This window comes from Occallatibacter savannae, from assembly GCF_003131205.1.
Taxonomy (GTDB): Bacteria; Acidobacteriota; Terriglobia; order Terriglobales; family Acidobacteriaceae; genus Telmatobacter; species Telmatobacter savannae.
Genome location: NZ_QFFY01000003.1, coordinates 345,163 through 460,505 on the forward strand (window position 1 = coordinate 345,163; position 115,343 = coordinate 460,505).

Sequence of the window (115,343 nt, forward strand, 5' to 3'; positions counted from 1 at the left end):
TGGAAGTTTGCGGATGTGGCGGCTCTGTGCGCGATGGCAGCCTTGCTTGTCGTTAACAGCGGATTCGCCGTACGTTGCGGTGTGGAACAGCACCAGATGAACCGCCTGATCGCGCATGCGCAGCAGCGCCAGCAGGCCTGCCTAGCCCTTGGCCTCAAGTGGGAGGCGGACGATCAGGAGCGACAGTACAGGCCGGGCACGAGCGCGGGGACGAATGCGACCGTGGGGCCGATCTCCGGATTCGTGATGGATGTGACGGAGAACGAGTTCGGACATGCCGAGGGCCGCTGCCACGCAATCAGCGCGAGCTATAAGGAACTGATCGCGGAGTACTAGGTCTGTGCGGCGGATTGAGATCGAATTCGTCTGGGCCGGAGGCAGTTCAGGCGCAGGCTGACGGCCCGGGCTGGGTTCGCAACGCTGGAATGAGAAGAGCCATCAGCAGGATTCCACCCGGGATGATCATCATGCCGGAGCGAATGCTCGCGGTGTGGGCGGAGATGAATCCGGCCAACCAGGGGAGGACCGATCCTCCGAAGCCAGCGGTGAAGAGGATCCATCGAGAGTCCGCAGAGTGGCGCGCGCGCGCAAAGAATCCGGAGAGTACAAGCGGATAGGTGGGAGCGAGCGAGACGCCGAGGATAAACATGGCGGCATTGCGCAGCGCCACGCTCGGGGCGAATACGAGCAGAAAAGCGGCAACCGTACCCGACGCAATGACGGCTTTGTAGATTCGCATCGGTTCCGTGCGAAGAAGAAGAAGAGAACAGACGCCTCGCGAGAGCAGGAAGCCAACCCAGTAGAAGGAAGACGAGGCGGCCGCGAGCACGAGCCCGCTGTTCTCAGTGCGCAGGGCGTAGGTAGGAAGCCAACTGGCAACGGTGTTCTCGATTCCGACCTGAAGGAAAGCGGCGAAAGCGAAGACGAGCACGAGGCGGAGTGCCGCAACGTTGTTGTCGACCGGAGAAGTGAGGACCGGAGCGGGCTGATCCTTGAGAGCGAGGGCGCAAGCCAGGGCTGCACAGACCGCGGCGACGGCGAACACCACGTAGGCCGTGCGGTAATCGTGGTGCACGAGAATGCGCGCTGCAATGAGCGGAGCGGCGAGAGCACCGACGCTCCACGAAAAGTTGAGGAACGTGAGGATAGATGCGCAGCGATCGGCGAAGTTTGCGCCGACGAAGAGCGTCACGGCCGACATGGGGGCGCCGACGCTCACTCCGAGCAGAAAGAACATTGGATTGAGAAGAACGCGAGGACTGGCTGAGACGGCCAGACACGTTGCGGCCATCGCGACGAAGCCAATGGTCATCGTGCGCGCGTAATTGCGCCGGCAGAGCAGCGCTCCGACGGAGGTTCCCGCGAAATAGAGCAGGAAGAGCAGTCCGGATTCGGAGTCGCTGAGGTGATAGCGGGCGGAGAGCGACGGCAGCAAAGCGCCGCCGACTACGTGGAGAATTGCGGTAAGCACAAAGACCGGGTGCAGGATCGCGATGGCCCGGGTGGACGATATCGGAACAGCTGAGGACATCGGGCTCAGGCTCGCCGGGTTCGCGTTCTCTTCGGGTTCGGAGGGCAAGTGGATTCGCGTATGACGAGTTCTGGATGGATAGGGACAAACTCCGTGAAGGCTGCCTGCCCGCGGATTCGCTGCAAGAGGATCCGGGCGGCGGTGGTTCCCATCTGGTGCAGTGGCTGGCGGATGGTGGTGAGGCTCGGGTTGTGAAAGGCCGCGCTTTCGATGTCGTCGAATCCGACGATAGAGACGTCGTTGGGTACCTGCAAACCGTGGTTCACGAGAGCGCGAATCGCGCCGATGGCGGCGATGTCGTTGTAGCAGACGAGTGCAGTAAAGTCGGCACCGCGGAGGATCAGCTCGTTGGTAGGTTCATAGCCGAGTTCGGGGGTGGAGACGCGAAGCTTGAGCTGCACTGTTAATTCGGGCGGAACCTGGAGCTTGAGATCGCGCGCGACGTTCATAAGGCATTCCCAACGATCGTCGGCGTCCGAGCTGTGGCTGCCTCCACGCATGAAGGCGATTCTGCGATGGCCGAGCTGGTAGAGATGGCGCAGAGCGAGTTCAGCAGCGCGTTTCTGATCGAGGACAACGTTGGTGACGCCCTCGATTCTCTGGTGACCGGCGACGGCGACGGCGGGGAGCGCTCCGACTCCTTTGTGGAGGGCTGTGTCGATGAAGACGAAACCTTCTACGGAGCGATCCATGAGGAGACGCGGATACTCTTCGATCAGATCCGGCTTGCGGCGATGGCTTGCGGTGAGATAGAAGTAACCCTCTTCGATGAGGTGTTCTTCGACGCCGCTGAGAACCTGGGAGGCGTAGCTGTCGCTGAGTTCGGGAACGAGTACGCCGACGGTGAAGGTCTGGCGCTTGCGCAGGGACCGCGCAAAGAAGGAGGGGCGGTAGTCGAATTTTGCTGCGGCTTCAACGACGCGGTCACGCGTTTCCTGCGGGATGGATCGCACGCCGGGTGCGTTGTTCAGGACCAGCGAGATGGTGGCGGGCGAGAGGTTGAGGTACTCGCCGAGTGTCCGCAGGCTGATGGGCTGACCCGGCTGAGGAGCCGCTCCTGGTTTGATTCGCTTGGGCATGCACTCAATGTTGTAACACTCTAAGGCTCCTGGCTGCTCCCGGAAATGCAGGGTCGGGCGTATGTGCGTCTGGTGCGCTGGGGAGCTGATGATTACGGTAGACTGGAAGAACTTAGCGCGCCGCGGAGGGATGGGTGAGCGGTTGAAACCGGCGGTCTTGAAAACCGTTGTACTCGAAAGGGTACCGGGGGTTCGAATCCCTCTCCCTCCGCCATATAGTCCTGATGTTCGACGGCCGCCAGAGAAAAGCCAGAATTCCTCCTAGTTTCCGGGCAAATTTGCGCATGTTCGCTCCCGAAAGGGACTGGAGAATATGCGCTAGAACACACAAAGGCGAGAAAAATCTCTCTTTTCTCTGTTCGGGATTTCGGCAGTCCCTTTCCGAGTACGAAAGGGACCAGAGAAAAGGGTACCGAACCTTCGAATCCTGCTCGCTCCGCCATCAAGCCCTTTAAGTGACTAGCTAACAGAGAAGTTCTCCAATTCCCTCTCGTTTCCGGGCGAACTCGCGAGTGTGCGCACCCCGAAAGGGATGAGAGAAGTGCCCTTGAGCACCCGAGGGCCTCGAAAACGGCTCCTTTCTCTGTTTGTGATTTCAGCAGTCCGTTCTGAAGTCGGAAGGGGTTGCGGGGACTCATCATTTCGTGGATGACCGGAAGGCGAACGACCTAGATGAATCTAACCGCCTTCGAGTCCGAAGCTTCCTCTGCGGGTTCCGAATAGGCAATATTGCAGGTGTGAAAACAACGGGACTGCTAGACTTGTGGGAGAGGGTGGACCTGTGGCACGGTCGGACTTGCTGTTAAATCTGGTCAAAGCTGGGTTCAGCGGAGAGCGCGAACTTTTTACGAAGACCGTTGAAGCAGTGATCGCCGAGGAGCGATCCAAGAGCCATCATGTCTTGGCTGACTCGCTTACAGCAGCGGTAACGCATCCACCCAAAGGACCTAACGCGCCGCTTCACGTCGTTGTAAAGAGTTCGAACGCTGAAGTGCTGCTTGAACAGCAACCGGACATTTCCCTGTCCGAATTGGTGCTCCCGGAATCGGTTTCCGTCCTCGCAAATCAGCTCATCGAGGAACAACAACGAGCCGACTTGCTGCGCTCCTACAATTTGGAACCGAGAAGCCGCGTGCTTTTGACCGGCCCACCAGGTAATGGAAAAACCTCTTTGGCGGAGGCAATTGCGACTGCCCTCTCGGTGCCTTTTCTCATCGTGCGGTACGAAAGAGTTGTGAATAGCTACCTTGGCGAGACTGCGAAACGTCTGCAGGAGGTTTTTCAGTACGCACGGATGCACCAGTGCGTACTGTTCTTCGATGAATTCGACGCACTTGCCAAGGAGCGCGAAGATCGCCAAGAATCAGGCGAGATCAAACGTGTTCTTAATTCCTTGCTTCTTGAGGTTGATCGTCTGCCTAGCTATGTTGTCCTAGTTGCAGCGACAAATCATCCCGACTTGCTAGATCGTGCCGTATGGAGACGCTTCCAGATTCGGGCCAATCTACCTTTGCCAACACGAGACCAAATTGCACAATGGTTTGATCTCTTGTCGTCCCGTTTCCCGCAGCTCAACTTGTCGAAAGCCAAGCGATCTTTTTCTCAATTGGCTGGTGCGAGCTACTCGGAATTAGAGGACGTGGCACAGAATGTTTTGCGGAGATGTGTGCTGGATGGAAGCACACATCCGCATCGGGTTCTTCAAGAGCAGATTAAGCTTTGGAGTCTGAGCCATCCCAATAGGAGTGCTCAACGAAATGGCAACTCTGCCCATTCTAGTTTTTCCAACCCACGAGGTAGCCGCACGAGCAAGAAAAGGCAGCGGCGCACCAAAGATCCATCTTCCAACTCCCGAGCGACAACGAGAACGGCTCGCTCCGCAGATCCAGCGACTCGAACGAGCATTCGCTGATCAAGCTGGAGAAGTCCAGACAGATATCGAGGGTGCTGAACCCGAGAGGGTCATCGTCTTTGAAACCGTTGGCTCCATCACAGATTTTTTGAATGCTGTTCGTCGCATTGAGGGAATGGAGTGGCTTGCGGAGCTTGACGAGGAGATGGCAGCAGACCAGGATTTTTATCTGCCAGCTAATCGAACCGATCCTGTCTCCGGAAGGATCTACCTCGTAATGACGAATCAAGCCGCGCTCGCGGAAATGCTTCGTCTATGGCACGCCTACCAGACAAATCCGAATCAGCCCTTCCCAAGAGGCTTCAATAAGTTCCGCGATCTCTTTCGTCAACTGCGCGCTCTCAGGCTTTGGGGGTCTGAAGACCGCATTCGCGATACAGGCCTACTCGAGAATTGGCGATTTGATATCGAAAACGGCAGGGAAACGGTGTCGTTCGAGGCGGAACTCTGGTTTCGACATGGTGGCACCGCAAGGGAACGTGCAGAACTTCAGGTACAAAATGCAGTGCGTGCTGCCGGCGGCAACGTCGTACAATCTGCGATCTATCCTCAGATTGCGTACCACGGAGTCATGGGTTCTCTGCCGAGCGCGGCAGCCGAAGCAATTCTAAACAATCCTGGGATTCGCCTGCTGCAATTAGACGAGATCATGTTTCTCCGTCCAGCTGGGCAATCTATTGCCGTCCCATCTGATATTCCACCGCTCGACTTCGATGGCCCAGTCGGAGAAGAGCAAGTTCCTGAGGGCCCACCCGTAGTGGGTATTCTCGACGGTTTGCCGCTCGCAAATCATCGGTTGTTAACTGGAAGACTCATTATCGACGACCCGTTGAATTGGGAAGTGGATTATCGAGCAGCTGAACGATCGCATGGTACGCAGATGGCCTCTCTCATTGTCCGGGGGGATCTCTCTGCAGGGGAGGCTGCCCTCACCCGTCCTGTTTACATTCGACCAATTATGAAGCCGGATCCCCGCGACTTTCGCCAAGTACGGGTCGAAGCTATGCCGTCAAATCAGTTAGCCATTGACCTTTTGCACCTGGCGGTTCGCCGCATCTACGAGGACAACGAGGGTAACCCTGGCGTTGCGCCTTCGGTTCGGGTGTTGAATCTCTCCATTGGCGACCCCAACCGGCCGCTTGACGGTCCAATGAGCCCGTTCGGACGCATGCTTGATTGGCTCTCATGGAGATATCAAGTCCTCTTCTTGGTCAGCACTGGCAACGACCATTCCAATCTCGAGTTGGACGTTCGACAAGCGGACGTGCAGACGCTTTCTGAAGCCGAACTGTATACCGCTGTATCGCGGTCTATTCACTCGAATGCGCATCTGCGTCGCATTCTGTCCCCCTCTGAAGCAATTAACGCAATCACTGTCGGTGGCCTACATGGGGATGATTCCGGTGCGCCCACGCCACCTGCGTTGATTAATCCGTATCCGGATACCGGCTTTCCAAGCCCCATCAATCGAGTTGGTCTAGGTTTCAAGCGCGGAATGAAGCCAGATGTTCTGTTTGAAGGCGGTGTGCAGTTGTATCGACTTTCAATGAATCTGACGCAACCGAACGGCATTCTCGAACCCGCGCAAACTCCCCGGACAGGACCTGGCCAGTTGGTCGCCGTTCCTGGACACGTGGCAGGTGATTTGCGCGGAACTCGATACACGTGCGGCACGAGCAATGCGACTGCGCTAGGCAGTCGCTCTGCTGCTCTCATTCTGGACATGCTGGAGAACTTGCCAACCGAGTGGAATGCTGCATCGCTAGCGGTTCTGGCAAAAGTGCTGCTCGTGCATGGTTCGGCTTGGACCGATGCCGCAGATGCACTCCGACAATCGTTGGAACTTGGCAGGTACTATCGCGACCATGTGTCACGGTACCTTGGGTACGGGGCCGTTCAGCTAGATCGAGTTTTGGGGTGTAATGAGCATCGCGTAACTGTGATCTCAGCGTCAGAGATCGGCAACGAAGAAGGACACGTTTACGAATTACCGCTGCCGCCGAGTCTTTCAGGTGTTGTAGGCGCGCGGCGCCTTACAGTATCGTTGGCTTGGCTGACACCAATCAATCCACAGCATCGCGACTACCGACGCGCAGGACTCTGGATATCGACGCCCGAGAGTCCATTACAAACAACACGCATGTACGCTGACTGGCAAACAGTCCAGCGAGGCACAATGCAGCACGAGGTATTTGAGGGTGACAACGCAGTAGCCTACATCGACGGTGAGATGCTTCGGGTAAAGGTAAATTGTCGTGCGGATGCTGGCAGTCTTATCGAACGAGTCCCATACGCACTCGCAGTAACCCTTGAAGCAGCAGAGGACCTCCGCATACCTATCTACGAAGAAGTTGCCGAACGAGTCAGGCTGCAAGCGGAAGTGCGCACGACTTGATTCGAAATCTTCCAGCCCACCTGGAGATCTACGAAATCCCTCTTCCGAACTGTGCTAGATGATGCTCAGAGCTGCGGAAATCGCCCCGAACAGAGCGGCGAGTGCGCTCCATGTCGCGGCACACTTATTTAACCGGGAGGACTCCCTCAGAGCGTCTCTGATGCTATATATGTCGATCTGAGCGCCCAAGATGTATTGAGCAGGAACATCGGCTATGGAGGCGATCAAAGGCTCCGCCATCTCGGGAGTCGGCCGGCTCGAAAGATCCCAAAACCACGACGCGACGAAGGCGCAAGTCGCGCTTGCGATGGAAACGAACAGTAATACGAGATGAAGATGAGTCATGCCTCTACCTTTCGTGAGCGGCTTCGTTGTCCTTGATGCCCCAGTTGCCCTTGGTCCCACGCGCCAAATTGCCAAATACTCTGTGAGCGCCTGACGCACAATGCTGTCACCACTATCCAATAGCCACGCTTCGTCGCCGCAAGACAAGAAGGAAAATTTGTCATTACCCTTCCTGACAATACCCTATTCGCGCTCGATTCTCTCAGTGTTTGATTCTCATTTGAACCTGTCCTGGGTGAAAAGCCCTACACGATCCTTCAGGACGCCAAGATCCCTCCAACCTTCATGCTTACCGAAGCGTTATATTGAGCAAGAGTTTGCCGACTCGCCCGATCTCCCGGACGACTTTGTGTCAAGGGCTTATATAACTGCCAAATGTCTCCTCTGTTCCTCCCAGGTCAGCGGAATGTTCCCCATAAGCGATGCGAGCGATCTCGGCTCATTGAGCAACAGCTCGACAGACACAGGACCCAGGAACGCCAACGGGAAAATCTTCTTGACGTAGCGAGGTGTGACGCCCTGCCTGCGGGCAAGCTCTGCCAGGCTTGCAAACTTACCCGAAAGGATCAATTCATACCAGTCGCGCGCTCGAGCGAGGGCCTTCGGGACCGCCTCTCTGCTTTGCGAAGATTCGGGCCGAATGTTGCCGATCACTAGCTTCAAGGCGCTGCCTTGAGGCACGTGCCGAAACGGAGTGTCCATCGAGAAGACTGTTGGCTTGAAGGGGTGTTCAGCGGGTTGAGGACCTCGATCTTCAAGAACCTCGATCAGTGACTCGAGCTTTATAGCGAGCTCAATAGAGCCTTCGTGAACCACCACGCGATGGAGAAGGCTTCTGATAAAACCAGCCTTCTCCTTATGCGGCATACCACCCCAGCGTGCTGCTTTTAGCTTCGCAAGCTTGAGAAGCCGATCGTAATTTGGATGATCGACCTGGGGCCGCTGGACTGCGGCGAGCAGGTCTACCGGAGAACCGAGCAGCTGCGCGATCCTGTCCGATACCGCAGCTTCGAGAGCAGCTGAGGGAAGCCGCCCGAATGCACACGCCTTCTGTTTTCGACCACCAAGGACTGCTTGCGATGTGTAGTAGCAATAGCGACGTCCTTTTTTATGTGCGCTCGTCGGAATATACCGGACCCCAGACTCACTAAACAGGAGTCCCTGCAGCATGCTTCCACTCGTCGCCCGAGGACTTTTACGACTCCCCTGACAATTTTCGTCGAGAAGCTTTTGCACATCATCCCATAGAGACCGGTCGAGGATGGCCTGGTGTTCACCTGGATATGCCGAGCCGTTGTGTTTGATCTCCCCGACGTACAGGTGATTGCGCAACAGCTTGTACAGCGCTCCGCGCGAATAGAGCTTCGCGCCCGATTTCTTTCCGTTCTCGATCCGAATCTTGGTCCGTATTCCACTCTTGCAAAGCTCTTCCAGCAAGGCAGGCACGGTCTTGACTTTCAAATACAGTCGGAAGATCTCGCGGACTCGTTCGGCCTCTGATGGATTGATGTAGATTCTGCGTTCGCGCAGGTCGTAGCCCAGCGGTACTCGCCCTCCCATCCACATACCCTTAGCCTTCGAGGCAGCGATCTTGTCGCGAATGCGCTCACCCGTTACTTCCCGCTCGAATTGTGCAAATGACAAGAGCACATTGAGTGTGAGCCGGCCCATCGATGTAGTTGTGTTGAACTGCTGCGTGACCGAAACGAAGTTCACGCCCTTCGAATCGAACTGCTCGATGATCTTGGCGAAATCCGCCAGGCATCGGGTGAGTCGATCGACCTTATAGACGACGACGGTATTGACTTTGCCCTCGGCGATATCGGCCATCAACTTCTTGAGCGCTGGCCGTTCTATATTTCCGCCGGAGAATCCGCCGTCGTCGTATTTGGTGGGGATCAGCGTCCAGCCTTCATGCTTCTGCGACTGAATAAACGACTCGCAAGCCTCGCGCTGCGCATCGAGCGAGTTGAAGGATTGATCGAGGCCCTCTTCTGAAGACTTCCGAGTGTAGACGGCACATCGAATACGAGCGTTCATGCCGCTTCCCTGCTCTTCTGTTTCAGCCCAAAGAAGGCCGGACCCGACCGTCGGGTGCCCGTGATGGCACGCGCAATCTCGGACAGACTGCGGTACTTCTGCCCGTCATACATGTAGCCCTGCTCGACGGTGACGACTTCGTAGACCTTGCCTTGCCACTGGCGCACCATCCGAGTTCCAGGCCGCAAGCCGCGTTGCTTTCGGGCCTGCTTGCCGCTGGTGAAAGCTTCGAGACGTCGCAAGGTCGATGGTTTCAAACCGCCGAAGGCTTTCTCCTGGAGACGGTAGGCAATGATCGGGATCAGCAGTTCCCGGCGAAGTTTAGGATGCGGTGGCTTGTCGAAAACATCTTGCCAGAGCGCACGTAATCGCTCGGTTTCTAGGCTCGGTAGCTCAGTCAATTGGGCTTCAAGATTTGCTTTCAAATTGCCCCGAATCGCCGCGAAATCTCTGGCGGTAGTCCATTTCCGCTCTGGTAGGGCAAAGAGTCAAGCGAACTCTCTGCCCATTCGGACGATTTGAGAGCCTAAAGCCTGAGGCTCCAGTTACCCCCTGCCCAGGTTTGCCCAGGTAACGAAATCATTGATCTGAGCCGTGAGGATGTGCAGGGCCTGCGAGGTGCTGTCGACTGCATCATCGTGCTTCGTACCCGGAAAGCCAGTGATTTCTCGTACGTATTCGTCCAGCCAGGGTGCCTGCGACGGGAGCAGAACATTTCCCTTCTCAAACTGGATTGACTGAGCCGCGAAGCGCATCCGTTTGTCGCTGCCCGGCTCGGCTTTATAGGACTCGACACCGTATACGAATTCCCTTTGCAATTCCTGGATCAGGGCAGTTCCGGATGCCTTGTCCTCGATCAAGACTTTATGTGGTTGGTGCTTTTGGTAGGCTTCGATCACGGCGCGCTTCAGTTCCGGGAATTCCACGCGTTTGCGATAGACATCCAGCACATAGAACTTCTCTTCATACAATCCCCAAGTCGTTCCAACACTGAAATCGTTCATCTCGCTAGTTTTGCTTGCTGTATCCCAGCTCTGCAGCAGGTAGGTGAATGAAGTCGGAAGCTGGGACGGCTCATAGAACGTCAGCCAGTCTCGTTTGATCATTCCTCCGGCGAGCGGCATCGGTTCCTGCTGGTACTGGCTCTCAAATTTGTACTCGCCCAGGTTTGCGCGAATGCTCTCATACACCTGAACGGAATCGCGCTCTGGATGGATGGATTCCCCAGCTTTGCGGGAGAATACTCGCGGGCCGAAAACGGTTTCGTAAGGGTAAGTTTCGTCTACGGTGGCAATTGCTGGCATTGAGAAGTGCTTCCAAGGCTCTCGATCCAGCACTTCACCGATCAGATCTCCCTGGTGCAGCCGTTGCATCACGATAATGATCCGCCCGTATTCCTTACTATTCAGTCGGCTGAACAGCGTGTTGAAGTACCATTCATTTGCGGCGTTACGACGCACTTCCGAAAGAGCATCGTCCGGCTTCATGATGTCATCCAGGATGATGATGTCCGCTCCTCTTCCGGTCAGCGCTCCACCGACGGACGTAGCCAAGCGGCAGCCTTTTGCAGTTGTCATGAAGTCATTCACCGCCAGCCGATCCGGCGCCAGAACTGTGTTCGGAAAGAGCTGCCGGTAAAAAGCGGATTGCATCAGAGCTCGACAGTCTCGGGCGTGCTTGTCGGCCAGATCCTGGCCGTAACTGGCGCAGATGATCTGGGCAGATGGGTCGTGCCCCAGGATCCAGGCGGGCAGGGCCACACTGGTTGCGTGAGATTTCAGAGTGCGCGGAGGCAAATTGACGATCAAACGTTTCGTACGTCCCAGGCGGCAGTCCTCGAGAATAGAGCACATGAGATCGATGTAATCACCTGGGATGAACTCTGACTGAGGGTTCAGCTCGTAAAAGCTCCGTTCGACGAAGCTCGCGAAGTCACTGCGCAGTATGGATTGGTACTCGTAGAAAGACACTGATTGAAGGACGCTCATTCTGAAATCTCTTTGGAGTTTGTTGTTGATTCGGATGTAGACAGGCCCCCGAGGCGCCTGCGGAGGGTGTGCAGGACGCGTTGATCTGCTTCCTGGAAGCTTGTTCCGGTAGAGCTTGCACCCTGTTCTTCTTCGGAGATCCTTATCAAGCTGAAGAGCTCTTTGGCGGCTCGGAGCTCTCCCTGCGCCGCCTTATTCCCGATCTGCATCACAGCGGCCTCGAGTTTGGTGATCATCCGTGGCCCTCCGGGCCCATTCACTCGAACTCGCTGCCTGCATTCGCGTTGAACAACGGACGAGAGATTTTTGGATCCTTTCGGACGACCCTTAGGGTTCCCGGAACGACCTCTCGTGAATTGAGTGGCCTGCGGGGGCTTCCCGTAGCCGACATCGTAGTTTTGGAAACCTTCGTTATGCACTGAGAAGCTCCTTCTGGGCTGCGATCTCATCAAATGTCTTGCCCGTCGCGGCCTGAACAGCTCTCTCGCCGGTATGCTTTTGCCAGCGACGAATGGCCACATCCGTATACGAGGGATCGATCTCGATCCCGTAGCAAACTCGCCCAACCCGTTGGGCTGCCATCAGCGTGGTGCCGGAGCCTAAGAACGGATCAAGAATGATTTCGCCTCGGGCCGAACAGTCGAGAATTGCATCGGCGACCATGGCGATCGGTTTCACAGTCGGGTGGAGCGCCAGCAGATTGCCCTCATCTCCCTGTTTCGACATCGTCTGCACGCCTGGGTACTGCCAGACATTTGTCCGGTTTCTGCCGAACCTCCCGAGTTGCACGTTGTTGCGGTGCGACTCCTTGCCCTTTCTAAAGACGAACACCATTTCATGCTGGGATCTGTAGAAACTGCCCATTCCGCCCGAATTCTTGACCCAGATACAGACGTTCAAAAGTTCGTCGAAGTTCTGACGGCCCGCGGCGATCAGATCAGCTGCGTGTCTCCAGTCCATGCAGACGAATGCGACCGACCCGTTCGCCGAGTAGTCCCGAATATGACGGAGGCTGCTGTTCAGAAAGGAAAGGAACTCAGCCTCACTCATCTCACCTGAGGCCATTTGGAATTCTCGATGGTGGATCGAGCCTTTTCCGGTTGCGTGCCCATCGATGCGCACGTTAAAGGGAGGATCGGTGAACGTGACCGCAGCACGCTTGTTGCCCAGGAGTTCTCGAAACGTACTTCCGACGAGCGCGTCGCCGCAGATCAGCCGATGCTTATTGAGCAGCCAGACGTCTCCGGGCGCAGTGACCGGATCTGATTCCAGGGTCGATTCCTGCGTATGGTCGGCGGGCCCGTCAGAATTTTGACTTCCTTGAACGAGCAGGTCAATTTCTGTCACCTCGAAGCCAGTAATCGTTACATCAAAAACCGAGCTGTCGATCGTCAATAGGTTCTGCAGCTCAATTGCCAGAATGTCTCGGTCCCAGCCTGCGTTTTCGGCCAGTTTGTTGTCGGCGATCACGTAGGCTCTGACCTGATCAGGGCTGAGGTGCTCCAGCCGTATAGCGGGGACATCCGCTACTCCGAGCAACTTCGCTGCCTCAACCCGTCCATGGCCTGCGACGATCTGATCGTCGCGATCAACTAAGACTGGATTCGTGAAGCCAAAAACTCGGATGCTCTCCGCAATCTGGCGGATCTGATGTTTGGTGTGGGTGCGAGCGTTGGTCGCGAAAGGCCTGAGACGGCTGGTTGGCAACGAAAGGAGATCGCGCCGCAGTGCGTCTGAAGTGAAATTCAAATGATTCATGGAGAGAGTGTGCCAGATTTCAGCTGCCTAATCTAGAAATATCAGAAAGGTGATTTTATGCTATATTGTACTTTCACACTTTATGAAAAGAAAAGACTCAGACCCACTTCTCTTTTTGACATGTCGGATGGATACACGCTTGAGAGCTTTGTCAGGACTCTCAATACCGATTTCTCCTTGCCAGCTGAAATGAAAAAACGAAGTCCCGATGCTGATTGGGTCGACTATAACCGAGCAAGAGACCAGCTTCGGGAGTTTGTAGCGGCATGGTTAAGGTCAGGCCCGAACACCATCAAATTGTTCGATGCCGACCCTTCGCTTAGAAGCGCTGCTTGGAATGCACAGGCGCATTTGATCCCGACCGCAACCGGCTTAGTCAGAGTCAGCATCGCGACAGTAGTGCAAGGCGCTGGCCCCCTGGATTTCAAAGCGATGGCAACGCGGCAGTTCCTCTACTTTCTCATCGATCCTGAAAACTATCGATTGGCAGGGCCTTGCGCAAATTGCGAACACTACTTCATCAATAACACTGAGCGAAGGCGAGTCTATTGCTCCGCCCGTTGTGGTCATCGGCTTTCATCTAAACTATTTAACGAGGATCGGCGGAAGAGAGACCGCAAAGATCGGCTTGCGCAAGTGGAGCGGGAGAGCCAGCTTTGGCTTAAGGATAAAACCCGTCTGACCTGGAGAGAATGGATAATTAACAAGACGACGCTCAAAAAAAACTGGCTCACTCGCGCTGTGAACAATGGAGAGATCAGTGAACCGATCAAAGGACGCAGAGTGATCGGGTAGACAGGCCAATCGTGTGAGCGTACGGAGCGGCCCCGTTTTTGCTGTTCCGCGAGTTTGCTCGGATCGCGTTCCATAAGCCCGTTTACAGGTATTGATCTGCCTTCGGGCGAGAATGAGTTGTCTCCACAGTTTGGGTAGTCAGTTCTCTTACGAGATGGCAGAGAGCATCTCCTCGTCGGCGCTGCGGAGGGATCCGGATCTTACGCATCCGGTTACGTAGAGTGACGAGTCACCTCACGGGTTTTCGTTACGAAAAAGAAGCCCTCTCCTGTTCAAAGAAGAGGGCCATAGGTTGCCTGGTGGCTCAGCTTAGTCGTCGAGATCAGCGTTGGCGGCTTTCTTGCGTCTGAAGTCGCTCGCTGGGCGGACCTTCTTCTCGCCGGGGTAGGGGACCTTGTAAGCCGTCATCTCGTACCAGACCATGTGATTGACGGTGTCGGTGTCCTCAACGTCTGGCTTGTGATAATTGCCGGCGAAAACCTGCGACTTCTTCTTCATCCAGCCAACCATCAACGCTTTGGCAGTCGGAGTCATGTTCGGATAAACAACTGGGCTAGACGAAGCTGTCGCGCCCGGAATGGCTGTTTCCGTGGGAGTTTGCGTGACCCCGTAGTTCAGCGGCACACCTGCGGGAACGTGCGCCCAGGGCAGGAAGTTCTTCACCGGCGGATTCTCGACGAAGAGGTCCTTCATCGGCGAAGCCACCAGATCGTTTTGATTCATCGGCGTGATCCCCAGAATCTGTTCGATCGTACGGGTCATGCTGACTTGTGTGTAGAAGGTGCTGTCTGCGACGGCCTCAGTGCCAGTGCCGTCGGAGTTTACCTGCTGCTTGACGTAGGGGCTGATGACGTAACCCGGGCTGCGGTGACCGTCAACGTGATCGACGCCGTTCTGCGAGTCATCCTCTTCGACGAAGATCACCGAGTCCTTCCAGATCGGGCTGTGGCTGATGGCATCGACGAACCGGCCGAGAGCCAGGTCGTTGTCGGCCTGCATGGCTGCTGCGTTCGGCGGCCCACCCGTGTGATCCGAGCTGATCCACATGAACTCCAACTGCGGCACCTTTCCCGCAGCTACATCACGGTTGAAATCCTGTTGCCAGACGTCGAATCGGTATTGGTCGGGAATGTTCAAATCGAACTGCGGATAGTTCTGAACCGTCACCTTATACAGGTTCGGCAACGGCGTTGCAGAAGCGATGAAGTTGTAGTTGTAGAGCTGGCTCTCCTGGCCAGACTCGTAGGCCTGCACGTCGTTGTAGAAATCGATCCACAGTGGCTCGCAGCTGATGGAGTTCTTGAACGGAAGCGGAACCGTTCCTGCAACTGCGCCACCGGGCGAGGTGTAGGCGGTGTAGATGTTGTTGAGCTTGCAGCCAGGTACGTTGAAAGTGTTGTACTCGACGTACTCGCCATAGTTCTTGACGCTCACGCCGGCCTTCGCAGCGGCATCCCACAGGAAGCCCTTCGTCTGATAGGCAATCGCATCGCCGCCATTCGAGGGGTAGTCGCGCAGCCAGTCCGGCGACTGAACATCATCGGAGTATGGCGCCATCGCCTGAACAATCCAGTTGTGACCGTCCGCGGATTGGCGGCTGGGATCGTAGAAGTTATCCAGAAGCGGGAACCTCTTTACAAGTGCGTGCGCATTAGGCGTGACATGTGGATATTGCGTGAACGACGAGTTGTCGCCAAATGTCGCCAGCGAAGAGTCTCCATTTCCACCAACTACGTCGCCGAGGATCTGGTCGTAGGTGCGATTCTCACGGATGATCACGAAGACATGCTTGATCTTTGAGGGATCGCCGATTTTCCTCGGGATCACAACCGGCTTCGAATCCTTGTCGCCGCCCCCAGCTGATTCAATGTTCTCCCATAGATCCCAGTGATTATTCACCTTTACCTGATGAGTCATCACGCCCAAGTCCGACGAGCTCGGAATGGGAACGATGCTGACAGTGCCTAGATCCTGGTGCGTGTTCAGACCAACTGCACCATAGTATTTGCCCGTTGAGTTTGCTGTAGTGGGAGCGCCCGTTACCGTACCCTGGAAGGGGTTCGGGTTACCAGTCGTTCCCCATCCTTTGTCATTGGCGACGAGCAGCGAGCCATCGGCCGAGTCGAGCACGACTGAAGACGGCGCATAGCCCACCGGAATCATGCCTAGAACCGCGCTGCCGTTCCAGTTGTTGAGGTCGATCACCGCGATGGCATTGGCGTTGTACAGCGCAACATAGGCGATCTTCTTCGCAGCGTCCACGGCAATCGAGTTGGGACCCGCCCCGTATGCAGAATTCTTTTCTCCGGGCAAGCTCAGAGGAAGTCCCAGGTCGATCTTGCCCTCTTGCGTGTTGGTGGCTGTGTCGATGACTGAGATACTGTCCTCATAGGCGTTGGCGACAAGCAGCTTTGTTCCGTACAAAGCCATTCCTGTGGGGTGGTAGCCGACACCAATGGTGCGCGTCACTTTCCAGTTCTCCGTATCGACTACGGAGATCGTGCCCTTATCCATGCTGCCTACGGGGTAATTGGCACGGACCGGGAAGCCATTGGAGTACTCCTGGAACGAGTTCTTGTTCGGCCTCCAACCGCCTTCGTTTGATACATAGGCGGTCTTGCCATCCGCAGAGAGCACGACGCTGTGCGGAATGTTCCCGACCGTGAGTTCTGCTCCTTCTTTGATGGAAGCAGCTGGAGCGGTGAGGTCGATCTTGGCCAGAGTATTATTGTTATCCAGCACGACGTAGCCGGTTTTGTTGTCAGGTGAGACCGCAATGCCCATGGGGTAGGATGTCGGAGCCTGATTGCCCCAAAGCGAAACGGAGTAGCCGCAGGGAATCTCGAAGCTGCCGTTGGTTCCTGGAGGGCTGCCCGAGGGCTTCTTCTTCGATTCATCGTAGGGATAGCAGTTGGCATTCAGCAATTTGCCGTTGGCATCCACGTCTGGTGGTACCGAAACGGCGGCGTAGCTTGCAAGCGTTCCATCTGCCTGCGCGCTGGCAACGGCGACGTAAGACGGGCCGTAGCCGCCATCCTGGCTGAACAGCAAGTATTTGCCATCAGAGGTGTAGGTGATGCCCACGGAGCTACCACCGGCGCCGACCTTCGGGGTAAAGTTCTGCAGCACGGCTCCTGTCTTAGTATTGAATACCGTCACAACCTGCGGCGCGCCCATCTGGAGGACTGCCGCCGTGTGATTCCCTGTCGGGTTGAGAGCAACAGCCTTTGCACGAGTCCGGATGCCGAGGTTGACGGTTGTGCCGGCAGGCGTAAGAATCACGCCGCTTCCTGCGATGAAGCTTCCGTCTGGCTGGGGCCCGGCCTGATATGTCGGAAACTGCACGGATTGCCCGAGCGCCGAGACGCTCAGTCCAACCGCGAGAATGCCGAAAAACAGGCGGCCTGCCTGGAGGTGATTGAGAGACATAACCTTCTCCTTGAATTAGTGTTTTTACTGCGTGAGGGAACGCAACCAGCCACAAACGAACTGGAGATTGCTCGGGATCGCGGGGAATGAGAACTCATAGAAGGTTTTGGACGATGCTGCGAAATTCAGAAAAATAGGAATTGCCCGTGCGAGTTCGACAAACGAACGTTGAGCCAGGGTGCTCGAATCGCGTGCGGGGAACTGGCCCGGTCCGAACCCTCCTGAAGCCTAGCGACCGAGGAATGACACCCCGATGGCGGGAAGATTACGTTTTTGTCATCGCTTTGCAGGCGCGTTAAAAACAAGACTGACGGTCGTGCCCCGGCCAACATTGCTCGTGATTTCGGCACTACCGGCGTGCAGAAGCATGATGCTTTGAACGATGGACAGCCCCAGCCCGGTGCCGCCGGAGGCGTGCGATCGAGATGGATCGACGCGGAAGAATCGATCGAACACTTTGGGTAAAGCCGCGGCCGGGATGCCGGCTCCCGTATCGCTGACGTCAATGCAGACCTTTTCTTCGTGAACGTACGCAGCAAGCGTGATCGAACCACCCCTGGGCGTATGCGCAATTGCATTTGAGACGAGGTTGCTGATCGCTCTGAGCATTAAAGCCCGGTCCATACTGGCGATGATCTGATCGCTCTCTTCTCGCGTGGAGAGACTCACCCCGGCATCAGCAGCCGGCGCTTCGTAGTAGTCGCGAACCGTGTTTAACAGGTGACAGAGGTTGACATCTTCTCGACGCAACTCGGTCAGAGGTCTCTCAGCGCGCGCGAGGAACAGGAGGTCGCCGATGAGATCGGACAGACGGACTGTCTCTTCCAGTGACGACTCCAGCACGCCCCGGTACTCTTCCACGGTGCGGGCTCGTGCGAGCGCTACCTCCGCTTCGCCCCGTATGTTATTTACAGGCGTCCGCAGATCGTGCGCGATGTCGGCGGAGAACTGGGAGATTCGCTCGAAGGACTCTTTCAGGCGGTCGAGCATCTGGTTGAATGTCCCTGCCAGCGATGCGAGCTCGGAGGGGTAGCCTTCGGGCCGTAGACGCTCCCGGAGATTGGTGGAGGTGATCTTTCGAACGGTCGCCGCAATCTCCTCCACTGGCTGGATTCCATGACGCGCGATCTTGTATCCAGCCAGTGGAAAGAGAATCGACGTAACCATCAGGCTGACGGAAAACCACATCCGATAACGGGCAAGCAGCCCTTCCGACTGCGAGATATCGATTGCGATCTCGATCTTATCGATTTGATTCGGCGGATTACCGACGGCCGCATTTGCGCACGAGATTCGAAAAATCCTGCCACTCATGCCAGTTAATGTTGTAGATCTGTCGACGTTGCCGTGCGCGCAGCCTGAAAATTGCGTAATATCCAGCTGCTTGTTCATATCCGGCGTCGTCAGGATCGGTGATCCATGCTGATCGAGAAGGCGTATATAGAACTGCTCGTACCTTCTTGCAGCCGATTCAAGCTCGATCTCTTCGCGCAAAGCTTCGTCATCGTTGGGACGCTCTCGGAGCATCGTTCGGAGCACGTTGATCTTATCCGCAAGGAAGAGCTCGTTGCTTCTGTCCAGCTCCGAGCGCAGAAGAAGGTAGAGGCTGACCGTAATGAGGATGACGAGCAGCAGGCCCGCCAGCGAATACGCAGCCGCCAGGCGAAAAGCTAGTGTCGTTCGCAACTGTCGCCCGGAGGGCATGCTACGATTCGCACTCAAGGACGTAGCCGGCACCTCGCACGGTTTGGATCAGCTTGACTGAAAACGGATCGTCAACTTTGCTGCGAAGCCGGCGCACGTTAACGTCGACTACGTTGGTTTCGCTGTCGAAATTCATGTCCCACACGGCTTCGGCAATCAGCGTCCTTGACAGCACTTCGCCTGCCCTGCGTGCTAGAAGGCTGAGCAGAAGGAATTCCTTAGAGGTGAGGTCAAGCTTGTGGCCGGCTCGCTTGGCACGTTGCCGGAGGAGATCAATCTCGAGGTCCGCCAAGCGAATGGTTTCCTGCGCGCGCGGGACCGAACGTCTGAGCAGCGAGCGAACCCGCGCCAAAAGTTCAGAGAAAGCGAACGGCTTCACGAGGTAATCGTCAGCACCGAGTTCAAACCCGTGCACGCGCTCATGCACCGCGTCACGCGCCGTGAGCATTAGCACCAGCGTCTTCTTCCCCGTACTACGCAGTCGGCCGAGTACCTGCCATCCATTCAGTCGAGGCAGCATGACGTCCAGGACCATCAGGTCAAAATCGACCTCTCCTGCCATATGCAAGCCCTCAAGACCATCAGCGGCGACATCAACCACAAAGCCCGCTTCACTCAGCCCCTTCTTTAGGAACCTTGCCGTTTTGCCTTCGTCCTCAACAACAAGAATCTTCATAATGACAAGCCCTATAATTCAAGTCGCAATGCGAACTGTACCTCGCGTGGAGTTCCCGATCCCACTGGCGTCTGCGGCGACACGGTGTTCACTGTGTTGGTGATTGCGCCGAAGCCCGAGGCGCACCCCACAGTGTGTGACGTGGACACATTGCAGACCGGCTGCGGCTGGCCGAGTTGCGGATGATTGAAGATGTTGTAGAACTCGGAACGAAACTCCAGCCTAGCGTGCTCGGAGAGCGATACCGATCGCATCACGCCGATGTCCACTTGCCAAGTGCCCGGCCCGTTAAGCAGGTCGCGCCGAGAGGTCCCGAACATTCCGGCGGGGCGAGCAAATGCAGCGGGGTTGATCCACTGCTTTGGGCTTCTTCCGCCCGCGGGAGTCAACGAGACGCCGGGAACCAGATCAGGGCGCTCTGCGCCGGACGCGCCATCCACCGCGGTGTAGCTGGCGGGTAGCAGCACATTCACGGGAAAGCCTGTGCGAGCAAGCGCGCTGGTAGACATTTCCCATCCGCCTGCCAGCGCGCTCGCGAACCCTAAGTGATTGAGCCAGGGCGTTCCGGGCCCAAACGGAAGCTGGTAAACCGCGTTCCCGTTAAAAACATGCCGCGCATCCCACGCACCGCTGGCGCGGTCGCATGATGGACACAGTGGATTCTCCGGGCTGATTTCATCGCCGTCACCGCTGCCATTGGATCCGTTGTCGATCTCGTGTGAGTACATGTAATTTGCGGCAATCAGGAACCCATGCGAGAAATGCCGACGCAGAGAGGCGGACAGGCCGTGATAGGAACTTGCGCCACTCGATCCGCGCCATCCGATCGCCGGCGCAAAGGATGAGTACTGCGCCGAATTCGAGGCTGGATCGACCAGATTCACAACGTTGGTCTCAAGCAAGTGAACACCATGGCTGCCAAGGTACGACATGGTTCCAACAATGTTCTCCGGAAGCTCTCTTTCAAGTGAGAAGCTCCACTGCTCCACATAGGCATCCTTCCGATTCCGCTGCTCGGCATTCGGCGACAAGCTTCCCGGCCCGAACCCGCAACGAACGCCTCCCGTGACAAATACCGGCCCGGGACAATCGCTGCTGCTCGCAGCAACACCGTATGAGAGGGACGTGATTGCATTCGCAGTGGCCGAATACGAAGGCACTTCATTCTTCGCAGGCAGGTTCTGATCGTCAAGCTGTCCGTCCTCGTGATACAGGCCGAACCCACCCCGCAGCACCGTCTTTCCGTCCTTGAATGGCGTCCACGCAAACGCCACCCTGGGATCCACATCGCCGAAGTTCTGCTCGCCGAAGCTGGCGCCAGCTCCACAAAAGCCCTTCGGACCGCACGTAGAGAAATCGAAGGGATTTGCCTTCCCGTGTGCTTCATCGAAGAGCCCGAAGATGCTGTACCGTAGTCCCAGATTAAGGACGAGATCAGGCCGCCACTTGAACTCATCCTGCACAAAGAAGAAGTAGTCGCTCTTGCGCAAGTCGTTGATGGGAAGCGCGCCGGTAAGGCTTGCCTTTTTCACATTGTTTGCAGCTAAATCTTCCACAGATGAAAATGTGAGTTTGCCATGCTCACCGTATTCCTGATTCATCTGAATGTACCGGACCTCTGCGCCGGCTTTCACCGTATGTCGATCGTGGACCCAGGTCTGGTTGTCGGTCAGTGAGAAAGAATTCCCCACGTAGATACTGGTGTATCGGTAGTTTTCCGTTACAAAGCCCGGTCCGGGACCGCCGGAGATGGCTACTTGATAGAGAATGCCAGAGTCGCTGTAGTTGTACTGGTTGCTTGTCGAGCGATTGAACCCAACATGAAGGTCGTTCACAAGGGTCGGGCTGAATACGTGCAAAAGCCCAAGGGCGCCGTTGACTGGAGTGGAAACTTTCTGCTGCAGGTCAGTAGCTGCCGCTGATAGCGGTTGCGTGTTAACGGACCGATCGTAGTTGAAGCGAGCGAAGCCGGTCGTCCTCGACGAAAAGTGCTGATCCAGCCGCAGCATTACGGAGCTCTCGTTCACCACTTGCGTGCACTCACACGTCAGCAGGTCGTAGTCCATATAGTGCGGATCGCCGGGATCTGTTGCCGGCGTCCATGGAGTCAGCACAGTCTTCCGGCCAGCTCTGGGAAAGCCGTGCATGATGGCGAAGACGGGCGACGCCGCAGGAACAGAAGCAATCAGCGAAGGACTCGGTACGTCCCCGCTCACCGGGAAACCCCAGTTCTGCCGGTACGCCTCAGAAGCGACGAAAAAGAAAGTCTTTCCCTTCACAATCGGGCCGCCAAGCGCTCCGCCGAATTGGTTCAACCTCAACGGCTGCTGCGAAACACCATTCGATGCCCACCGTGGCAGGGGCGCATCGAACAGATTGTTCCGCAGGTATTCGAAGAGCCTTCCATGGAAAGTGTTGGTGCCCGAGAGTGAGCTTACGTTCAGTTGCGCGCCGCCCGTCTGGCCTTCCTCCGCAGTGGACATAAGCGAGTCCACCCTGAACTCAGAAATCGCGTCCAGAGGAATGGCGAGCCGAACCCACTGGCGCTGCGTCTGATTCACGATGTTCGTCGCGTCAACACCATCGAGCGTGAAATTGCTGTCATCGAGGCCACGTCCGGCAAAGCGGACTGTCCGCTGGTTACTCCCGCCTGTATCGATCGCACCCGGAACGAAAGCGGTCAGGGCCGACCAGTCGCGTCCATTCAGGGGAAGCGCTTCAGATTGCGTCTTCTCGATCAGTCCAGTCACTGCGCTCGTGCTCCGGTCCATGAGAAAGGACGCGGATAATACTTCGATCTGGTCTTCTCCGCCCGCGACGCTTAGTGTGGCATCCAGCGTGCGCGTTCTTCCAATTACCTGCTCCACCGCAAGGATCTCTGCCTCCTTAAAGCCCGGGCGCCTGAAATGAACCGTGTAGAGCCCGATGGGCAGTTGGGGAATGCTGTAACTGCCCAAAGCGTCCGAAATGCTCTCCCGCCGCAGTCCCGTGTCGTTCTCAACTGCGATGACTTTCGCCATAGGCAATTGTCTGCCCGATGAGTCCATTACTGTGCCAGTCAATCCGCTGCTGTCCCCCTGAGCAGAGGAGATAGCCGATGCGATGACGGCTAGACAGAATGCGGCGAGTCTTCGAGTAGAGCAATTTACCTTACGGCGAACGGAGCCGCCGTAAATGCAGACCTGCGCAAAGAACATTCGTCCTCCAGGGAGAAGGTCTTACAGGCTTCAGGTTGTTGGCTGAGTTCTGCTGTCGCGACTTGCCTTCGCGCAGCGCTTATGTGCGGATTGAGTCCAGTCAGGGCTACGTTCTGCCTTGGGGTAACCGTCTGCCACGCTCGATGACAATCCTGCAATCTACACCTCGCCGAACGCATGACAGCCAGATGAACAGCCTGTCAAAAGTTGGCCGACTTTGATTGAACGAAGGTCGTGCGACAGTAATCTATGTTGAAACAGCACAGTTCAATCGTGCGAAGAGGGACTTGTTCCGTGGACATGCGCGTCGCCATGACAAGCCCCATTGAAGAGGGATCGCCGAATCCATATCACGACATTCTTGGCAAGCGTGTTTTCTTTCTCCGACTAGGGAGGACCCTAGCTGGAGCGACGGGGATCGGAGCGCAAGCTTCCAAAGCCCGCAACGATTTCCTGGCTCCTGTAAATGAGTTCTGCGGTCCTGCTAATTCGCTCGCGGGTTGAGGCTATGCAATCTCAAATCCCCGGCCGGTTGGGCAGCGCACAGGGCGAGCCGCTCACGGGATATACGGAGGACATCCGAAGAGTTGCGGAGGCCGCTTCCGGTGAAACCAGCCGCAGAGCGGATTGTACGCTCGAATCAGAGCGGATGCTGCCCACTGGAACACTTGGGTTGGAAAGTGCGCAACGGCGGGAGCAGCATCCGGCATCGCCCGCCTGGAGGTCGATAGGCGGGCATCTCTTCGCTCTTCAAGTGAAAAGGACAGTAGCACCGGACATGCGCGCATGGTAACTAGGTATCTTTGCCCAGCGATTGTGGTCCCAGAAACAAACGGCCCGGTTATCTTAAACCGGGCCAAGCGAAAGGATTGATGCTATGCGCTTGTTCCATATTGCACAACGCAGGTTAACAGCGTGTGACTTTACGCCACTCGCAGCGGAAATCGGACCGGTTGAGCTGGGCTACATGATGCGGTCTCGTTGTGCGCTTCTTGAATCTGGCGCACGAGGATAGCCCGCAGCTTGCTGGCGTACTCCGCGTCTAGTCCCAAGTGCTCGTATTCATCCAAAACGTCAAGGGCGTATCGGAGATCCCCCGCGTAATCGGCGCAATTCAATGTGTAAGTAGGCATAGGTTTCACCATATCCACGCGTTCATGTGGGATTCACATTTGGATGCGGGCACGGCTGAGGAAAAGTCGAGAGCACCACACTAGGGCCGGACACCCTACCCCGAGGAATCAGGCCCAAGTGATGTGTTTTGGGCTGGTTAGCCCGATTGCGGAACAATAATGGCCTCGAGGGCTTTGGTCAAGAAAAATCGATTAAGTCGAGGATGGAGTGGGTAAATGTTCGAGCAAACTTGGAGAGCGCGCAACGGACGCGCCAGAATGTAGGCACTATTTCATCTGCCGCGTATAAGGGCAACCGCGCTCTTGTCTATTCTGACGTTATCTCTCACATGCGGGGAGAGCGCGCCACATACGCCGCCGGCTGAGCCGATGCTAGACCCCTCCGGATCGGGTTCGTTCCACTTAGGAGGGATCTTTGGGCTTCCTCTCAATATTCTTCGACCACGGAGTCCTTCGGTGCGATCGTGATCGTGCCCCCACAAAGGAAAAATACACCGCGTTGGGCATCTTCGTAAATCGCCCTCACTGGAAGCTCATTGAAGGGGTTTGGCCCACCGACCTCGGCCACCAACACCTTGCCCTCGTGCATGAATGACACCCTTCGAATTCTGCGCTGGGTGATCTCGGCGCCAAGCTGTTTGAGGATCCAGTCTGTGTCAGATTTCCAGATCTCCGTGTCGTTCACGGGCCCTCCGTCCGAATAGGCAAGGTGACCAGTTGCTCCCCACATGGCGCTCGGTGTCATGCAAAGGATGCTGCTCCCGGACCGCAAAATGGGACTGGCGCGGGGTAAGTGTACGGGCCATTTATTGCAGTGAGATGAGCATTTCGCAAATCAGACCTCGTGGTCAACGGATCGCAGTTATCTGATAGCTGAATCGATTCACTCTCGATCTGCTGCTGGTGGATCAGTATCCACGCAGGGAGTATGGCGAATCCCTACAAGCTCGCTGGAATCGATGTGCATTAGAAGCTTGTCATCATGGTGGTGATCGACAGACGCGACCCCGACGCGAAGCCGGAGCCTCAACGCTTTCCTATCGATGCCGACCGAGTTGCAGCAACCATCAGCCTGGCTGCAGGACCGAGGCGTCGAAATTCTAGTTCACCAAAGCAAGGAATTGTGTTACGTTCAAGTTCTTCCAAACGGCGTATTGATTGCCTTGGAACCTGTGCTAGAACGTAAGTTCACTCCGATTGCTTTGTGTTCCTCTGTGCCCTTCTGATCGTCAGATTGACACCGTGCCATCCTCAACGTTGCAGTGACACTCTGTTCGCTTTGGTCGGTTAACGTTCTTCCCCGTAGTGCTTCGGTGGAGTAAGTGCACCCAAGCCCTCCGCGCTGAGGGCTTTATGTTCTCCATATTCTGCCCGTCTTCCCGCCAGTCGCGGATGGGTGTGGTCACCCGTCCTCGGTTCCTCAGATCCGTGACCGTTGGTCGCTGCCTTGGATTGCTCCTCCTATCTTTGGTGTCGCCGTGGGTTCTAGGTCAGACGCCGACCGCTGTCCCCGTGCCAACGTGGCGCTACGATTTGGCCCATGCCGGGCAAAACACGAACGAAACCGCGCTGATTCCCACCAACATCAATGGAACATCATTCGGCAAGCTGTTTTCCGTTCCAGTCGACAGCACCGTTTATGCGCAGCCGCTCTATATGCCTGGCCTGAAGATGAGCGACGGGCTCGTACACAATGTGCTCTTTGTAGCGACGGAAAATGATTCCGTGTACGCCTTCGACGCGGACTCGAACCTGGGCGCCAACAATAAGCCGATCTGGCAGATCAGCCTGCTGACCCCGGCGCACGGCGCGAGTTCGGGTGCAACCGCAGTGCCTTATGCCGATACGGGATCCGCAGATGTAGCACCCACCGTCGGAGTAACGGGCACCCCGGCGATCAATTCCGCCACCAACACGATGTATCTAGTTGCTGCTACGAAAGAGAACGGAACCTATTTCTCGCGACTGCACGCCATCAACATCATTACGGGAGCGGAACAGTCGGGGAGCCCCGTGAATATAACGGCGACAGTCTCGGGAACGGGGGCGGGCAGTTCCGGAGGAAAAGTCACGTTCAGCCCTCTCTGGCAAAACCAGAGACCCGCAGTTGACTACTACAACGGGTATGTCTACTTCGGCTACGCTTCGCACGGGGACAAGAACAATTGGCATGGATGGCTGTTTGCCTACGACGCCACCACCCTGAAGCAGACAGCGGTGCTCTGCGTAACTCCTAACGATATCGGGGGAGGGGTGTGGGGCTCGGGCTCGGCCTTCCCCATCGATACGAGCGTCTCTGGCGGACGGATGTTTGTAGTTACCGGAAACGGGGGCTGGTCCAGCCCACCGTTTACCCCTGGCACGGATTTCGGAGAGAGTGTGATTGCCTTCAACATTGCGAATGGCAATCTGACGCCGACTGATGAATTTACCGCGTTCAATTACGCAAGTCTGAATACCCGCGATTGGGACCAGGGATCTGGTGGCCTGCTGATGCTGCCGGACCAGCAGGGTGCCAACCCGCATCTGCTGATCACCGTGGGCAAAGAGGGGCGGATCACCCTCTTGAACCGTGACCATCTCGGCGGTTACGCTTCTGGCGCTTCCTCAAACACGAATGCTGTGCAGGACATTTCGAGTGTCGTCGCGTCGGGCCAGGGATTCTGGATGACACCCGCGTATTGGAACGGGAATGTATATGTTTGGTCCGGCGGCTCGGACTCTAGCGGCACGCCTAACAAGGGTATGCTTTTCAAGATAAACAGCGGGGTGATGGATACGAGCCCTGACAGCCAGACCACCTTCACGTCTGCGTATCCGGGTGCTTTCTTCTCCATTTCCTCCAATGGGGCTCAGAACGGCATTGCCTGGGCTTTGAAGACCGATCAGTTCAACACCAATGGTCCGGCCGTGTTGTATGCCTTCGACGCCACTGATTTGAGCAAAACTCTTTACGAGAGCGACAGTAACGCGACCCGAGATTCGGCGGGACCGGCGAATAAATTCTCCGTTCCGGTGGTAACGAACGGCAAGGTCTATGTAGCGACCAGACGCGAGGTGGACGTATACGGGCTGCTGAACGGCGCCACGATGGCAGCCGCTCCGGTGATTACTCCGAAAGGGGGCACGTTCTCGGCGACACAATTGGTGACCATGTCAACGGCGACTTCTTCGGCTTCAATCTACTACGCCCTCAACGGATCGACTCCCACCGCCGCCTCCACGTTGTATACGGGGCCGATCACGATCGGATCCAACACGACCGTCAAAGCCATTGCGGTTGCGCCTGGATACTTGCAGAGTAGCGTGAGCAGCGCGATGTTCACGTTCACGAGTCAGTGCCCTTCCCCGTCGGCCAATGGCATCAATGTCTGCTCGCCTATCCAAGGAGCGAGCGGGTTATCGCCCGTTTCTATCAGTGCTGGCGCGACGGTCGCTGGAGGGGTGTATCGATTCGAGTTATGGTCGGGCGGCACTAAGCTCGCGAGTGTGAGCAACAGCGGCGTCATGAGCCAGGCACTCTCGCTGGCGCCGGGAAGCTATCAGCTGACCTTTACCGCGTATAACGCGGCAGGGACTCATGTGTATGCGACGCGCAACATCACCGTAGCCAGCAGTGGGAGTGCCTCCTTCTCGCTCTCCGGCGGTCCATTTGTAATCGGATGGCGCGGCGGCGCCATCCATGTTCCAATTAAGGTGACCCCGAGTGGCGGCTTTACGGGAACGGTTGCGCTTGCTTGTTCAGTAAGCCCCCCGTCCGGAGGTGTCAGCATTCCCGCATGCACCATCTCCGCACAGCCCCCGGTGATTACAGGAAGCTCGGGCGTCACGGGTTATGCTTATGTCACTACCAAGACGACGACCACCCTCGGAAACTATACGCTGAATCTGAAGGGCACTTCAGGGAGTCTCGCAAAGTCCATCAGTATTCCGTTTACCGTGAATTGATTCGAAGTATCGGTTTCTCAAAGGATCGATCTCTTTGGTAAAAGAATGAATTTCGGGCCAACGATAGAGGTGTGAACCTGGCTCCTTCGAACAACAACGATAGGACCAGACCAGTTCCCGGATGCCATCGAATTTACTGTCGCGTCCGGCATCTTCGGATGCAATGAGGAGTGGACGCTTTGCAGGCTTCTTTGAACGGAGCGGGTCCCCCCTCTCGCAAGCGCGAGTGCTGGTTGCCCGATCCTCAGCCTCACATTGGGACATTATTGTGAATCGAGGCGATGTCCTGGCTATCCCTTCGGGTGCCTTCTCAGCAACGTCGCTGCGATTGCCAAGAGAACGACGATGAGAACATCGACCCATCCCATTCACCGTGCCTCGTCCTCGGTGAATCTGGTGGCCATTCCTGAGCCGATCGATCGGACGGCCTGGCTGAACAGAACCACCACAAATGTGCGCCCTGTTGTACAAAAGTGGGAAATCGGGGTTCGGAACGTTCAGGTACTTGCCTGGGAGATACGGCTGAATCCCGAGACTACGAAGAGTTCTGGTGTGGACGAGCATCTCGGGAGGAGCGTGGCTCGGCTTGGAATCTTCATCGGTCACATCGCAATGAAAGTTGAGCCCATTCCCGCTTGACTCAGGGGAACGATGGCCGTCATTTATCACGAGTGAGCCTATTGGCAGCGATGATACATGCACCAATGACTACAGTCTCTGCGAACCCAGTCCTGCGATCGGGTTGCTCCCCACGTGCAATCACTCACTTCATTTTCTTCCATTCTCCCATCAGCGCGGGCTCCGCTCTGATCTCACTGGCTTCCTTCTGATAAGCAGGTGTGACAGCCTGCTTCGAAAGATGTCTGGAGGTAAGTACGCAGGACACGCACCGCAGAGTGGGGTCGGCAACAATCCTTGTAGTCACAGAGGCGGGAGCCTGTCAGTTTCCAGACAGGACCAACATGGGCGAAGAACGGGCGAATCTGTAAACAGCTCTATCCATATATAAGCTAAGCCTTTTCTCGGCCCTCACCGCATCCAACTTATGAACAATTGGTTCCGCAATGACCGAAGCTCTCAGCGCGCCTACGATAAATAATCCCATTCTCAACCCTCACAATTTGAAAAGGCGAACCTTGACTTTTGCGATGCTCAAGGTGAGCCTTCTTCGAAGGGACGCGGTTGCCTATGCAATTGAAACTGCCTTATTCGAAATGGGCGGATCAATTCCCACGAAGATGGAGTGGAGTAACGGAACGAGGTTGCTCGAACTTCTCAGCAGCATTCTTCGGCGGCAGAGGAAAGGCGCGCCAAGCATTCGTGCTGTCCAGAACCTAATTGAAAAAGGGAATGCATATTACCTATTCGACGTTGTCCTGACTCCTAACCAAAGTGAGCGTCTCGGTTGGACTCTCAGCGAAGGGCGAAACAATAACCGTGAGGGTTCAACTTGATGTGACGATTCTGTAACCGTCAGTCGACAGATTGCGATACACAGGGATATCGTCTGCCGATTGGAACCAGCCATTTAGACATATACGATACTCTGCCCTACAGTCTCGAATTGAGGTGCTGGCGCCCTCGAGGCATAGGGGTTCAAGTCCCCTCCTCCGCACCACTCACCTGCCAGAAAGCAGCTTTCAGCAACGCAGATTCTCTTCTACTCGTCATAGTGCTACACCTCATCGTGTCCATCTTCCTTATTGGAGTTGTCCTCGTGCAGCAGGAACGGTCGGCCGATCTCGCAGGCGCCTTCGACGGCCAGGGCTCGCAGACTGCATTCGGACCTCGGGCGCCGGCCGACGTGCTGACTCGACTGACTACTTGGGCAGCCGTGATCTTCATGATTAGCTCGCTTACCTTAACGATGCTGTACGCGCGCGGAACTCACTCGCGCGCCGTGCTGGGTGATCAGCCGACAGACCAAACAACGCCAGCCAACAAGTAGCACCAGTCCTTCGCGATTGGATTTAGGGCAGACCTTCGGGTCAGCCATTAGCCAATGATAGCGAACAGCCCAGACATCGGATCATGATCATCGAGAACAGCCCACCGCATACCGTGAAGTGAAGCTTACTGTTTCCTGAGAAATGGATTCGCGTACTCCCTTTTGCTTTTCGATTGCGTGAGAATTCGCCAACTGCAACGCAAGGCTTTTCTGGTTGATGTAGATGAGGTCAAGTCACAGGCTACTCGGACCTTTGACGATCCATCGGCTGGTAGTTTCCGAGTTACGCATGGGTCTTTGACCTACCTATGTGATTGAAGTCGCGCCATCGTGGCCATTTTCGAAGGAGTAGCCCAAAGCTCACTCGCGACCACTAAAAAGACGGTTTTCCAGGAATCGTAGGCACTGGCCGACTTGAAGGAAGCGGCGGCTGGGGTAGACGGATGAGTGAAAGCCGCATTCGAGTTGCAATCATCGACGATGACCAAGCGCTGCTAGAGGGTTTGCGTCAGATAATCGGAGGAGCCGATGGATTTGTCTGCACGGCTTGCCTCGGATCGGTAGAAGACGTTCTATCTCTGCTTCGCAAGGATCCGCCCGATGTACTGCTCCTCGATATTGAACTCCCTGGCATGCAAGGAGACGAAGCCGTCAGACTGCTGAGAAACGTCTGTCAGCGCACAGTGATTCTCATGCTGACAGTCTTCGCCGAGCGCGCCCAAATCTTTGAGTCGATTTGTAATGGGGCCAGCGGTTACCTATTAAAAAGCACACCTCCGGAAACCCTTCTCGAGGGGATTCGCTCAGCTCAGTCTGGAGGCTCGCCGATCTCCCCCGAGATTGCCAGACATATTGTGGATGTATTCCGACACAGCGGAGTTCAAGCGGAGACTTTGGCGGCTGATTCACTGGGAACACAGGAGATTCTGCTCCTCACTTTACTCGCCGACGGGTACAGTTACTTGTCCGCCGCTGCCAAGATGAGCATAAGCGTGAACACCGTCCGAAATTACGTTCGCACAGCGTATGAGAAGCTTCAGGTGCACTCTAAATCCGAAGCGGTCAGCAAGGCGATTAGAAAGGGACTGATTCGATAGACGTGTGTATCAATAATCTAAGCCATATGCGGCCTAAATGTGCCAGAACCTACACTATTTGATAGTGCCGCTTACGGACGGCCAAGGGAAGTACGGCCGTATTCCCTGGCCACGTGCGCTCTCTTATCTGAGCGTTTCGATCGGATCCACCTTTGTCGCGCCCCTGGCTGGGACGTACGTCGCAACCCCGGCAACAATCAAGAACAGAGCCGGCCCCGCGATGAAGGCCACGATATCGTGGGAGTTGGTCTGATACAGAAGGGCAGTTAACAGCTTCATGACGATGAAAGCGGCGCAGATTCCGGCTGCCAAGCCAAGTGCGACCAGGAGCATGCCTTGGCGCATCACCATGTTCAGGATGTCGCTTCGGCTAGCACCAAGCGCGATTCTGATCCCAAATTCCTGTCGTCTCTGCTCCACCGAATACGATAAGGCTCCATAAACCCCCACTGTGGCGATCAGCGAAGCAGCCGCTGAAAATGCAGCAAGAAGCAGCAACATCGACCGTGGCTGCGCCCGGGCATCGTCGATCAGTTCGACAGCCTGTTCCACGTTTGAGAGCGGCTGTTCCGGATCGATCGCAGAGATTTCCGATCGTACTGTTCTAACCGCCTCTTCCGCTGACGAGTCGGTGCGTACCAACAGATTCATGTCGCTCCATGGCAGCTGGGGAAATGGAACATAGATCTGCGCCTGTGCATCTTTTTCCAGTCCCTGATTTCGCACGTTTCCTGAAACGCCAACCACTAACGCCGGCACAGGCTTCCGCCCGATCGTAATCTTCTTTCCAATGGCATCCTGTTTCGGCCAATACTGCCGTGCAAACGTTTCGTTGACGATTACGACGGCAGGCGCAGCTGAATTGTCCCCGTCTACGAACGTTCGCCCGCTCCGAATGGGGACGCTCATAGTTCGGAACCACTGCGAGCTGATCGCTTCTATGTCCACGAATGGGCGATCTGCCAGCGACACTTCTGGTTGGCCCTCGGGCAGAACGGGTGTGATTCGCTTCGAACTCAGCGGCAGTGCTGCAGATATAGCCGCGGAACGTATGCCGACTCGTTGCGACAATCGCTCGAGCAGATCGTTGAAGAACGCAACCTGCTGCTCGCCCTTTCCATACTTAGTCGTGGAGAGCGAAACGTTCATGGTCAGCAAATGTCGAGGCTCGAATCCGGGATCGACTTTCAGAAGCTGACGGAAGCTTCGCACCAGCAGGGCTGCAGCAATGAGCAGTACAAGCGAACAAGCAACTTGCCCGATGACCAGCAAACCGTTCATCTGAACTCGGGAATGTCCAAGGGAGCTTCCTCTCGCCCCGTCGCGCAAGCTTGTATTTAAGTCCGTGTGTGCCAGCTTCATTGCCGGGAACATGCCGAAGATGATCCCGGATGCAATGGAAATGGTGAGCGTAAAGATGACGACTCGCCAGTCCACGGTCACGGTGAATCCTCGAGGAATTTCGGCTGCACCCAGAAGTTCAAATCCGCGCGTAGCACCAACTGCGATTGCCACACCAAAGATCCCGGCGATCGCAGAGAGCAGAATACTTTCCGTAAGCAGCTGGCGCGCGATTCCAGAACGGCTGGCGCCGAGGGCCGCCCGAGTAGCCATTTCTCGTTGTCGGCCTAAAGCCCGGGAGAGGAGCAGACTCGCAACGTTGGCACACGCGATCAGCAGCACAACCGCCACTGCTGCCATGAGGATCATCATCTTCAAGCGAAGATCGCCAACTGCCTCATCCTGCAAGTAACGGGCACTCATTACTGTTGTAGGAGAGGTGTCGGGAGCCGTCGGATTTTCTAAGGAATAGCGTCGATTCAGTAGAGCAAGTTCTTCGTTCCCTTCAGACAATGTGATCCCTTCCCGAAGGCGGGCAATGGTGTTCAGGTACCCGACACCCATGCGCAGTCGTTGTGGGCTCATGAGCGAGAACTCGAAATATCGGGGACTGAAGATCTGCGCATCTGGCATGAATGGGAATCGCGCACCTTCCGGTAGCACACCCACAACCGTACTCTCAACCGAATCGAGTTTGATTGCCTTTCCGACGATCTCAGGGTCGGAATGGTACCTACTGCGCCAAATGGCATTTCCAAGCACCACAACGTACCGGCCAGACGGTATTCCCTCCTCTTCAGTAAAAAGGCGACCAAGATATGGACGAATGCCCAAGGTCGAGAAAAACGACGGGGAGACTCGAGCCACAGACATCTGAATTGGATCTCCCTCCCCGGCGAGGTTCAGGTCGTCATTGGTCCAGACCGCAACCGACTGAAAGGATCGGTTCTCATCCCGGAGCAGTTCATAGCGCAACAGCGTTCCGCCATTCTCTTTTACGTTGTCCTTCGACGTGATGCTTACAAGCTGATTAGGACGGGGATACGGGAATGGCTGAAGAAGAAGGGCATTGAGCAGGGTGAAGATTGCGCTGTTCGCTCCGATTCCGAGCGCGAGTATCCCTATCGTGGATAGCGCGAACACCGGCGCCTTCGCCAGCCCGCGCGCACCGAATCGAAGGTCGCGAAGGAGAGTTCGCATAGGCCCCGATTATACGAACTTCTCAGTCTGAAACTCGCCGCGGGCTTGAAATTTCTCCTCATTACGAGATGAAACCTCCAAGCCATGTCTGCGAACGGTGTGCGAACAGAGAGAAGGAATTGCGAGCACCAGAGTTGGCAGCTCTGACTCAAGCAATTATCGGCAACTCGTCTCGTCTGGACATCCAGGCAAATTGCGCATTTGGCAGGATTCAACTGGCCAGTTGCCAGAATGACAATTGAATTACCTTCGGTTGACACCTGCCTGTGTTGATGAAGCGCAGTCTTCTGTGCAGTAGGAGGCTCTCTCATGGAGCAAACAAACCGATCGAAAGGGGCGATTGATCGCCGTTCCTTCGTTACGAACGGATTAGCGGCTGCGGGCCTTGCAACGGCCGGAGTTGGACTGCTGAGCAGCGGTTCATCGGCACTCGCAGATGACGAGGAGGGTGAACACAGCAGGCGCTTATCAAGAGGAGATGCTGCGCTGTTGCGGTTCGCCGCTGCGGCAGAGATCCTGGAAACTGATTTCTGGGTGCAGTACAACGAACTCTGTGGCATTCCCGACAAGGAAGTTCCAGGGGGGAGCGGAAATGCTGCATTTACCGCAGCTCTCTCGGTGCTGGACGCGGACATGGCCCAGTATGTTCATGACAATACTGACGATGAGTTCACGCATCAGAATTTCCTAAATGCCTATCTGGTTTCGAAGGGTGCCGATCCTGTCGATCTAGAGCCCTTCCGGACTCTAGTGGGAAGCACTGCGAAGGGCTCAAGCGGCAAGCTGAGACTCACAAATTTGATGGAACTCACGCTGGATACGAGTTGGTGGACCCGATATCGCAGCGATTCGCACAATCCGGACCTCGATCCAAGCTTTGTTTTCCCGCAAGCTGTACCAACCCTGGCGGTCGGGAAACACACTGCGATCCCCAGGACGGACGCCGACACCACGGACCCAAACTTCCTTCAGGCGATTGCAAACACTGCTGGTTTCCATATGCCGACCATCGAGCAGGGCGGCAACAGCTTATATCCGGCGATGGCGCAGAGAGCAAGCAGCGTCGAGGTGCTGAGGATTCTCATCAGCATCGGACCGACCGAAACGATGCACTTCCAGACCTGGGCAGATAAGGCGGGAAATGCTCCACCGCTTACAGCGGTTGATCCGGTGACTGGAGTTTCGGTGACATTCCCCGATCTGAATTCTCCCCCGTTCGGTGGCGAGCAGTTTCAGACGAACCTGATCATGCCGGAGCCTTGTCCCTTCATAAGCCGTAAGCTTCCGAAATGCTCGGTGATACGGCCGACAGAGACCAAGGGGATCGCCAAAGGGGTTGTCAAATTCCTGACGGACATGGGGCTCTTCTCCGGTCAATCTCCAGCGTTCTTCAGCCTGATGCGCGATCTTGCCGAAGATGCCGATGAGGCAAGGCGAGAACACTGAACCGGCTTTGGATTTGCAGCTAGTGATACAAGGGAATTCCAAAATCATTGTCAGAAGGATTCACGGTAATCGCAGAAGAGAAATTCCAGGAGTACGAAGCTCCTGGAATTCTCTTTGAGAACCAGCCTTCCGCGTCGGCAGTCATCAGACCGCAATGAACAGCGAGCAGTGAACAACATTCTTGGCAAGTGCTCCCTCAAGTAAGGCTCGCGTCGGTCAGTGCGTCAGAGGCTGAACGATCATTCGGATGGCGTATCCCCCGGCTGGGACCGAGTAGGGCGATCCAGGTGCCTCCACAGAGGTATCGGCTGTGATGGTGAAAACGTGTAACCTTCCATCGACCGAGACGGCATAAAGATGATTCGCGTTGTCCCAGAAAACGTCATCGATGAGGTCTGACGTAAGTAGACCGGTATATCGGGTAGGCGCAGCGTCTTCGTTCACATGTCGCACGATCAGGCCGTTGCTTCCAGCCACAGCGATGAACTGGCCCGATGGCGACACTTTCAGGCTTTCCAACTCTCCGACCTGCGTTACCCAAGGCATGTTGTTGTACTTGCTGTTCGTCGTGAGGCTCCCATTGCTTTGCATCTCGTAGGTCGCGAGCATACTGCCCTGATTGAAGAGACTCGTTGAGGTCGAAGTGAGTTTGTAGACTCCAACGATCAGATCGTCCGTCGCGCTTGCCGAGGCAAGGCTGCGGCAGAAGAAGTAGCTACTGTCCTTGGTTGGAGGTTTGGGACCGCTCGCCGTTGTATAGGTGAGCAGTCCGCTCGTACTCCGTCTTAGAATGCCGAACGATTCCGCCCAGTAGGGAGTGGTGAGTCCACCCACGCAGCCCGCCCCATAGGCGAACTGGTTGTTGGAGCTGAAGGTGAGAGGAAAATTCCAAACCTTACGGGTGCCGCTGTCCCCGAGGTAGCTGAGTCCGCCCGTGCTCTTGTTAATGGCGAAAGATTTGTAGGAAGTAGAGTTGCAGGTCGTGCCGTGATAAGCGACGGTATAAAGCGTAGCGCCCGTATGGTCGAGCACCAACGGACTGGCTTGGAGATTCGGGCAGGTGGTCCCGGTGTTGAACTTGGCGACATTGGTTGAGGTGGCAAACACCAGTGATCCATTCGCCTGGATGTGGTAGGAGTTGACGTGAACCCCATCGAAGCTTGTACCGAAGAGGTAGCTGCCGGTGACCGCCATACCGAACACGGAAATCGGGAAAGGAGAGCCAGGGATAGCCGTCAAGGTTCCATCCGGCGCTGCGTTGTATCCCAGAATCTGTGTGGGTTCTGCGACATAGACATGCGCGACCGGAGTAGCGGCGTTCGCAACGCCGATAAGACTCATCATCGCGAGGATAGCCGTAATGGTGAGGACGGCACTACGGTGGCTGGTACCAGAAAACAAATTGTGTATTGGGGTGGCGAACATTTGGCCTCCTGTCGGAAACGGGAGTTCCCGAGTCTGACCGGTCGCGGTCAACACCTGAACAGATGCCCGGACTGGTTAAAGGTTTGTACGTTTAAGGCCATTTCAAGATATGGGCCGGAAGTCGGAAGACCCAAATACGACTCAGCCGAGCCTCGAATGCCTCCAGATGCTCGCCTAGGTCCCGGGCACCCCCGGTTCATCGAACAGCATCTTGGCAGGTGTGAGCTGAAAGCCGAATGTTTCCCCAGGAGTACAACAGCGTGAGAGTCGTCAGCCTAGCCACAGTCCTCATTACAACGGCCATCTCTGCCAGCGGACTAGCGCAAGCGCCTGTTTTCGGACACCGCACGTACACGTCCACCTACGCCTACACTCATGCTGATCTCAACAACGATGGCCGGGAAGACTTGGTGTATCACACGCAAACCGGGTTTGCTGTCGCGCTGAGTACAGCCGACGCGACATATGCAGCTCCCGTGAATTACAACGTGCCTGACAATGCGGGATCGGGCACCGTGGTGCTCGACATCAACAATGACGGCAAGCCTGACGTGATTGCATTCAATTCATTCGCACCAGGATTTTATGAGTACCTGAACACAGGAAGCGGTGGACTTCATTTGCAGGCGACCTATCTGCTGGGAGACATCGAGGACATGGTGGTCGGCGACTTCAACCATGATGGCTTCCCCGACCTGGCCATCGCGACACCGGGCTACTTGCGCATTTGGTTCAACAATCATGCGAGTGGATTCACATTGGGCCCTACTACCGTAGTCCCGGGATCGAACCAAATTAGCGTCGGCGACTTCGACGGCGATGGCAAGGCTGACATTGCGGCCACATCTACTGGCAACAGCTATCTCTATTTCGGGGACAATACCGGACACTTCCAGATCGTGAATGCAACCACAGCGCATCATCCCCAGGCATACCTGATGGACATCGATGGCGACGGTAAGAGTGACCTCGTCGGAGTCGGCGTGGCTTCAGGCGGCTACATGACTGACACGTTCTATCGGGCCGTTTGGGTTGTCTACGGTAATTCCTCACGCAGCATCAGCGAGAACGAGATACCGACACATGGGTATACGGTTGCGTGGACCTGGGGCAGCATTCCCGACAAGAGTCCTAGCATTGACGTGGGAGACTTCAACGGTGATGGTAAGCAGGACTTCGCCGTGGTCGAAGCACAGAACTCGGATGGAAGCGGAACCCGTACCCTGGCTGTTCTGACCGGTAACGGCAACCGAACCTGGAATAGCGAAATCAATGTTTATTCGAACAGCGAGTTGGACTTCGGTGTGGCGACTATCCGCGCCAATCGTGATTCGAAGCCCGATTTGATGGTTGACACCTTCGCAAATAATACGCAAACCGGACAGTTCTTCGTCAACGACACATCGGGCGGCTACTACGGAGGCTGTTCCTTGCCAAACGCCTCGACTGGGATTCACGTATGCTCGGGGACCACATACGCCTCAACGTCGATCAAAATCAGCGCCAGTGCGGCTGGACAGTCAACAATGCGCAAGCTTGAGGTTTGGGTGGATGGTGCGAAGAAATATGAGCAGCTCGCGAAACATGATTTTTCTCACTATGCCTTCCTGGACACGACGCTAACGCTGTCAGCCGGAACGCATAACGTCACCATCGTTGCTGCGGGATATGACAATCTGCTGTTGAAGAAGTCATACTCGATTGTTGTGCAATGAGCTGTCGCCCAGCCAGTGCGTTTCAGATAAGAGGGTGCGGGCACGCCCTGCCTCTGTCGGGCGGAGGGTTGGTTTCGGAGCCCATTTGATCGATCTGGGCGCTTTCGACAAGGCACAAATGAAGGCTGCGCTTTAACATAGTGACATGGGAATTACTGAAATCATCACTGCACTAGATGCTGAAATCAAACACCTGCAAGAGGTCCGTAGCATCCTGGCTTCAACGGGTTCGACAACGAAGCGGCATACTCCTGCAACGAAACCTGATTCCAAGCCTTCGATGCGGCGCAAACACACCTTGAGCGCAGAAGCTCGACAGAGGATTGGAGAAGCGCAGCGGAAGAGGTGGGCGAAACAGAAGAGGCAGCAGTAAACAAACGGATTGTCTGGGCTCGATAACGTCGATTCAGCAGTCCGCACTATCTACATTCCCCGTACACATCCATAACCTTCGTCACTTGCCGATACAGATGTGTTGTTGCGGTACCAAACGGTGCAGGACCATATTGGAATTGGGTAGCCCACTCTGAGAGGGGAATACCTGCCGCGTTATCCTATTGCTCATGGCGGGTCTTCTCCTCTCATCCCCAAGCTACTCGTGAATGGGGCCCCAATGAAGGACGGACCAAGTAGCTTCCCTTTACGCTTGCCAAAGTCCACTCGTATGCAGGCCATCAAACTGGCACATATAGAAGGGCTGTCTCTCAATCAATTCATTACGCTTGCCGTCTCAGAGAAGATCGTACGGCTGGAACGTCTTGTCGACATCACTTCACCAAAGCCAATGCTCTCGCCAGAGCTAGCTCATTCTGCTTCACACCTTGAAAATCGAAACTGATTGATTGGACGACCGAGAGCATTCTGATTGCGCGATCTTCTCCGAGACCGCGATGAGGATAAAGTCTTCCAGTGTCACTCCATCTCTGTGGGCCATCTCTGCGGCTCGTCGTCTCAGTCGTTCTGATAGATTAAGGCCAAATACTCCCTGGTCTCCGTTGATGCTGCCTTCCTGGTCCATTTTCATCCTCCCCTATGATGAATCCAAGTGCTTCGGGCAGTGTAGACGGGCAGCCTACCAAGATCGCTGGATGATCGGCAATCCATATTAGTCAACTGAGTACAAAAGGAATTGCGGAACCTCGCATGTTGATCTGATCGACGTCAAGAGGGTCCCTTTACCGCAAGATGCAAGTACCTCGGACGACTTCCTGCGAATTGCAATCATTCAACACGATATTCGAAGTCTTTGACTGTTCAGCGAAACGCATCCAACTACTTACACTCCCGGTTGCGAGAGTGGTCGCTCCCGAGCGGGAACCTCGGGAGCGGTAATGCTGGAGCCTCTGAGCAGACATTCACCTCGCGGATGGAGGCTCTCAGGCTCTGGCGATCCAATTTGTACTTGGGCCAGTGGCAGCAACCTGATCTATCTCTTGGCTGATCAACTTGTCGTGTAGGCAGAACAGCGCTAATTCGATTCGGTCGTTTACGCCGAGCTTGTCATAAATTTTGCGCAAATAGTTCTTGATGACCTGTTCAGAGGTTCCGATCTCGTAAGCAATCTCCTTATTGCGCATGCCTCGCGTGACACCACTGATGATTGCTTTCTCCCTGGGAGAGAGGTGCATCTGTGTGCGTGGGTCCACGAGTGCGGCTTCCAGTAGTCGATATGCTTCGAGCATCCAGTTCAATGCTTGGTTGTCGATCCAAGTTTCTCCTGCAGCGATGCGCCTCACGCATCGAAGTAGTAGATCGGGAGATATAGATCGAGAGACAATACCGCGAATGCCACGGCGGAATAGTTCGACGGTTTGTCGCTCGTTTGCCGCCTCGCACTGCACAATGAACTTGGCCTCTGGTGCGATCCGCAGGAGTTCCGCAACCACGCTTGCGCCTGTTATCAGAAGCTCACCTTCGACCAGGACAACGTCACAAGGATTGTGTTCAACCGCAATTCGGAGTTGATCTAGGCAGTTAACTTGCGCTACTAGCCGGACGTCCTTTTCAAGGGCGATGATCCTGCTGAGTCCCTCAGTGTAGATCGCCTGAGAGTCGGCGAGAATGACTCGGATCACAGTTGGCTTGTCAGAGCCTGAAAGAAGATTGAGCGCTTCCATGGTGCAAAGATAAGCCGGTGCAATCGACGGAGGCATGCCACATAATATGCACCGCTGGTTACGTTTGCGTTAGAAGTCTCACCATGGAGAGTCAAAGGTTCAGGCACGGATTCGAGATCCATCGCAGACGCCTCAGACTCATTGCTGGAGCCTATCTGTTCTGCCAGCGTCCCTAGTAGACGGGGCCGCTAACTTCAGTAAGCGGTGCGCGGGTTACTGTCTGGCGATTGCGTCGTTGTTGCCTCCGGGCTATAAACAACCATCTGCTCCCAAGGTGAAGAAGATGATGAAGGATCAGAAGTTTTCCCATCGGCACAATTTGGACGGCACCGTTGATTCAATCTGCCATCAATGTTTCATCACAGTCGCGACAGTGCGCGGCGAATCTGATCTTGCGCGGAAAGAGCAGCTGCACTCCTGCAATTCGGGCATGATTGAGTGGTATCAAAGCCTGTCGATGCGTACGGTGGGCACACAACGAACTAATTGCAGTCTGGGGTGACCCATCGCCACCCTTGGAGCGACGCCCGTTTCTGGCCCGGCGATCCGTACTGCTCGCGAGTTCAACTTCCAGGGGGATACTGACGGGCAGTATTGGAGACTTGTTCATCCGCGCAGCCTGCCGCTACCGAAAGTTGATTTGCGAGGTTCCGAAGCCGGATGACTTCTCGCGACATGAAGACGGAACTGCTCGTGCAGCCATGCGACATTGGCGATTGGTGGGCGATTCAGATCAGAACGGCCGTACACCGGTCGGAGTTTTCCAACCATATTCGATCAACTGCTTGCAGGCTGAACACCTGATGTGACTGCCGGGTAATTGAGTTCTGCGGGACATCTCTCGACTCGGATAGGCCTGGCTACTTCAGCTCCCAGAAGTTTTCCCTCGCTACTGATCGCCATGTCTCGACCTTGGTGCTATTACCTATGGCTATCAGTCCCCGTAGGTTGTATGTACCCAAAGAGCTGTTCACCACAAACTGTTCACTAGGCGAACCAGACCAACCGAGGTAGTTGGGGAACGCATTTCTCGGGCAAGAGATCGTCCGAGCTGATTCCCAGCTGCTGCGCCCCGCCCTCGGTCTTGGTCTGTGATATTGCGCGCCATCTTGAAGTAGTCCTGTTGAGGAAGAGGTCGGTTGTATGAAAAAGATCGGTGCAATGATTTGCTCTGTTCTCGGGATTTGTCTTGTTCTGTCCGGTTGTGGCGGCGGCCACAAGAACTCGCAGAACAACACTAGTGGGAGTAGCAAGACTCTCGCATCAATCACCGTTTACGGAGCGAATGCGGTTCACTCCATCGCTGCGGGCGCAACACTCCAACTCACCGCCCAAGGCAACTACAGTGATGGAACGATCTCCGACATCACTTCACAGGTAACGTGGGCATCTTCGGATTCCGCGGTCGGCAGCCTCAGCGCCGCGGGAATGCTCACGAGCTATAAGTCGGGATCGGTAATTGCCAACGCCTCGCAGAACGGCGTCTCAGGAACCCTGGCGGTCACAGTCAGCGGCGCGGCACTCACTTCGATCTCCGTCTCGGGCGGATCTTCGCTCGCAGCAGGAGCCAGTGAGCAGCTTGCGGCTCAGGGCACCTACACTGATAGCACAACGCAAACGCTCACCTCTCAGGTCGCGTGGCAGAGTTCAGATTCCACAGTCGCCACCATCAGTAGCGGCGGAGTGCTTCACTCCTTGAAAGCTGGGACGGTTACTGTAACCGCCACGATGAATGCAGTCTCTGGATCGGCCGGCATCTCCGTCACCTCGGCTGTCCTCGCCTCCATAAGCGTATCCGCGCCGAGCCCGTCTGTGCCCTCAGGCGCGAGCGAGCAATTGACGGCAACGGGCGTTTACACGGATAACAGCTCGCAGCCGCTTACGACCCAGGTCTCATGGCAGAGCTCCGATCCTACGGTGGCGACAGTAAGCTCATCTGGAAGCCTCACAGGTCTCAAAACGGGAACCGTCACCGTGACTGCCACGTTGAACTCGCTGTCTGGCACAGCAGGTATTGCGGTAAGCGGCCCTTCGCTCACCTCCATCACAGTGAGCCCCCTGGTTTTCTCGATTGCATCAGGTCAGAGTAAACAGCTTTCCGCTCTGGGAACATACAGCGACGGGACGTCGCAGGATGTGACCAGCCAAGCCACTTGGACCTCCACCACAGTTGCAGCCACGGTAGACTCGACAGGCCTGGTGACGGGGTCGTCGGCAGGTAGCTCTACGATCACTGCGATGATCGGCTCGAAAAGCGGATCCGCGGCCGTGACGGTCTCCGCGGCTTTGCTGCAGGCAATCAATGTGACTCCTTTGACGGCAAGTATCGCCACAGGTCAGACGCAGGCGTTTGCTGCCAGCGGTCTGTTCTCAGATGGCAGCCAGACCGACATCACGAGCTCTGTCAATTGGAGTTCGAATTCGACCTCAATTTCGAGTGTTGATCCAACGGGCCTCGCCACAGGTCTCAGTGCAGGCGCTGCCACAATATCAGCGACCTCCGGCAACACGACTCCCGGAGCAGCAACTCTCACCGTGACAGCTGCGGTTCTGACTGAGATTGATATCGCCCCGGATGCTCAATACATTCCGGTCGGTGGGCAATACCAGCTGAGCCTCACTGGCACTTACAGCGACGGTTCGACACAGGATATAACCGCAAATGCAACGTGGTCTTCATCTGATCCGACGCTTGCATCGGTCGATCCCGTTACGGGAATTGTCACCGGCGTGGCCAGCAGCAACAACAACCCGGTCACGATCACGGCAACCGACGGCAGCATCTCGACCACGACTACCGTCTACATCACCGATGCCGTACCGGTATCGGTTCAGCTCACACCGAAAACAGCCTCGATTGCAAACGGCACGACCCAGCAGTATGCGGTCAACGTGGTGTATAGCGACGGCAGCCTGCAGCCGGTTACGACGGGTCTATCTTGGCTCTCGTCTTCGCCGTCAGTCGCCGGAGTTAACTCCTCGGGCCTAGCATCCGCGCTTGCTTCCGGGCAGACCACTATTTCAGTCTTCTACGACTCGATGTCGACAACAGCTTCTCTCACAGTTACACCCGCAGTTCTGACAAATATCGTGGTCACTCCGGTGACGACGGTAGTCGGAGTCAATGGAAACGTCCAATTTACGGCGACTGGGGTCTTCTCTGACAACAGTACGCAAGATCTGAGCTCGCAGGTAGTCTGGACGTCCTCTAACGGTGTTCTCGCTGTAATCAATGCGACTGGTCTCGTAAACGGTATTAGCCCGGGCACTGTCACAATCACGGCCACCTCAGGGGCGATCAGCGGCTCTGCAACTCTGAACATCACGACGGCCACGCTGCAGTCGATCACCATATCACCAGACAGCCCGATCGTTCCGCCGCATTCCAGGACACAGTTAACTGCCATTGGGCACTTCACAGACGGTTCGCAACAGGTGCTCTCTGGAGTGTCCTGGCGCAGCAGCTCTCCGCGGTATGCGATGGTTAACTCCAGCGGCGTACTTCGCTCGAAGAATGCCAAAAACAAGGCAGTCACGATCACCGCAAAGCTGAACGGAGTCACTGGAACGACCTCGGTAACCGTCACCTCAATGACGATTCAGTCGCTCGCGGTCCAGCCGGCGAATCCAACCATAGCGGCCGGGACCAAACTGCAGGTCTCGCTAATCGGGATCTTCAGCGATGGAATTACCCAGGTGAACCTGACCGCCTCGGCACGTTGGCAAACCTCCAACTATGCCGATGCCGTTATCGATCGGCTGGGAGTGGTCTCAGGCGTGGCTGCCGGAAGCGTGACTGTAACCGGAAGCATCAACGGCCAGGGCTCTGCAACGACAACCCTGACCGTCACGAATGCAACGGTGCAGAGCATTACCGTGACTCCGGCGAACCCGACGATCGCGCTGGGCTCTTCGCAGCAGTTTGCAGCCAGCGGGCTATTCAGCGACGGATCGACGCAGGACATCTCCAATGTGGTGACGTGGACCTCTTCCACACCGACAGTAGCAGTTGTGAATCAGAAGGGTGTCGCGGCTAGTGCAACCCACGGAACTACGAACATCATCGCAGCACTTACAGGCATCACGGGATCCACGCAGCTCACCGTCAACTGATTTAGCGAGCTTCAACGCAACCCCAGATCGCGTTGTTGTTGAACGAGGGGCTTACTCTAGCCGAGTAGGCCCTTTCTTCGGCTGTACTCTAGCGACAAGGGGTTTGCGGAGACAGTTGAACTCACGCAAGATAAGCAGCGAGCACCGATCTGGGAGATGATCCTCGAGACCGGAATGAAAAGCATGACAGACGAGTATTCCATGTATCATCCCGGGCGCCGCATCGCCTTTCTCAGAGGAAGAATCCGAGAGTTGGACACGATCAAGAAATTCCTCGAGAACAATCCCCCGAATATAGAAGCGGATAGCAGGTCCAGGTCTACATGGGCCGGGAAACTCAATACGATTGTTGGGCAATTGCGCTTGTATTCTGCCGAGCTCTCACAATTTGAGAGGCGACTCGATTATGAGATGGGCATCATCTCACCTCCTAAATAAGTACACCCGGGTGTCTTCCCCGGCCAAAGTGCACGCTGCAGTGCAATTTCCCCTTTGTCTCTCTCATTAGTTTCATACTTCCCGAGCGGTTGTAGAAATCCAGAACATCTGTGGTTACACTTGATCTCAGCCGCCCTCGCACGCAAACAGGCTAATTCGATTGATCTATGCAGCGGATCGATATGTGTCCGCACACTGATTGGTCCCCAACGCTGTGTAGAATCCTAGGCGGATCACGGATCTCGGCCGTCCGTGGCACTCAGGCAGGAACTCGCAACGCAGACGGTAGGCGATCTTGGGAACAATCGGCATCGCCTGCCGCGCGGCTCGATTGTCGCTCCCCTCCCCACCAGATTTCGAGCTTTATTGCTGAAGGGGACGAGCCAAGGATCGATGGCGCCAAAGCAGGAGCTGGAAAGCATTACTAGCCATTCAATTGTTTAGCGCAACCGGAGAATCGAAGTACACGACAAAAACGCTCGGCGAGGTTTCCTCAATTACGAAGTGTCTGCACGTTACTTCTGAACCGTTGAGTGAAATCGTGATCCCATTGCTGAGCCTCTTCATGAACATCTCAGCGGCGGTGCGTGTATACCAGCGCTCTGCCCGTTTTGAATCGTTCGTGAGCAGGTATTCAATGTCTTCGCAATCAGGTAGACGTGACTTCCACCCTTGAATATAGATTCTGTACATCTCATAGCCCCAGATCAGCCCCCACCCTGCGAGGAACGTGGGCAGATAATAATCAGGGCTATTCTACTTCTCGGCCACCGTCACTTGGCGCGATCGTGCGGTATAACCAATAACTTCAGTTTGGATCCTGGGCTGTTCGGTCAGCCGCTGGCTCGCCAAGGGGGGCAGTCCACACAATTCGAGTCGTGAGGCTCCTCGAAAACAAAGAGCCCGCCGCGAGACGGGCTCAATGCTCGAACTCGGGAAACACCGGGTTCAAGCGCATGCACTGCAGAGATCCTATGCCTGTCGGTTCTCGGGCGTCATCCCCCGCTGGTAATCTCCACCTGTCCAATGGCATGTGACTACGCTTCCCTGCATTTACAGTTCCGGGCCGGGCAGGTTATCCGCGGGCGGCCGTGCGCGTCTAGTTGTGAAGATTTCGAGCAAATCTCGCAACGGAGGAGAAGATCATTTCTCTCCCTGGCCCGATGGATCACCCAGTTAAGGGCCGCAGAGCGTTCGTTCTGGATGAAAGCGGTCCTTCCGGTCATCCCTACAGAGAGGCAACCGGCTACCGGCAGATTTACCCGGCCTCATGCTGCTTCACTCCCTCGCCGCATTGATGCGGGCGGCGAGTCTGCCCCTGACCGTCTCTTCTTTTCCGGGTGGGATGTATATCGGCGGGCGCTCGATGTTGACAGTCTCTCCGCGTTCATGGCGTTGTCGAGCTGCTGCCATGTGTTCGGCCAGGCCCGAACAATCCAGTTCCCGATCCCACTCCGCCTCTTCTTCGGTATTGCGACGGGCGCTCGGCAGCGCTCGCACGGCAGCCCTTGGACTGAACCGAACCAAGCTGAAGCCATCCCAAGCCTCTGCTCGCTGCTGTTGCGGGTAGAGACGCCTGTTCCGTGGGATTTATGCGGCTTTTGCTCATCGCGACTGTTCTGGTGTGTTGCGATTAGGATACCCCGAACAAGGCGAAGAAACGGCATACTTCCGAGTTGGCGACAACACACCCGCAGAAGCAAAGATTGGCTGATTCTCTGTTTCATGTCCTCTTTTCGGCACAATCGGGCACATTTTCAGGTGTTCAAGTAGCTTCCAGTAGAGCGACACGGCCGGACTGTCTGCCCCGTATCTGATTCCAGAATTGTGTAAGACCAGCCTCCGCTCAATCTGCAATTCTTCGTAAACCCAACGGCCATCTGTGCTCATATGCGCTCCAACTTGGCTCTCCACCGGCCTGTACCACTCGTTTTCCAGTTGCGCTGCAGTCCCGTGTATCTTGAATTGGACGAGGAATGAACCCGTGCCATGGCTGGCCAGCGATGTGAAGCATTCACTGCGGACGCTCTTCAGAGCCCCGGCGTTCGCGATTGCCGTGATCGCTACCCTGGCGCTGGGTATTGGCATGAACACTGCCATCTTCACGGTGGTTAACACGGTATTGCTGAAACCGCTCAGTTACCCGAATGCTGATCGCATCGTGCAGTTTGGTCAACGTTCGGTGACCATCGCCAGCTTCCGTTCGAACGTTCCGGAGTTTCACACATTTCAGCGACAGACGAACGTCTTCCAGGAGGTCGCTGCCTACGACATGTCGGGGCCCGGCTTCAATCTGACTGGGGAACGTCCCGAGCAAGTCCGCGGTATCCACGTGACCGAGGGATACTTCCGTCTTTTTGGCGCTCCAGTGATGCGGGGCCGGACCTTTACGCAGCAGGAGGATCTTCCTAACGGTGGGAAAGCGGTGGTGCTCAGCTACGGGCTGTGGCAGCGAAGATTCGGAAGCGATCCGGCGATCGTGGGCAAATCCCTTCAGCTAGGCAATGAGCCGTACACCATTCTTGGCATCCTCGGCAAAGATTTCGTCCCCCAGCCTCAAGCTGATATCTGGTTACCGTTTCAATTTCCGCAGGTCAGCAACGACTTCAACAGCTATTTCCGTGTGGCTGCTCTGCTGAGGCCCGGAGTGACTTTGGCTCAGGCAAAGGCCCAGCTGAAGCTCGCTGCAGCCGAGTTCCGAAGAGAATACCCCGACACCAACCAGCGGCTGGAGTTTCACATCGAGCCTCTACGCGACAGTATTGTGGGAGATTCACGCAAGTCTCTGACAACACTGCTGGCAGCGGTCGGCCTGGTGCTGTTGATTGCCTGTTCGAATGTCGCGAATCTGCTGCTGGTGCGCGCTACGGCGCGCAGGCGCGAGATCGCTGTTCGCTGCGCGCTCGGAGCCGGGGGTATGCACATCGTGCGCCAATTGCTGATCGAAAGCGTGCTCCTTTCGTTAGCAGGAGGTGTTCTTGGCCTCGCACTTGGGTTTGCAGGTGTACGTGGTCTGCTCACGATAAGCCCAGCCGATCTGCCGCGAATAGGCGAGAACGGTTCCCAAGTTGCGATCGACTGGCGTGTCTTAGTTTTCACTCTGGTTATCTCCCTCATCACCGCAGTTCTATTCGGTCTCTTCCCGGCTCTGGTGGCCTCGCGCACGGATCTGAATGCGGCATTGAAAGATGATCCCAATCGCTCTGGAACAGGATTGCGGCAAGGCAAGACGCGTTCACTCCTGGTGATCCTTGAGTTCTCTTTAGCACTGGTACTGGTAATCGGATCCACACTGCTTATTCGCACTCTGCGAGCTCTCCATACCGTTAAGCCGGGCTTCGACGCACAGAACACGCTCACCCTGGAAATGTCTGTCACAGGCGACCGCTTCGAAACGACTGCGGGCGTTGCCGAACTCTCACGTAACGGTCGCGAGCGTCTCAATTCGATGCCCGGCGTAGAGATCGCCGCTGCCGCTTTTTGGCTGCCGAACTATGTAGGTGACGCATTACCGTTTCAAATCCTCGGTCAACCGCTCGATCGCGATCATCAGTATGCCAGCAGCTGGATGAGTATTTCACCCGGGTATCTCAGCGTCTTCAGGATTCCTGTTCTGCGCGGACGCGACATCACGGAGAACGACACTGCTTCTTCCCCCCATGTCGCACTCATTAATCAAACTATGGCCAACCGCTACTGGCACAATCAGGATCCTGTCGGCCAGAAGGTGGACGTGAGCCGCGGCCTGGGTCCGGGTCTGAACGAGTCGACCTATACGGTCGTTGGTGTTGTAGGAGACACGCACACAAACGGACCTGGGCGGCCCCCCGAGCCGGTGCTCCTTGTGCCCATCACTCAGGTTACCGACGCATACACCGCGTCTTACTCAAATGTGCAACCCTTATTTTGGGTGGTTCGAACGCGTACCGAGCCTCAGAACCTCATCACTGCGGTGACCGAACAACTGCGCATCGCAAGCGGCGGCTTCCCCGTTGGCCATGTGCAGACGATGGAGGAGGTTATGCTTGGCTCAACCGCGCGCGATCGGTTCAATATGCTGCTGCTCACCAGCTTCGCAGGTGTGGCCCTCATCCTCGCTGCCGTAGGGATCTTCGGCGTGCTGGCCTACTCGGTGGCACAGCGGAATCAGGAGATGGCAATCCGAATGGCGCTTGGGGCCGATCGGCCAGCGATTCGCAGACTTGTAATCTGGTCAGGAATGCGCTTGGCGCTGATTGGAATTACGGTCGGCCTCGCTGCAGCCCCCTTTCTTACCCGATTCATGGAAAGCTTTCTCTTCGCCGTTCGCCCATGGGACCCAGTGGCCTTTCTCTTCGCGCCGGTGGTGCTCATCATCGTAGCTTTGGTCGCGGTATGGGCGCCGGGGATGCGCGCCTGCAGCATCGATCCTCTAAGGGCAATCAGAACGGAGTAGTTCCATCGAAGAGCGGCGCGGTCGAGCCAAGTCAACCATTGGGGGCGTGTGTGACGAAGGCCCGAAGAAGTGGAGCGATGGCGCTCCGCGCCTTGCCTCCCGGGGTCCGGAGCTATATAAAGACTTGATCCGAGTTTCGTCCTAGAGAAGCCGAAGCGATGACCATCTTGACCGAAGTTCGCCGCGCAATGCGGCAGTTCAAACTTGCTCCGATGTTTACGGCCATCGTAGTGCTGACACTGGCTCTGGGCATAGGCGCATGCACGGCAATCTTCTCGCTAATCGAAGCGGTCATACTGAAATCCCTTCCTGTTTCAGATCCTTCACAGCTCTACCAGATCGGCATTGGTAAGACCTGTTGCCAGACGAACGATCTTCAGGGCGACTGGGGGCTGTACTCCTTCAAGCTCTACAAACAGATCGAAGCGGCAGCCAAGCCGGAGTTCGATCAAGTGGCCGCTTTCCAGGCGGGCCCGGGCGTGTTGAGCGTCCGCTACGGAACGGGCACAGATCGTGCGCAGGCTCACGCCCTGATGGGCGAATACGTCAGCGGCAATTATTTCCAAACGCTTGGAGTCCGAGCTGCAGTTGGCCGCTTGCTCATTCCCGAAGACGACCATCGCGGGGCTCCGCCCGTGGCCGTCATGAGCTACCGCACATGGAAGCAGAGATACGGCGGCGATCCCAACGTGGTTGGCTCCACGTTTCAGATCGAGACCTTCGCTTTCACGATCGTTGGGATTGCTCCCCCAGGCTTTTATGGCGAGACGCTTTCCAGCAACCCTATGGATCTCTGGGTGCCGCTCTCGGTCGATTACCTCACCGATGCCGACGCGCCGTACTGCGATGTTGCGTCGCTGTCGTGGTTGCGCCTTATCGGGAGATTAAAGCCGGATGCGAACCCAGCGAATGCCGGCCAACGGCTCACCGTGCTTCTGGAGCATTGGCTTGCAGGCGAAGGTGCTTTTGCCGCCCAGTCAGCAGAAGAACTTTCGCACCAGGTGATCCGATTGGGTCCGGCAGGCCGCGGCGTGAGCGAGATGCGGGATGCCTACGGCAGCAGTCTCAAGATTCTTCTTGGCATCTGCTGCGCTGTTCTTCTTATAGGGTGCGCAAACGTTGCCAATCTTCTACTCGCGAGAGGAATGACGCGACGGCCTCAAACCGCCTTACAGCGCGCCCTGGGAGCACCGACGCGCATGATCTTGCGCGAATCATTCACGGAGAGTCTGCTGCTGGCTGCGATGGGTGGAGTGCTCGGGGTGATCATCGCCTGGAGCGGTGCAGGACTGATTGTTCGGCTTGTGTTTCGGCATGCTCCGGTGCTGCCGGTGCATATTTCGCCTTCGCTGGCCATGCTGAGTTTCTGCCTTGCATTGTCGTTGCTCACTGGAATCATCGCCGGAGTTGCTCCTGCTTGGCTCGCTTCGCGTACTGACCCCATGGTGTCGATGCGCGGATCGACTCGCACCATGGGCGGCGGAGCGGGATTCTCGCAAAAGGCAATTGTGGTTGTGCAGACTGCCGTATCGCTCCTCCTTGTTGCCGTCGCAGGCATGCTCGCCCACAGCATTTACAACCTGCGCAATCAGGATTTCGGCTTTCAAGCGGAGAATCGTTACATCGTCACAATAGAGCCCCCGCTTGCCAAATACACCGTGCCCGATCTCGACAGAATCTATCGCGACCTGAACATACGGCTTGAAGAAATTCCCGGTGTGCACAGAGCGAGCGCGGCTCTCAACAGCCCCATGGCTGGCTACTGGACCCAATACGTCATCATGCCCGGGGAAGCGAATCCCCCGACCGACGATTCGCATCAAGTCGGATACGACCGTGTGGGGCCCGGCTACTTTGAAAGCATTGGACAACGATTGCTCGAAGGCCGCGGCATCCTCCCCTCTGATCAACAGGACACGCGGCAGGTCGTGGTAGTGAATCAAGCCTTTGTTCGCAAGTTCTTCCCCGATCAGAATCCCATCGGTCGCAGCTTCCAATTTAACCCTCCGGCTCCAAACCACAGTTTCGAAATCGTGGGAGTTGTACGCGACGCAAGGTACGCCGATCCTGCACTGCCAGCCGACCCCATGGTATTCGCCGCACTCTCGCAGACGATCCCGTATACCGATAATGCAAAGAAGGACGGCGAAAAGTGGTCGCACTTTATCAACGGTGTCCAGTTATGGTTGAGCGGCGACCTTGGCCGGCTGGAGCCTGACATCCGCAAAGTGTTTGCCCAGGTTGATCCCAACCTCGCCATTCTCAACATCCATCCGCTTCAAGAACAGATCGATGTTCATTACGATCAGCAAAGAACCGTGGCCGACCTGAGCTTCCTCTTCGGCTGCCTGGCGATTCTCCTCGCGTCGATCGGTCTCTACGGAGTGATGTCGTACGCGGTCGCGCGGCGTACCGGCGAAATCGGTGTGCGAATGGCAGTCGGAGCAACGCCCGCAGATGTCATCCGGCTGGTTCTTCGTTCCGCTTTTGCGCAGGTGGGCATTGGTATGGTCTTAGGACTAGCATCGTCATTCTTTGCAGGAAGCCTGCTGCATGCCTCCCTATATCAAGTGGGAACTGTCGATTTAGCAGCACTCGGGTTCGCAACCGGAATTCTCCTCTTGAGCGCATTGATCGCAAGTGCGATCCCGGCCCAACGGGCAGCGACCCTCGAACCCACCGTAGCACTACGCGAGGACTGAAGCAGGATGTCTGTCACAGCCGGTTTGGGCTTCCACGGGTCGGATCAAACTCTTACCTTTTTCATGGGGAGCTGCTACTTCTTCTCGCCTTGGAGCGTGGAAATCGTGAAGGAACCCACGATGCCTATGAATTGATCTGCTGCGTTTCGCATTGGAGTCGCTTGCACATCGGCCCAGATCGGGCCGCCATCTACACGCCGCAATCTGAAGTGAAAGGGAGCGCGATTACCGGCTTGCTTCGTGGCGAAAAGCTGTCGCGCCGCGTCAAGGTCCTCTGGAAACACGTACAGGAAGGAATCTTTGCCGAGCAGATCGGAAACTGTGGTTCCCAACATTTCAGCCATGTCCTCATTTGCATAGACGCTTGCACCCTGTGAGTCGAGTATCCAAAGGCCATCCGGTCGGACCCACTCGCCTGTCATTTGCTGATAATAATGGCAGAGGGAAAAAGGCGAAAGCCTATCGCACTCAGGATTCATTTCTGGTCCCCGGCGCAGACTGAAGCTGATCAGTCGTGATTCGGGCAAGGTCTGCAAGCACATCTTCAACTTGCGAGACGATCGTACTCGGGACACTTCGGCATGCAGAGCACAGATGCAAGTGCATCTTTAGAATATGATTCGATCTGGCTCGGGTACACACATGACGATGCCCCAAGCTGGGGTTTTGAGCGAATCACCGGCAACTCGGAAGCCGGCAATTTCTCGGGTTGGGCCCGAGTGGCGGACCGCACGATCAACAATGCGTTGTCACAGCTTCAGGATTTCAATACAATCGCGTTCAACATTTTCAGCCTATATTCCACAAGGTGATTCACATGAACCTCGACATTGAGCGACCGGGAGCCCCAACACCGCCGAGTCCTGCGAACGCCCTCCTTATGCAGTTCACCACAGCCTACTGGACATCGCGATGCCTGCACGTCGTAGCAGAGTTCGGAGTCGCCGACGCACTCGACAATGGGGCTCGATCAACCGAGGCACTCGCGGATGCTACAGGCACACAACCGCATGCTCTCTATCGGGTGTTACGGCTGTTAGCCTCGGTTGGGATCTTTGAATTGAAGGACGGGTCCTGGCATCATACGGAAGCGTCACGCCTCCTTCGCTCCGACCATCCCGGCTCTTTGCGCGACTACATTCGGATGCTCGGTTTACCGGCGTTCTGGGACGCATTTGGTGACTTAGATCATTCTTTGCGTACGGGCGAACCTGCATTCACAAAGAGCCATCCGGAAGGAGTTTTCGGGTATTTGGCTGGCCATCCCGAAGAAAGCCGCATCTTTAACGCGTCAATGACTTCGAAATCGCACGGTGATATTGCGGCCATTCTGCCTGCATATGATTTCTCGCAATTCGCGGTTGTTGCAGACATTGGGGGCGGCCGAGGGCACTTGTTGCGCGCCATCCTTAAGAGGTCGCCAATGACGCTGGGAATTCTGTTCGATCAGCCACATGTGATTGCAGATGTTGTGCCGGAGAAAGATGAAAAGCTGTCTTTGGTCGGTGGCAGCTTCTTCGCTGATCCCATTCCTGAAGCAAACGCCTATCTGTTGATGAATATCATCCACGACTGGCCGGATAAGGAATGCATCAAAATCCTGTCTGCGATCCGCAATGCTATGCCGCAGGATGCTCGAGTGCTCATCATCGAGACTGTCGTCCCATCGACACCGGAGCCTCACCTCTCCAAAGAACTGGATATCGCCATGATGGCGCTACCGGGTGGCATGGAACGCACTCAGGAGGAGTACTCCACTTTGGCCTCAAAGTGTGCTCTTCGCTTGGTCAGCGCAATCGCAACCATTAGCCCCTATTCAATCCTGGAGATGGCCGCCGCCTGAACAAACTCACTTCACAGTAGCCGCCGGTAGACGTTGCATTGAATAGGTGGTATTACCTCTCGTCGAGACTGCTCATTATGGGCGGATTTGCGGCGACTCGGACCCTAACGGATTTTGGCTTGGTTCTTAGTTGGTAACTAGTCGGCACTGAAGGCTGTTGGAGCTTGGTCGATTCACTCTGTTTTGGATCGACGGAATGACTCGCTTACCCCATGCAGAAGAATCTTGCAGATTCTCAAATCGATTGCGCATTCGTCGCAGCTAATGGCGTGCTGTTCGAAAGATTCGTTCTGCGCTGGCGAGAGTTCACCAAGAAGATACCGCTCGACAGCCATTGATTCGAGCGCCTCTTTGTGGTCCATAACCCGTCCTCGGTGGGGGAGGGCTGTTCAATAGTGTCGCGGCGGCCCATACCGTTACATCTCATGAGCGCTAAGTAAGAAGTGGGCCAGTGACCGGCAACCCGGAAACTGGCAATTTCTTGGCTACCTCGAGTTGCCGACGATCCGACCTGAACGTTCCCAAGTGGCGACTACCAGAGATCGAGTGACACATATCACAGCCCGGGAGTAGATTCTTGGGCAATCTACCCATATTCCCTTTCCCCGTAATAACTGGTGGTCTCGATGGAAGTGCTGCGGCAGTTCAAGATGAATGAGCTCAAGGCGAGGATTCTGCTTTACGAACTGGAGCACTCTGCTCTAGTTCGCGAGTTGAGGACCGCGGGCGTCTCGAACCAGCGGCGAGCTGAAATACACCGCCGTCTGCCTCGGTTGAAGCTCGAGCGCACCGAAGCCAAGAACGATTTCGCTTGGTTGAATGCCGAAGAGCGACTACAGCGTCCCGAGCGACTGTTCCAAGTGTCAGCGATGGTGATCTGATTCCTCTCACCGTTTCCTGATCCTTGAGCGTAGTAGAAGCCTCTTATGGGCGGGATCAAGACAAACGCTCAGCCGAGGATGGCGAGCCCGATGAAAACCGCCACGTACCAGTGCATGACAGGTCACATCGCCTCACAGACGTATCGTCTGTCAGAACCCCTCCAGGTTCTGCCCAAAATCTTTAATGATCGCGGTGGATATAAGACAAACGCCTGCGGCACAGCTGATACTTTGCTCAGCGAAGGCGCAAAAGGTAGCCGCATTTGGGCCTGCGGACACGGCCTGGCGGAGTACAGATTCCGCATCATCTAAGCAGCGGCCTGCAAAGGCTATTCTCGCCTTGAGATGAGGAGTTCTATTCTCATCGAGCCCAGAGTCAAGCATTTCGAGTTGCGCTCGCAGTCCGACAATTCGCTCTTCGTAGGTCACAAGGCGAATTCTATAGCGGAAGGCCTGATCATGGCAGACAGCTGGAGCTTGGCCCCATGCGAAGCATAGTCCGATTCGACGACTGAATTGTGATGGTGGTCGAGTCACAGGCAACTCGGAACAAACAAACGGCAGGCGACGAAACGGCATAGGGACGAGTTGCCGACCTCCATGTTAGTCAACTGTCAAGAGAAAACGACGAGGCCCTAGGGCGCGCTTTGGAGAGCGCGCGTTGCGATTGATCGGGATCTCGTCCGCGCACGATTGCCTCACGGCTGATGGCCCCTGCATCCCGTGCAGGACCGGACATCCATTTGCTGCCTCAGGCTCAAGGCCTTCGCAGATGATTGAGTATGTGTTCTCTGCCAGTCCCGAAACAATTCGGAGAGAGCCTCGGGAGTAAAACTCCGTCGCTCAGTCGGCTACATGCAGGACCTGGCAGCCTGCGCTTCGATCGATCCCGATGTTTTTGCTTTTCCTTATTAGGAAAGGTTTTTATGCAGCTGCGGTCTGCACGAAATCCTGTTGTCTGCGTTCAACCGCCAGCATGTAGCAGACCATCTTCCTGGCAACTGCAAGGGTGGCCCGGTTGGGATTTCCTCTCTCCAGCTCACGTGCTCGGATCATCGCCAGTTCCGGTGAGTCCCTAGGCGCCAGCTTCGCAGCTTCGACCAGCACTCGCTGGATATGCTTGTTCCGCTGCTTCGATAGCGGCATCCTCATTACCTTGTCCGCCGAACTCTTCTCATCGGCGCACAAGCCGCAGTAGCTGATCGCCTGCCGGTTGGAGCTGAAGCGCGTGTAGTCACCGATCTCGAGAGCCCATGTGAGCGCCGTGATCGAGCCAACTCCGGGAACAGTGCGCAACCGCCGCAGCCGCTCTCTCAGCAAGGGATCGCGTTCCAGCGAACTCACCAGGTCGTACTCCAGCTTGCTCGAACGCCGGATCATACCGCGGCTCAGGTTCAGCAATGGACGCACCGCGTCGTTGATCTCTGCGTTGGTCGACATCATCTCGCCGAAGTAGCCCACCTTGTGCAGCTGACGCTTGTTGTAGCTCACTCCGGTCTCCATCAGCAGCCCAGAGACCCGGTTCTTCATCTGCACCATCTGCCTCACCACCAGGTTGCGATAACGCAGCACTCGGCGCCTGTCGCGGATCTCAGTCGGGGCTATGTGGCACTCAGGCAGAAAATCGCATCGGAGACAGTCGGCGATCTTCGCCGCGTCGATCTTGTCGTTCTTCTTCTTGGCTGCCGCAATCGCCCGCAGCATCAGCGGATGAGCCACCTTCAACTTCTCCGCATGCGGAAGCAGGTAGTCGTAAATCCAACCGGTGAAGATGGTCGCTTCCATCGCCATCATCCGCGGCTGCGGAAGGGTTCCGATCCACGCATCCAACTCGCGCCGGCTCGAACCGATCTTGCCTTCCCGGTGCACACAACCAGCCGCGTCCTTCACGCAATAGCTGATCGTCTTCTTGTGAATGTCCAGTCCGATGTAATACATATCGTCTCTGAGGAGCCTCCGAGGTTGTTCTCTGAGTCAGCTCACGCTGAGCTCAGCAGCTTCTTGTAACACCTCGCGCTCCTCTTCGACTAAGCATTCAAACAATCCACCCAGAAAGGCGCATCTCGATCCCGCCAGCAACAAAGATTTTCCTTCGGGGCGTGCCTCAGCTGCTTTCCTTTGCAGTCCGTCGACTCTATATGTCCACGCTGTTACGTCTCCATCGCGAGTGTCAACACCCAGGCTGACATGAAGCGCGCCGAAGCCGCTCACATCTGTAACCACTGGCTCAAGGCCTAGTCGCTCGATCCTCGATCAGAATCCAGAGGCTCCGAAGAACCGCGCAGCCTAGTGGTACTTGGGCACGGGGCTACTCCAACAGCTCAGAATAGAACCGTAGACAGACACCCTTTTGATGAAAGAGATGTTAGGACTTGTGAAATGTGACCGACGTGGTAGAGGGCGACGGCGCTGGCGTGATGTGCACTCGCTCGATGATGCTTGGTACATCTTCTCGGTCAACCCTAATCCCTGTGAGCCAGTGGCTCAGGTTCGCGATCGCCAAAACTTTCAAGTTCCTCGATTTTTTCGTTCAGAATCTGCTTGAGTTGGGAACTCGCCGGATTGTCGCTGTGGTGTTGTTCGATCTTCTTAACTGTGTCTTTCAGCAGTTGAACCTTTGGATCAGCCATCTCGAGCCTCTCAGATTACCCTTACGCAGTATTCCTCTGATGATGCTCTACGTGACCGGGGTTTTCCCTAGTTCCCATAGGGTTCAGCAAGCGAGCAAAGGCACAAGCGTTGAACCAAGTCCCCGTGGTTCATAACCAGAAAAGATGCACCAAAATGCCTTCAGCGGACAATACGCTGCACAATTTCCGTCGCAACAACGATCACACTCCAACACAGCCCAAAAAGAGAATGGAACCAGTACGGCTTCTGGATCGGAATGTGCTCTGAAATGAGCAGGAAAAGCAGCAGAACAGCATCAACGATCAATAGCGCTTGACCCTCAAGCGGTGAATACATAAGGCCCACATTCTAAGTAGCTTTACGTCCGTCGTTCACCCCAATTCGATACCGCTTCGTCACTGATGGTTGCGTAAAGAGTTCATAAAGGCGTGCAGAAAGTGGGTTGATTCGTATACTGCGGTGCGCGGTGTACAACGCCACCAGTTTTGTTGCGATACAGAGTGTGAGACGCTGAACGCACAAAGCTACAACGTGTACAAACCTTCTACATCCGAACAAGCAGACAGGTGCCGCTCCTCTGCGGGGACGGCACATGTATCGGCACCACAGATTGTGATCACCTACAGGATTGCAATCTGTGGCTTTTTTCTGATCTGCTATTGCCGAGTTCTCTCGGCAGGCCTCGCCGGATTACACAAGCATCTAACTGTCCGATCAAAGCACCCTACCGTTTGGCGTCGCGAGGAGGGCGGATGCGTGAACCTGAGACGCAGGATGCAGATAGAACATACCAAGTCTCGTATGAGAGAGTGCGAGGCCGATCTGCAATGGCTCCTGCGAATGCTGACGACTGGCCAGGTCAACCTCGCCTGGATTTCTGAAAGGGTAGCTGAGAACGAAAAGGATCTGCGGGTCCTTTTGCGGCAGCTGCGGGAGATGGAAAGACTAGAGTTCGAAGAGTCAGCCTGATCCAAGGGCTTCGCTGAGTCTCGGGAACGGCCGTCGCAGGTGTCGCTGCTGTGACAGACAGCGATGTCTAAGGCATTGATGAAGACCGAGGTAGGTTCCACCGGAGGTTCCAAGGAACGTACCACGAAATCGGGCATCGGGGGCATAAAGCTCCCATAGCGTTCTGTCGATGTCGCCGGCATAATGGGCGAATTTGAACCATCATCCAGGAGGGCGGACCATCGGCAGAGCAGACCACCGGATTCGATTTGCCACGAGGTCTTCATCGAGCACCCTCTTCCGTCCAAGCGTAAGCAGTCGCGTTGATTATGCCCAACCGAGGTTGAGGGACAATAGCCCTGAATCACACCGCTGTTCAGGCCTCGCCTTCAAGATCAAGGGCTCGGCGCCGATAAATTCTCGGCTCGATGTGTTATGGAGATCAACGTGGCTGGGGGTCTTCGGGTTCGGTCACCGGCAACGCAGCTTCGCTGGTTTTTTGCAGAATGTCTCGTGACTCTTCAACCCTGGCCGCGCTGCTTGCGAGCGTCTCTCGTATCGAATGCTCAAGAGCTTTTGAAGCTTCGATAGCGAATACAGACGAGTCAAGTGTCTCGGCGGATCGTATGAGCGCGCGGTCTGTCGGATCGTCCATGTCCGGATTGTAGTCTCGTTCACCGTAATCACATAATCCGTTCCGGTGTGGTCTGATGCACGGAGGGCTGACAGTGGACGTTGTCAGCTCTCTTTCTCACACGGATCTCTTTGGCTCGATGCGAGAGCGCAACGTCAGACTGTCCAGTCCGGGGGGGAGAAGCAACCATAGCATCTTGCAGAATGCAGGAGATGAGCTGGTCGGTCCTTCTAATCGTTTTTTTTGAGCGCTGCACAACTGAGGCAGTTTGCGTTAATTGGTGACGAGCTTGAGCCGCCAATCGGAGTGTACTTTCCGTGACGTCATACGCCACTGCAACGGGCTTCAGAGGAGGATTTGCGAAATGCATCTTCTCGACATTCTTAGCGTGAGTATTTTCCCTTTCCAACTAGGAAATACCCTAGTGGAGCGAGGTTGATTCGGAGCGCAAAACCCGAAGCTCTCAACTGGGTAGATGAGCTCTCCGGTCCTGCTAATTCTCTCCCGAGTTGATGCTATGCACTCTCGCTCTATGGCCCGTTGAGCAGCGCAGAGGACGAGCCGCTGTCGGGATGTGCGGAGGACATTCGAAGAGGTGCGGAGAGCGTGTTCGGTGAAACCGGCCACAGGGGGATTGTACGCGCGATTTGAAGCGGATCAACGCGTTGGATGGATTATGAACGAAGGTTCATCCTTGTGGCGCTTTGTGCGGCTTCAGCTCGTCGGTCCCTGTTCAACCCGCATCAGGATGGAATAGAACTACTTTCATTCGGGACTTCGGCTTTGTGAGCCGCTCAGAAAGACGCAGAAGAACGCGCCGCCGGATCTTCTCAAAGAGTTGAGGATCATCGGTGCCGTGCTTTCTCTCAAGTTCAGCGATCGTTCGGAGGACAGCTTCGGCTACGGGGGCGCGCTTGGAATCCATTGGCTGCAACTACTCAGCTCATTAGAGATGCGAGATGTGCCAAAGAGGTTTACGGTCCGTAAGTGAAAATTGCTGTATGTCCTAGACCTCTCCGCCATCGGGGGAGGGCGGAATTTGCGTCAAGATGCCTGCTCCAAGTAGTGCAGCTTAGCGGCCTCAGCGATTAGCTCGAAACGCAGTTTGTCTTCCGGGTCGCAGACATGCTTTTGCTCGAGGGTTTGGAGATCAGATTCGCGACTTGCAATGGCGACGGTATGAAAGCAGCGATGGCAGATCGAATCGACCGTGCCGTCACCAGTATTGAAGCGGTGCGTAAAGGCTCGGTCCATGGCGCAGCTCATTTCAGTGAGGAAGTAACAAAACGTAGCATGGATGTTGCCGACAAAGTAACTAGGGCTTTGCCTAGCGATTCTGGCCCGGTCTGAAGCCCGGGCCAAGCGGAGGTTCAATCTTGTTGCGTTCTCGTTCCATGTTGCACTACACGGATTAACAGACTGTGACTCTATGCGCAGCGGAAACCCGACCGGTTTGAGACTTTCGCAAGAACTTGAGCAAAGCTGACGCCGGTCTCCAACTCGCAATCTTGTGAGGCGGTTGCATCTGACCGACCGATATGCCGCCGCCGTCCACAAGCTGGACTAGGATGGTGACGAGCAGGAGGAGTAAAGCACGATGCCGCTCTGGCTTCAGAAATAAGGTGTCCGTGGGTCGGATGTCGATGGACCTGCTCAGCAGCTTTCCAAGCCCAAAATTCGGCTCGCGGCAGACCGATGGCGGGCGAGAACATCGTTCAGGATTTTGGAAATGCTAGCGGCTGAGGTGAGATCCGCGAGGGCTCCTGCTCTCCAAAGCATTGTCGAGCGTCATCGAACGCAATCGCTAGCTGTCTAGGCGAAGCACTCCTCACGGATTGCTGATTCAAGAGCTTCTCTCCCTTTCCATTTCGGGATGAAGCAGCTTACATGGAACACCTCACATACCTGCTCATGATCCTGACCAAGCTTTGACCAGACGATCAGGGGAATGTCCCGCAAACCCGCAACTGTTCGCCAGTGGCGGATAAATTCATAGCCACTCTCTTGCTGTAGATCCAAATCGACGACGAGGAGATCGGGCAGCGGCGCTTCACGATTGAGCGCGTCGTATAGAAAGTTCTGCGCCTTCAGACTGGATGCAAAACTACAAACATCACTGATGCCCACGGAACGCAGAATGGAAAGAGCAACGAGGATATCTTTGGGGTCGTTCTCAAGCACAAGAGCAGACTTGACTTTGCAATCCGGCATGACTGCCTCAGGGCACAACTCAAATCGTGGAAACTTGTCGCTAGTGTAATTACCGAAGCGGAAGCGTGCAAGCTTGTGGTGGCGAGGTCTCTGCCTGGGCCTAGGTCGGAAAACGCTCCAAATTGTTGCCTATGTTCGCCTTTGCTTCGCTAATACCTGTTCCACTGTGGAACCTGCCTGAGCCCTTAATCTGCGCCCAACGGGGTAATTAACGCAGTCGAGGGCTCGGTTTCGGGGGTCCATTCCATAGGGCAACAAGGAAAGAACGGAAGATATGGATTAGGCCAATACCTTTGCAAAATCGATTGAATGAAGGCCATCCTATTCTCGCCTGCTCTCATCCAAATTGGCAAGCGAGAGTCTGTCATGCCGTCTTCATCGACTTCCCGAAAGCTTATAGACATTCTGCGTAAGACCGTTCGGGAGATCGATCGGGGAGCACATCTACACCCTGCCGATCCTTCGGTTCACGACTTGCGCCGCACGCTGCTACTCAAGATCGCCGACCTTGAACGCGAGGAATTTCTCGGGAGCCAGCCCTCGGTCCGTCTCTCATTTTGCTGAAATGATCTAGCAGACTGGAGATCGCGGACCTGGTTCCGCTCGGCGCGAGCTAGATCGCCTTCACAAGGTTGCGAAGGTGGAGAAGCAGTGGGGACAGATGAATCGATAGTGCCATCTTCATTTGAACGATGGCCGAACTTGTCGGGCACTTGCTTCGGGACCACCTTGCCCGAATCCCGCGTCTGCGCCTGCACAGTGACCTGCAAGGGCTGTGGCCCAAAACATCCCTGCACCTGTGCAAACAATGCCTGATACCTGGATTGTTGCCGACTGTCCTCTGTGCAGTGCGCGTCGCTCCGACCTGCCTCCTGACATCTTCCGTGGCAGACTGTCTCACCTGCTGTTCACTCGTAAGCCAGTGAGATCAGAACGGAGCCTGCACTGAGGCTTTCAGGAAGCGTCGAGCACTTCAACGATGGCATTGAACGTGAGCAAGAACGGAATAAACAATTCTTTGAGCTCCACCCTCAATACTCCAGGAAGATTGAGACTAAGCACCGGATTTACGCTGGAATGACGCTTGCACCATGGTCCTTCGGAGCACTCAAATCGCAGGGACCAAAAGAATTTGAAATTCCACCCAGTGTGTACCCTGATAACTACGAAAGACTTGGGCTAATTAAGAGAATTTGAAGTTTCAAGCTCATTTGATTCACGCAATCTAAGCGAATACGAGAGGCATGAAGAAGTGGATTCTGAAGGCACCGACTGGTACAAGTTGACCGAGTATGCCGTTCGCTTTCTAGATGCCTGCCAAGGTCCATTTCCGAAGTAAATAAGACAAAACACCGTTCGGTGATCTTTCAACTTCCGGCGCTTCGCAGCTCAATGCGCCCGCTTGATGGAGTCAGCGTCAAGCTGTTGGGATCGAAAAACCACATCACAGATAACAAGGAGAGAACCATTGCAAGCAGCACGAGCAGGACATACAGACGGCAGGTCGAGGGAGGGTTTGCGGCTTCATTACTGCGGACGGAAACGATGTTCCTCTGGTGCGGTCCGTAGATCATAAGGTTCTCTCTATATCTAGAATTATGCGATGTCCATCTAGGGGTGAACCGGACGAACAGCGCAGCCCGACGGTCCTAGACCGCGTGCTTGGCTGGTCCGGATGGAACAGTCGTTGCACAAGGAACTTAGATTGCAGAATTCAGTTGTGAGATGGCCACAATACGTGAATGGAGCGCAGAAGCTCGCCAGCGTATTGCAGAAGCACAACGTAAGCGTTGGGCGAAGCAGAAGGACAGAAGTAGCGGGATCAATTTAGGACGGTGGTTGTCCAAACACATTCATTGTCCTCACGCATGATGACATCGAGAGGTTTCTGTCCGATTTAGATGACTTTCTGGGACTCAAGCGAACGGTCATGCTGCCCCATCCGGCTACAGTGAGGCGGTAGGTACCTGGACGCTGATCTTTAATTACGAATGAACCTTCTTTGTTCGTCGAGCCGACCCAAACAGTCTTGTTGCGGGAAATCAGCCGAACCTGAACTGACCTTAGCGGCTCGTGCAAGCTCACAGCACCGTCAATCGAATCACCCCTGATCGTCGCATCGCGCATTGTTGCATTCGGGCAATGCTGCGCATTGCAGGTAAGTGAAAGGCAAGCGACAATCGCAATCAGATGTGGGCGCGCAACCATTGTTGTCATCATGGTAGCTGAGCGTTTTGCCGGGGTATTCCCTAGTCCTTTGCTTCAGGATTTGGGCATCCAACTCAGGATGGAAATTTGCGCGGAATATACGCGGCTTGCTGCCACTGTTGAGACCATCCTGAGCAAGCTGACCCACCTAACAAGCCGACACCTTGATCTCTTTAAGTCTGGTGATTTCGCTGCTACTAAGAGATTGGATCGGGAGCTGGAATTGACAATTGGCGAAAAAGAGCGTGCAATCGGTGCGCTGCGACAGCACATGCTTGAACACAAATGCCAAGCTGGAAAACCAATCTAATCCACTCCACTGTTAGTAGGACCATGGATCGCACCACACGCGAAGCGACGGTTAGAGCACTAAGAGAACAGCTAGAGCTTGATCGCATCCAGTCTGCTTCCCTTGATAACGATGCAACCCGCAGGGCTGAAATGGTCGAGAGGACCAACGCCATTCAGCTCCTGCTCGACTTCCTACAGCGGAAGGAAGGGTTGCAATAACGGACGTCGAAGCAAAGGAAGACCAATTCTCAACCTGCTCACTGGATGGAGTTGTTCAACCGGATCTTCACTTCTCTGCCATCGCGGAGCGTGTATAGAATGTGGGTCTGATACTCAGCGCACAGCGGCCGTGTGAACGAAGCTATCGCCTTTTCCGGCGTGCTATAGATACCGGGGGTGGTCCACAGGTTTGGTTTCTTCCCATATACGAGGAGTCTGTACATGAACGGTTCCGCTGCCAAGCGACGAATCGGTGTGATCGTGACATCCTGATACATCTCTTCCATCGTCCCCTCCCAGGAACTTCGACTGACAAACACTCATCGTTTTGAAGCTAGCGTGGCACGAGAAACGTCTACATAAACCTCAACTACCCGCCACGAAGTAACCGTTCCGCTGATTACAGAAGTAGGATGAGTCACATTAGGCAGAAGTGACAGTGGAGAACAAAGATACGCTGAACGCCATTGGCCCGCATCTTACCGGATAGAGCGTTGTTGCCACAGACGCTGCCCATTCCGTACCGAGCGGAAGGAGAGATTTGCAGATTTGCTTGCAGCGTCTCCCAAGCCGAAGAAGAGTGTACTTGTCGTCGATGATCACGACATCATAGCGGATACGCTGGTGATGGTTCTTTCAGCGGAAGGCTTTCACGCGGTGGCTGCCTACAATTCGCAGAATGCGCTGAGTCTCCTGCAGTCTGGATCGTTTGATCTTCTACTCAGTGACGTGATGATGCCGGGAATGACAGGCATTGAGCTGGCAATCGATTCCGTGCGACGGCATCTTGTGCGCAAGGTTCTCCTCATGTCTGGAGTGTCGTCCACGGCCAATCTCCTTGAGAACGCCAGAAAACTTGGCTACAGTTTCGAGATTCTAGCCAAACCGATCTACCCGACTGAAGTGATCGAAAGAATACAGACTCTACTCGCAGCAGGCGATGGAGCATAAGCAATCGCCTGAGACGACTGGAGCCAACTAGCTGGTGCGCGGGATTATAATGGCAGCATTCCAATTTGCAGCAGGAGTGCTGGTATGGCCCAGCAAGGGTTCAAGCTGAGAATCCTATTCGTCGATGACGATGCAGGACTCAGGGAGACTTCCGCTCTCATCCTGAAAACATTCGGTCACGAAGTGCGAACGGCTGAGGATGGTTTTCAAGCACTCGTAGAACTCCGCTCCGTTCTGCCGGACTTGATCGTCTCTGATTTGCGAATGCCTGGAATGAGCGGCTTCGAATTGCTGTCGATTGTCAGACAGCGATTTCCGCATATTCCTGTTATAGCCATCAGTGGAGAGTTTTTTGGTACAGGCATCACTGCTCCTCTCGCAGATGCGTTCCTCTTAAAAGGTCAGTACAAGCCGCCAGATCTTGCGTCGAAGATCGAAGAACTGATTGGACTCTCACCGCTGAGACCGCATCTCCCAAAACCTCACAAGGCTCCTGTCTGGATTCCAATAAACGGCAAGGACTACGTGGTCTTGACTTGTCCAGACTGCCTTCGCTCCTTCTCAGAACCGCGTTCTGAGTCACAGGGAATATTAGAAGCGAACTGCCCTGCCTGCATGACCAAGGTACGCTACATCCTCGACGCTATCTCCGATAGTCATCACTGAGGGTGCACTTCTTAAGGAGCTTCAGCGAATCTCAGGGCTGACGATCAGCTGAGATCAATGATGAATCGCCGCCGAAGCAGGTTCCAGCATCCAATCTGTAACTCTCGCTGCGAGAGCAAGGCTCCTTGCACACCAGCCCCTAGGAGCCGACAAGGGCCTCGGAGTCGCAAGTCTCTCATCTAGGTGGCGGCGGCTCCTTGAGGCCCAACCACACACGGAGCAGGAACAGCTTCAGGTCTGGTGACGGTTCCTCCCACTACGCATTCTAACGACTGAACTCCAAACCCGTTCAAAGCCTCTCATCTTCGCTCGGGAGCCGTTGGAACAATACCAAAGAAAGCACTATGGGCGAATTACCGACTACTCGGAAGTAGACTTCGACTGGCCAAAGGTGATCCAGAATCCATTGCAGTCGCGGATGATGAATTCACGCACACCATAGAAGGTCTCATTGAGTTCTTCGACTATCTCGGCCTTGCCGTCGATGCGTGTCCGGACTTCATTGACGTCTTTGACATGAATATAGAGATCAAATTCACGCCGGGACGCGGAACTCGGTAGGCCACCGGCATTCAACATGATCTCGCTTTGTCCGAGCCGGAGCAGCGTCCAGTCAATTTTGCCGCCTTCGCTTTCCCGGTTGGTCGCCCGAACATCGAACCCCATGAATACCACTCGGCGGTTGCCTCAACGTCAGGTACGTGAATCATCGGAACAATTCGTTCAAGCATTGAGAATCTCACCGATGCAAAGATAGCTCCACTCGTGCGTTCCGGTCGAGTCACCGGCAACTCGGACCTTTGACGATCCTTCGCCCTAGTAGGTTCCGAGTAGCCGATTACAGGCTCACAATGTCCTACCTTGAGCCTTCTTTGCCAGAATCCTTGCTGGATATCGCTCTTCGGTCACGCGATCTGGAACAAATGTGCAATACGTGGTGTCTACATCTTCAAGTGAGAAAACGCATGTCGTGGCGACGAATTCTCCCCATGATTTCCGCCGTCGTAATGCTTGCTGCTCTCAGTGCGGCAATATACATCGGGGTCCAGCAACATGCGCTGCGAGCGCGTGCAGAGCATCTTCTCGCCGATGTGCGTGGCTTCCAGCTTCATGGGGGCACAGTCGCCGATGCTCAACGTATTGCTGACAACTGGGAGAGATTCGCCAACGTCGAACGCAAATGCGATGCGCAGACCTGCCAGATCGATATAGGAGTCCATGATCAAATTTGGGTGCCACAGAACGCTTTCCGAAGAATCGCGGTCTGGTCTTATTGGGCGGTTGGCTGGCATGAGACCACAGCCAGAGCGACGATTGAAGCGCGAAACGGCACCGTCGATCGCACCGAATTCATACTGATGCTCGATGTTCCTCCCTACGTTTCACAAGTTGATCGGGGTGGATATGGACTGTTCGGTCGTGCGGTACAACAGGAGGAGTTCGGCCCATATCAGTTCTGGCCACAGCGCAAGCTCCATCCGACCTATTTCATCGGTAAACCCGGCGGATGTGAGGGCTGCATCAAGCTGATGACCTTCTCGCTGCCTACCACACCACCCGCGAAGATTGAGGAGCTTACCAACTTCGATTTGTCCTGCATTACACGGTGGTTCCCATGCACCACAGAGGCAGACATCTTGCCATCCGCGTGGAAGCAATACCAAGCGGAATCTGGTCGTGGGGTCGAGTAACCGGCTACTCGGACCTTTGATCAATCTTCGCCTGATCTATCGAGACGATTTCCCTGTTTTGTGCGTGAATTTTCCCTGATATTTTCCGGTGATTCTGACGCGCAAAGCTCTCAATCCCAGGGCAAATGGCCAGTCTTCGATGAGAGTAGAATACAGACACGGTGATTTTCCCTGTAAATTTCCCTGTTCCCGGGAATTTGAAGCGGAGACGGGTTCGCACTGGACTGCTAGCACCGCCATAAAAGTTCAAGGGTCCTTCGCAAGCTCAGGATTTCGCCTGTGGGCTCCCGCTGCGCTCACGCCCACAATGCGGCTCAAGTTCGAATCCCTCTCCCTCCGCCATAAAAGTTCAAGGGTCCTTCGCAAGCTCAGGATTTCGCCTGTGGGCTCCCGCTGCGCTCACGCCCACAATACGGCTCAAGTTCGAATCCCTCTCCCTCCGCCATAGATATCTGAGGTCCTTCGCAAGCTCAGGATTTCGCCTGTGGGCTCCCGCTGCGCTCACGCCCACAATGCGGCTCAAGTTCGAATCCCTCTCCCTCCGCTAGAAACATCCAGCGATATTGATAAACGCACGGCCGAGATGTTGAGATCTCTCGAACTGGAGTTCTGATTCAGAGAGGTTCGATGTGCTGGAGCTATTCATGTGAGGCACTGTGTCGCCACAATATCCCGGCCTTAGAGGGGTTCACGCCTCCCGTTTAAGGTGATGCTGCCGAAGGGCAAACATAGAATGGCACGACACTGAAGCGTACTCGAAGCGGCATTGTAGCCCTACGTAATGGTCATCCAGACACTTTCGTTGCAGCGACTTTGTCGAGGTGCGAGGCAGCCGTCTTGCCGCGATGAGCAATCTAACTGAGAGTAGGCAATTTTAGCTCGGCAGAATTTGGGCAATCCACGGCAAACCGATAGGGATCTGCTGTTTGGCAAGGGGCCTTTGAACGACTGTTGTTTTTCATTTTGATCACTGCCGGATGGTTCTCTTGGTCATCGATACGCTGTACACTCTGTGACACAAAACGAAAGCAAGACGCGTAACAGCAGCCAGGAGCCTCACCTTCATTTCGTTTGTTCAGCAGGAGTGGCCCGTTCATGACGCGTCTCAGCGCGCTGTTTGGAATAGCTTTAGTCTCAGTCTTTGTTGCTCTTACCGGTTGCGGTTCAGTTTCTGGTTCCAGTCCCAAGGGCCCGTCGTCGAACCCGACGCCAACTCCTACACTCACATTTGCGGCAAGCGGAAGCAGTGTTACCGCCGGCCAGGCAGTGACCCTGACCTGGCAGAGCACGAATGCAGCTTCTGTTTCGATTACCGCGACCGGCGCTGACGGCACCAGCCGTACCATCGCCACCAACTCTCAACTGAGCGGCACGGCGAAAGACACGCCGACCCAGGACACCACGTATTCTGCGACGGCCACGGGGAGCGGCGGCGGCAGCGTTCAGCAGCAGGTCAAGGTTGCCGTAACGGCAGCTCCTGCGCAGGCGCCGACGATCACTTTCAACGCCAGCGCGAGCAGCATCACGTCGGGCCAGTCGGTAACCCTGACGTGGACGACCACAAATGCCACTGCTCTTACGATCACCGCGACCGGCAGCGACGGTACGGTGCGGACGATTCCCACGGCTCAGGTGAATGGATCCAACCAGGACTCACCCACCGTGACCACCACCTATGCGGCGACGGCAACGGGTGCGGGCGGCAGCACCAAACCGGTGCAAGTCCAAGTGGCCGTGACTCAACCGCCACCGGCTGCGCCAACACTCGTGTTCAGCGCTTCGAGCAACAGCATCACCAAAGGCGATTCGATCACGCTGAACTGGCAAACCACCAATTCCACGTCTGTCGCCATCACGGCGGTGGGCGCCGATGGCGCCACAAGGCAGATCTCCACGGCTACTAATCCAGCCACCGACCAGCCGACGGAAAACACCACCTATACTGCTGTCGCCACAGGCCCGGGAGGCAGCACGCAGCCCCAGTCGGTGGCTGTCACCGTGACCCTCGGCGTGCCGCAGATCAGCCAGTTCACCGCCAATCCCACGACTGTGGTGGCAGGCGGATCGACGACGCTGAGCTGGCAAAGCACAAACGCCAACTCGGTCGCGTTTACCCCTGCTCTTCCCCAAAGCGATCCCGAAGAGGGCGGCACGTTCCCAACCTCAGAACCCGCCGGCCTCCAGATCCCCGTTCCGAGCACGGTGACTTACACGATGGTTGCTACCGGCTCCGGCGGCCAGAGTCAGCCCGTCAGCGTCACCATCACTGCTGTCAACATCAACCTGACCGCGACTCCGGCCAACAGCACGGCGAATCAGCCGGTGGTCTTGTCGTGGCAAGTTGATCCTTCAGTGACTGCGCTGACGATTGACAATGGCGGCTGCGCTCCCTGCACTCCGCTGCCCAAAGGCTCCGTCACCGTGATGCCGGCTGCCACCACGACCTATACCGCCACTGCGACGCTGACCGACGGCACCCAGCTCAAGCAGACCACCACCGTGACCGTCGCGCCTCCTGCAGCCGGGAAGATCAAGCACATTATCTTCATGCTCCAGGAGAACCGCTCCTTCGACAACTACTTTGGAGTTCTCGGAGCCTATCGCGCGCAGCGTCTGCAACCGTTCGGCATTACTGCTGCTTCCACGGACGTGGATGGATTCGACCCCAACCTGGTGCTTACCAATCATCATGACGGCAAGCAGGTGAAACCGTTCCATCAAGCCACTGTCTGTACCCAGAACCCAACCCCCTCCTGGGATGAGAGCCACCACAACATCGCGCTGAAAGGCGGCGATGCGGCATGGCAAAAGACGAGTACCTATCCCGCCGGCTCATTCGGTATGAGCAACTTCCTCGACACTCCCAATGGCGGCCTGGGCTCGGGCGAGACTAACTACGATCCCGACGGCACTCGCGTACTGGGTTACTACGATCAGACCGATCTGCCCTACTACTACGATCTCGCGAGCTTCTTCGCGACCAGCGATCGCTGGTTCTCGCCGATCCTGACTGCGACGTATCCCAACCGGATGTTCATCGAGTCAGCGAGTTCCTTCGGCCACGAGTATCCCGACGCCGACAACACTCATCCGCGATACAGCGCCAAAACAATCTATCGTGCCATGAATGAGGCCAACGTCAGCTGGAAGTACTACTACCAGGACGGCATGTTCCTTCCTAATTTCCAGGACTACACCGATCCGACCGTCCAGAACAACACATACCCCACGAGCTATCTGCTGAACATGCTCGCCGGCACCTGCAACGGATCGCCCTGCGATCCTGATAAGACCCTGCCGCAGGTCGTGTTCATCGAATCTGCTTCGGGCGCGAGTGCACTTGACGAGCACCCCGACAACAATCTCCAGAAAGGAGCGGCATACGTTCAGTCCATCATCGGCGCGCTGATGAACAGCGACGCCTGGCAGGACTCCGTTTTCATCTTGAGCTACGACGAGTCCGGCGGCCTCTACGATCATGTGCCGCCCCTGACGGTTCCCCCACCGGATGCCTATGCGCAGGGCCAGTGTCCCGATCCCAATAACGGATCCTACGGGTACTGCCACGCCGGCCCGAACGCCAACTTCACCGCTCCCACGCCGCAAAACGGCGGATACAACATGTTCAATCTCACTGGGCTCCGTGTTCCGGTGCTCGTGATTTCGCCGTACGTCAAGCCGCACTACGTCTCGCACGTGCCGATGGACAGCACTGCGATCCTGGCCTTTATCGAGAAGACCTTCAACGTTCCACCCCTTACAGCAAGGGACGCCTACTGGCTGCAGAACGGAGATATGAGTGACTTCTTCGACTTCAGCACGCCGGGCGCTCTTAACCCGCCTAACGCCACTGGTGGAGGAGCGGCCTGGACCACTTTCCTGCCTGTTCAGCCAACCAGCGGTGTTTGCGACAAAACGAAGGAAGCTGGAGGCATTGTGAACTAGCGACGTTTCGCGATGGTTCTGAAGCGAGAGTATGCGAGCGGAATCACGCGGGAGCGCAGAAGGACGTGCGGCCGTGAAGTATCCTTTGTCTAGTTGATGCGGTTGTTTGCGGCCGAAAGGGCGAGGGTATGAGCGGGGGCATCTGGCTTCGTGAGGAAACGACGTTGGCCAGAGCTCAATCGGGAATGAGGCATCATCGAGTGCCTCTCGCTGCGACAACTCTGATTTCGATGGTGAAGCGGCTTCTGTGTGGCGGGTGTTTGACGCTTGGCCTGAGCGTGAACCTGTTTGCGCAGACTGATCCGGGACAAGTGGCGTTTTCGCTGGAGCGTGAGGGGAGGCTCGCGGAGGCTGAAGAAGCGTGGGGCAAGCTGGCGCGCGAGAACCCGACGAAAGCGGAGCCGCTCGCACATCTCGGGCTGATTGAGTCGAAGCAAGGGCGGTACTCCGAGGCGATCGGCAAATATCGCAAAGCCATGGCTCTCGATCCGAGGATGCCGGGATTGCGGCTGAATCTCGGGTTGGCGCTGTTTAAAGCGGGCGAATATCAACAGGCAATCGCGGATTTGGTTCCGCTGCTGCGGGCGCAACCGGGGAATCCGCAACTTACGATTCTTGTCGGAATGTCGCACTACGGGTTGGGGCAGTATGCAGAGGCGTCGCGACTGCTGAAGGGCGCCGTGAGCCAGGATCCGCAGAATCTGACGTTGCTGCTGACGCTGGCGCATAGCTGCCTCTGGTCGAAGGACTACGCGTGTGTGCAAGATGCATTTCACAGGATTGTGGCGTTGAATGCGGACTCAGCCGAAGCGGAGATGCTGATGGGCGAGGCGCTCGACGAGATGAAGGATCACGAGGGCGCGGTGCGGCAGTTCAGGGCAGCGGCTAAGGTGAATGCGAAGGAGCCCAATGTGCACTTCGGGCTTGGGTATCTGCTGTGGACCAAGGGCCAGTATCCGGAGGCGGCGAGCGAGTTTGAGGCCGAGCTGGCGAATGACCCTCAGCATCTGCAGGCAATGCTCTATCTTGGCGACGCAAAGATGCAGATGAACCAGTTTGAGGAGGCGCGGCCAGTGCTGGAGAGGGTGGCGCAGTCAGAGCCTGCAAATGGCATGGCGCATCGTGACCTGGGGATTGTGCTTGCGGAGCAGGGGCGAAAAGATGAGGCTCTGAAGGAGTTTCAGACAGCGATCCGGATCAATCCGAAAGATGTGAACGCGCACTACCGGTTGGCGAGACTGTATCGCGCGATGGGTAAGACCGCGGAAGCAAAGGCGGAGTTCGCAAAGGCAAGCGGGTTGAACAAGGCGGAAGATGAGAGGCTGCTGAAGGTGATGTCGACGATTCCTTCGGGGGCAGCGAAGCCGGAGTCGACGCCGAAACAGTAGTTCGATGACATATGCGGCTTGGAGCTCTGCCTGCTAGTTCCCTTCCCTTCGCGGCAGAGCAAGTGCAGTCATGTTGCGGAGGCTAAGCCCCCCATTCCTATCAGAAGGCTCTTTCGGCACGACTAAACAGGTTGCTGAAATGCGCCGGTCTTGCCAAGACTCATCGAAACCGTCCCGCAGCGGCTAAAGCCGCGCTCTCATTGCACCCCTTCTCGGCACAGATAAATCTGTGCCCTTTCAAAACGCAGCCGTTTCGGACTTTTGCAGAACCTGTAAAGTCGTGCCCTGACGCTTATTGCTTCCCTCTGCTTTTATGGTTAGGAGTTTGTGCGGGAAGGAGCAAAAAAGAAGGCCGGAGCGGAGGCTCCGGCCGATTCAGGAGAGTTACACGGCGCTCAGAAGATGAACTTGGCGCCGAGTTGGATGCGACGGGGTGAGTGACCGCTGGTGACTTCGCCGAAGCCGGAACCACCGTAGAACGGTGAATCGCTGAGCGAAGCATCAACTCCCGAGAAGCTCTCGTGGTTGAAGGCGTTGAAGAATTCGCCGCGAAGCTGAAGCGAGAGGCGCTCGGCGATGCGGGTGTTCTTGATTGCTGCGAGATCCCAGTTCTCGTAACCGGGTCCGAGCAGGCTGCCCGAGCGTTCCGTACCCCAGTGGTTGACTGCGGGAGCGAAAGCGCCGGTGGTAAACCAGGCACCAACACTCTTCGTCAGGTGAACAGCACCGATCTGATCAGGACGTGTACCCGCTCTGCCTGTGCCGACGTGCGCGCCGTTCGGATCCCAGGGATCGAACGGTTGGCTGACGGAGAAGTTCTGGCCGGAGAAGAACTGGGTGATGCCGGAAACTTCCCATCCGCCTGCGACTCTGCCGATGAGACCAGCCTGATTGGTGTGGAAGGGCAGGTCGTAAACGTAGTTGGCGGTGAAGGTGTGGGGCTGGTTGTAGGTTGCCGGACCGTAGTCGAGCTTGAAGTCGTACTGATAGGTGGAGTAGGTATCGCGATCAGCAGACTGCGTCGTCAGGTCCTTCGACCAGGTGTATGCCATGCCGACCTGGAGACCGTGCGAGTGGTGGTTGAGGCTGACCTGTAGCGAGTTGTAGTTGTTGGTGTAGAACGGTCCGCGATCGCGAATGGTTGAGTATCCGGCATAGGGACGAAGCGCATTGGTCTGCGTTGTCGGAGCCGCCTGCACGGAAGCGATTGTGGGCTGATTCAGGTCGAACTGGCCGAGCAGGTGACGCGCGAGCGCGCCAACGTACGCGGTTTCGAGGACGGTGCTGGGCAGAATTTCGCGCTGGATGCTCAGGTTGAAGTTGGAGTATCTGGGCACGAAGAACGCCGGGTTTCCAGTGGCGACGAGCAGGTTGGGGCCGTAGCTGACGGAAACCGTGCCGGCGTTGATGTTGTCGAACTTGGTGGTGTTGATCGTCCTGCCCTGGGCGAGCGGCGGGTTTGTGAACGCGTTCTGCTCCCAGATGCCGTTGAGCAGGCGGTCATAGAAGACGCCGAAGCCGCCGCGAACAACCATCTTGCCGTTGCCAGTGAGGTCGTAGGAGAAGCCGAGACGCGGAGCGAAGTTGGAGTTGTAATTCGGATTGACATACGCGCCGAAGGGCGAGCACGACGCGATGGGCGAGAGCTTCTGCGCGTTTGTGCAAGCAGCGCCTTTGGGGAAGATCAGCCCGTTGGTGTAGGTGGCCGGCTGGAGCAGGAAGCCGTTGACATACTGGCCTGCGACGAAGTTGCCGGTTGCGGGGTCGATCTTAGGCGCATTCGCTGCGTTGTAGAACTTCGGATCGAAGTTGGACAGCGTGTTCTTTACGTCTGTGACCGAGGGCAGCCTGCTCCAGCGCACGCCAAGGTTGATTGTGAGGCGCGGCGTGATCTTCCAGTCATCCTGAACGTAGGCTTCGGTGTTGATGAAGTGGAGGTCAGGGATGATGTCGGGTAGCGTCTGCGTGAAGCTGGAAACGTTGCCGACCAGGAAGTCGCCCCAGGAGTTGAAGCTGAAGTTCGGCTCGCCGTTGACTGCGTTTTCGGTCTTGATCATCTGCTGGATCTGGAAACCGGTACGCAGAGTGTGCTTGCCGAGGTTGAACGAGAGGTTGTCGAAGTACGTGCGGTCGAGGTTGCGCTCGTTCCAGGGCGACGAACCTGCGTTAAAGCCGGTAACGCCGGTGATGGAGATGGCCGGCACCTTGCCGTAGGGATCGGGCGACCACTGATTGGTGAGTGCACTGTTGATGGCGGCGGATGTCGCAAACTGGTTGGGCTTGATCTGCGAGAAGTAGGTGCCCTGCGAGTAGGCGAACTCGAATTCGTTTACGACCTTGGGGTTGATGGTCCAGGTGAGATTGCCGACGGCGTTCTTGCCGGGCGAGTTGACGAGTGTGTCGACGAGACCGGGGTAGTTCGAACCCGCCCAGAGGCCTTCTGGGTTGTCCACCGGCATGGTGTCGTTCATGTAGCGGGCGTAGAAGTGGATCTTGTCGGTGAAGTAGTGATCGACGCGAGCGATGTCGTCGCGGAAGTTGTTGAGGTTGGAGGACGAGAACGTGTATCGCGAGCCGTCGTTGGCCGGGTATTTATCGAAGACGTTCGTCAGGTAGACCTTGGAGTTCGCGCTGTAGCAGCTTGGCGAAATCGTGGTGGTGTCGCTGGCTGCGTTGTATGTGGCACACCCGGCCGGAGCTCCAGTGAAGTTGCCCTTCACTACGCCGTTCAGCATGTCCTGCGAGGCCGCCGGCATGCTGTCGCCGCCGGGAGTGCTGATTTTACGCCACTCTTCGGACCAGAAGAAGAAGGTCTTGGTCTTGCTGGAGTTGTAGTGATCGGGGATGAAGATGGGGCCACCGATGGTGAACCCGTACACATTGTGATGATTGACAGGGTTCTTGTTCGGCTCGCCGTTCTCGGCCTGGGTGCGCTTGTTGAACCATTCGTTGGCGTCGAGAGCGGTGTTGCGAAGGAACTCGTAGGCGGTGCCGTGGAAGGAGCTGGTGCCACTCTTGGTGGCAACGACAACCTGACCGCCACCGGAGCGTCCGTAGCCGGCGTCGTAGGTGCCGCGGGCAAGAGTGAACTCCTGGATGGCGTCGACGTTCGGTGCGTTGGTCACGGTGAGGTTAGAACCGGAGTCGTTGATGTCAGAGCCATCGACGGTCCAGTTGTTGGCGCCGACGCGGGCTCCGTTGACAGACATGCCGGTGTAGCCGGGACCTGTTTCGTCGCCCATTTCGCTGACTACGCCCGGCTGCAGCGTGACGAGTTGCTGGAAGTTGCGGCCGGCAAGCTCGAGTTCGCGGATCTGCGTGCCGGTTATCGTTCCGGCCTGCGCGCTGGACTCGGTATCGACGTTGACGGCAGCAGCCTCGACGGTGACCGTGGTGCTGGTAGAGCCGGTCTTCATCTGAACGTTCAGGCCGCGCTTCTCGGCAACGTTGAGAACGACGTTCTTGGCGACGAATGTCTCGAAGCCTTGTGAGGAGACGTTCAGGTTGTAAGTGCCGGCGGGCAGACTCGTGATTGAGTAGTTGCCGGAGGCGTCGGACTGAACGGTCCTGACTGCATGTGTCGCGGCTTCGGTTATGGTGACGGCCGCGTTGGGAATCACCGCGCCAGTGCTGTCGGTGACCACGCCGGTTAATGTCGCCGTGAGCTGCTGGGCGCTCGATACACCTGCGGACGCGCAGAACAGCAGCGCGAGCAGAGCAACAATGGTCGCTTTCAAGTTACAGATCTTCGGGAAACCAGGGGCGGCGTGGGGACGCCTCACTGAAACGCTCCGATTGAGGTCAATCATTGCCATCGCACCTTTCATTTGAGATCTCGTAGTCTCGCGCGCGAGCGCGCACTGTGGTTCAAGAGCCTTCAGGCAAATGGCTCCTGGATGGGTTCGCCAGGGGATTTCGCGAAGAGACTGGCAGCAGTACTGACCGTCCGCTGCATCGAACTACAGGTCGTTTCCGACTCGCGAGTCGAGCCGTTCGTTTGAAGATGCACTTCGCCTCCCAAGGTTGTTGCAAGGCCGGCTCTCGTAATCTGCGCATCGCCGGCATGTAATCGGCCCTGTTCCGCAGGCCACACGTATTTCGCGGAAGGGCGCTTTATGCGTTGGGGAGAAGATACGACGATCTTGGCAGGATTTCAACTAGAAAATGATCATTAACGTATAAAACAATCAACCCGCGCTGAAAAGCGCTGCCCGTTCGATCATTCCGCATTGACTTTTGATCACATTGCCTGTAGCTGATATTTGAGCGAAGAGCGGCGGAATAGTGCCACCAGACGGTTCTCAGGTCGCCAGGGATGGCGAAGGGATTCGTGGCTGCGCTCTGGTACGGGGTTCTGAGCTGAACTTTGTCTGCCGTCGTGCGGGGGTGGGGACGGGGCTAAAAGGCTTTCAGTAACTCGGCAGCGGCGAAGTGGGTTCCGGAGATGAAGTTGAGGAGGGGACCGAAGCTCCAGGCGGCAGGCTTTCCGGCGAAGTGGAGACCGGGAACCGAGGACTCGAGGGCGCGGGTGAGGACCGGGCTGCCGGCAGAGGTTCGCAGGGCCTGGGAGATGGACGCGTCGAGGAACTTGTAGCGCGAAACATCGGCGCGATAGCCGGTGGCTACGATGACGTGATCGACGAGGCGCTCGGTGGAGTCGCTGAGCTTGAGCTTGACTGTGTCGCCCTGAAGATCGACGGAGGTGACGAGGCGATCGAGGGTCATGGAAACCGCTTGGAGTTGCGGCTTTTGCCATCCGGTGCCTGCGGGACGCGTGGCGCGGTGGCTGAGCGGATCCTGAAGGCTGCGCGGCAGTTTGCGGAAGAGATTGGGGAAACCGACAAGTCGACTGAGGCCTGCAGGGCCGACATCGAAGTTGGAGTAAAGGCACCAGGAGATGGGGCCGAGCTTATGCAGCCAGGCGTTCTGGCCGACCCAGCGAATCTCTTTCTGGCGACCAATGACCTCGACATCTGCTTCGAAGGCTTTGAGAATCCTGGCTGCGTCGAGCGCGCTTTGTCCGCTGCCGATGACAGCTATGCGCTTTCCGCGAAAGCGGCTGAGATCGCTGTGGTCTGAGGTGTGGGTCACATGCGACTTGGGGTTGCCTTCGAACTCACGGGGCATCCAGGGGAAGTGGGCGATGCCTGTGGCGACGATGACGCGACGAGCTTTGAGTTGTGATCCGTTGTCGAGGGAGACTTTGAAGCCGTTGCCATTCTTCTCGACGTTTCTGACCTCCGTGCGCTGCAACTCGGGCAGAGCTTTCTTCTGATACCACTCGCCGTATTGGACGAAGTTCTGGAGGGGAATGGGCTGCCCGAATTTGGCGCCCGTGTCTGCCTTGAAGTGATCGAGTGTGAGCTTTGTGCTTGGATCGGAGATGTGCGAGGCGGCCCAGTTGGAGCGGAGGTACATTCCGGCGGGCATGTGATCGCGCCAGAAGCTCATGGGGTCGCCGAAGATGCCGACGCTGCGGCCTTTATTTTTGAGCCAGGCTCCTGACGACAGTCCAAAAGGCCCTGCGCCGATGATGGCGACATCTACGTCCATGAATTCAGATGACTCCGCTGTTTCTCAATTGTAGAGATCTCCGATCATCTTCAAATCCTACCGAGGTGCGGTGGGCCGGTTACGATGGTCGCGACAGTGAGGATTACTTATTGGGGAGTTGCAGGCAGCTTTGTTTCGGGATCAAAAATCAGAGTGCCGCTTGTTTGCGTGACCCGATGCACCTCCATCCGACGGAAAGAGACTTTGCTTATATCATTCGTCTGGAACACAGGGACGGTGACCGTTGAGCTTTTTCCGAAGGGCAAGCAGCAGAACTAAGTCATTCTCAACCGGACGGGCGATACTCATTCTTCTCTTCCTATCGTGGCTGAGCGTGGCGGCATTCGCACAGGTTGAGTACGTTGATCCGTCGATTGGCAACATCGGAATACTGCTGGAGCCGACGCGGCCCGCGGTCTACCTGCCGAACAGCATGGTGCGGTTTTATCCGATTCGGAAAGACGCGACGGACGACAAGATTGCTTCGTTTCCGCTGACGATCAGTTCGCATCGTCAGCCGGAGTTGTTCAGCATCATGCCGGGGGATGGATCGGCGGCGGCATACGACCAGGAGATCACCACTCCTTACTACTATTCGGTGCGATTCGACGATTCCCTGGTGCGGACGGAGTTCACTCCGACGGAGCGGTGCGGGTATTTTCGGTTTACGTTCCCGAAGGGGCGGGGATCGGTTGTTGTTGAGAATCGGCAGGAGGGGAGTTTACAGAAGGCGGACAAGGGCGCGGTGATCGGGCAGGAATCGGTGGATGGACTGACGGCGTACGTCTATGGGGAGTTCAGCGCGCCGACTGAGGTGAGTTCAGGCGGATCGGGAAAGAAGAGCCGGGTGACGGTGACCGCGGGTGTGAAGATGCTTGAGTTCCGGTACGGGATTTCGTTCATCAGCGTGGACCAGGCGGAGAAGAATCTGCGCAGGGAGATTCCGGATTGGGGCTTCGATCGCGTGAAAGATGCTGCCAAGGCGCGGTGGAATGAGACGCTGGGGCGGATCGCGGTTGAGGGCGGGACGGAAGCGCAACGGCGGATTTTCTACACGGCTCTGTATCGGTCGTCGGAGCGCATGATCAACATCAGCGAGGACGGGCAGTACTACAGCGCGTTCGATCACAAAGTGCATCGGGATGCGCGGCCGTTTTACGTCGATAACTGGCTGTGGGATACGTTTCGCGCATTGGAACCCTTGCAGACGCTGCTGAATCCGGATGTACAGGCTGACAAGCTGCAGTCGTATGTGCGGATGTATGAGCAATCGGGGATTATGCCAACGTTTGCGCTGGCGCAGGGAAACTATGCCTGCATGAATGGGAATCACTCGGCCCCGTTCTTTGCGGATGCATGGTTCAAGGGGGTGCGGAATTTTGATCTCGCTACGGCATATGAGGGAATTCGAAAGCGATCGCTCGAGGATACGCTGCTGCCGTGGCGGCTGGGGCCGAAGGGGCCGCTGGACGATTTCTACAATGCGCACGGGTATATGCCTGCGCTTCGGCCGGGAGAGAAGGAGACGGATCCGCACGTGCATCCGTTTGAGAAGCGGCAGCCTGTGCCGGTGACGCTGGAGAACAGCCTCGACGACTGGGAGATCGCGCAGATTGCTCGTGAGTTGAAGAAGACTGAGGATGAAAAGCTTTTTCTCGGGCGCGCGGCCAATTACAGAAACTTGTTTCGCGCAGATAAAGAATTAATGTGGCCGAAGGATGCGGAGGGCAAGTGGATTGAGCCGCTCGATCCGAAGTTTGGCGGCGGCATGGGCGGCCGCGACTACTACGACGAGAACAACGGCTACACATACACGTGGGATGTGGCACAGGACTTCGACGGGCTGTTCACGATTATGGGCGGGACGAAAAAGGCTAAGGAGAATCTGGATCAGCTGTTTCGGGAACCGCTGGACAGATCAAAATACGAGTTCCAGGCGAAGTTTCCGGATTCGACGTCGATGGTGGGGCAGTTCTCGATGGGGAACGAACCGAGTTTTGCGATTCCGTATATCTACAACCGGCTGGGTGCGCCGTGGAAAACGCAGAAGCGGATTCGGATGCTGCTTGAGACGTTTTTCCGGGACACGCTGCACGGGATTCCCGGGGATGAAGATGGGGGCGGGATGAGCGCGTTTGTGGTGTTCTCAATGCTGGGCATCTATCCGGTGACGCCCGGGATTCCGACGTACGATGTGGGCAGCCCGGTATTCGAGAAAGCGACGATTCACCTGAAGAACGGCAAGGATTTCGTGATTGTGGCACATGGGGCGTCGCGCGAGAACAAGTATGTGCAGAGCATTCGACTGAATGGACAAATGCTGAACCAGGTGTGGTTCCGGCACGCCGATGTTGCGAACGGGGGAACTCTGGAGATCACGATGGGGAATACGCCGAACGTTGAGTTGGGTGCCGACCCGAAGACGTTTCCGCCGGACTCGCTGGCGACAAAGCCCGAAGAGTATCTGCGATAGGCGGGGGGAGCCGCGATGTTTTCCCGTTTACCGGCGGGGAGTATCATCGTTGCGTGGAATTCTGAAGTGCTTGTTGCCCGTTGCTCTGTTCCGAGAATCCCCTGCAAGGAAAAGGAGTCTGCACTATGAACTTCCAACCCCGTATCGCACTCTTTGCTTCAGCCGCGCTTGCGTTGACGCTCTCGGTTGCCGGCTGCAAATCGAACTCAACTCCTCAAAACCAGGCCACGACATCTCAGCCTGCGGCGAGCCAGCCGGCCTCGCCTGACGGCACTGCTCCGGCAGGCCAGGCGAGCGCGGGTCAACCAGCAGCGGGACAGGTGGGCGCGCCGGCAAGCCAGCAGGCCGTTGCGCCGGCTACTCCGCCACCGCCAGCAGTTGTGAACTTGCCGGAGGGGACCAGCATTCGCGTGCGACTCGACTCGGATCTCGGATCGAACATCTCGCATGCGGGCGACACGTTCACGGCGACTGTTGCCGATGACGTTATGAAGGGCGGCGAGGTTGTGATCGCGAAAGGGGCACGTGCTGAAGGGACTGTCGTGGATGCGAAGGCGCTCGGCAGGTTCAAGGGCGGCGCTGCTCTGGTGGTAAAACTCGATCGCGTGACATCGCGCTGGGGTTCGTACCCCGTTGAGACTGCCTCGATCTCTCAGGCACAGCAAGGCAAGGGGAAGCGCTCAGCGACGTTGATTGGCGGTGGCGCCGGGCTCGGCGCCTTGATCGGCGGACTGGCGGGCGGAGGCAAGGGCGCGGCGATCGGCGCACTCGCAGGAGGCGGTGCCGGCACAGCGGGTACGGCATTCACCGGCAACAAGCCGATTGTGTTGCCGGCGGAGACTCTGCTTACGTTCAAACTGGATCACTCGGTGCGGATCACGGAGCGGCACCGCGGCGATCCAGAGTTACAGCAGCGTTGATCTTGACCGAGCTTCAATGAGGCGGACCTTCGGGTCCGCTTCGTTGCGTATGACGCTAAGTTCATCGACGCGTCAGCACGTACACTTGAGTGATGAACGTTGAAATCTGCATCGATTCCGTCGAGTCGGCAATTGCTGCCGCGCGCGGCGGAGCAAACAGGGTGGAGCTCTGCAGCGCGCTGAGCGAGGGAGGCATCACACCCAGCGCAGGGCTCATCAGCGCTGTACGCGCTGCTGTCAAAATTCAGGTTTTTGTTATTATCCGGCCGCGAGGCGGCGATTTTGTATATTCCGATGCAGAGATGGATGTGATGGCGCGCGATATCGAAGAGGTGAAGGCGCGCGGAGTGGATGGGGTAGTGCTGGGAATGTTGACGCCCGGTGGTGAGATTGAGGTGGAGCGAACTCGCCGGCTGGTTGAACTCGCACGGCCTCTTGGCGTGACATTTCATCGGGCGTTTGACGTGTGCAACGATCTGGGGCGCGGACTGGAAGATGTGATCACCACTGGCGCGGATCGAATTCTCACTTCGGGTGGAGCGGCGGATGCGATGCAGGGCATGGACCGGCTCGCGCAATTGCAGCGCGATGCACGGGGCCGGATTTCGATCATGGCGGGCGGAGGGATACGGCCGGCGAATGTGCGGGCGTTGACGCTGCGGACGGGCTTAGAAGAAGTGCACTCGTCGCTGAGCCGAAGCTCGGATGAATCTGCGGAGATGGGGCAGAGCGGTAAGCGCACATATCTGGTGTTTGAGGATGATGTGCGGGCGTTCCGGGCGGCGATCGAGGCGACCGAGCTCGATGCGGAAAGCGAAGTGCGGCGATAGCGATTCAGCTTCCGATGAGGAACCGCTGATGCTCAGTGCGAACCGGGCTGGCTCCAGTTGTAGAGTTGGAATTCACGGATCTCGGCGGCTTCTGTGCTGGAGAGGATATTAAGGCGGACGCGCTTTGCGGTGACCGGAGCAAATGCGTCGATCTTCTTGTGGCCGATTGCCTGCCCTTCTGCGATGGCCTTCCACTTTTGATCGGGCTCGCTCCAGATTTCGATTGCGTATTTCTGAATGTGCTGGCCGTTGTTGAGCCGTTCCATGGTGAGGGCGTGGTCGAGCGTGACGGGATGATCGAACTGCACTTCGATGTCGGAGTGATGCGAGCCGGCAGGCGCTGACGAGAAGGTGTCGGAGTTGCCGTCCAGGGCGGCTGCGACTTCTTGAGACGAGGGCGGCAGGTGGTACATCGCGAGGTTGCCTTCCTCGCGTTTCTTCAGAGCAGAGCCGAATTCCTGAAGGCGCTTGACGTCGGAGTCGGGGAGAAGGCCGCGGTTGTCGGGCGCAAGGCCAAGCATGAGTTGCGCGCCGCGGCCGACTGTCTTGTCGTAGGTGTCGAGGAGCGTATAAAGGCTCTTGAGCGATGCTTCATCGTTTGGATGCCAGAACCAGTGCTTGTCGCGCAGCGGCGTGTCGGCCTCGACGGGACGCCAGCGGCGATAGCCGTGGCGGTCGATGACGTTCCAGTTTTCGTAATCGACGATGCCGGCTTCATTGCCTACCCAGCGGGCGTCGCCGTATTCGAAGAGGCCAGTGTCGGCAAAGACAACCGTGTTCGGCTGGTAGGTGCGCAGGGTCTCGATGATCTTGGGAAAGTTGTAGACGTGCCCGGCGCTGCCTGCGCCATCGAGCCAGAACTCGACGAGATCGCCGTAGCGCGTAGCGAGTTCTTCGAGTTCTGCGTTGTAGTACTTGTCGTACTCGGTGGAGTCTTTGTATTTCGGTTCGTGCCGATCCCACGGGGAGAGGTAGACGCCGAACTTGAGACCGTACTTACGGGCGGCGCGCGCGACATCGCCGACGAGATCGCCCTTGCCGCTCTTCCATGGGCTGCTTTTGATGCTGTAGTTGGTTTGCTCTGTAGGCCAGAGGCAAAAGCCATCGTGGTGCTTGGCAACGAGCACGACGTATCTCGCGCCGGAGTCGCGGACCGCTTTCATCCACTGCTCGGGATCGAATTGCGTGGGATTGAAGGTAGAAGGGCTGGCAGTGCCGTCACCCCATTCCTGGTTGAGGAAGGTGTTGGTGGAGAAGTGAATGATGACGCCGAACTCGAGGTCCTGCCATGCGACCTGATATGGGGCGGGACGAAGGTCGCCGGCTGCATCCTGTGCGAACGCATCGTGACCTGCAGTTGCGGCCAGTGCAAGCAGTATGGACCGTGCGATTGACGTCGATAGCTTCATCCCAAACTCCCGAGTGCATAGGGTAGAAACAGCAGCAGCTTACGCGATAGTACACGAACGTAATGGCAGCAGCTGCCGCAAGCACTGTATATCGTGTTACGATATATTTATGAAGAATGAGCTCGAAGAGTCCGCTCGCCTGCTGCACACGCTTGCTGATTTCCGCTACGAGTTGCGGCGCTTTCTGCAGTTCAGCGAGAACGCGGCGCAGGAAGCGGGCTTGCAGCCGCAGCAGCACCAGTTGCTTCTTCAGGTTGCGGGTGCGGCCCACGAGACGCCGGTGACGATTGCCTATGCGGCCAGCCGGCTGGGTCTCAAACACAACAGCACGGTCGAACTCGTCGACCGGTCGGAGCGAGAAGATTTGATCGAGCGAACCATCGATAAAGATGACAAGCGCCGCGCCATTCTGCGCCTGACGCGCAAGGGGCGGCAGGTGCTGCAGAAGCTTTCGGGGGAGCACGCGCGCGAACTCAATGAGATGGCGCCGAGGCTTGTGCGCGCACTGCGCCGGGTGCAGATGCACTCGGGCGCGCAGGTTGCGGAGGTGTTGTGAGGTCACGTCCGTCAGCTTTACGCGACTTTACCGTCGATCGACGCACATGGTCTTTGTCGGCGGTCGCCATTGTGATTGGAACCGGAGGAGCGGGGCTGGCCGTGGTGCTTCTGCGGTTGATTGCACTTGCAACCAACCTCTTCTACTACCATCGCGTGAGCTTCGAGCTAGTTGGACCGGCAGGATCGACGCAGCCGCACTCGTTGATGCTGATTATTCCAGTAGTCGGAGGGGTGATCGTCGGTTTCATGGCGCGGTACGGAACAGACAAGATCCGCGGACATGGTATTCCCGAAGCGATCGAGGCAATTCTGCTGAATGGCGCGCGCGTGCACCCGAAGGTTGCGGTGCTGAAGCCGATCTCGGCTGCGATTGCGATTGGCTCGGGCGGGCCGTTTGGCGCGGAAGGCCCGATCATCATGACGGGCGGCGCGTTCGGGTCGCTGGTGGCGCAGTGGTTGAAGTTGTCGGATGCGGAGCGTACTACGCTGCTGGTGGCGGGTGCTGCGGCCGGTATGTCGGCGACCTTTGCAACCCCAATCGCCGCGATTCTGATTGCGGTTGAGCTGCTGCTGTTTGAGTGGCGTCCGCGTTCGCTGGTGCCGGTTGCGGTGGCGAGCGTGACGGCAGGCGCACTGCGCATCTGGTGGCTGGGAGCGGGGCCACTGTTTCCTGTAGAACTGCCGGCGAACATTCATCTAGAGCAGTCGTTGTTCGTCGCCATTCCGCTTGGAATCCTGGTGGGGTTTGCGGCGGCTGGGCTGAGCCGCCTGATGTACGGGCTTGAAGACGCATTCGAACACTTCTGCGGGCATGTGCACATCCACTGGATGTGGTGGCCGGCGATTGGCGGAATCGGGATCGGGGTCGGCGGTTTCTTTTTCCCGCGCGGGCTGGGAGTGGGGTACGACAACATCGCGGAGCTACTGCGCGGCAATGCGCCGGTTGCGCTGCTGATCGGGCTAATCATCGCGAAGTCGCTGATGTGGGCGTTCTCTCTGAGCTCCGGTACTTCGGGCGGAGTGCTGGCGCCCCTGCTGATGATTGGAGCTGCGATTGGAGAAGGCGCGGCGCACCTGGCGGGCCTGCCGGGGCCGACGCAGGCACTGTGGGCGCTGATGGCGATGGGAGCAATGCTTTCAGGCGCACTGGGAGTGCCGCTGACGGCGGTTCTGTTTTCGCTTGAGCTGACACACGCTCTTCCGGCGATTTTGCCCCTGGTGCTGGCGTGTACAGCGTCATATCTGGTGACATCGCTCGTGATGTTGCGATCGATTCTGACGGAGAAGCTGGGCCGGCGCGGCTATCACCTGTCGCGCGAGTACGGCGTGGATCCGCTGGAACTTGTCACCGTATCTGAGGTGATGACGGAACTGCCTCCGGGCGACGAAGTAATCGTCGGCGAGATGCACTACCTACCAAACAACTACGTGTTCAGCGACGAGACGTGCCGGGCGGTTGCCGAGGAAATGGCTACAACCGGTTCGCTGACGCTGCTGGTTGTCGATCGCGACAGCAATCGTCTGGTGGGCAGCGTTGGCGCAGCGGAACTGCTGGCAGGACGCAGACGGGCTGTAAAGCGTGAACTGGAGCGCAGCATCGCGTTCCAGGTGGAGTTGCCAAGGCTCTAGCGCGACGCTGGCAGCCTTATTCAGGACCGCTGCGGCGCCTCGCAGCGGTCCCTCTTTTTTGGTCAGAACACGAGGCAACAGTGTTGCTGGCGAGCTCCCTGTCTACGAGTGAGATTCGCCGGAGCAGCAGGAGTGTTTCACGATCGCTGGCTGCTCGTAGCCCCGGTTCGGGTCAACGAAGTAGCTGCCCTCATACTTGTCGTGGTGGCGGACCCAGGACATGCTGTGCTTCAGGCCGTCTTCATCGCGGCCTTTCGGCACGAGGTCGAGAACGTTGTAGGTGCCAACGAGGATGTCGAGGCCGCGGCCGTAGCTCGAGTAGGTGTGATAGATGCGTCCGTCTGGATCTTTCTGGAAGACGCTCAAGCCTGGGCCCTCCTCGCTGCCGAAGGGTTGGTCCGTGTAGTTGTAGTGGACCTTGCCGGTGCTGCGCTCTTCCGGGGTGAAAGAGACGTGGTAGTCGTAGTTGAAATCGGTTCCGTAGGAAGAGACCCAGTGGAACTTCCAGCCCATGCGCTGCTTGAATGCCGCGATCTGCTGCCATGGCGCGCGGGCTACGACGGCGAACGTCACATCGCGATGCGCGAGGTGAATGGTCATGCCGTCATAGTGGTCTGACAGGTAGGAGCAGCTTGGGCATCCTTCGCTCCATCCGGGACCGAGCATGAAGTGATAGATCACCAGCTGGGTGCGGCCCTGGAAGAGATCCGCGAGCTTTTCCTTTCCGCGCGGACCGTCGAAGACATACTGCTTCTCGACTTCTTCGCGGGGGAGCTCTCGCCGTTGTCGGCTGAGCTCATCGCGCAGGCGGGTGAACTCCTTCTCTTTTTTCAGGAACTGCTTTCGCGCGGAAAGCCACTCTTCGTGCGAGACCGTCTTCGGCGTCGCGAGTTCTGGTGCTGCTGTCGTCATGAGGGACCTCTTCTGCTTCGTTTCGGGGAAGAAGCTTCCGCTTACTGCGTTTGAGGAACAGGGCTGCGGCCAGTGCGGTCACGCCGCCGGTTCCGGTGGCGGATCCGGCGATCACGGCAGCGGTGGCGAGGCAGAATGGGCACATGGAATTTCTCCAGGGGCAGACTGCGATTCCCTGCCCTGTTTACTTCTGCAGGAAGAGAGGCGGTTCATCGGCGCTCGGTCCCCAGGTGGCCGGAACGGGAATACTGAGCAGGCGCAGATAAACCGAGAACTGGCCGCGATGCTGGTACCAGTGGCTCAGCATGACATCGCGAATGAACTGCTGGCGGGGCATGGTCAGGGCTTCTTTTCCGGCGACGATCAGACGCCAGCTCTCAGCCATGGCTGCGTCGTCGAAAGAGGCGAGAATCTGCCGGACTGTCTCTATGCTCTCGTCGAGCGTCTTGAGGCATTCCTGGATGCTGGCGGGCTGAGGAAAGGTGGGCAGGCCCTGCACCTCTGCCGGATTCGGCTGGACCAGGCGGATTACACCTCCGGGAACGGACGCGAGGTGGTACGCGAGCTGGCCTGCGGTCATGGACTTGTCATGCGGTTTCCAAGTGAGCTTGTCTTCAGGCAGGCGCTCGATGAAGCGGCGGGTGATTGGGGCCTGCTGCTCGAATTCGGAGAGCAGTGCCCTGGCGGCGGAAGCAGAGACGGGAGGCGTTGCTACTGCGGACATAGAAAGCTCCTTCTGGTCTGGATTGTCTGGAAGTGGTCCGGACTATTTTGTGCGCTCGGCGCGCTCGCGGATCTTGCGATTGGTGTTGCCCCATCCGCCGCCCACACCCTTGCGGTGATCATCCTGGATAAGGCCAAAGCCGGAGTGGCGGAATTTGATGAGCGTTCCGCCCGGTTCTTCCGAGAGGCGGTACTGGACGTTGTTGGCAACGGGATAAGACATGAAGAGAGGACCGGAGAATTCGATGAGGTTGGGACGCTTGATCGCCTGAACGTGCGCCCAGCAGTGGCCGTCATCTTTGCCGAGGTCGCGATACCAGCGGCCGCCCGGCCATGCTTCGAGCACCATGGGCATGGCACGGCCTTCGCCCGCCTCATTTTCGGGTCCGAGCTGTTCGAGAAGAGCTTCGAAAGTGTCTTCGAGCGACGCGTGAACATGGATTTCCTGCTCGATCAGTAGCGTGAGGTCCTCGATGGTGTTAATTGCGTTGGCGATCATTACTCCTCCTTCTTTGGGGAACTGGAATCTGAAGATGCGGCGCGGCTGGCTGCCTTCTTTTCGGCGCGATCTTTCACGCGAAGGAGCTGGTGTGTCCAGTAGCGCTCAAACTCGCTGGCCCATTCATGCAGGGGCCTGATGCTTTCGGCATTGGTCCGGTAAAGTTTTTGACGGCCGCTGCAGCGCATGCGGACGAGCCCAGTGTCGCGAAGGACGCGGAGGTGCTTGGAGACAGAGGGCTGATCGACGCGGAGGCCATCGACGATCTCGTTGACGGAATATTCGCGGTCGGCGAGGAACAGCAGGATCTGGCGGCGACGCGGTTCGGCGATTGCGTTGAAGGCGTCGGAAGTGGTTGCTGCCCTGGCCATGGATGAATCATATGCCCATATCGGCATATGTCAAGCGCTATTCGTCACAAACTGCCGGCTGAAATGTAAGCGTTTGCAGGGTGTTCGGTGATCAATTAGGATTCCGACCGTATGAGAAAGCTACTCTTCGCTCTTCCTGCAGTTCTTCTGCTTGCGTCTCCAGCGCTTTTCGCACAAACGAGTTCTTCGTCTGACCCGCTTGCTCCAACGCAGGACGTTAAGACTGCCGAGCAGATCGATCGCGAGTGGCAGCAGTCGGTGAGCAAGTATGACGCGGAGCGCAATCGCCTTCTGGCCGAGGCCGATCGCGTGTCGCACAACGGCCCGTACAGGCCGGACTGGGCGACGCTAATCAAGTATGAGCAGCCGCAGTGGTACAAGGATGCGAAGTTCGGGATTTTCATTCACTGGGGCGTGTATTCGGTTGCAGCGGCGGAGAACGAGTGGTATCCGCGCAACATGTACAACCCGAAGGATGGCGCTTACAAAAATTTCCAGGCGCACTTTGCAAACGGCGATCCTGCGAAGGGGTACAAGGATCTGATTCCGCAGTTCAAAGCGGAGCATTTCAACGCGACGGAATGGGCGAAGCTCTTCAAGGAGGCGGGCGCGCAGTATGTGGTGCCGGTGGCAGAGCATCACGATGGCTTCTCGATGTACGACTCAGGCCTGTCGGACTGGACAGTGGTGAAGATGGGGCCGAACCGGGATACGCTGGGCGAACTGGCGGCCGCGGTGCGTGCACAGGGGCTGCACTTCGGGCTGAGTTCGCATCGCGCGGAGCACAATTTCTTCTACTCATTCGGGCGTGTGAACCGGTCGGATGTCAATGATCCGAAGTACGCGTCACTGTACGGCCCGGCGCATCAGTGGCTCGAGCCAGGCAGCGACGAGCACGGCATGATGAACGACTGGACGTATGTGAGCGAGGCGTGGACGAGGGACTGGCTGGCGCGCGATACGGAGTTGGTGGAGAAGTACAAGCCGGAGATTGTGTACTTCGACTGGTGGATCGGGCAGCCGAACTTCCGCCGTGCCGTGACGGAGTTTGCGGCTTTCTATTACAACTACGCAGCGGCCCACAACTCGACGGCTGTTATCGACTTTAAAGATTACTCGCTGAACTGGAAGGCGGCTACGCGCGACTTTGAACGTGGACAGCAGGACAAAATCATCGCAGACCACTGGCAGACAGACACGTCGATCAGCAATGCGTCGTGGGGATACATTGAGCACGACACGTTCAAGTCGCCTGAATTCCTTGTGCATCAGTTGGTTGACATTGTGAGCAAGAACGGGAACCTGCTGCTGAATTTCGGGCCGCGTTCGGACGGGACGATTCCGGACGAGGTGCAGAATACGCTGCGGGAGATGGGCGCGTGGCTGAAGGTGAACGGCGAGGCGATCTACGGCACAACAACATGGAAGACATTTGGTGAGGGCCCGACGAAGGTGGTTGGCGGGGCGTTCCACGATACGGATACGAAGCCTTACACGCCGGAGGACTTCCGCTTTACGGCGAAGGGCAATGCGGTGTACGCAATCGGCATGGCATGCCCGGCGGATGGCAAGGGAACGATCCACGCGCTCGGAACATCGCATGAAGGCGGAGCGCTCGCGTTGGGAAACGTTGAACTGCTCGGGTCGACGGAGAAGGTCAGCTTTAACCAGACTGCAGATGGACTCGAGGTGACGCTGCCGGCCGGCGCTCAGTGTAAATACGCGTACGCGCTGAAGCTCACTGCGAAGTAGGTACGGCATCGGCTGGCGGTGCGTGACCCCATTCACCTCGCCGGCATTGATTCTGGTGACTGATCGCGGGACGTCAACATTGGCGTGCCGCGATATAGTCTCAGGGAGACGGAGGTATGGGCGCGGTATGAAGCAGTGTCGTCGCAGCTTTCTCAAATCCGGAGTTGCCGCCGCAGCCCTGATGGCTACGAAGCCCTGCGCGAGCCTCGCCGCGCCTGATGTCGCAGAGATTGCGCACGATCCGCTGCGGCCTGAGTTTCATTTAATGCCGCAGCACAACTGGATGAACGATCCGAACGGGCCGATCTGGTGGAAGGGGCAGTACCACCTGTTCTACCAGCTGAATCCACATGCGGCGGTGTGGGGCGACATGCACTGGGGACATGCGGTGAGCCCGGATATGATTCATTGGCGTCACGAACCGATTGCGCTGGCGCCGACTCCAGGTGGTGCGGACAGCGAGGGATGCTTCAGCGGATCGGCCGTTGTGTTCGATGGTAAGCCGACCTTCATCTACACCGGCGTGCAGAACGCGCCGCCAGATCAGGTGACGATCCGAGACGGGAATGACAAGCTGCGCGAGACGCAGATGCTGGCCGTTGCAGAAGACGACAAGTTGCTGCGGTGGAAGAAGGATCAGAAGCCGGTTATTGCATCGCCTCCGCCGGGAATGATGGTGACTGGGTTTCGCGATCCATGCCCCTGGCGCGAGGGCGACACGTGGTATCTGGGTGTGGGTTCAGGCGAGCGCGAGGTGGGCGGGTGCGTGCTGCTGTACCGCTCGAAGGATCTGCGTCACTGGGAGTACCTGCACAAGCTGGCGCAGGGCAAGCCGAACGGCAAGGTTGCGGTGAATCCGTGCGACAGCGGCGAGATGTGGGAGTGCCCGGACTTTTTCGCTCTCGACGGACATCATGTACTGCTCTATTCCTCGGAGAACAAGGTTTTCTGGACGACGGGCGAATATGACACGCACAAGCACCTTTACTTTCCCCTGAAGACCGGGGTGCTCGATCATGATGCGGCGTACTATGCGCCGAAGAGTTTTGTGGCGCCGGATGGCCGGAGGATTCTGTGGGGATGGCTGCGGGAGATGCGGCCGGATGCGCAGTTCTCCGCTGCGGGATGGGCGGGCGCTATGAGTTTGCCGCGAGTGCTGAGCGTAAATCACGATGGATATCTGGAGATGATGCCGGCGGGGGAATTTGAGAAGCTTCGCGGCGAGGCCGTGACTGCGAAGGTGAGCGCCGGCGAGCCGCTCCGGCTCAAGCTCGATGCGCTGCGGCACGAGATTTCTATTCCGCTGGGCACAGCGGCTCCGAAGTTCAGCGTGAAGCTGGTAACAGATGGGAGGAAGGCGTGGGAGCTTGCTGTTGACGTTGCAGGACGGACCGTCACCTGCGGAGAGATTGCGGTGCCCATTCCGCAGACACCGTGGAAGAGCGATGCGTTGCGGATTATTGTTGATGCGTCGGTGATTGAGACATTTGTCGTCGGTCGCGAGGCGCTGACCAGCCGTGTGTACAACGTTGCGGCGGGCAAGACGGAGTTGCAGATCGATGTGATTGGTGGCGAAAGTGTTGAAGTGAAGCACTGGCCGCTGCAGGCGATATCGAAGGATCGGCTGACAACCTAAGCTTTGATCTCGCGAAAGAGTCCCGACAGCGCTCAGCTATATTGAAGCGGTAGCTGTCTTCCCCATTCCAAGGACTCACAAATGACATTGAACCGTCGTGGTTTTCTTGCCGTGTGCAGCAGTGCAGGCATCACCTCCGCTCTTTTTCCTGGAGTTCTCTATACCCTGGCCGCGCAGGCGCAGGAGGCGAGTGGGACAGATCAGTCGAAGCCGCCGAAGATTACGCCGGAGATGATCGACGCGGCGGCGGTGCTGGCGGGTGTCGGGCCGTTTACGGATGCGCAGAAGAAGATGATGATGGACGGGCTCGTGGATGAGAACGGGTCGTACAAGGCGATTCGAAAGCTGAAGATACCGAACTCGGTGCCGCCGGCGTATGTGTTTCATCCGCAGGTGCAGGGAACTCCGAAGCACTTGGTTCAAGAGCTGGGTCGAGGGGGATGGAGTCCGAGATCTGATGTAAGTGCTCCATCGAGGATCGAGGACCTCGCTTTCTCGACGGTGAGCGAATTAGCAAGCCTGCTACGAACGCGCAAGATCACGTCGCTCGCGCTGACGCAGATGTACATCGCAAGACTGAAGCGATACGACTCGAAGCTGCACTTTGTGATCACGCTGACGGAGGAGCGGGCGCTGGCGCAGGCGAAGGCGGCGGATGCGGAGATTGCTGCGGGCAAGTATCGCGGGCCGCTACATGGGATTCCGTGGGGTGCGAAGGATCTGCTGGCGGTGAAGGGGTATCCGACGACGTGGGGTGCGGGTGGATTCGAGCACCAGTCGTTTGATGAAGACGCGACTGTGGTGAAGCGGCTCGACGAGGCTGGGGCGGTGCTGGTTGCGAAGTTCACACTTGGCGCGCTGGCGATGGGCGACAAGTGGTTTGGCGGCCGCACACGCAATCCATGGAATCCGGAGCAGGGATCGAGTGGTTCGTCGGCGGGATCGGCGAGTGCTGTCGCTGCAGGTTGCGTGGCGTTTGCGATTGGGTCGGAGACACTGGGGTCAATCAGTTCTCCTTGTACGCGGTGTGGAGCTACGGGCCTGCGGCCTTCATTTGGTGCGGTGCCGCGCACGGGAGCGATGGCGTTGAGCTGGACCATGGATAAACTCGGGCCCATCGCGCGCTCGGCTGAAGACTGTGCGCTGATTCTCGATATCATTCACGGCCCCGATGGTCATGACACGTCGGCAGCTGAGATGTACTTTCGCTACCCACCGCAAGAGAATCTGCGTTCGCTCCGCGTGGGATACATCAAACATGACTTCGACGAGCCTGAGCCCTTCAAAACCGAACCGCCTCCGAAGTCTGAAACCGCAGAGGAAAAGAAAGAGCGCGAGAAGCGCGAGGCGGAGGGGAAGGCTGCGTACGAGCGGCGCATGTACGATCGGCGCTACGATCGCGCGGCGCTCGACAAGCTGCGCGGCATGGGCATCGAACTGATTCCGGTGGAGCTGCCGAAGCTGCCGTATGGCGCGATGGTTCCGCTGTTGACTGCGGAGGCCGCAGCGGCGTTCGATGATCTGACACTGAGCGGACGCGATCGGTTGCTGACGGAGCAAGGGATTGAGGACTGGCCGAATGCATTCCGTACGGCGCGATTCTATCCCGCGGTGGAGTACATCCAGGCAAATCGCGCGCGGACGCTGGCGGTGCAGCAGGTATCGGCGCTGTTCGAGAAGGTCGACATCATCGTGGCGTCGTCAGGCGGCATGCAGCTGCTGGCGACGAACCTGACGGGGCATCCGGCTGCGATCGTTCCGAACGGGATTCGCGGAGACGATGCGCCCCGTCCCCCAAAGGTCGACACCGGAGATGAAGACAACATCGGCGGGCCGGGGACGCCGGTCTCGATTACGTTCCTCGCAGGTCTGTATGACGATGCGCGGCTGGCGGCGTTCGCACAGGCGTATCAGGATGCGACCGGATTCAACAAGGTTCATCCGAAGCTGGATTGAGTTGGGCGTTCGGCAACCTTAAGGCTGCCGAACACGATAGAACAGGTTAGTTTGACTGCGGCTTCTCTGCAGGTGGAGCCCCGATGGGCGGGGTTGCAGGCGGAGGAGTTCCGGCGGGAGGAGGCGCGCCTGGATTTGCGCCAGCCGGAGGCGGAGTCGCTTGATCTGTCGGTTTACCGCCTGGAGCAGGGGAACGCATCGGCTGTCCGGCGGGACGACCCATCGGCATCTGTGTTTCGAGGTCGCTCTGATCCACGAGCTCAACGTCAAAGATCAGGTCGGCTTTCTCAGGAATTGCACCGGGACGGCCTCGCACTCCGTAGGCGAGCTGCCAGGGGATGAATAGGCGTCGCTTTCCGCCAATTCTCATGCCGGTGAGGCCCTGATCGAATCCGGGTATCAGCTTTCCGAATCCCTGCGGGAACGGTAGCGGGCGCGGCTCGCCCATCTTCGGCTTGCCGTCTGCGTCCAGTTCCGGCTTGCCGTCCTTGTCGAGCACGGGGGCAGGGTGATCGTAGGATGAGTCGAACTTCTGGCCGTTTGAAGCGAGCCAGCCGGTGTAGTGGACTTTGTATAGCTTGTAGGGTTCGGCTAGCGGACCGGTGCCGATCTTGAGGTCCTGGTAGCGGAGGGAGAACGCCGTTTTCACGAGCCCGTGGCCTGCGGGAATGCCGGGAGGAAGCTTGACCCAGGGTGCCGGCGCGCTTCCGGTTTTGGCCGCCGGGGCATGACTGGCCGGTTTGGGTGCGGGCTGCGCGCACACCGCGACAGAGGTGGCCACAGCGAACACAGGTGCGAGGAAATGTTTCATTGCGTTGGAATGCTCCCGTCTGTTCTTATTTCGGGAGTTTAGCAGCAGCTCCCTTCCCAACATTTGCGGTAGCAGACGGTCCTGAAAACTTATGGGGACTTTATCTGCTCGCCGCTACAGTAGCTCATGGACGCACTCATCCTTCAACTTCTCCATCATTCCTGGCTCCCCGCCGGATCGTTTCTCGCTGGAGTATTGAATTCGATCGCGGGTGGTGGCTCATTTTTGTCACTCCCTGCATTGTTCGCCAGCGCTGCCGGCGCGGGTGCAGTTGCCATTCAGGCTACGAATACAGTCGCGTTATGGCCGGGTCAGCTTACGGGACTTGTCGCGTTTCGCAAGGAGCTGCGCGAATATAAGCGCGAGCTTCTGCCGCTGGGCATAGCTGCGGGGCTGGGCGGCTGGGTTGGCGGACAGCTACTGCTGCGAACGAAAAATCACATGTTTCTGAAGCTGCTGCCCTGGCTGCTGCTGTTTGCTGCGGTGATGTTTGTGCTCAGCTTTCCCCTCGGCCGTTGGATGAAGACGCTCAACGGCGGCGAGCGCCATACCAAGTTGCTGATGATCGGCATGGTGCTGGTGAGCGTGTACGTCGGCTACTTCGGCGCGGGGGGCGGATTCCTGGTGATGGCGCTGTTCGGGGTATGCGGCGTGCACGATATTCACGAGATGAATGCGCTGAAGGTGCTGACGGCCGCGGTGTCCATTGGTATACCGGCGATCTCGTTTATAGCCGCGGGACGCGTGCAGTGGTATTTCTGCTTTGAGATGGCAATTCTTGCGGCTCTGGGCGGATTCATCGGCGCACACTACAGCCGATTGATCAACCAGGCGCTGATGCGGAGGACGGTAGCGGCGATCGGATTCATGACGTCGGCATACTTCTTCATGCAGAACTATGCCATGCATCCGGTGCGCTGAATCAGTTGGCGATTCTCACCTCGGAGCCCTGCGCCATCTTGGTCCAGTGCACATTGTCCGGTGAGAACTCCTGCGCGTATTCGATGTGGTCGTGGTCTTTGAAGACGTTCACTACGTGGAAGAAGGTCGTGACACCGCCATCCGTGCTCTCCCATGGGAACGTCCACACGTTTCCGACGATCTGCAGGCGGCCTGAACCGACGGCCTGACCATCCTTGGGGATGGGGTAGCTTGTGTACATCTTAGTCAGGTCGCTGTAGGTGAAGACGAGAAGGACCTTGGATTCGCCGTTGACGTATTGATTGCAGGCGACGTATCCACCGCTCTTCCAGCAATCGTTGCGGAGCGTCGTGTCTTCCTTGCCGGCATCGCTGTGAGCAGTGGCGAAACGCTCGCCGGTCACCTTCCAAGTCCCTGCGTAGGCCATCACAGTGTCAATTCCGCCGGATGCCTGCTGATCAGCGATGACGGGGGGCTTGCGATCATTGGGAGCCTGCGCAGATGAAGCAGGCATGATGAGCAGGGTTGCGGCCAAGCCAAACACGAGGGGAGAGATGAAGCGACGCATGAATCCGGACCTCCTGCCTACGCTGCCATGGTAACTGCGAAAAATCCGTCAGAAAAGTACTCAGCTTGATCTCGCCAGCATTCCGGCTAGAAGGGCCGTGCGGGGCGCCAGATGCTCGAGCAGAATCGACTCGTGGGTGGCATGCGCTCCCTCGCCAACAGCACCCATGCCGTCGAGGGTTGGTATGCCGAGAGCTGAAGTGAAATTGCCGTCGGAGGCTCCGCCGGTTGCGGCTTCTTGCAACCCAATGTCGATGTCAGCCGCCAGAAGTCGGGCTCGGTTGAAGAGTTGCACGGTTCCACGCGTGCGCTCCATCGGCGGCCGGTTGATGCCACCGGTGATGTTGAGAGAACAGCGGCGGTCGGCGGCTTTGAGCGAAGCGAATTTTCGCTCGATGCGAGGACCGTCGGCTATTCGGGCGATGCGCACGTCGACTTCGGCAAAGGCTTCCGCTGGGATGACGTTTGTTTTGCTGCCACCGCCTGCGACTCCGACGCTGACGGTGAGGCCGCGTTTGAGGTCGGTCCAGCTGCTGACGGTGTCGATGACGCGAGAGAGTTCGCGCAAAGCGCTGACGCCCTTCTCGAAGTCGACGCCGGCATGAGCCGCGACTCCTCGGATGTCGATGCGCCAGTTTCCGGTGCCCTTGCGTGCTGTTTTATAGGCGAGACCCTGAGCTGGTTCGAGAACAAAGACCGCTGCGCATTGTCTTGCCAGGGCTTCGGTAATGGGGCGCGAAACAGGGCTACCGATCTCTTCATCGCTGTTCAGAAGCAGGATCACTTCTTGCTGAATCAGATCCGCTTCCGTGAGCATCTCCAGTGCGGTGAGAGCCAGGGCGACGCCGGCCTTCATGTCCAGCGTGCCGGGGCCCCAGAGTCGGCCCTCGGCGATGCGGCATGGCATGGAGCGGAGCGTGCCGATCGGCCAGACCGTGTCCAAATGACCGAGGAGGAGAACAGGCTTGCCAGGGGCTTGTTCACGGGGCCCGAACCGCGCTTCGAGGATGTCTCCGTAAGCGCGCCGGCGATGCAGCTTGACTCTCCCTCCGCGAGCGCGGACTTCACCGGCGGCGATGGCGACGCAGGCGTCTACATCCGGCTTGCTGTCGGAGGGTGATTCGCACATGACGAGTTTGCGCGTGAGTGCGAGCAGTGACGACTCTTTGCGGCGGGCTCCGGCCAGCAGCGCGCGCATCGGGATTTCGGCATCAGGTTCGTGCGGGTTCACGGCTCTCAGTTTAGCGGTCAGGATGGAATTTGCGGCGAGGCTCTCTGAAGTAGAATCCGAATCGACAGGAGTTGCCATGCACTACCTGCTCTTCTACGAAGTGGCGGACGACTATATCGATCGCCGGGCGGAATTCCGGAATATCCATCTGAAGCTGGGCTGGGAAGCAGCCGAGCGCGGCGAACTGGTGCTGGGCGGCGCGCTGGCCAACCCGCCCGACGGAGCCGTGCTTCTTTTCAAGGGCGACTCGCCGGCAGTGGCGGAGAAATTTGCAGAGGCTGATCCCTACGTGAAGAACGGCCTGGTGAAACGATGGCATGTCCGCGAGTGGACTACGGTAGTGGGAGAGCTCTCCGCGAACCCGAAGCGCCCTGCTTAGCTTCTGATTCCTTCTCTGTTGGGCCTGACGCCCGGGCCCAGGTATTCGAAGGGGGACAGAACAGCCGCATATTCAACGCTTGCGGTCCTGTACACTAAAAGGTTCAGTCCAATGCAAAACAAATATCCAATCGGCATCCTCGGCGCGACCGGAATGGTAGGCCAGCGCTATATTCAACTACTCGCAGATCATCCGTGGTTTGAAGTGGCCTGGCTGGCGGCCAGCGACCGCTCAAGCGGCAAGCCGTACGGCGAAGCCGTGAAGTGGCGGCTTGATACTCCCCTTCCCGAAAAGATTGCGAAGATGCCGGTTTCACCGGCCGATCCGGCTGGTGCGCCCCGCATCATCTTTGCGTCGGTGGATGCAGCGTTCGCGCGGGAGCTGGAGCCGAAGTTTGCCGATGCCGGGTGCGCGGTGCTTTCGAACTCGAGCGCGTTCCGCATGACGCCGAATGTTCCGCTGGTCATCCCCGAAGTGAACGCGGACCATCTGCAACTGATCGAGGAGCAGGAGTCGCGCAAGCAGTCAGGCGGCTACATGGTTACAAATCCGAACTGCTCGACGATCGGGCTGGTGATGGCGCTGAAGCCATTGGAAGAGCGGTTCGGGATCGAGCAGATCTTTGTGACGACCATGCAGGCGGTGAGCGGAGCGGGATATCCAGGCGTTGCCTCGATGGACATTCTGGATAATGTTGTTCCCTACATCGGCAGCGAAGAAGAGAAGATGGAGGCCGAGACGCTGAAGCTGCTCGGCAAGTCTGAGGGACACACGGTGACTCCGCTGAATGCCGGAATCACTGCGCACTGCAACCGGGTGCCTGTGGTCGATGGACACACAGAGTGCGTCTCGATCAAGTTCCGCAAGACAGCGACACGGGAGCAGATACTGGCTGCGTGGGATGAATTCAAGCCGCTGGCCGGGATGGATCTGCCGTTTGCGCCGAAGCAGCCGGTGCAATTTGCCGAGCAGCCGGATCGGCCGCAACCGCGGCTCGACCGGAATCGCGAGCGCGGCATGGCCGTGACGGTGGGACGTCTGCGTCCCTGCAATCTGCTGGACTGGAAGTTTGTGCTTCTGTCGCATAACACGGTACGCGGCGCGGCGGGCGCCACGATCTTGAATGCGGAACTGCTGGCGAGCCTTGGCAAGCTGGGAGTTCAGGCCGACAGGCAGGAACCTTCTGATCGTTCGCGTAGATGGGAGCCGGATACGGAGACGATCGCGCGGACGTAGATCCGGCGAGGTTTTCCTGATGCGGCGCGGCTCCGGTCCTGCCGAAAGAGGTTCGATAAGAAACGGGCTTCAGCCCCGAGGTACGACAGCAAAGCATGAGCCTGGTTGTCATGAAATTCGGCGGCACCTCGGTCGAAGATCCGACCGCAATCAACCGTACCGCTTCCATCGTGGCGGGCCGGGTAGCCGCCGGCAAGCAAACCGTGGTGGTTGTGAGCGCGATGGCAAAGGTGACGGATCTATTGCTCCGCGCTGCGGGCTCTGCAGCCCAGGGCGACAGAACCGGCGCGCTGGCCATCAGTTCCCGCCTGCGGGCGCGGCACCGGGATACAGCTTGCGCGCTGGTCAAGACTCCAGCGAGCGCATCGGCCTTGTGCAATCACATCGAGGAGGAGTTCGACTCTCTGGATGAGATTTTGCGCGGATTGGCGGCTATTCTCGAGCTGACGCCGCGCATCTCGGATTTGATTGTCAGTTATGGCGAAAGGCTATCCAGTAGGATGATCGCTGCGGCCTTTGTGGAGCGCGAGATTCAAGCGGCTCACGTCGATTCGCGAACTGTGATCATCACCGACTCGCAGTTTCAGAAGGCGGCGCCGATTGATGCGCTGATCGAAAAGCGGGCAGAGGAGCACTTGCGACCACTGCTGAAGGACGGCAAGGTTGTCGTCATGGGCGGGTTCATCGGCTCCAATGAGGAAGGGATCACGACGACGCTGGGACGCGGCGGGTCAGACTTTACCGGCGCTCTGGTGGGTGGAGCGCTGACGGCAGATGCGATCGAGATCTGGACGGATGTCGATGGGATTATGACCTCGGACCCACGCGTGTGCCCGGATGCGTTGCGCGTGAAAGTGATCAGCTTTGAAGAGGCAGCTGAGCTTGCGTACTTCGGCGCGAAGGTGCTGCACCCGGCAACTATTCTGCCGGCAGTGAAGAAGAGCATTCCGGTTTACGTGCTCAACAGCAGAAATCCGTCCAACGAGGGGACGCGGATCATTTCTGTTGCGCCGCATTGCAAGAGCCCGTTCAAGTCGATTGCAGTGAAAAAGAAGTTGAGCATCATCGACGTGGTAGCGAGCCGGATGCTGATGACGCACGGATATCTAAAGGCCATCTTCGATATTTTCGACAAGCACCAGTGCCCGGTGGATATGGTTTCGACCAGCGAGGTCTCGGTGTCGTTGACTGTCGATTCAAATGACAAGCTTCCGCTGATTGCGGCTGATCTGAGCAAGCTAGCCGATGTGAACTACGAGGGCAAAAAGGCGCTGGTCTGCCTAGTGGGCGAGGATATTCGTGGACAGAGCGGTATGGCGGCGCAGGTCTTCAGCGCCATCAAGCATGTGAATGTGCGGATGATTTCGCAGGGGGCCAGCGAAATCAACATGAGCTTCATGATTGAAGAAGACGATGCGGATGAGGCGGTGCGGTCGCTGCATGCCGCGTTCTTCAAGGATCCTGACCCAAGCATCTTTGACGTAGACGCGCGGAAAGCCATAGTAAGCAACTAGGCGCCAAGGAGCAGTCGGGTGAGACGCTTGCAAAAGATTCCCGGCGTTGTGGCGCTACTAATTTCTTCCTTCTGCCTGCCCAGCTTGATGCCGGCGCAAAATACTTTGCAGCCTAAGGCGCCTCAGCTCCGATTCACGTTTGAAGAACAGGTGACGCTCGCTGCGGATATTCCCGTGGGGGAGACTCCGATGGGAAAGCGCAATATTGTTCCCATTACCGGAGGCACTTTCGAAGGATCCGGTTTGCACGGGAAGATCATGCCCGGCGGATGGGACTGGCAGCTTACGCATCCGAGCGGCTGCTTCGATTTGCACGCCGATTACATGATTCAGACCAACGATGGTGTGATCATCCATGTGATCAATCAGGGAATGGTATGCCCGAATTCAGCGGGCAAGCGCGATGGCCTGTTCACGACACCAACGTTTGAAGCTCCCAAGGGCAAGTACGACTGGTTGGATGGTGGCGTGTATGTGGGAACCGTGGAAGGCATGAAGATCGACGGCAAGCCGGGCGTGCGCATCCGGTTCTTCAAAGCGTTTGCCGATTGAGAGCGCAGCAATTTTTCTGCAGGGCCGCTGGTCGCCAATTCCGGTTCTGACCCATTAAGCTAGGAGCTAAAAGCTGACAGCCAGGAGCTGACGAAATGCTTCTTCTTGTTCTGGGCAAGGGAAAAACTGGTTCGCTCGTCGCTGAGGTGGCGCGGGAGCGGGGTCACGGTGTGCGCGCGCTCGATATCACTGAAAATCAACATGCATCGGCGCTGAACGGACCGAATCTTGCGGGCGTTGATGTCGTGATCGACTTTACGACGCCGGACGCGGCCGTCGAAAACATCCGGGCCGTACTTGCACTTGGCTGCCGCATCGTGGTGGGGACGACAGGCTGGTACTCGCAACTGCCCGACCTGAAGGCGATTGCGCATCGGCGCGGCGGAGCGCTTCTATATGGAACGAACTTTTCTATCGGGGTGCAAAAGCTGTTCAGGTTGACGGCGGAGCTGGCGCGTATCGAAGGCTACAAGTTCTCAATTAATGAGACGCACCATACGTCGAAGCTCGATGCGCCCTCTGGAACCGCGATCACGCTGAAAGAGATCATTCACTCGGTTCAGCCGGGGATCGAGGTGCCGATCGAATCTCACCGTATCGGTGATGCGAAGGGCGAACACGTCGTCACCGCGACAAGCGAGCACGACGTGATCGAGTTGCGGCATGATGCGTTTTCCCGGCGCGGGTTCGCGCTTGGAGCCGTGCGTGCGGCGGAGTGGGTAGCGGGCAAGTCGGGGGCATGGGAGTTTCGGGAGATCTTCGACCAGCTCTGAACGTTATAAGGAATATAGAATTCTCGGTTGGGTAGATAGAGGAGATCATGTCACGCCAATTGCTCGCGTGCCTCGCCGCTCTGCTTGCATTCTTTCCACCGGCCGTTCTGGGGCAGTCTGACCCGGCTGCCAAGCCTCTCGCGTGGGATGTGATTTCGGTGAAGCCCAACCACTCACTCGATCCCTCATCGTTCATGCGATGGAACCTGAATGGGATCGAGTTCAGGAACACAACTCTGCATGGCACGCTGCTGAATGCTTTCGAAGTCCGATCAGAGAGCCAGATCACCGGCTATCCCGGATGGGTCAATTCAGAGCATTTTGATATCGAAGCCAAGATGGATGCCGATACTGCCGCAGCGTACCGTGCGCTCAGGGGAGAAGCGAGCAAGCAGCAGTGGCACGCCTTCATGCAGCAAATTCTCGATGAGCGGTTCGGGATGAAGTTTCACGTCGAGAAGCGCGAGCTGCCGGTTTACAACCTGGTGGTCGCGAAGCAAGGGGTGAAGTTAAAGATTTCGGCACCCGAGGAAACTGGATCTTCGTCCATGGGTCCCGGCAAGTACAGCGCGCGACGTGGACATGCGGGTGGGCTGGCGTTCAGTCTTTCCGGTGTAGTGGGGCGAGTGATTTTCGACAGGACCGGCTTGACCGGCGATTACGACATTGACTTGACGTGGGCGCCTGACGACAAGCCTGATGCCGGTCCTTCAATCTTCAGTGCGCTCCAGGAGCAGCTTGGATTGAAGCTCGAACCGGCGAAGGCGCCCGTAGATGTGATCGTGATCGATCATCTCGAGCGCCCTTCGGAGAACTAGCCAGACGTTTCTGGATTATTGCTTACCGCCGAACACGACGGTGACGTTTGTCTCGACGGCGACGGGCTGGCCGTCAAGCATGTAGGGCCTGTACTTCCACGTTTTCACTGCGTCCACCGCAGACGGAGCGAGCAGTTTCGGGCCACTGAGAACCTGGATACCCTCAATCGATCCCTGTTTGGTGATGGTCGCTTTCAACACCACGGTTCCTGTGATGTGTGCGTCCTGGGCGAACTTCGGATATACGGGCGCGGTTTTGTGGACGATCATGCCTGCGGCTACGCCGGCCGAGATGGGCACGATATGCGGCATCACCTTCGCCTTGGGACCGGAGCCGAACACGGAGCCCGGCACCGAATTATTGTCGTCGAGCGAAACCGCGGCGGGAGCGCTTGGCGGAGGTTCGTCAGCCGGAGCGGCCGTCTTGATTTGGCCTGCGATCCGGGTAGGGGCAACGAGCTGAGCGGCCATGGCGTCCGGCGAGACCGAAGCAGCCGGCTGTGCGTCCTGTGCGGGTGCTGCCGGCTGCGCCTGGGTCTGGGATGCTGATGGCTTGAGGTTGGGAGTTTGTACGTTGCTGCCCGGCTTCCCTGTTGCATTGACGATGAGGCGGCCGGCTGCAGCAGGATCATCTTCCTTTGCGAGGGCGGGGGCGGGTGTTGAAGCAGCGGCCGCGCTCTGCTTCGTGTTGGAAGCAGCGGCACTGGGCGATGAAGAGCGCGAGAAGACCACCAGAAGCACCAGGGCGAGGACGACGGGGCCGGCTGCGATCAGGACCCACTTCATCACATTGGCGCTCTGCTTCTCGGCGGCTTCACTGTTCTCGGAGTGGAATGTCGCGGACCGGAAGATATCTACGGCCACCGGCGGGCGCTCAATTGGCGGAGCGATCGGGGCCGGCGCCGCTTCAACGACAGGCTCGGGCTCTGGCTCCTCCACCTTTGGGACTACTCGGACCGGTTCGGGCGCCTTTCGCTTTTCGGGAACAAGAGCAGGACGAGGCCGCGCATCCGGCTTGGGAACCGGAGGCATCGATGCCCGACGGAGATTGGCTGCATCCCAGGCGGCGAAATCGGATTCCTCAGGATTCGCAGCCGCAGGTTCCGGAACTGGCTTGGTCGCTTCTGTTTCCTTGAGTATGTTCACCGAGGGTTCGACCGCCGGCTCGAGCCGCTTTTCAGGAACGATGGGCGTCACGTTGGAGCGCGTAGCCGGAATAGGCCCCTGCACCGGTTTTGCAGGTGGAGGCGGGATGGCCGGTTTTGCGACGGCCTTGGGCGCCGGCATGACAGGCTTGGGTGCCACTGCCGTGGCGCTGGAACCAGGGCCGCCTTCCGACGGCAGGGGCAGGAAGTCGCGCGCTCCCGCGCGCATGCAGCTCTTCAGCAGATCTTCATCAGTCCGTGCCGAGTACGCCATGACCGCTGGTCCGAGTTCGGCGAGTTTGGAGATGATTTGCAGAGCGTAGCTCTCGTCGGTATCGACATCGACCAGCACGACGTCGAATTTTGTCTCCATCATGCGGGCCAGGTCGCTGAGTGTCGCCGGATAGTCAATGAACTCGTGAACCTTACGTCCATCAGCGGAGGCGAGAGCCCGGGCAACGGTCTGCCGATGCGCATCATTGGGACCGATCAGTGCAACCGACATGCCTTTCGCGCCGCTGGAGTTCTGCGGCTGCTCGGAAAGTTGTGCGTTGGTCGACATCTCAGCTCTGGCGATCATCATCCTTGATCCTCTTCTTATTTCGCTGTCGATCGTTGTGCCATTCAGTTCATCGGCAGCTCTGGTCGACATCGTCGACAACGGCAGGCAAGGCCCACCTTTACTTCGGCTGTGCAAAACGGGATCTGGGAAAGGAAAAACGCCTGCGAAGTACTTTGTCAACCGCAGAATCAGACCCTTTGGATTCAGCTTGTTGCGGCCGCTCAAAGCTTTGGCTAGAGCTCACGCACTCCGAATTCCGGTCCTGTAACGGTCATCGTAACGGGTCTGTGACCCAGATGGAACTACCGGACTATGTCTCCTACGTGCCTTTCGTCACGTGAGGGCTCAGCAGGACCCCGGACTTTCGTGACTGCTCGGGGCTCTGCTCAAGCAAGTCAGTACAATCCTGTTAAGCCATGCGCCTTCGTATCGCAGTTCCCGCAGATGTTCCCGCCATTGTGAGCCTCGAAGGTTCGCCGATCGCCCGTGACTATGTGGGCCGATGGAGCAAGGAGCGCCACCTAACGACGCTCGACTCTGCCGACGCCCGGTATTACGTCAGCGAGACAGAGAGGGGCGATGTCGAGGCATACGCGATCCTTCGCGGGCTGAGCGAGGACTCGAGATCGATCGAATTGAAGCGGATTGTGGTCGGTCAACCAGAACGGGGAACCGGCCGCCGGATTCTCAGCGAGATTCTTCGAATTGCCTTCCGTGAATTGGGTGCGCACCGGCTTTTCCTAGATGTTTTTGAGGACAATGCCCGGGCACGTCACCTCTATGAGAGTTTGGGATTCAAGTATGAAGGGGTGATGCGCGAATCGGCGCAGCGAGACGGGCGATGGTACAACCTGCATCTGATGTCGATGCTCGAATCGGAATACAACTGACATTCGTCACAGCATCCGAACGCGTTCCATCGATATACACTTTTCATGATGGAAACGACAGGTTGTGGTACGGCAATCGTCACGCCTTTTCGGGCGGACGGAACGATCGATGAGCCCGCGCTCTGGGCGCTGGTGAATTGGCAGATCGATGCAGGCATCGACTTCATTGTGGCCTGCGGGTCGACGGGCGAAGCAGCAACACTCGACGAGCAAGAGTGGCTGCAAGCAATCCGGATTGTGGTGGAAGCGGCTGCGGGCCGTGTGCCGGTCTGGGCTGGATGCACACATAACTGCACGCGAGTTCTTCTGCATCAAGCTGCGATGCTGCGGCAGGTGCCAGGAGTCGACGCCGTGCTTTCGGCCAACCCTTACTACAACAAACCGACACAGGAAGGGCAGTTCCAGCACTTCCTCGCTCTGGCGAAGATGGTCGCGCCGCTGCCGGTGTGCCTGTATAACGTACCTGGCCGCACCGGAGTGAATCTCGACCCCCAGACAGTCGTTCGACTGATCGAAGCTGCACCGAACATTCAGGCGATCAAGGAGGCAAGCGGAAAGCTTCCTCAAATTGCTGAGATCGTGCACTCTGCTCCATCGACATTCAAGGTATTCTCCGGGGACGATAACCTGGCTCTGGCAGCGATCGGGGTAGGCGCTCAGGGGCTGATCAGCGTTGCCTCGAACGAGATCCCGGCGGAGATGGCCCGGATGATCAATGCCGCTCTTCATGACGAGTGGGCAGAGGCCCGTGAGATCGAGCGGCGATTTGGGCGGCTGTTCGATGCAAATTTCTGGGAGTCGAATCCCGGACCTGTAAAGACAGTCCTGAATCTGATGGGCCGGTCTTCGGACACGCTTCGCTTGCCTCTCGTTCCTCCGACGGTGGCGACCCGGAGCAAGCTTGAACGGCTCGCCGGAGAGTTGGGATTGCTTAAATTTTCGCCTATCCCGGCGGGCGACATGCGAATGTATTAAGTTCTGGAAAACCGCGGGAAGAACGCGGTTCACTCAAGATCGGCTCACGATTCGCACACGTGGCTTACAGAACGATTGCCACATCTTCTTGCCGGGTGCCGAAAGAGCCGGGCATCACCGACTTTAAGAAACAGTGCATCACGATCCTCGCCCATCTTCGAGTCCATGGGTTTTCTGTGCCAGGGATCGGGCGAAGTCTAAGATCCATGCTGTCGACAGCGGAGGCCAGCCACTCCGTCATGGGAACAGTGAAGCCTGTTTTGCGACGTCTCGCGATGCTTGGGGGCAGAGGATTGGACGGCACCCCTGCGAGCAGCCGCTTCCCCCGCCCATCGCGGAACATCGTGTGCAAACTCGAGAGGTCGCGAAGTAGGGCCGCATCCACCAGTGGAGTGCGGAGTTCGAGCGAATGAGCCATACTCGTCCAATCGCTGTCGCGAAGAAGCATATTTCTCATATAGAGCGTGGAATCGAGCATGCAAATCTGACCGCTGACGTTGGGCGCACGGTTTCCGTTCATGGTGGGCGGAACCACTCCGAGACGCCCAAGCCCCTCCTCAGCCGCATCAGGACCCATGACCCATGGCAATTCGAATGGCATGAACAGTCCGCGCTTCAGAAAATACTCGCCTTCAACGGAGCCCATAAAGTCGGGGAGTCCCCGCACCTTGGGATGGATTCTTCCCAAGGCGACAGCGTCGATCGCCTTCCTGGCCAGGGCGCGGCCGCCGGGGAATTGCGCAATGCCTCGCGCCAGATTCAAGCGACGAGGAATTTCCCGTGTAAGACCATAGCCATAGAAGAGTTCATCCCCGCCGACGCCAGAAAGCACCACTTTGTAGCCGCGCTCTGCGGCGGCCTTACTGGCAAACCAGGTATTTACTCCATCGATGGTTGGCTGATCCATCGCTTCCATGAACAGCGGGATATCCCTGTCGAACTCCGACCGGGTCACGTAACGGATGTGATGTTTGAGGCGGTAGTGTTTTGCGATCTCCGCAGCTACTGGTCCTTCGTCCAGTTCCCGGTCAGCAAACTCGTTGAAGGCGATCGTGACTCCCTCGAGGTTTGCGCCAAGTTCGGAGAGGATCCCCGCAATTGCTCCGGAGTCGATCCCACCGGATAGAAATACGCTCACCGGCACATCAGCAACGAGATGCGCGCGAACGGAGTCGGTGATTGCGTTTCGTACGCGCTCCTGCAGTTCGCGCTCGCTCAATGTGACCTGGGCATGGCTCCATGCCGTGCCTATGTCGTCCCAGGTTACGGGCAAAGTTGGAAGGTTGGATCGGACCCTCATCCAGCTTCCGGCGGGGAGACTTCGTACGTTTCTAAATGTGGTCCAAGGCTCAGGGACGCTACCCCAGAGATAAAACCCGGCCAATCCGGCTGGTTCGATCTCCGCTGAAATAAGACCGCTTGCGAGCAAGGCTTTGACTTGTGAGGCGAAAAGCAGACCGTAAGGCGTCTCAGCGTAGTAAAGGGGCTTGATGCCGTAGGAATCGCGCGCCAGGAACAGCTCACGCGATTGCGTGTCCCAGATGGCGAATGCGAACATGCCTCGGAGACGGGGCAGCATCTTCTCGCCCATGCGCTCATAGAGAGCGAGTATCACTTCGGAATCCGAAGTGGTCCGGAAGCGCTCACCCTGTGCCTCCAGCTCGCGCTTGAGCTCCCGGTAGTTGTAGATTTCACCGTTGAAGACCAATACATAACGTTCGTTGGAGAACGTCATGGGTTGATTCGATCGAGGGTCGAGATCGATGATGGCTAGCCGCTTATGCCCGAGGACAACTCCGTGTCCTGTCCAGAGGCCTTCTGCATCGGGGCCGCGGGCATCCATCCGCCGGATTGTCCGTCGCACCGGGTCGACGTGCACAATCTCGTCAGTCGACTCTCCAGCAGGAACAACGAGCCCGGCAATGCCACACATCTTCAGCCTTCCTACGTCCCGTGCGCACGGCCAGCAACAATTCCCGGGTAGGCCGAATCTACTAAAACAGCGCCCCTGGGCACGTGATGAACCGATTATACGTAGACGTTTTTGCCCCGTCTTTGATTACGTGGACATCTTTATGAATTGTTTATGCGAACAATTTATTGTTGTCCAAAACAGTGAAATTCGGCCCTACCGAATGATGCGATTGAAACGGGAAATGCCCATCTCGCCGCGCACCCGCTGGAAAATCGCTTATTCTGGTAAGTCAAGTGGATTGGCGCAAACCCTTGTGTTTATTGGTGTCTCGGGGGTGTCCAAAGATTTCTGGACACTTGCGCGTTTTCAAATCGCCAGTGTTTATGCGGCGATGTCCATGGGGAGTGGACACCCAGAGGTTACCATAATTCGGCTGTGATATCGCTCACAGCTAAATAGTAATCAGACAGTCACTTTTGCGGATAAGTCAGGACAAAACCCTTCGGGCCGCCCGGGAGCGCGGCCCTGGCTTTTGCTTTTGCTTTTCACGAGACATGCCCCGGATAGTTGGCCGTGTGCGCGGGCGTGTCAATGCCGGAGTCGTGAAACGATCGGAGCGAAGCGGAGAGCATTGACGCGTCCGCGATGATGGCGAGCTGCGCGGGCATGGCTCGTGTCCTCTGCCGTGCGGAGCACGGCGGCGCGACGAAGGCGCGTGCTCTTTATGGGTGTGTATCTATCCCCACGGGCGCGCGTCGAGGATCTTCACACCAGGGCTTTTTATAAACAGACGCGCGACCCGTAGGGTGGGCGGGGGGCCGGAGCGAAGCGGAGGGGGGCCGCCCACCGTGGGGTGGGGCGGCGGCGCGAAGCGTGGCCGCCTGGCCGGAGAAGAGACCGAGCGAAGCGAGCTCCTTGTAGAACATATAGTTCTTTAGCTCTTATCTAGTTGGGTTGTATCTATGGTCTTTTATTGGAGGCGTGTCCTGGCGACGGAGGCCTGGCTGTCGCGATGAGCTGCTCGGCGATGGTTCTTTTAACTCAGGGGAACGATGGCCATCACAGCATGTAGAGTCAGTCGGCGGCTTGGTCTTGCTGGAGGCGGGCGCGGAGGTCGCCGATTGCTTGCTCAAGAGCAGCTCTGGCCGGAGCGAGGCTGGAGGGGATTTCGCTCATGCGGTGCTCGTAGTAGTCCACCAGCGAGAGGGTGCCTTCGAGAATCTCGGCGAGGTCTTTGTACGGATTTGATGGCATGGGCCCTGGGCCGTTATCGCGGCGATATTGCGCCCGGGGGATTGCGCAGGTGAATCATAGCCGACGCTGAGCGGCGTTCGCAAGAAGCAATGGACGCGGCGAAGAGGTGTTTGCGCTAGCGCAAGTAATTGCCAAGCAGCTCGGCGGGTGGGTCGTCTTCGATGAGGTTGAATTCCCGGAGAATCTCAAGGAAGGTGCGCTTGACTTCGATGGTGACGGGATCGTCTTCACCTAGGGTCGAGTCAAGGTCCCTGAGGGCCCGGTAGACGGCGGGCAAGAGGGATGTGCTTGCGGGATTCATCCTGAGTACCTGGATGAGGGTTGCGATGCGAGCGGATCCGGGAGGGTTGCCCGGCTCACGGCGCACTCAGTTCGCGAGGTCGTCGGGGAGCTCGGCGAGTTCTTGATGGATGCGGCGCTCGAGGATGGCCCTGAGTTCAATGACGGCGGGGTCGTCCTGGCTCCAGTCGGCGCTGGTTTCGACGTGGAGGAGTGTAGCCCTCAGGACCTTCAAAAGGTGATGCGATTTACTGCTGTTCATGCGAGTTGTTAGACGTAGTGTTACACGGATGGAATTGCCGTGCCGGGAGAGTTGGTGACGGCTGTCACAGCAGGTCGAGGCGGTCGAGTACATCGGTCAATCGACGACGAGCGGCGGGGATGAGGTAGTAGACGTTGCGCTCACTCATGCCCAGGACGCGGGCGGCGTCGCGGTGGCGGACACCGTCGCGATACGTGAGCACCAGGACTTGTTGGTGGATGGGGTCGAGGCGAGAGAAGGCGCGTTCGAAGTCGAGGACGCGGACCTGGCGGGAGTCGGCTTCGGATAGACGACGCTCGCGCCAGCCGGAGCGCTTGAGGCGGGCGGTGTTGCCCTGGCGTAGCGCAGTGCGTTCGAAGGCCCACTGACGCAGGCGCAGGATGGCTAGGACTTGGTCTGACGGGATACCAGGCACTTTCTCTTCTCCGGGTTGTATTCGTCGAGTTCTGCGACGGCCTCCTGAAGGTGTGCCAGGGGCATGCCGCTGGCCTCTGCGATTTCGCGGAGGACGGACTGCTGGCGGTCCAGTGTCGGCGCGGGCGGCTGGGGATCTTCGAGCCAGGCGAGGGCTTCGGCGGCGGGAGTTTCTTCTCGGGCGGGGGTGCGTTGGGCGGGGTCGGAGTCTAGGAGCGGGTGCACGGATGAGAATACCACAGGTTGTGGTTACATCGGACGACCACAACATATTGCGGTTTACTCTTTTATAACTTCCGAGTGGCCGACAATCCGGGCCTATTATGAAAAACGGCAGGTATCTGACATTGTGAGCCGCACTCGAAAAGACGCCAGACGGCAGCAAGGCACGGTGATTGAAGTCGTCAAGGTTGGTAGCGACGCCTTCGATCTGTTGATCAATCGCGAAATCTTTCGGCACAATGCGCCTGAGGCCGCATTACCAGAATTGCTGTGCATTCGCTACGGATTCTGCGGCGAAGAGTACGAAGCAATACTTGAGGAGATCGAACGAGAGGGTAAGAAGGTCATCGTTCTTTGAGACTCTCGGGCCCGTAAATTACATATGACAAGCAAAGAGGGAATGCGAGAAATCGAATCGGCAATTCGCGGCGTCCTCATGGCAAAGTGGGATCCGATAGGCGTGAGCGATGAACCTCAAGCCGCTGACGAATACGACAGCTACATCTGGGGCATCTATGGTCTCTTCAAGAAGGGCGCAAATGACGAGGAGATCGCGGAACATCTTGTAAAGATCGAAACAGAGAGAATGGGTCTTACCGATCTAGAGGGAAAACCATTCGCTTCGCAGCAGGCGCTTCTTTCGGTCGCGGCTGACCTACGAGAGATTCTGACGTCGGTTTCGCGTAAAGCCTGAATCACCGGCAACTCGGAACCAAGGATTTTTTCGGTCAGCCGGTGCGGGGAAGTCGCACCGAAAGGTTAAGCGCTTGGGCAGGCAGCGAGGATCCGACTGGCGATGGCGCGGGCCTCTTCCCACATTTGAGCTTCGTCCTGTTCGGTGGCTACGTCCCACAGATCCATGGCGGCGTTGTGGAGCACGGCGGCGAGCTTGGCGGCCGGCGCCGGTTGCCGCACCAGCGGCCCAGGGACTTCGCGGCGCTGTTTGGCGAGCGAGACCTGGACACGGGCGCAGATTTGAGCGGCGGTGAGGACGGGCTTTGTTGGTTTCCCAGGTCCCGACACAGGGACGACCTGGGGCACCCGGGCGGGTGGGTTGATGGGGGCGGGCTTGGCGGCGGGGGTGGGGGTGGTCACTTCTTTCTGGCTCCTTTGGCTTTGAGAGTGGACATGGCAACTTGTGCGGCGTAGAGGAGTTGCGAGCCGTCGCGCCCGTCGAAGACTTCGAGGGCGATGCCCTGCGCGATGCAGGCAATTGCGGCGCGGATGGCGTTTAGAGACTCCATGCGCGGCATGGCGAGCTTGTAAGCAACAGACGCCATGCGGAGCGCTTTGGGCTGGGCGAGGCCTTTCTCTTTGGCGAGGGCGAAGGCGTGGTGGTATTCGTCCTGGCACTTGGCGACGGCGCGCGCGGCGAGGCTGGTGCGGTCGCGCGGCGGTTCGGCGTGGGCGTGGAGGATGAGAGGTCGAGCGAGGAGGGCGGTTCTCATGCGGTGCGGGGTTCGCTTTCTGCGGCGGTGATGCGCCGCTTGATGAGTTCGAGGTTGTGACGTGGAACGGGTCGGAGGTCGTGGTCGAGGTACCAGATGGTTGACTGAAGCGACCGGTGCCCGAGGATGGCTTGCACGTCGCGCACGTCGTGGGTGAGGCGGAGCATGCCGACTGCTGTGGTGCGGCGGAGGTCGTGGGGCGTGATGCGGCGCTCGATTCCCTGCTCTTTGCAGAGTTGGCGAAAGAGAATGCGGAGGCGATCCGCGGATGTGCAGTCGCGTTTGGGTCTGCGCCCGAGCTCGCGGGGCTTGCGCATCCAGAGCTGACGGACGAAGGATGTTGGGTCGCGGAGATCGCAGAGCGCGATGAGGTCCGCTATCTCTTGGGTGACAGGAAGGGCGAGCCGAGCCTCGCACTTGGTGGTGAAGCGGAGCATGCGCTCGGATGCGTCGTATTGGTAAGGGCCGAGTCGCGCGGCGGTGCCGGAGCGAATGGCGAGGTCGGAGCAGAAGAGAATCCAGAGGCGGAGGAAGTCGGGCGCGGCGTCGAGCAGTGCGGCGATTTCTTCATGGCGGACAGTGACGCTGCGCGGGCGAATGCCGTGATAGGCGCGCATCTGCTGGTCGAGCTTTGGCGCGCCGTGATACTCCCAGAGCCAGCGGAGAATGCGGCGGATCGCGGACGAGAGAAGCGCCTTGGTGGTGTAGGCGTAGCCGGAGCGGTAGAGCTGCTCGTCGAGGTCGGTGATGTGCGCGGCGCTTAGACGCTGCGGCGGAAGGTCACCAGCTTGGGCGATGAGACGCTTCGCGCCCTGGTTCTGAGCGTCACTGGTGCGGAGCCCGAGGTACTGGGCGCGGAGTATCGAGGCGAGCGTTGGCCCCGCGCCTTCGATTTTGGGTGGGCGAGTTCCTTCTGCTCGGCTTCAAATTGGAGAGCGGCGCGGCGGGTGGTGAAGGATTTGCGGAGGCGTCGACCTGTGCGGTCGCGCCAGTCGGCGTAGAACTTGCCCTGCTTTTCGAACATGCGGCGTCCTTGCGTGGAGTGTAGCTCTCGCCCACGATTTGCTACGGACACCGATGGACACTAGCTGGATATCGATATCGTCGCAATTGACGCGGGTGCGGAGCTGTGACGGACACTACATGGTTTATTCTGGTAAGACATCATTAAGCACGACTTGCCTTCACAATAGACACTCATGACTCCAGTCGCTCTAGCGGTTGACGATCTACGGGATCAGTATCTCCGGGAGATGGCGCTCGTCCGGCAGACCTGCGAGCGGACCGGGGATGGGACCGCGGCGATCCGTCGAAGGTCGGCGGTGGTGGACCGTATCCTCATTGAAATGTGGCGTCGGGCGTTCGCAGGACAGCCTGCCCAGAACGTTGCGCTACTGGCGCTCGGTGGCTACGGACGCAAGGATTTATTCCCTTTCTCGGACATCGACGTGCTGTTTGCGTTTTCGGACGAGAAGACGGAGGAGCAGACCCGAGAGGCTGTCCGTTCGGTGATTCAAGGGATGTGGGACATCGGCCTGCGGGCCAGCCCAACGTCGAGGACAGTGAAGGAAGCAGGGCGGTTCGATCCGGACAATCTCGAGTTCACCCTGGCGACGCTGGATCGGCGATTTCTGGCCGGGCAGTTCCCTCTTTACCAGCAACTGCACCAGACGGTCTTTCCCGGGCTGGTTCTAAGCGAGTGGAACACGATTACCCAGAAGCTGGGAGAGATTGCCCGGGGACGGCACGCGAAGTACGGCAACACCATCTTCCACCTTGAGCCGAATCTGAAGGAGTGCCCCGGTGGGCTGCGGGATTACCACCTGGCTGTCTGGTTTGCGCTGCTCTTCCACCTCAAGGAGACGAAGGAGTGGCCGCGCCAGCGCGGGGGCGTTTTCCAGAGCGCGCGCGGCGATGCCGAGGCGGCGTTCGACTTTCTGGCTGCGGCGCGCTGTTTTCTGCACTTCCGGCATGGACGCGACGACAATACGCTCGACTGGCAGTCGCAGGATGAGGCGGCGGCGAATTCGATTGGGCTGGAGACCCGGGGGACGGCCGATCCGGCGTACTGGATGCGGACCTACTACCGGCATGCGCGCGTGATTTACCGCAGGGCGGCGCTGCTGATGGAGCACTTGCCTGCACCCGTGAGCTTCTACCGGCAGTTCCGGCGGCGGCGAACCCCGATTGCCGGAACGGATTTCATTCTGGATCAGGGCCGTATCGACATCCTCCCTGGAGCGCAGTTCAGCGATACGGCGGCGATTCTGCGGGTGTTCTCGCTGATGGCAACGCACGGGTATGCGCTGTCGCAGGCTGCGGAGGACCGGATCACGGATGCCCTGCCGGCATTGGCGATCCATATCCCCGAGGGGCCGTACCTCTGGAACGCGCTGCGCGAAGTGCTGCTGGGCCCGCATGCTGCACACGCGCTGCGGACCATGCATGCCCTGGGCGTGCTGGAGATGCTGATTCCAGAGTTTCACCTGATTGACGCTCTTGTGATTCGCGACAGCTATCACCGGTATACGGTGGATGAACATACTTTTCTGACTATCGACAACGTGCACAGCCTTCGCCAACCGGCACATGACTACGAGCACAGGCTGGCGCAGCTGTTGCCGGAGATCGACAGGCTGGACCTTTTCCTGCTTTCGCTGTTGCTGCATGACACCGGCAAAGGACGCAGGAGCGGCGAGCATACCGGACAAAGCGTCGAGTTGGCAGACGGCTTCCTCGCACGTCTGGACTTCGATTCTGAAGAGCGAGACCAAGTGTTGAAGCTGATCCGGCTGCATCTGGACATGTCGAATGCGCTGCGCAGAGACATCTTCGATGCGGACAACATTCGAAATTTCGCGGAAAAGGTCGGAAGCCCGGCCCTGCTGAAGATGCTTACGCTAATGACCTATGCGGACATCAAAGCCGTCAATCCGGAAGCGCTGACCCCGTGGAAGGCCGAAAACCTCTGGCAGCTGTATATGGCGACCGCGAATTTCATGGATCGGAGCGTGGATGAGGTTCGATACCATTCGGCAATTGATCCCACGCTGCTAAACCGGATTCGATCGATGGTGCCGTCGAGCCAGTACGACGCGCTCCGGCAGTTCCTGGAAGGGCTCCCCCAGCGCTATCTGCAGACGCGACTGCCGGAACACATCCGGAACCACTTCCAGCTTGCTTTGAATCTCGACAAGAACCCCGTCCAGCTTGACCTCCGACCCCAGCGACAGCTTTTCGATCTGACCGTGATCGTCCGCGATCGCAGCAGGCTATTCGCCGATGTTGCGGGAGCGCTTGCGGCCTGGGGGATGAACATCGTGAAGGCAGGCGCGTTCTCAAATGATGCGGGTGTTGTTGTCGACAGCTTCCAGTTTACGGATGTGTTCAGGACCATTGAGCTGAATCCGAGTGAGAAGGATCGTTTCCTGAGCTACCTCCACGAAGTCGTTGCGCAGAAGGTCCCGGTGGAGCAGATGCTCGATTCGCGCCGCCATACGAGCAGCGGCAGCAATGTGAAGGTAGAAGTTGGAACTCGGC

89 protein-coding genes, 1 tRNA gene and 1 pseudogene (1 of these 91 running past the window's edge) are annotated in these 115,343 nt (G+C 57.3%); 46 read left to right on the forward strand and 45 right to left on the reverse strand.

All coding sequences use genetic code 11. The features are described from left to right. The first annotated feature begins 33 nt into the window (after window positions 1-33). Window positions 34-336 (forward strand): hypothetical protein, encoded by a 303-nt coding sequence (locus tag DHV10_RS13265; protein WP_162601494.1) that lies wholly within the window; start codon window positions 34-36, stop codon window positions 334-336. A 46-nt stretch (window positions 337-382) separates the two neighbouring features. On the opposite strand, the gene DHV10_RS13270 is transcribed toward DHV10_RS13265, so the two are convergent. Then, on the reverse strand, window positions 383-1,531 hold the full coding sequence (locus tag DHV10_RS13270; RefSeq protein ID WP_109486847.1) for an MFS transporter: 1,149 nt from the start codon (window positions 1,529-1,531) through the stop codon (window positions 383-385). Window positions 1,532-1,536: 5 nt separating this feature from the next. Continuing rightward, complete coding sequence (locus DHV10_RS13275; RefSeq protein WP_109486848.1) at window positions 1,537-2,610, reverse strand: LacI family DNA-binding transcriptional regulator; 1,074 nt, start codon at window positions 2,608-2,610, stop codon at window positions 1,537-1,539. Between the two features lie 124 nt (window positions 2,611-2,734). Between DHV10_RS13275 and DHV10_RS13280 the strand changes: the two genes are divergently transcribed. The 3 genes from DHV10_RS13280 to DHV10_RS27780 all read left to right on the forward strand — a co-directional run bounded on the left by DHV10_RS13280 (window position 2,735) and on the right by DHV10_RS27780 (window position 6,917). Beyond that, window positions 2,735-2,824: transfer RNA gene (locus DHV10_RS13280), tRNA-Ser, on the forward strand. Window positions 2,825-3,391: 567 nt separating this feature from the next. Then, entirely contained in the window at window positions 3,392-4,522 is a 1,131-nt protein-coding gene (locus tag DHV10_RS27775; RefSeq protein WP_109486849.1) for an AAA family ATPase, read from the forward strand. A gap of 649 nt (window positions 4,523-5,171) precedes the next feature. Continuing rightward, window positions 5,172-6,917: a S8 family peptidase gene (locus DHV10_RS27780; RefSeq protein WP_275425922.1), complete on the forward strand. Its 1,746-nt coding sequence runs from the start codon at window positions 5,172-5,174 to the stop codon at window positions 6,915-6,917. Between the two features lie 705 nt (window positions 6,918-7,622). Here DHV10_RS27780 and DHV10_RS13300 read toward each other — a convergent pair. From DHV10_RS13300 to DHV10_RS13320, 5 genes are all read right to left on the reverse strand, one after another. After that, the gene (locus DHV10_RS13300) at window positions 7,623-9,302 is read right to left on the reverse strand and encodes a recombinase family protein (protein ID WP_109486852.1); all 1,680 of its coding nucleotides are present in this window, start codon (window positions 9,300-9,302) and stop codon (window positions 7,623-7,625) included. Beyond that, a complete protein-coding gene (locus DHV10_RS13305; protein ID WP_162601495.1) occupies window positions 9,299-9,727 on the reverse strand; it encodes a DUF2924 domain-containing protein in 429 nt (142 codons plus the stop codon). Before DHV10_RS13305 ends, DHV10_RS13300 begins: the two co-directional genes overlap by 4 nt. Before the next feature lie 120 nt (window positions 9,728-9,847). After that, on the reverse strand, window positions 9,848-11,290 hold the full coding sequence (gene terL / locus DHV10_RS13310; RefSeq protein ID WP_109486854.1) for a phage terminase large subunit: 1,443 nt from the start codon (window positions 11,288-11,290) through the stop codon (window positions 9,848-9,850). Beyond that, window positions 11,287-11,811, reverse strand: coding sequence for a DUF5681 domain-containing protein (locus tag DHV10_RS28270; protein ID WP_420818748.1), 525 nt, complete (start codon window positions 11,809-11,811; stop codon window positions 11,287-11,289). Before DHV10_RS28270 ends, terL begins: the two co-directional genes overlap by 4 nt. After that, window positions 11,702-13,048 (reverse strand): site-specific DNA-methyltransferase, encoded by a 1,347-nt coding sequence (locus DHV10_RS13320; RefSeq protein ID WP_109486856.1) that lies wholly within the window; start codon window positions 13,046-13,048, stop codon window positions 11,702-11,704. The genes DHV10_RS28270 and DHV10_RS13320 overlap by 110 nt, the downstream gene beginning before the upstream one ends. Before the next feature lie 57 nt (window positions 13,049-13,105). On the opposite strand from DHV10_RS13320, the gene DHV10_RS13325 reads away from it, so the two are divergent. Continuing rightward, window positions 13,106-13,843, forward strand: coding sequence for a hypothetical protein (locus tag DHV10_RS13325; RefSeq protein WP_162601496.1), 738 nt, complete (start codon window positions 13,106-13,108; stop codon window positions 13,841-13,843). Window positions 13,844-14,152: 309 nt separating this feature from the next. Here DHV10_RS13325 and DHV10_RS13330 read toward each other — a convergent pair whose 3' ends face one another. The 5 genes from DHV10_RS13330 to DHV10_RS13355 form a co-directional block, all read right to left on the reverse strand. Continuing rightward, window positions 14,153-17,272, reverse strand: coding sequence for an alkaline phosphatase family protein (locus tag DHV10_RS13330; protein ID WP_204101413.1), 3,120 nt, complete (start codon window positions 17,270-17,272; stop codon window positions 14,153-14,155). Between the two features lie 276 nt (window positions 17,273-17,548). Then, complete coding sequence (locus DHV10_RS13335) at window positions 17,549-18,976, reverse strand: heavy metal sensor histidine kinase (RefSeq protein ID WP_109486858.1); 1,428 nt, start codon at window positions 18,974-18,976, stop codon at window positions 17,549-17,551. Between the two features lies 1 nt (window position 18,977). Beyond that, the gene (locus DHV10_RS13340) at window positions 18,978-19,652 is read right to left on the reverse strand and encodes a heavy metal response regulator transcription factor (protein WP_109486859.1); all 675 of its coding nucleotides are present in this window, start codon (window positions 19,650-19,652) and stop codon (window positions 18,978-18,980) included. Window positions 19,653-19,663: 11 nt separating this feature from the next. Continuing rightward, window positions 19,664-22,849, reverse strand: coding sequence for a TonB-dependent receptor (locus DHV10_RS13345; RefSeq protein WP_109486860.1), 3,186 nt, complete (start codon window positions 22,847-22,849; stop codon window positions 19,664-19,666). Window positions 22,850-24,409: 1,560 nt separating this feature from the next. Then, complete coding sequence (locus DHV10_RS13355; protein WP_162601497.1) at window positions 24,410-24,667, reverse strand: hypothetical protein; 258 nt, start codon at window positions 24,665-24,667, stop codon at window positions 24,410-24,412. Between the two features lie 827 nt (window positions 24,668-25,494). Here DHV10_RS13355 and DHV10_RS13360 point away from each other — a divergent pair. From DHV10_RS13360 to DHV10_RS13380, 4 genes are all read left to right on the forward strand, one after another. After that, a complete protein-coding gene (locus DHV10_RS13360; RefSeq protein WP_162601498.1) occupies window positions 25,495-27,930 on the forward strand; it encodes a chitobiase/beta-hexosaminidase C-terminal domain-containing protein in 2,436 nt (811 codons plus the stop codon). A gap of 345 nt (window positions 27,931-28,275) precedes the next feature. After that, a complete protein-coding gene (locus DHV10_RS13365) occupies window positions 28,276-28,569 on the forward strand; it encodes a hypothetical protein (protein ID WP_109486864.1) in 294 nt (97 codons plus the stop codon). A gap of 1,033 nt (window positions 28,570-29,602) precedes the next feature. Continuing rightward, entirely contained in the window at window positions 29,603-29,878 is a 276-nt protein-coding gene (gene secG, locus DHV10_RS13375; RefSeq protein ID WP_338042601.1) for a preprotein translocase subunit SecG, read from the forward strand. Window positions 29,879-30,321: 443 nt separating this feature from the next. Continuing rightward, window positions 30,322-30,975: a response regulator transcription factor gene (locus DHV10_RS13380; protein WP_109486866.1), complete on the forward strand. Its 654-nt coding sequence runs from the start codon at window positions 30,322-30,324 to the stop codon at window positions 30,973-30,975. A 123-nt stretch (window positions 30,976-31,098) separates the two neighbouring features. Here the strand turns inward: DHV10_RS13380 and DHV10_RS13385 are convergent, their stop codons facing one another. Next, the gene (locus DHV10_RS13385) at window positions 31,099-33,516 is read right to left on the reverse strand and encodes an ABC transporter permease (protein WP_109486867.1); all 2,418 of its coding nucleotides are present in this window, start codon (window positions 33,514-33,516) and stop codon (window positions 31,099-31,101) included. Window positions 33,517-33,825: 309 nt separating this feature from the next. Between DHV10_RS13385 and DHV10_RS13390 the strand changes: the two genes are divergently transcribed. Further along, entirely contained in the window at window positions 33,826-34,962 is a 1,137-nt protein-coding gene (locus DHV10_RS13390) for a ferritin-like domain-containing protein (RefSeq protein ID WP_109486868.1), read from the forward strand. 216 nt (window positions 34,963-35,178) lie between these two features. On the opposite strand, the gene DHV10_RS13395 is transcribed toward DHV10_RS13390, so the two are convergent. Next, entirely contained in the window at window positions 35,179-36,387 is a 1,209-nt protein-coding gene (locus DHV10_RS13395) for a hypothetical protein (protein ID WP_162601499.1), read from the reverse strand. 236 nt (window positions 36,388-36,623) lie between these two features. Here DHV10_RS13395 and DHV10_RS13400 point away from each other — a divergent pair, with 236 nt between their 5' ends. Beyond that, a complete protein-coding gene (locus DHV10_RS13400; RefSeq protein WP_109486870.1) occupies window positions 36,624-38,102 on the forward strand; it encodes an FG-GAP-like repeat-containing protein in 1,479 nt (492 codons plus the stop codon). Between the two features lie 1,376 nt (window positions 38,103-39,478). On the opposite strand, the gene DHV10_RS13415 is transcribed toward DHV10_RS13400, so the two are convergent. Continuing rightward, entirely contained in the window at window positions 39,479-40,255 is a 777-nt protein-coding gene (locus DHV10_RS13415; protein ID WP_239461629.1) for a response regulator transcription factor, read from the reverse strand. Between the two features lie 1,107 nt (window positions 40,256-41,362). Here DHV10_RS13415 and DHV10_RS13425 point away from each other — a divergent pair. The 3 genes from DHV10_RS13425 to DHV10_RS13445 all read left to right on the forward strand — a co-directional run bounded on the left by DHV10_RS13425 (window position 41,363) and on the right by DHV10_RS13445 (window position 51,907). After that, window positions 41,363-44,332 (forward strand): beta strand repeat-containing protein, encoded by a 2,970-nt coding sequence (locus tag DHV10_RS13425; protein ID WP_109486874.1) that lies wholly within the window; start codon window positions 41,363-41,365, stop codon window positions 44,330-44,332. Between the two features lie 2,422 nt (window positions 44,333-46,754). Further along, window positions 46,755-49,205, forward strand: a complete 2,451-nt coding sequence (locus DHV10_RS13440) for an ABC transporter permease (protein ID WP_109486877.1) — start codon at window positions 46,755-46,757, stop codon at window positions 49,203-49,205. Between the two features lie 158 nt (window positions 49,206-49,363). Beyond that, entirely contained in the window at window positions 49,364-51,907 is a 2,544-nt protein-coding gene (locus DHV10_RS13445; protein ID WP_109486878.1) for an ABC transporter permease, read from the forward strand. Between the two features lie 74 nt (window positions 51,908-51,981). Here the strand turns inward: DHV10_RS13445 and DHV10_RS13450 are convergent, their stop codons facing one another. After that, a complete protein-coding gene (locus DHV10_RS13450) occupies window positions 51,982-52,443 on the reverse strand; it encodes a PAS domain-containing protein (RefSeq protein ID WP_162601500.1) in 462 nt (153 codons plus the stop codon). 344 nt (window positions 52,444-52,787) lie between these two features. Here DHV10_RS13450 and DHV10_RS28275 point away from each other — a divergent pair. Then, a pseudogene (locus DHV10_RS28275) lies at window positions 52,788-53,000 on the forward strand (methyltransferase family protein); the annotation flags it as partial. Window positions 53,001-53,033: 33 nt separating this feature from the next. Beyond that, entirely contained in the window at window positions 53,034-53,750 is a 717-nt protein-coding gene (locus DHV10_RS13460; RefSeq protein ID WP_162601501.1) for a methyltransferase, read from the forward strand. A gap of 173 nt (window positions 53,751-53,923) precedes the next feature. Here DHV10_RS13460 and DHV10_RS28280 read toward each other — a convergent pair whose 3' ends face one another. Further along, on the reverse strand, window positions 53,924-54,112 hold the full coding sequence (locus DHV10_RS28280; protein ID WP_109486882.1) for a zf-HC2 domain-containing protein: 189 nt from the start codon (window positions 54,110-54,112) through the stop codon (window positions 53,924-53,926). Window positions 54,113-54,376: 264 nt separating this feature from the next. On the opposite strand from DHV10_RS28280, the gene DHV10_RS13470 reads away from it, so the two are divergent. Both DHV10_RS13470 and DHV10_RS13475 read left to right on the forward strand, forming a co-directional pair. Beyond that, window positions 54,377-54,631: a hypothetical protein gene (locus DHV10_RS13470; protein WP_162601502.1), complete on the forward strand. Its 255-nt coding sequence runs from the start codon at window positions 54,377-54,379 to the stop codon at window positions 54,629-54,631. A gap of 90 nt (window positions 54,632-54,721) precedes the next feature. Further along, the gene (locus tag DHV10_RS13475; RefSeq protein WP_162601503.1) at window positions 54,722-54,943 is read left to right on the forward strand and encodes a hypothetical protein; all 222 of its coding nucleotides are present in this window, start codon (window positions 54,722-54,724) and stop codon (window positions 54,941-54,943) included. Window positions 54,944-55,555: 612 nt separating this feature from the next. On the opposite strand, the gene DHV10_RS13480 is transcribed toward DHV10_RS13475, so the two are convergent. From DHV10_RS13480 to DHV10_RS13500, 4 genes are all read right to left on the reverse strand, one after another. Further along, complete coding sequence (locus DHV10_RS13480) at window positions 55,556-56,569, reverse strand: IS110 family RNA-guided transposase (RefSeq protein ID WP_109486885.1); 1,014 nt, start codon at window positions 56,567-56,569, stop codon at window positions 55,556-55,558. Between the two features lie 524 nt (window positions 56,570-57,093). After that, the gene (locus DHV10_RS27155; RefSeq protein WP_162601504.1) at window positions 57,094-57,261 is read right to left on the reverse strand and encodes a hypothetical protein; all 168 of its coding nucleotides are present in this window, start codon (window positions 57,259-57,261) and stop codon (window positions 57,094-57,096) included. 2,627 nt (window positions 57,262-59,888) lie between these two features. After that, window positions 59,889-60,098 carry a hypothetical protein gene (locus tag DHV10_RS13495; protein WP_109486888.1) on the reverse strand — a complete coding sequence of 70 codons (210 nt, stop codon included), beginning with the start codon at window positions 60,096-60,098 and terminating at the stop codon, window positions 59,889-59,891. Window positions 60,099-60,656: 558 nt separating this feature from the next. Further along, window positions 60,657-61,055: a response regulator gene (locus DHV10_RS13500; protein ID WP_109486889.1), complete on the reverse strand. Its 399-nt coding sequence runs from the start codon at window positions 61,053-61,055 to the stop codon at window positions 60,657-60,659. Window positions 61,056-63,273: 2,218 nt separating this feature from the next. Between DHV10_RS13500 and DHV10_RS13515 the strand changes: the two genes are divergently transcribed. Next, window positions 63,274-63,573 (forward strand): hypothetical protein, encoded by a 300-nt coding sequence (locus DHV10_RS13515; protein WP_109486892.1) that lies wholly within the window; start codon window positions 63,274-63,276, stop codon window positions 63,571-63,573. A gap of 238 nt (window positions 63,574-63,811) precedes the next feature. Here the strand turns inward: DHV10_RS13515 and DHV10_RS13520 are convergent, their stop codons facing one another. Beyond that, entirely contained in the window at window positions 63,812-64,060 is a 249-nt protein-coding gene (locus tag DHV10_RS13520; protein ID WP_109486893.1) for a hypothetical protein, read from the reverse strand. Window positions 64,061-64,322: 262 nt separating this feature from the next. Here DHV10_RS13520 and DHV10_RS13525 point away from each other — a divergent pair, with 262 nt between their 5' ends. Both DHV10_RS13525 and DHV10_RS13530 read left to right on the forward strand, forming a co-directional pair. Beyond that, window positions 64,323-64,724: a response regulator gene (locus DHV10_RS13525; protein ID WP_109486894.1), complete on the forward strand. Its 402-nt coding sequence runs from the start codon at window positions 64,323-64,325 to the stop codon at window positions 64,722-64,724. 84 nt (window positions 64,725-64,808) lie between these two features. Continuing rightward, window positions 64,809-65,390 (forward strand): response regulator, encoded by a 582-nt coding sequence (locus DHV10_RS13530; protein WP_109486895.1) that lies wholly within the window; start codon window positions 64,809-64,811, stop codon window positions 65,388-65,390. A gap of 360 nt (window positions 65,391-65,750) precedes the next feature. Here DHV10_RS13530 and DHV10_RS13535 read toward each other — a convergent pair whose 3' ends face one another. Further along, on the reverse strand, window positions 65,751-66,056 hold the full coding sequence (locus tag DHV10_RS13535) for a VOC family protein (RefSeq protein WP_109486896.1): 306 nt from the start codon (window positions 66,054-66,056) through the stop codon (window positions 65,751-65,753). A gap of 323 nt (window positions 66,057-66,379) precedes the next feature. Here DHV10_RS13535 and DHV10_RS13545 point away from each other — a divergent pair, with 323 nt between their 5' ends. The 3 genes from DHV10_RS13545 to DHV10_RS13555 all read left to right on the forward strand — a co-directional run bounded on the left by DHV10_RS13545 (window position 66,380) and on the right by DHV10_RS13555 (window position 72,414). Beyond that, on the forward strand, window positions 66,380-67,081 hold the full coding sequence (locus tag DHV10_RS13545) for a hypothetical protein (protein WP_162601505.1): 702 nt from the start codon (window positions 66,380-66,382) through the stop codon (window positions 67,079-67,081). A gap of 1,095 nt (window positions 67,082-68,176) precedes the next feature. After that, a complete protein-coding gene (locus tag DHV10_RS13550) occupies window positions 68,177-71,026 on the forward strand; it encodes an alkaline phosphatase family protein (protein ID WP_109486899.1) in 2,850 nt (949 codons plus the stop codon). A 200-nt stretch (window positions 71,027-71,226) separates the two neighbouring features. Further along, the gene (locus DHV10_RS13555; RefSeq protein WP_162601506.1) at window positions 71,227-72,414 is read left to right on the forward strand and encodes a tetratricopeptide repeat protein; all 1,188 of its coding nucleotides are present in this window, start codon (window positions 71,227-71,229) and stop codon (window positions 72,412-72,414) included. Window positions 72,415-72,809: 395 nt separating this feature from the next. Here DHV10_RS13555 and DHV10_RS13560 read toward each other — a convergent pair whose 3' ends face one another. Continuing rightward, window positions 72,810-76,151, reverse strand: a complete 3,342-nt coding sequence (locus DHV10_RS13560) for a TonB-dependent receptor (protein WP_239461632.1) — start codon at window positions 76,149-76,151, stop codon at window positions 72,810-72,812. Window positions 76,152-76,812: 661 nt separating this feature from the next. Continuing rightward, window positions 76,813-77,967 carry an NAD(P)-binding domain-containing protein gene (locus DHV10_RS13565; protein ID WP_109486901.1) on the reverse strand — a complete coding sequence of 385 codons (1,155 nt, stop codon included), beginning with the start codon at window positions 77,965-77,967 and terminating at the stop codon, window positions 76,813-76,815. Window positions 77,968-78,301: 334 nt separating this feature from the next. Here DHV10_RS13565 and DHV10_RS13570 point away from each other — a divergent pair, with 334 nt between their 5' ends. The 3 genes from DHV10_RS13570 (at window position 78,302) to DHV10_RS13580 (ending at window position 82,190) form a co-directional block, all read left to right on the forward strand. Then, window positions 78,302-80,440: a GH92 family glycosyl hydrolase gene (locus DHV10_RS13570; protein ID WP_239461635.1), complete on the forward strand. Its 2,139-nt coding sequence runs from the start codon at window positions 78,302-78,304 to the stop codon at window positions 80,438-80,440. Between the two features lie 125 nt (window positions 80,441-80,565). Next, entirely contained in the window at window positions 80,566-81,360 is a 795-nt protein-coding gene (locus tag DHV10_RS13575) for a hypothetical protein (RefSeq protein WP_109486903.1), read from the forward strand. A gap of 92 nt (window positions 81,361-81,452) precedes the next feature. After that, window positions 81,453-82,190 (forward strand): copper homeostasis protein CutC, encoded by a 738-nt coding sequence (locus DHV10_RS13580; protein ID WP_109486904.1) that lies wholly within the window; start codon window positions 81,453-81,455, stop codon window positions 82,188-82,190. A 32-nt stretch (window positions 82,191-82,222) separates the two neighbouring features. Here DHV10_RS13580 and DHV10_RS13585 read toward each other — a convergent pair whose 3' ends face one another. Then, complete coding sequence (locus DHV10_RS13585) at window positions 82,223-83,599, reverse strand: alpha-L-fucosidase (RefSeq protein ID WP_109486905.1); 1,377 nt, start codon at window positions 83,597-83,599, stop codon at window positions 82,223-82,225. A gap of 109 nt (window positions 83,600-83,708) precedes the next feature. On the opposite strand from DHV10_RS13585, the gene DHV10_RS13590 reads away from it, so the two are divergent. Both DHV10_RS13590 and DHV10_RS13595 read left to right on the forward strand, forming a co-directional pair. Then, window positions 83,709-84,155 (forward strand): MarR family winged helix-turn-helix transcriptional regulator, encoded by a 447-nt coding sequence (locus tag DHV10_RS13590; protein ID WP_162601507.1) that lies wholly within the window; start codon window positions 83,709-83,711, stop codon window positions 84,153-84,155. After that, window positions 84,152-85,786 carry a chloride channel protein gene (locus tag DHV10_RS13595; protein ID WP_109486906.1) on the forward strand — a complete coding sequence of 545 codons (1,635 nt, stop codon included), beginning with the start codon at window positions 84,152-84,154 and terminating at the stop codon, window positions 85,784-85,786. Before DHV10_RS13590 ends, DHV10_RS13595 begins: the two co-directional genes overlap by 4 nt. 102 nt (window positions 85,787-85,888) lie before the next feature. On the opposite strand, the gene DHV10_RS13600 is transcribed toward DHV10_RS13595, so the two are convergent. From DHV10_RS13600 to DHV10_RS13615, 4 genes are all read right to left on the reverse strand, one after another. After that, window positions 85,889-86,698 carry a DUF899 domain-containing protein gene (locus tag DHV10_RS13600; RefSeq protein ID WP_109486907.1) on the reverse strand — a complete coding sequence of 270 codons (810 nt, stop codon included), beginning with the start codon at window positions 86,696-86,698 and terminating at the stop codon, window positions 85,889-85,891. A gap of 184 nt (window positions 86,699-86,882) precedes the next feature. Then, a complete protein-coding gene (locus DHV10_RS13605) occupies window positions 86,883-87,422 on the reverse strand; it encodes a DinB family protein (protein ID WP_109486908.1) in 540 nt (179 codons plus the stop codon). Window positions 87,423-87,464: 42 nt separating this feature from the next. Further along, entirely contained in the window at window positions 87,465-87,920 is a 456-nt protein-coding gene (locus DHV10_RS13610) for an SRPBCC family protein (protein WP_109486909.1), read from the reverse strand. Next, the gene (locus tag DHV10_RS13615; protein ID WP_109486910.1) at window positions 87,920-88,291 is read right to left on the reverse strand and encodes an ArsR/SmtB family transcription factor; all 372 of its coding nucleotides are present in this window, start codon (window positions 88,289-88,291) and stop codon (window positions 87,920-87,922) included. Before DHV10_RS13615 ends, DHV10_RS13610 begins: the two co-directional genes overlap by 1 nt. Window positions 88,292-88,402: 111 nt before the next feature. On the opposite strand from DHV10_RS13615, the gene DHV10_RS13620 reads away from it, so the two are divergent. From DHV10_RS13620 to DHV10_RS13630, 3 genes are all read left to right on the forward strand, one after another. Beyond that, complete coding sequence (locus tag DHV10_RS13620; RefSeq protein WP_109486911.1) at window positions 88,403-90,043, forward strand: alpha-L-fucosidase; 1,641 nt, start codon at window positions 88,403-88,405, stop codon at window positions 90,041-90,043. A gap of 127 nt (window positions 90,044-90,170) precedes the next feature. Then, window positions 90,171-91,679 (forward strand): GH32 C-terminal domain-containing protein, encoded by a 1,509-nt coding sequence (locus DHV10_RS13625; RefSeq protein ID WP_109486912.1) that lies wholly within the window; start codon window positions 90,171-90,173, stop codon window positions 91,677-91,679. Between the two features lie 81 nt (window positions 91,680-91,760). Beyond that, a complete protein-coding gene (locus tag DHV10_RS13630) occupies window positions 91,761-93,635 on the forward strand; it encodes an amidase (RefSeq protein ID WP_109486913.1) in 1,875 nt (624 codons plus the stop codon). A gap of 46 nt (window positions 93,636-93,681) precedes the next feature. On the opposite strand, the gene DHV10_RS13635 is transcribed toward DHV10_RS13630, so the two are convergent. Continuing rightward, a complete protein-coding gene (locus DHV10_RS13635) occupies window positions 93,682-94,446 on the reverse strand; it encodes an FKBP-type peptidyl-prolyl cis-trans isomerase (protein WP_162601508.1) in 765 nt (254 codons plus the stop codon). A 126-nt stretch (window positions 94,447-94,572) separates the two neighbouring features. Between DHV10_RS13635 and DHV10_RS13640 the strand changes: the two genes are divergently transcribed. Next, a complete protein-coding gene (locus DHV10_RS13640; RefSeq protein ID WP_109486915.1) occupies window positions 94,573-95,367 on the forward strand; it encodes a sulfite exporter TauE/SafE family protein in 795 nt (264 codons plus the stop codon). Between the two features lies 1 nt (window position 95,368). On the opposite strand, the gene DHV10_RS13645 is transcribed toward DHV10_RS13640, so the two are convergent. Together DHV10_RS13645 and DHV10_RS13650 are read right to left on the reverse strand one after the other, a co-directional pair. Further along, the gene (locus DHV10_RS13645; protein WP_109486916.1) at window positions 95,369-95,935 is read right to left on the reverse strand and encodes a hypothetical protein; all 567 of its coding nucleotides are present in this window, start codon (window positions 95,933-95,935) and stop codon (window positions 95,369-95,371) included. A 60-nt stretch (window positions 95,936-95,995) separates the two neighbouring features. After that, window positions 95,996-97,243 (reverse strand): M20 family metallopeptidase, encoded by a 1,248-nt coding sequence (locus DHV10_RS13650; protein ID WP_239461638.1) that lies wholly within the window; start codon window positions 97,241-97,243, stop codon window positions 95,996-95,998. On the opposite strand from DHV10_RS13650, the gene DHV10_RS13655 reads away from it, so the two are divergent. The 6 genes from DHV10_RS13655 (at window position 97,242) to DHV10_RS13680 (ending at window position 102,437) form a co-directional block, all read left to right on the forward strand. Further along, window positions 97,242-97,544, forward strand: a complete 303-nt coding sequence (locus DHV10_RS13655; protein WP_109486917.1) for a YciI-like protein — start codon at window positions 97,242-97,244, stop codon at window positions 97,542-97,544. The genes DHV10_RS13650 and DHV10_RS13655 overlap by 2 nt on opposite strands. A gap of 111 nt (window positions 97,545-97,655) precedes the next feature. Beyond that, entirely contained in the window at window positions 97,656-98,780 is a 1,125-nt protein-coding gene (gene asd / locus DHV10_RS13660) for an aspartate-semialdehyde dehydrogenase (protein WP_109486918.1), read from the forward strand. 95 nt (window positions 98,781-98,875) lie between these two features. Beyond that, a complete protein-coding gene (gene lysC / locus DHV10_RS13665; protein ID WP_109486919.1) occupies window positions 98,876-100,294 on the forward strand; it encodes a lysine-sensitive aspartokinase 3 in 1,419 nt (472 codons plus the stop codon). 18 nt (window positions 100,295-100,312) lie between these two features. Beyond that, window positions 100,313-100,846 carry a DUF3237 domain-containing protein gene (locus DHV10_RS13670; protein WP_204101414.1) on the forward strand — a complete coding sequence of 178 codons (534 nt, stop codon included), beginning with the start codon at window positions 100,313-100,315 and terminating at the stop codon, window positions 100,844-100,846. A gap of 95 nt (window positions 100,847-100,941) precedes the next feature. Next, complete coding sequence (locus DHV10_RS13675; RefSeq protein ID WP_109486920.1) at window positions 100,942-101,619, forward strand: 4-hydroxy-tetrahydrodipicolinate reductase; 678 nt, start codon at window positions 100,942-100,944, stop codon at window positions 101,617-101,619. A 47-nt stretch (window positions 101,620-101,666) separates the two neighbouring features. Then, on the forward strand, window positions 101,667-102,437 hold the full coding sequence (locus tag DHV10_RS13680) for a TIGR03435 family protein (RefSeq protein WP_109486921.1): 771 nt from the start codon (window positions 101,667-101,669) through the stop codon (window positions 102,435-102,437). 15 nt (window positions 102,438-102,452) lie between these two features. On the opposite strand, the gene DHV10_RS13685 is transcribed toward DHV10_RS13680, so the two are convergent. After that, a complete protein-coding gene (locus tag DHV10_RS13685; RefSeq protein WP_162601509.1) occupies window positions 102,453-104,165 on the reverse strand; it encodes an energy transducer TonB in 1,713 nt (570 codons plus the stop codon). 395 nt (window positions 104,166-104,560) lie between these two features. On the opposite strand from DHV10_RS13685, the gene DHV10_RS13690 reads away from it, so the two are divergent. Further along, a complete protein-coding gene (locus DHV10_RS13690; protein ID WP_109486923.1) occupies window positions 104,561-105,034 on the forward strand; it encodes a GNAT family N-acetyltransferase in 474 nt (157 codons plus the stop codon). 45 nt (window positions 105,035-105,079) lie between these two features. Then, a complete protein-coding gene (gene dapA, locus DHV10_RS13695; RefSeq protein ID WP_338042603.1) occupies window positions 105,080-106,009 on the forward strand; it encodes a 4-hydroxy-tetrahydrodipicolinate synthase in 930 nt (309 codons plus the stop codon). Window positions 106,010-106,073: 64 nt separating this feature from the next. Here the strand turns inward: dapA and asnB are convergent, their stop codons facing one another. Further along, entirely contained in the window at window positions 106,074-107,942 is a 1,869-nt protein-coding gene (asnB, locus tag DHV10_RS13700) for an asparagine synthase (glutamine-hydrolyzing) (protein ID WP_109486924.1), read from the reverse strand. Here asnB and DHV10_RS27160 point away from each other — a divergent pair. Further along, entirely contained in the window at window positions 107,932-108,363 is a 432-nt protein-coding gene (locus DHV10_RS27160) for a hypothetical protein (protein WP_162601511.1), read from the forward strand. The two genes, asnB and DHV10_RS27160, sit on opposite strands and share 11 nt — an antisense overlap. Window positions 108,364-108,469: 106 nt before the next feature. On the opposite strand, the gene DHV10_RS28000 is transcribed toward DHV10_RS27160, so the two are convergent. The 6 genes from DHV10_RS28000 to DHV10_RS27175 form a co-directional block, all read right to left on the reverse strand. Continuing rightward, window positions 108,470-108,592: a hypothetical protein gene (locus DHV10_RS28000; protein ID WP_275425920.1), complete on the reverse strand. Its 123-nt coding sequence runs from the start codon at window positions 108,590-108,592 to the stop codon at window positions 108,470-108,472. 406 nt (window positions 108,593-108,998) lie between these two features. Next, a complete protein-coding gene (locus DHV10_RS13705) occupies window positions 108,999-109,178 on the reverse strand; it encodes a hypothetical protein (protein ID WP_109486925.1) in 180 nt (59 codons plus the stop codon). 115 nt (window positions 109,179-109,293) lie between these two features. Continuing rightward, window positions 109,294-109,479: a hypothetical protein gene (locus tag DHV10_RS13710; RefSeq protein ID WP_204101415.1), complete on the reverse strand. Its 186-nt coding sequence runs from the start codon at window positions 109,477-109,479 to the stop codon at window positions 109,294-109,296. Between the two features lie 66 nt (window positions 109,480-109,545). Beyond that, a complete protein-coding gene (locus DHV10_RS27165) occupies window positions 109,546-109,719 on the reverse strand; it encodes a hypothetical protein (RefSeq protein WP_162601512.1) in 174 nt (57 codons plus the stop codon). Window positions 109,720-109,783: 64 nt separating this feature from the next. Beyond that, entirely contained in the window at window positions 109,784-110,134 is a 351-nt protein-coding gene (locus DHV10_RS27170; protein ID WP_162601513.1) for an RNA polymerase sigma factor, read from the reverse strand. Then, entirely contained in the window at window positions 110,104-110,358 is a 255-nt protein-coding gene (locus DHV10_RS27175; protein WP_162601514.1) for a hypothetical protein, read from the reverse strand. The genes DHV10_RS27170 and DHV10_RS27175 overlap by 31 nt, the downstream gene beginning before the upstream one ends. Before the next feature lie 124 nt (window positions 110,359-110,482). On the opposite strand from DHV10_RS27175, the gene DHV10_RS13720 reads away from it, so the two are divergent. After that, entirely contained in the window at window positions 110,483-110,713 is a 231-nt protein-coding gene (locus DHV10_RS13720; RefSeq protein ID WP_109486928.1) for a hypothetical protein, read from the forward strand. A 42-nt stretch (window positions 110,714-110,755) separates the two neighbouring features. Further along, window positions 110,756-111,049, forward strand: a complete 294-nt coding sequence (locus DHV10_RS13725) for a hypothetical protein (RefSeq protein WP_162601515.1) — start codon at window positions 110,756-110,758, stop codon at window positions 111,047-111,049. Between the two features lie 65 nt (window positions 111,050-111,114). Here DHV10_RS13725 and DHV10_RS13730 read toward each other — a convergent pair whose 3' ends face one another. The 3 genes from DHV10_RS13730 to DHV10_RS13740 are packed head-to-tail and all read right to left on the reverse strand — an operon-like array spanning window position 111,115 to window position 112,420. Further along, entirely contained in the window at window positions 111,115-111,450 is a 336-nt protein-coding gene (locus DHV10_RS13730; protein WP_109486930.1) for a hypothetical protein, read from the reverse strand. Then, window positions 111,447-111,803 (reverse strand): hypothetical protein, encoded by a 357-nt coding sequence (locus tag DHV10_RS13735; RefSeq protein WP_109486931.1) that lies wholly within the window; start codon window positions 111,801-111,803, stop codon window positions 111,447-111,449. Before DHV10_RS13735 ends, DHV10_RS13730 begins: the two co-directional genes overlap by 4 nt. Continuing rightward, on the reverse strand, window positions 111,800-112,420 hold the full coding sequence (locus DHV10_RS13740) for a tyrosine-type recombinase/integrase (RefSeq protein ID WP_109486932.1): 621 nt from the start codon (window positions 112,418-112,420) through the stop codon (window positions 111,800-111,802). The genes DHV10_RS13735 and DHV10_RS13740 overlap by 4 nt, the downstream gene beginning before the upstream one ends. On the opposite strand from DHV10_RS13740, the gene DHV10_RS27180 reads away from it, so the two are divergent. Then, window positions 112,406-112,567, forward strand: a complete 162-nt coding sequence (locus DHV10_RS27180) for a hypothetical protein (RefSeq protein ID WP_162601516.1) — start codon at window positions 112,406-112,408, stop codon at window positions 112,565-112,567. The genes DHV10_RS13740 and DHV10_RS27180 overlap by 15 nt on opposite strands. Here the strand turns inward: DHV10_RS27180 and DHV10_RS13745 are convergent. After that, window positions 112,564-112,827 (reverse strand): hypothetical protein, encoded by a 264-nt coding sequence (locus DHV10_RS13745; protein ID WP_109486933.1) that lies wholly within the window; start codon window positions 112,825-112,827, stop codon window positions 112,564-112,566. The genes DHV10_RS27180 and DHV10_RS13745 overlap by 4 nt on opposite strands. A 175-nt stretch (window positions 112,828-113,002) precedes the next feature. On the opposite strand from DHV10_RS13745, the gene DHV10_RS13750 reads away from it, so the two are divergent. Continuing rightward, window positions 113,003-115,343 carry the 5' portion of a [protein-PII] uridylyltransferase family protein gene (locus tag DHV10_RS13750; protein WP_109486934.1) on the forward strand. It continues 269 nt past the right edge of the window, so only the first 2,341 of its 2,610 coding nucleotides appear in the window; it begins with the start codon at window positions 113,003-113,005; its stop codon lies off the right edge, out of view.

What these genes read in the sequence shown, in the direction of transcription:
- DHV10_RS13610 (WP_109486909.1), bottom strand. Translation starts at nt 87,920, where the DNA reads ATGATCGCCAACGCAATTAACACCATCGAGGACCTCACGCTACTGATC.
- DHV10_RS13325 (WP_162601496.1), top strand. Translation starts at nt 13,106, where the DNA reads ATGCTATATTGTACTTTCACACTTTATGAAAAGAAAAGACTCAGACCC.
- DHV10_RS13565 (WP_109486901.1), bottom strand. Translation starts at nt 77,967, where the DNA reads ATGGACGTAGATGTCGCCATCATCGGCGCAGGGCCTTTTGGACTGTCG.
- DHV10_RS13340 (WP_109486859.1), bottom strand. Translation starts at nt 19,652, where the DNA reads ATGAAGATTCTTGTTGTTGAGGACGAAGGCAAAACGGCAAGGTTCCTA.
- DHV10_RS13685 (WP_162601509.1), bottom strand. Translation starts at nt 104,165, where the DNA reads ATGATGATCGCCAGAGCTGAGATGTCGACCAACGCACAACTTTCCGAG.
- DHV10_RS13265 (WP_162601494.1), top strand. Translation starts at nt 34, where the DNA reads ATGGCAGCCTTGCTTGTCGTTAACAGCGGATTCGCCGTACGTTGCGGT.
- DHV10_RS13270 (WP_109486847.1), bottom strand. Translation starts at nt 1,531, where the DNA reads ATGTCCTCAGCTGTTCCGATATCGTCCACCCGGGCCATCGCGATCCTG.
- DHV10_RS13445 (WP_109486878.1), top strand. Translation starts at nt 49,364, where the DNA reads ATGACCATCTTGACCGAAGTTCGCCGCGCAATGCGGCAGTTCAAACTT.
- DHV10_RS13745 (WP_109486933.1), bottom strand. Translation starts at nt 112,827, where the DNA reads ATGTTCGAAAAGCAGGGCAAGTTCTACGCCGACTGGCGCGACCGCACA.
- DHV10_RS13515 (WP_109486892.1), top strand. Translation starts at nt 63,274, where the DNA reads ATGGTAGCTGAGCGTTTTGCCGGGGTATTCCCTAGTCCTTTGCTTCAG.
- DHV10_RS13615 (WP_109486910.1), bottom strand. Translation starts at nt 88,291, where the DNA reads ATGGCCAGGGCAGCAACCACTTCCGACGCCTTCAACGCAATCGCCGAA.
- DHV10_RS13495 (WP_109486888.1), bottom strand. Translation starts at nt 60,098, where the DNA reads ATGGACCGAGCCTTTACGCACCGCTTCAATACTGGTGACGGCACGGTC.
- DHV10_RS13380 (WP_109486866.1), top strand. Translation starts at nt 30,322, where the DNA reads ATGAGTGAAAGCCGCATTCGAGTTGCAATCATCGACGATGACCAAGCG.
- DHV10_RS27160 (WP_162601511.1), top strand. Translation starts at nt 107,932, where the DNA reads ATGCCACACATCTTCAGCCTTCCTACGTCCCGTGCGCACGGCCAGCAA.
- DHV10_RS13710 (WP_204101415.1), bottom strand. Translation starts at nt 109,479, where the DNA reads ATGAATCCCGCAAGCACATCCCTCTTGCCCGCCGTCTACCGGGCCCTC.
- DHV10_RS27155 (WP_162601504.1), bottom strand. Translation starts at nt 57,261, where the DNA reads ATGGCTGATCCAAAGGTTCAACTGCTGAAAGACACAGTTAAGAAGATC.
- DHV10_RS13475 (WP_162601503.1), top strand. Translation starts at nt 54,722, where the DNA reads ATGAAAACCGCCACGTACCAGTGCATGACAGGTCACATCGCCTCACAG.
- DHV10_RS13390 (WP_109486868.1), top strand. Translation starts at nt 33,826, where the DNA reads ATGGAGCAAACAAACCGATCGAAAGGGGCGATTGATCGCCGTTCCTTC.
- DHV10_RS13590 (WP_162601507.1), top strand. Translation starts at nt 83,709, where the DNA reads ATGAAGAATGAGCTCGAAGAGTCCGCTCGCCTGCTGCACACGCTTGCT.
- DHV10_RS13400 (WP_109486870.1), top strand. Translation starts at nt 36,624, where the DNA reads ATGTTTCCCCAGGAGTACAACAGCGTGAGAGTCGTCAGCCTAGCCACA.
- DHV10_RS13275 (WP_109486848.1), bottom strand. Translation starts at nt 2,610, where the DNA reads ATGCCCAAGCGAATCAAACCAGGAGCGGCTCCTCAGCCGGGTCAGCCC.
- DHV10_RS13530 (WP_109486895.1), top strand. Translation starts at nt 64,809, where the DNA reads ATGGCCCAGCAAGGGTTCAAGCTGAGAATCCTATTCGTCGATGACGAT.
- DHV10_RS13330 (WP_204101413.1), bottom strand. Translation starts at nt 17,272, where the DNA reads ATGTCTCTCAATCACCTCCAGGCAGGCCGCCTGTTTTTCGGCATTCTC.
- DHV10_RS28000 (WP_275425920.1), bottom strand. Translation starts at nt 108,592, where the DNA reads ATGCCCGCGCAGCTCGCCATCATCGCGGACGCGTCAATGCTCTCCGCT.
- DHV10_RS13585 (WP_109486905.1), bottom strand. Translation starts at nt 83,599, where the DNA reads ATGAAGCTATCGACGTCAATCGCACGGTCCATACTGCTTGCACTGGCC.
- dapA (WP_338042603.1), top strand. Translation starts at nt 105,080, where the DNA reads ATGATGGAAACGACAGGTTGTGGTACGGCAATCGTCACGCCTTTTCGG.
- DHV10_RS13620 (WP_109486911.1), top strand. Translation starts at nt 88,403, where the DNA reads ATGAGAAAGCTACTCTTCGCTCTTCCTGCAGTTCTTCTGCTTGCGTCT.
- DHV10_RS27165 (WP_162601512.1), bottom strand. Translation starts at nt 109,719, where the DNA reads ATGAACAGCAGTAAATCGCATCACCTTTTGAAGGTCCTGAGGGCTACA.
- DHV10_RS13385 (WP_109486867.1), bottom strand. Translation starts at nt 33,516, where the DNA reads ATGCGAACTCTCCTTCGCGACCTTCGATTCGGTGCGCGCGGGCTGGCG.
- DHV10_RS28280 (WP_109486882.1), bottom strand. Translation starts at nt 54,112, where the DNA reads ATGGACCACAAAGAGGCGCTCGAATCAATGGCTGTCGAGCGGTATCTT.
- DHV10_RS13640 (WP_109486915.1), top strand. Translation starts at nt 94,573, where the DNA reads ATGGACGCACTCATCCTTCAACTTCTCCATCATTCCTGGCTCCCCGCC.
- DHV10_RS13650 (WP_239461638.1), bottom strand. Translation starts at nt 97,243, where the DNA reads ATGGCAACTCCTGTCGATTCGGATTCTACTTCAGAGAGCCTCGCCGCA.
- DHV10_RS13735 (WP_109486931.1), bottom strand. Translation starts at nt 111,803, where the DNA reads ATGAGAACCGCCCTCCTCGCTCGACCTCTCATCCTCCACGCCCACGCC.
- DHV10_RS13645 (WP_109486916.1), bottom strand. Translation starts at nt 95,935, where the DNA reads ATGCGTCGCTTCATCTCTCCCCTCGTGTTTGGCTTGGCCGCAACCCTG.
- DHV10_RS13725 (WP_162601515.1), top strand. Translation starts at nt 110,756, where the DNA reads ATGCGAGAAATCGAATCGGCAATTCGCGGCGTCCTCATGGCAAAGTGG.
- DHV10_RS13575 (WP_109486903.1), top strand. Translation starts at nt 80,566, where the DNA reads ATGAACTTCCAACCCCGTATCGCACTCTTTGCTTCAGCCGCGCTTGCG.
- DHV10_RS13320 (WP_109486856.1), bottom strand. Translation starts at nt 13,048, where the DNA reads ATGAATCATTTGAATTTCACTTCAGACGCACTGCGGCGCGATCTCCTT.
- DHV10_RS13630 (WP_109486913.1), top strand. Translation starts at nt 91,761, where the DNA reads ATGACATTGAACCGTCGTGGTTTTCTTGCCGTGTGCAGCAGTGCAGGC.
- DHV10_RS13740 (WP_109486932.1), bottom strand. Translation starts at nt 112,420, where the DNA reads ATGCGCGCCTATCACGGCATTCGCCCGCGCAGCGTCACTGTCCGCCAT.
- DHV10_RS13300 (WP_109486852.1), bottom strand. Translation starts at nt 9,302, where the DNA reads ATGAACGCTCGTATTCGATGTGCCGTCTACACTCGGAAGTCTTCAGAA.
- asd (WP_109486918.1), top strand. Translation starts at nt 97,656, where the DNA reads ATGCAAAACAAATATCCAATCGGCATCCTCGGCGCGACCGGAATGGTA.
- DHV10_RS13600 (WP_109486907.1), bottom strand. Translation starts at nt 86,698, where the DNA reads ATGACGACAGCAGCACCAGAACTCGCGACGCCGAAGACGGTCTCGCAC.
- DHV10_RS13635 (WP_162601508.1), bottom strand. Translation starts at nt 94,446, where the DNA reads ATGAAACATTTCCTCGCACCTGTGTTCGCTGTGGCCACCTCTGTCGCG.
- DHV10_RS28270 (WP_420818748.1), bottom strand. Translation starts at nt 11,811, where the DNA reads ATGTGGCCATTCGTCGCTGGCAAAAGCATACCGGCGAGAGAGCTGTTC.
- DHV10_RS13480 (WP_109486885.1), bottom strand. Translation starts at nt 56,569, where the DNA reads ATGTATTACATCGGACTGGACATTCACAAGAAGACGATCAGCTATTGC.
- DHV10_RS13605 (WP_109486908.1), bottom strand. Translation starts at nt 87,422, where the DNA reads ATGTCCGCAGTAGCAACGCCTCCCGTCTCTGCTTCCGCCGCCAGGGCA.
- DHV10_RS13550 (WP_109486899.1), top strand. Translation starts at nt 68,177, where the DNA reads ATGACGCGTCTCAGCGCGCTGTTTGGAATAGCTTTAGTCTCAGTCTTT.
- asnB (WP_109486924.1), bottom strand. Translation starts at nt 107,942, where the DNA reads ATGTGTGGCATTGCCGGGCTCGTTGTTCCTGCTGGAGAGTCGACTGAC.
- terL (WP_109486854.1), bottom strand. Translation starts at nt 11,290, where the DNA reads ATGAGCGTCCTTCAATCAGTGTCTTTCTACGAGTACCAATCCATACTG.
- DHV10_RS13675 (WP_109486920.1), top strand. Translation starts at nt 100,942, where the DNA reads ATGCTTCTTCTTGTTCTGGGCAAGGGAAAAACTGGTTCGCTCGTCGCT.
- DHV10_RS13470 (WP_162601502.1), top strand. Translation starts at nt 54,377, where the DNA reads ATGGAAGTGCTGCGGCAGTTCAAGATGAATGAGCTCAAGGCGAGGATT.
- DHV10_RS13500 (WP_109486889.1), bottom strand. Translation starts at nt 61,055, where the DNA reads ATGCCGGATTGCAAAGTCAAGTCTGCTCTTGTGCTTGAGAACGACCCC.
- DHV10_RS13680 (WP_109486921.1), top strand. Translation starts at nt 101,667, where the DNA reads ATGTCACGCCAATTGCTCGCGTGCCTCGCCGCTCTGCTTGCATTCTTT.
- DHV10_RS13545 (WP_162601505.1), top strand. Translation starts at nt 66,380, where the DNA reads ATGATTTCCGCCGTCGTAATGCTTGCTGCTCTCAGTGCGGCAATATAC.
- DHV10_RS13690 (WP_109486923.1), top strand. Translation starts at nt 104,561, where the DNA reads ATGCGCCTTCGTATCGCAGTTCCCGCAGATGTTCCCGCCATTGTGAGC.
- DHV10_RS13520 (WP_109486893.1), bottom strand. Translation starts at nt 64,060, where the DNA reads ATGGAAGAGATGTATCAGGATGTCACGATCACACCGATTCGTCGCTTG.
- DHV10_RS13345 (WP_109486860.1), bottom strand. Translation starts at nt 22,849, where the DNA reads ATGTTCTTTGCGCAGGTCTGCATTTACGGCGGCTCCGTTCGCCGTAAG.
- DHV10_RS13425 (WP_109486874.1), top strand. Translation starts at nt 41,363, where the DNA reads ATGAAAAAGATCGGTGCAATGATTTGCTCTGTTCTCGGGATTTGTCTT.
- lysC (WP_109486919.1), top strand. Translation starts at nt 98,876, where the DNA reads ATGAGCCTGGTTGTCATGAAATTCGGCGGCACCTCGGTCGAAGATCCG.
- DHV10_RS13705 (WP_109486925.1), bottom strand. Translation starts at nt 109,178, where the DNA reads ATGCCATCAAATCCGTACAAAGACCTCGCCGAGATTCTCGAAGGCACC.
- DHV10_RS13415 (WP_239461629.1), bottom strand. Translation starts at nt 40,255, where the DNA reads ATGCCTCCGTCGATTGCACCGGCTTATCTTTGCACCATGGAAGCGCTC.
- DHV10_RS13655 (WP_109486917.1), top strand. Translation starts at nt 97,242, where the DNA reads ATGCACTACCTGCTCTTCTACGAAGTGGCGGACGACTATATCGATCGC.
- DHV10_RS13580 (WP_109486904.1), top strand. Translation starts at nt 81,453, where the DNA reads ATGAACGTTGAAATCTGCATCGATTCCGTCGAGTCGGCAATTGCTGCC.
- DHV10_RS27780 (WP_275425922.1), top strand. Translation starts at nt 5,172, where the DNA reads ATGTTTCTCCGTCCAGCTGGGCAATCTATTGCCGTCCCATCTGATATT.
- DHV10_RS13395 (WP_162601499.1), bottom strand. Translation starts at nt 36,387, where the DNA reads ATGTTCGCCACCCCAATACACAATTTGTTTTCTGGTACCAGCCACCGT.
- DHV10_RS13365 (WP_109486864.1), top strand. Translation starts at nt 28,276, where the DNA reads ATGAGAACATCGACCCATCCCATTCACCGTGCCTCGTCCTCGGTGAAT.
- DHV10_RS13535 (WP_109486896.1), bottom strand. Translation starts at nt 66,056, where the DNA reads ATGGGGTTCGATGTTCGGGCGACCAACCGGGAAAGCGAAGGCGGCAAA.
- DHV10_RS13335 (WP_109486858.1), bottom strand. Translation starts at nt 18,976, where the DNA reads ATGCCCTCCGGGCGACAGTTGCGAACGACACTAGCTTTTCGCCTGGCG.
- DHV10_RS13625 (WP_109486912.1), top strand. Translation starts at nt 90,171, where the DNA reads ATGAAGCAGTGTCGTCGCAGCTTTCTCAAATCCGGAGTTGCCGCCGCA.